Annotated in this window: 117 protein-coding genes (1 of these 117 cut by a window edge); 69 read left to right on the top strand and 48 right to left on the bottom strand. The window is 57.7% G+C overall.

Annotated elements, in window-relative coordinates; all coding sequences use genetic code 11:
* The 8 genes from RUM8411_RS02245 to RUM8411_RS02210 form a co-directional block, all read left to right on the top strand.
* A protein-coding gene (locus RUM8411_RS02245; protein WP_234995110.1) for an N-formylglutamate amidohydrolase crosses the window boundary here: on the top strand, positions 1-207 show its 3' end. It extends 549 nt beyond the left edge of the window; only the last 207 of its 756 coding nucleotides appear in the window; the start codon falls outside the window, past its left edge; the stop codon is at positions 205-207.
* A complete protein-coding gene (locus RUM8411_RS02240; RefSeq protein WP_085820984.1) occupies positions 204-788 on the top strand; it encodes a TRAP transporter small permease subunit in 585 nt (194 codons plus the stop codon). The genes RUM8411_RS02245 and RUM8411_RS02240 overlap by 4 nt, the downstream gene beginning before the upstream one ends.
* Positions 785-2,104, top strand: a complete 1,320-nt coding sequence (locus tag RUM8411_RS02235; RefSeq protein ID WP_085820983.1) for a TRAP transporter large permease — start codon at positions 785-787, stop codon at positions 2,102-2,104. The genes RUM8411_RS02240 and RUM8411_RS02235 overlap by 4 nt, the downstream gene beginning before the upstream one ends.
* Positions 2,105-2,155: 51 nt before the next feature.
* Positions 2,156-3,190, top strand: coding sequence for a TRAP transporter substrate-binding protein (locus tag RUM8411_RS02230; protein WP_085820982.1), 1,035 nt, complete (start codon positions 2,156-2,158; stop codon positions 3,188-3,190).
* Between the two features lie 56 nt (positions 3,191-3,246).
* Positions 3,247-4,596: a glutamine synthetase family protein gene (locus tag RUM8411_RS02225; RefSeq protein WP_085820981.1), complete on the top strand. Its 1,350-nt coding sequence runs from the start codon at positions 3,247-3,249 to the stop codon at positions 4,594-4,596.
* Positions 4,597-4,687: 91 nt separating this feature from the next.
* Entirely contained in the window at positions 4,688-6,070 is a 1,383-nt protein-coding gene (locus tag RUM8411_RS02220; RefSeq protein ID WP_085820980.1) for an aldehyde dehydrogenase family protein, read from the top strand.
* Between the two features lie 66 nt (positions 6,071-6,136).
* Positions 6,137-7,282 (top strand): iron-containing alcohol dehydrogenase, encoded by a 1,146-nt coding sequence (locus RUM8411_RS02215; RefSeq protein ID WP_085820979.1) that lies wholly within the window; start codon positions 6,137-6,139, stop codon positions 7,280-7,282.
* A 59-nt stretch (positions 7,283-7,341) separates the two neighbouring features.
* On the top strand, positions 7,342-8,112 hold the full coding sequence (locus RUM8411_RS02210; protein WP_085820978.1) for an alpha/beta hydrolase: 771 nt from the start codon (positions 7,342-7,344) through the stop codon (positions 8,110-8,112).
* A gap of 9 nt (positions 8,113-8,121) precedes the next feature.
* On the opposite strand, the gene RUM8411_RS02205 is transcribed toward RUM8411_RS02210, so the two are convergent.
* The 4 genes from RUM8411_RS02205 to RUM8411_RS02190 form a co-directional block, all read right to left on the bottom strand.
* Entirely contained in the window at positions 8,122-8,403 is a 282-nt protein-coding gene (locus RUM8411_RS02205) for a hypothetical protein (RefSeq protein ID WP_085820977.1), read from the bottom strand.
* Positions 8,404-8,592: 189 nt separating this feature from the next.
* Positions 8,593-9,651: a serine hydrolase domain-containing protein gene (locus RUM8411_RS02200; RefSeq protein WP_159453846.1), complete on the bottom strand. Its 1,059-nt coding sequence runs from the start codon at positions 9,649-9,651 to the stop codon at positions 8,593-8,595.
* A gap of 63 nt (positions 9,652-9,714) precedes the next feature.
* The gene (parE, locus tag RUM8411_RS02195) at positions 9,715-11,673 is read right to left on the bottom strand and encodes a DNA topoisomerase IV subunit B (RefSeq protein ID WP_085820975.1); all 1,959 of its coding nucleotides are present in this window, start codon (positions 11,671-11,673) and stop codon (positions 9,715-9,717) included.
* Between the two features lie 160 nt (positions 11,674-11,833).
* A complete protein-coding gene (locus RUM8411_RS02190) occupies positions 11,834-12,673 on the bottom strand; it encodes a class I SAM-dependent methyltransferase (RefSeq protein ID WP_085820974.1) in 840 nt (279 codons plus the stop codon).
* A gap of 129 nt (positions 12,674-12,802) precedes the next feature.
* Here RUM8411_RS02190 and RUM8411_RS02185 point away from each other — a divergent pair, with 129 nt between their 5' ends.
* Positions 12,803-13,411, top strand: a complete 609-nt coding sequence (locus RUM8411_RS02185) for a carboxymuconolactone decarboxylase family protein (protein ID WP_085820973.1) — start codon at positions 12,803-12,805, stop codon at positions 13,409-13,411.
* 5 nt (positions 13,412-13,416) lie between these two features.
* Here the strand turns inward: RUM8411_RS02185 and RUM8411_RS02180 are convergent, their stop codons facing one another.
* The gene (locus RUM8411_RS02180) at positions 13,417-14,292 is read right to left on the bottom strand and encodes an alpha/beta fold hydrolase (RefSeq protein ID WP_085820972.1); all 876 of its coding nucleotides are present in this window, start codon (positions 14,290-14,292) and stop codon (positions 13,417-13,419) included.
* 140 nt (positions 14,293-14,432) lie between these two features.
* Between RUM8411_RS02180 and ppk2 the strand changes: the two genes are divergently transcribed.
* Both ppk2 and RUM8411_RS02170 read left to right on the top strand, forming a co-directional pair.
* On the top strand, positions 14,433-15,356 hold the full coding sequence (ppk2, locus tag RUM8411_RS02175) for a polyphosphate kinase 2 (RefSeq protein ID WP_085820971.1): 924 nt from the start codon (positions 14,433-14,435) through the stop codon (positions 15,354-15,356).
* Positions 15,357-15,469: 113 nt separating this feature from the next.
* Positions 15,470-16,834, top strand: coding sequence for an MATE family efflux transporter (locus tag RUM8411_RS02170; RefSeq protein WP_085821099.1), 1,365 nt, complete (start codon positions 15,470-15,472; stop codon positions 16,832-16,834).
* 4 nt (positions 16,835-16,838) lie between these two features.
* Here RUM8411_RS02170 and RUM8411_RS02165 read toward each other — a convergent pair whose 3' ends face one another.
* Positions 16,839-17,240 (bottom strand): hypothetical protein, encoded by a 402-nt coding sequence (locus RUM8411_RS02165; RefSeq protein WP_085820970.1) that lies wholly within the window; start codon positions 17,238-17,240, stop codon positions 16,839-16,841.
* A gap of 13 nt (positions 17,241-17,253) precedes the next feature.
* A complete protein-coding gene (locus RUM8411_RS02160) occupies positions 17,254-18,456 on the bottom strand; it encodes a pyridoxal phosphate-dependent aminotransferase (RefSeq protein ID WP_085820969.1) in 1,203 nt (400 codons plus the stop codon).
* 92 nt (positions 18,457-18,548) lie between these two features.
* On the opposite strand from RUM8411_RS02160, the gene RUM8411_RS02155 reads away from it, so the two are divergent.
* The 3 genes from RUM8411_RS02155 (at position 18,549) to RUM8411_RS02145 (ending at position 19,771) form a co-directional block, all read left to right on the top strand.
* Complete coding sequence (locus tag RUM8411_RS02155; RefSeq protein ID WP_085820968.1) at positions 18,549-18,941, top strand: helix-turn-helix domain-containing protein; 393 nt, start codon at positions 18,549-18,551, stop codon at positions 18,939-18,941.
* Positions 18,938-19,195, top strand: a complete 258-nt coding sequence (locus RUM8411_RS02150; protein ID WP_085820967.1) for a succinate dehydrogenase assembly factor 2 — start codon at positions 18,938-18,940, stop codon at positions 19,193-19,195. The genes RUM8411_RS02155 and RUM8411_RS02150 overlap by 4 nt, the downstream gene beginning before the upstream one ends.
* A 78-nt stretch (positions 19,196-19,273) precedes the next feature.
* Positions 19,274-19,771 (top strand): MarR family winged helix-turn-helix transcriptional regulator, encoded by a 498-nt coding sequence (locus RUM8411_RS02145; protein ID WP_085820966.1) that lies wholly within the window; start codon positions 19,274-19,276, stop codon positions 19,769-19,771.
* On the opposite strand, the gene RUM8411_RS02140 is transcribed toward RUM8411_RS02145, so the two are convergent.
* From RUM8411_RS02140 to RUM8411_RS02130, 3 genes are read right to left on the bottom strand one after another with little or no spacing between them, the layout of a single operon-like run.
* Positions 19,772-20,494, bottom strand: a complete 723-nt coding sequence (locus tag RUM8411_RS02140) for a DUF1194 domain-containing protein (protein WP_085820965.1) — start codon at positions 20,492-20,494, stop codon at positions 19,772-19,774.
* Complete coding sequence (locus tag RUM8411_RS02135; RefSeq protein WP_085820964.1) at positions 20,491-21,195, bottom strand: DUF1194 domain-containing protein; 705 nt, start codon at positions 21,193-21,195, stop codon at positions 20,491-20,493. Before RUM8411_RS02135 ends, RUM8411_RS02140 begins: the two co-directional genes overlap by 4 nt.
* Positions 21,192-21,620 (bottom strand): VOC family protein, encoded by a 429-nt coding sequence (locus RUM8411_RS02130; RefSeq protein WP_085820963.1) that lies wholly within the window; start codon positions 21,618-21,620, stop codon positions 21,192-21,194. The genes RUM8411_RS02135 and RUM8411_RS02130 overlap by 4 nt, the downstream gene beginning before the upstream one ends.
* 175 nt (positions 21,621-21,795) lie before the next feature.
* On the opposite strand from RUM8411_RS02130, the gene thyX reads away from it, so the two are divergent.
* Positions 21,796-22,707: an FAD-dependent thymidylate synthase gene (gene thyX, locus RUM8411_RS02125; RefSeq protein WP_085820962.1), complete on the top strand. Its 912-nt coding sequence runs from the start codon at positions 21,796-21,798 to the stop codon at positions 22,705-22,707.
* Positions 22,708-22,781: 74 nt separating this feature from the next.
* The gene (locus RUM8411_RS02120) at positions 22,782-23,075 is read left to right on the top strand and encodes a hypothetical protein (RefSeq protein ID WP_234995109.1); all 294 of its coding nucleotides are present in this window, start codon (positions 22,782-22,784) and stop codon (positions 23,073-23,075) included.
* Between the two features lie 81 nt (positions 23,076-23,156).
* Here the strand turns inward: RUM8411_RS02120 and RUM8411_RS02115 are convergent, their stop codons facing one another.
* Positions 23,157-23,363 (bottom strand): cold-shock protein, encoded by a 207-nt coding sequence (locus RUM8411_RS02115; protein WP_010439113.1) that lies wholly within the window; start codon positions 23,361-23,363, stop codon positions 23,157-23,159.
* 215 nt (positions 23,364-23,578) lie between these two features.
* Between RUM8411_RS02115 and RUM8411_RS02110 the strand changes: the two genes are divergently transcribed.
* Together RUM8411_RS02110 and RUM8411_RS02105 are read left to right on the top strand one after the other, a co-directional pair.
* Complete coding sequence (locus RUM8411_RS02110; RefSeq protein ID WP_085820960.1) at positions 23,579-23,896, top strand: ArsC/Spx/MgsR family protein; 318 nt, start codon at positions 23,579-23,581, stop codon at positions 23,894-23,896.
* Between the two features lie 42 nt (positions 23,897-23,938).
* Positions 23,939-24,307: a hypothetical protein gene (locus tag RUM8411_RS02105; RefSeq protein ID WP_085820959.1), complete on the top strand. Its 369-nt coding sequence runs from the start codon at positions 23,939-23,941 to the stop codon at positions 24,305-24,307.
* A gap of 1 nt (position 24,308) precedes the next feature.
* On the opposite strand, the gene RUM8411_RS02100 is transcribed toward RUM8411_RS02105, so the two are convergent.
* The 5 genes from RUM8411_RS02100 to thrS form a co-directional block, all read right to left on the bottom strand.
* Positions 24,309-24,836, bottom strand: a complete 528-nt coding sequence (locus tag RUM8411_RS02100; protein ID WP_085820958.1) for a DoxX family protein — start codon at positions 24,834-24,836, stop codon at positions 24,309-24,311.
* A complete protein-coding gene (locus RUM8411_RS02095) occupies positions 24,833-25,594 on the bottom strand; it encodes an HvfC/BufC N-terminal domain-containing protein (protein WP_085820957.1) in 762 nt (253 codons plus the stop codon). Before RUM8411_RS02095 ends, RUM8411_RS02100 begins: the two co-directional genes overlap by 4 nt.
* Positions 25,591-26,448, bottom strand: a complete 858-nt coding sequence (gene bufB / locus RUM8411_RS02090; RefSeq protein WP_085820956.1) for an MNIO family bufferin maturase — start codon at positions 26,446-26,448, stop codon at positions 25,591-25,593. Before bufB ends, RUM8411_RS02095 begins: the two co-directional genes overlap by 4 nt.
* A 71-nt stretch (positions 26,449-26,519) precedes the next feature.
* Positions 26,520-26,822: a BufA1 family periplasmic bufferin-type metallophore gene (locus RUM8411_RS02085; RefSeq protein WP_085820955.1), complete on the bottom strand. Its 303-nt coding sequence runs from the start codon at positions 26,820-26,822 to the stop codon at positions 26,520-26,522.
* A 221-nt stretch (positions 26,823-27,043) separates the two neighbouring features.
* Entirely contained in the window at positions 27,044-29,002 is a 1,959-nt protein-coding gene (gene thrS, locus RUM8411_RS02080; RefSeq protein WP_085820954.1) for a threonine--tRNA ligase, read from the bottom strand.
* Between the two features lie 216 nt (positions 29,003-29,218).
* On the opposite strand from thrS, the gene RUM8411_RS02075 reads away from it, so the two are divergent.
* From RUM8411_RS02075 to RUM8411_RS02055, 5 genes are all read left to right on the top strand, one after another.
* Positions 29,219-29,980: an alpha/beta hydrolase gene (locus RUM8411_RS02075; protein ID WP_085820953.1), complete on the top strand. Its 762-nt coding sequence runs from the start codon at positions 29,219-29,221 to the stop codon at positions 29,978-29,980.
* Positions 29,968-30,960, top strand: a complete 993-nt coding sequence (locus RUM8411_RS02070; protein ID WP_085820952.1) for an alpha/beta hydrolase — start codon at positions 29,968-29,970, stop codon at positions 30,958-30,960. Before RUM8411_RS02075 ends, RUM8411_RS02070 begins: the two co-directional genes overlap by 13 nt.
* Complete coding sequence (locus RUM8411_RS02065) at positions 30,960-31,388, top strand: VOC family protein (protein WP_085820951.1); 429 nt, start codon at positions 30,960-30,962, stop codon at positions 31,386-31,388. The genes RUM8411_RS02070 and RUM8411_RS02065 overlap by 1 nt, the downstream gene beginning before the upstream one ends.
* 17 nt (positions 31,389-31,405) lie before the next feature.
* Positions 31,406-32,020, top strand: a complete 615-nt coding sequence (locus RUM8411_RS02060; RefSeq protein ID WP_085821098.1) for a hypothetical protein — start codon at positions 31,406-31,408, stop codon at positions 32,018-32,020.
* A gap of 84 nt (positions 32,021-32,104) precedes the next feature.
* Positions 32,105-32,821, top strand: coding sequence for an alpha/beta fold hydrolase (locus tag RUM8411_RS02055; protein WP_085820950.1), 717 nt, complete (start codon positions 32,105-32,107; stop codon positions 32,819-32,821).
* Here the strand turns inward: RUM8411_RS02055 and RUM8411_RS02050 are convergent.
* The gene (locus RUM8411_RS02050; RefSeq protein ID WP_085820949.1) at positions 32,812-33,396 is read right to left on the bottom strand and encodes a DUF6151 family protein; all 585 of its coding nucleotides are present in this window, start codon (positions 33,394-33,396) and stop codon (positions 32,812-32,814) included. The genes RUM8411_RS02055 and RUM8411_RS02050 overlap by 10 nt on opposite strands.
* Before the next feature lie 5 nt (positions 33,397-33,401).
* Positions 33,402-34,673, bottom strand: a complete 1,272-nt coding sequence (phaZ, locus tag RUM8411_RS02045; RefSeq protein WP_085821097.1) for a polyhydroxyalkanoate depolymerase — start codon at positions 34,671-34,673, stop codon at positions 33,402-33,404.
* 111 nt (positions 34,674-34,784) lie between these two features.
* Between phaZ and RUM8411_RS02040 the strand changes: the two genes are divergently transcribed.
* The 3 genes from RUM8411_RS02040 (at position 34,785) to phaR (ending at position 37,854) form a co-directional block, all read left to right on the top strand.
* Entirely contained in the window at positions 34,785-36,587 is a 1,803-nt protein-coding gene (locus RUM8411_RS02040) for a PHA/PHB synthase family protein (protein WP_085820948.1), read from the top strand.
* A 130-nt stretch (positions 36,588-36,717) separates the two neighbouring features.
* Positions 36,718-37,164 carry a phasin family protein gene (locus tag RUM8411_RS02035; protein WP_085820947.1) on the top strand — a complete coding sequence of 149 codons (447 nt, stop codon included), beginning with the start codon at positions 36,718-36,720 and terminating at the stop codon, positions 37,162-37,164.
* A 135-nt stretch (positions 37,165-37,299) separates the two neighbouring features.
* Complete coding sequence (gene phaR / locus RUM8411_RS02030) at positions 37,300-37,854, top strand: polyhydroxyalkanoate synthesis repressor PhaR (RefSeq protein ID WP_085820946.1); 555 nt, start codon at positions 37,300-37,302, stop codon at positions 37,852-37,854.
* A gap of 64 nt (positions 37,855-37,918) precedes the next feature.
* Here phaR and RUM8411_RS02025 read toward each other — a convergent pair whose 3' ends face one another.
* Complete coding sequence (locus RUM8411_RS02025; protein ID WP_085820945.1) at positions 37,919-39,133, bottom strand: DegT/DnrJ/EryC1/StrS family aminotransferase; 1,215 nt, start codon at positions 39,131-39,133, stop codon at positions 37,919-37,921.
* Positions 39,134-39,362: 229 nt separating this feature from the next.
* Here RUM8411_RS02025 and RUM8411_RS02020 point away from each other — a divergent pair, with 229 nt between their 5' ends.
* Complete coding sequence (locus tag RUM8411_RS02020) at positions 39,363-40,325, top strand: formylglycine-generating enzyme family protein (protein WP_143534805.1); 963 nt, start codon at positions 39,363-39,365, stop codon at positions 40,323-40,325.
* 21 nt (positions 40,326-40,346) lie between these two features.
* On the opposite strand, the gene RUM8411_RS02015 is transcribed toward RUM8411_RS02020, so the two are convergent.
* The 6 genes from RUM8411_RS02015 to RUM8411_RS01990 form a co-directional block, all read right to left on the bottom strand.
* Positions 40,347-41,651 carry an NAD(P)/FAD-dependent oxidoreductase gene (locus RUM8411_RS02015; protein WP_085820943.1) on the bottom strand — a complete coding sequence of 435 codons (1,305 nt, stop codon included), beginning with the start codon at positions 41,649-41,651 and terminating at the stop codon, positions 40,347-40,349.
* A gap of 8 nt (positions 41,652-41,659) precedes the next feature.
* Positions 41,660-43,018 (bottom strand): glutamine synthetase family protein, encoded by a 1,359-nt coding sequence (locus RUM8411_RS02010; RefSeq protein ID WP_085820942.1) that lies wholly within the window; start codon positions 43,016-43,018, stop codon positions 41,660-41,662.
* Positions 43,018-43,698 carry a type 1 glutamine amidotransferase gene (locus RUM8411_RS02005; RefSeq protein ID WP_085820941.1) on the bottom strand — a complete coding sequence of 227 codons (681 nt, stop codon included), beginning with the start codon at positions 43,696-43,698 and terminating at the stop codon, positions 43,018-43,020. The genes RUM8411_RS02010 and RUM8411_RS02005 overlap by 1 nt, the downstream gene beginning before the upstream one ends.
* 59 nt (positions 43,699-43,757) lie before the next feature.
* Positions 43,758-45,077 carry a glutamine synthetase family protein gene (locus RUM8411_RS02000; protein ID WP_085821096.1) on the bottom strand — a complete coding sequence of 440 codons (1,320 nt, stop codon included), beginning with the start codon at positions 45,075-45,077 and terminating at the stop codon, positions 43,758-43,760.
* 112 nt (positions 45,078-45,189) lie between these two features.
* Positions 45,190-47,376 (bottom strand): xanthine dehydrogenase family protein molybdopterin-binding subunit, encoded by a 2,187-nt coding sequence (locus tag RUM8411_RS01995; protein ID WP_085820940.1) that lies wholly within the window; start codon positions 47,374-47,376, stop codon positions 45,190-45,192.
* Between the two features lie 3 nt (positions 47,377-47,379).
* Positions 47,380-47,844, bottom strand: coding sequence for a (2Fe-2S)-binding protein (locus tag RUM8411_RS01990; RefSeq protein ID WP_085820939.1), 465 nt, complete (start codon positions 47,842-47,844; stop codon positions 47,380-47,382).
* Positions 47,845-47,982: 138 nt separating this feature from the next.
* On the opposite strand from RUM8411_RS01990, the gene RUM8411_RS01985 reads away from it, so the two are divergent.
* The 5 genes from RUM8411_RS01985 (at position 47,983) to RUM8411_RS01965 (ending at position 52,228) form a co-directional block, all read left to right on the top strand.
* Positions 47,983-48,603 carry a TetR/AcrR family transcriptional regulator gene (locus RUM8411_RS01985; protein WP_085820938.1) on the top strand — a complete coding sequence of 207 codons (621 nt, stop codon included), beginning with the start codon at positions 47,983-47,985 and terminating at the stop codon, positions 48,601-48,603.
* 191 nt (positions 48,604-48,794) lie between these two features.
* On the top strand, positions 48,795-49,820 hold the full coding sequence (dusA, locus tag RUM8411_RS01980; protein ID WP_085820937.1) for a tRNA dihydrouridine(20/20a) synthase DusA: 1,026 nt from the start codon (positions 48,795-48,797) through the stop codon (positions 49,818-49,820).
* 39 nt (positions 49,821-49,859) lie between these two features.
* A complete protein-coding gene (locus RUM8411_RS01975; RefSeq protein ID WP_085821095.1) occupies positions 49,860-50,684 on the top strand; it encodes a sulfite exporter TauE/SafE family protein in 825 nt (274 codons plus the stop codon).
* Complete coding sequence (locus RUM8411_RS01970) at positions 50,681-51,463, top strand: hypothetical protein (protein ID WP_085820936.1); 783 nt, start codon at positions 50,681-50,683, stop codon at positions 51,461-51,463. Before RUM8411_RS01975 ends, RUM8411_RS01970 begins: the two co-directional genes overlap by 4 nt.
* A gap of 36 nt (positions 51,464-51,499) precedes the next feature.
* Positions 51,500-52,228 carry a SpoIIAA family protein gene (locus RUM8411_RS01965; protein WP_085820935.1) on the top strand — a complete coding sequence of 243 codons (729 nt, stop codon included), beginning with the start codon at positions 51,500-51,502 and terminating at the stop codon, positions 52,226-52,228.
* 269 nt (positions 52,229-52,497) lie between these two features.
* Here RUM8411_RS01965 and RUM8411_RS01960 read toward each other — a convergent pair whose 3' ends face one another.
* From RUM8411_RS01960 to ccmI, 3 genes are read right to left on the bottom strand one after another with little or no spacing between them, the layout of a single operon-like run.
* On the bottom strand, positions 52,498-52,731 hold the full coding sequence (locus RUM8411_RS01960; RefSeq protein ID WP_085821094.1) for a DUF1289 domain-containing protein: 234 nt from the start codon (positions 52,729-52,731) through the stop codon (positions 52,498-52,500).
* A 17-nt stretch (positions 52,732-52,748) separates the two neighbouring features.
* A complete protein-coding gene (ruvX, locus tag RUM8411_RS01955) occupies positions 52,749-53,213 on the bottom strand; it encodes a Holliday junction resolvase RuvX (RefSeq protein ID WP_085820934.1) in 465 nt (154 codons plus the stop codon).
* Complete coding sequence (ccmI, locus tag RUM8411_RS01950) at positions 53,210-54,436, bottom strand: c-type cytochrome biogenesis protein CcmI (protein WP_085820933.1); 1,227 nt, start codon at positions 54,434-54,436, stop codon at positions 53,210-53,212. The genes ruvX and ccmI overlap by 4 nt, the downstream gene beginning before the upstream one ends.
* A 196-nt stretch (positions 54,437-54,632) precedes the next feature.
* Here ccmI and RUM8411_RS01945 point away from each other — a divergent pair, with 196 nt between their 5' ends.
* From RUM8411_RS01945 to RUM8411_RS22420, 5 genes are all read left to right on the top strand, one after another.
* On the top strand, positions 54,633-55,877 hold the full coding sequence (locus tag RUM8411_RS01945; RefSeq protein WP_085821093.1) for a sarcosine oxidase subunit beta family protein: 1,245 nt from the start codon (positions 54,633-54,635) through the stop codon (positions 55,875-55,877).
* 76 nt (positions 55,878-55,953) lie between these two features.
* Positions 55,954-56,283 carry a sarcosine oxidase subunit delta gene (locus RUM8411_RS01940; protein WP_085821092.1) on the top strand — a complete coding sequence of 110 codons (330 nt, stop codon included), beginning with the start codon at positions 55,954-55,956 and terminating at the stop codon, positions 56,281-56,283.
* Positions 56,284-56,326: 43 nt separating this feature from the next.
* Positions 56,327-59,341, top strand: a complete 3,015-nt coding sequence (locus RUM8411_RS01935; protein ID WP_085820932.1) for a sarcosine oxidase subunit alpha family protein — start codon at positions 56,327-56,329, stop codon at positions 59,339-59,341.
* Positions 59,334-59,900, top strand: coding sequence for a sarcosine oxidase subunit gamma (locus tag RUM8411_RS01930; RefSeq protein ID WP_085820931.1), 567 nt, complete (start codon positions 59,334-59,336; stop codon positions 59,898-59,900). Before RUM8411_RS01935 ends, RUM8411_RS01930 begins: the two co-directional genes overlap by 8 nt.
* 261 nt (positions 59,901-60,161) lie before the next feature.
* Positions 60,162-60,644 (top strand): hypothetical protein, encoded by a 483-nt coding sequence (locus RUM8411_RS22420; RefSeq protein ID WP_143534804.1) that lies wholly within the window; start codon positions 60,162-60,164, stop codon positions 60,642-60,644.
* Positions 60,645-61,136: 492 nt separating this feature from the next.
* Here RUM8411_RS22420 and RUM8411_RS01925 read toward each other — a convergent pair whose 3' ends face one another.
* A complete protein-coding gene (locus tag RUM8411_RS01925; protein WP_085820930.1) occupies positions 61,137-61,898 on the bottom strand; it encodes an FkbM family methyltransferase in 762 nt (253 codons plus the stop codon).
* Positions 61,899-61,999: 101 nt separating this feature from the next.
* Between RUM8411_RS01925 and RUM8411_RS01920 the strand changes: the two genes are divergently transcribed.
* Together RUM8411_RS01920 and RUM8411_RS23205 are read left to right on the top strand one after the other, a co-directional pair.
* Positions 62,000-62,599 (top strand): superoxide dismutase, encoded by a 600-nt coding sequence (locus RUM8411_RS01920; RefSeq protein ID WP_085820929.1) that lies wholly within the window; start codon positions 62,000-62,002, stop codon positions 62,597-62,599.
* 4 nt (positions 62,600-62,603) lie between these two features.
* Positions 62,604-62,699 carry a twin-arginine translocation signal domain-containing protein gene (locus tag RUM8411_RS23205; RefSeq protein WP_085820928.1) on the top strand — a complete coding sequence of 32 codons (96 nt, stop codon included), beginning with the start codon at positions 62,604-62,606 and terminating at the stop codon, positions 62,697-62,699.
* A gap of 65 nt (positions 62,700-62,764) precedes the next feature.
* Here RUM8411_RS23205 and RUM8411_RS01910 read toward each other — a convergent pair whose 3' ends face one another.
* Complete coding sequence (locus tag RUM8411_RS01910) at positions 62,765-63,058, bottom strand: hypothetical protein (protein WP_085820927.1); 294 nt, start codon at positions 63,056-63,058, stop codon at positions 62,765-62,767.
* Between the two features lie 196 nt (positions 63,059-63,254).
* Between RUM8411_RS01910 and RUM8411_RS01905 the strand changes: the two genes are divergently transcribed.
* Entirely contained in the window at positions 63,255-63,698 is a 444-nt protein-coding gene (locus RUM8411_RS01905) for a hypothetical protein (RefSeq protein ID WP_085820926.1), read from the top strand.
* Positions 63,699-63,985: 287 nt separating this feature from the next.
* Entirely contained in the window at positions 63,986-64,438 is a 453-nt protein-coding gene (locus tag RUM8411_RS01900) for a host attachment family protein (protein WP_085821091.1), read from the top strand.
* A gap of 42 nt (positions 64,439-64,480) precedes the next feature.
* Here RUM8411_RS01900 and RUM8411_RS01895 read toward each other — a convergent pair whose 3' ends face one another.
* Positions 64,481-65,032, bottom strand: coding sequence for an LOG family protein (locus RUM8411_RS01895; RefSeq protein ID WP_085820925.1), 552 nt, complete (start codon positions 65,030-65,032; stop codon positions 64,481-64,483).
* Between the two features lie 126 nt (positions 65,033-65,158).
* On the opposite strand from RUM8411_RS01895, the gene RUM8411_RS01890 reads away from it, so the two are divergent.
* The 3 genes from RUM8411_RS01890 to RUM8411_RS01880 all read left to right on the top strand — a co-directional run bounded on the left by RUM8411_RS01890 (position 65,159) and on the right by RUM8411_RS01880 (position 68,789).
* A complete protein-coding gene (locus RUM8411_RS01890; RefSeq protein WP_085820924.1) occupies positions 65,159-66,451 on the top strand; it encodes a LysM peptidoglycan-binding domain-containing protein in 1,293 nt (430 codons plus the stop codon).
* 78 nt (positions 66,452-66,529) lie between these two features.
* Positions 66,530-68,335 (top strand): ABCB family ABC transporter ATP-binding protein/permease, encoded by a 1,806-nt coding sequence (locus RUM8411_RS01885; protein WP_143534803.1) that lies wholly within the window; start codon positions 66,530-66,532, stop codon positions 68,333-68,335.
* A gap of 55 nt (positions 68,336-68,390) precedes the next feature.
* Positions 68,391-68,789 (top strand): DUF2147 domain-containing protein, encoded by a 399-nt coding sequence (locus RUM8411_RS01880; RefSeq protein WP_085820922.1) that lies wholly within the window; start codon positions 68,391-68,393, stop codon positions 68,787-68,789.
* Positions 68,790-68,828: 39 nt separating this feature from the next.
* Here the strand turns inward: RUM8411_RS01880 and RUM8411_RS01875 are convergent, their stop codons facing one another.
* Both RUM8411_RS01875 and RUM8411_RS01870 read right to left on the bottom strand, forming a co-directional pair.
* The gene (locus RUM8411_RS01875; RefSeq protein WP_085820921.1) at positions 68,829-72,626 is read right to left on the bottom strand and encodes an efflux RND transporter permease subunit; all 3,798 of its coding nucleotides are present in this window, start codon (positions 72,624-72,626) and stop codon (positions 68,829-68,831) included.
* Positions 72,623-73,855, bottom strand: a complete 1,233-nt coding sequence (locus RUM8411_RS01870) for an efflux RND transporter periplasmic adaptor subunit (protein WP_085820920.1) — start codon at positions 73,853-73,855, stop codon at positions 72,623-72,625. The genes RUM8411_RS01875 and RUM8411_RS01870 overlap by 4 nt, the downstream gene beginning before the upstream one ends.
* Positions 73,856-74,079: 224 nt before the next feature.
* Between RUM8411_RS01870 and RUM8411_RS01865 the strand changes: the two genes are divergently transcribed.
* From RUM8411_RS01865 to RUM8411_RS01845, 5 genes are all read left to right on the top strand, one after another.
* Positions 74,080-74,751 (top strand): tetratricopeptide repeat protein, encoded by a 672-nt coding sequence (locus RUM8411_RS01865; RefSeq protein WP_085820919.1) that lies wholly within the window; start codon positions 74,080-74,082, stop codon positions 74,749-74,751.
* A gap of 39 nt (positions 74,752-74,790) precedes the next feature.
* On the top strand, positions 74,791-76,113 hold the full coding sequence (locus tag RUM8411_RS01860) for a PQQ-like beta-propeller repeat protein (RefSeq protein WP_085820918.1): 1,323 nt from the start codon (positions 74,791-74,793) through the stop codon (positions 76,111-76,113).
* 48 nt (positions 76,114-76,161) lie between these two features.
* Positions 76,162-77,625, top strand: a complete 1,464-nt coding sequence (gene der, locus RUM8411_RS01855) for a ribosome biogenesis GTPase Der (protein WP_085820917.1) — start codon at positions 76,162-76,164, stop codon at positions 77,623-77,625.
* Positions 77,626-77,789: 164 nt separating this feature from the next.
* Complete coding sequence (locus tag RUM8411_RS01850) at positions 77,790-78,776, top strand: fatty acid desaturase (protein WP_085821090.1); 987 nt, start codon at positions 77,790-77,792, stop codon at positions 78,774-78,776.
* A 91-nt stretch (positions 78,777-78,867) separates the two neighbouring features.
* On the top strand, positions 78,868-79,563 hold the full coding sequence (locus tag RUM8411_RS01845) for a helix-hairpin-helix domain-containing protein (protein WP_085820916.1): 696 nt from the start codon (positions 78,868-78,870) through the stop codon (positions 79,561-79,563).
* 61 nt (positions 79,564-79,624) lie between these two features.
* Here RUM8411_RS01845 and serS read toward each other — a convergent pair whose 3' ends face one another.
* Complete coding sequence (gene serS, locus RUM8411_RS01840) at positions 79,625-80,917, bottom strand: serine--tRNA ligase (RefSeq protein WP_085820915.1); 1,293 nt, start codon at positions 80,915-80,917, stop codon at positions 79,625-79,627.
* Positions 80,918-81,002: 85 nt separating this feature from the next.
* Positions 81,003-82,658, bottom strand: a complete 1,656-nt coding sequence (locus tag RUM8411_RS01835) for a mechanosensitive ion channel family protein (RefSeq protein ID WP_085820914.1) — start codon at positions 82,656-82,658, stop codon at positions 81,003-81,005.
* Positions 82,659-82,884: 226 nt separating this feature from the next.
* Here RUM8411_RS01835 and yajC point away from each other — a divergent pair, with 226 nt between their 5' ends.
* From yajC to RUM8411_RS01785, 10 genes are all read left to right on the top strand, one after another.
* Positions 82,885-83,172 (top strand): preprotein translocase subunit YajC, encoded by a 288-nt coding sequence (gene yajC / locus RUM8411_RS01830; protein WP_085820913.1) that lies wholly within the window; start codon positions 82,885-82,887, stop codon positions 83,170-83,172.
* Positions 83,173-83,205: 33 nt separating this feature from the next.
* Complete coding sequence (gene secD / locus RUM8411_RS01825) at positions 83,206-84,867, top strand: protein translocase subunit SecD (protein WP_085820912.1); 1,662 nt, start codon at positions 83,206-83,208, stop codon at positions 84,865-84,867.
* A 1-nt stretch (position 84,868) separates the two neighbouring features.
* Positions 84,869-85,837, top strand: coding sequence for a protein translocase subunit SecF (gene secF / locus RUM8411_RS01820; protein WP_085820911.1), 969 nt, complete (start codon positions 84,869-84,871; stop codon positions 85,835-85,837).
* Positions 85,830-86,576, top strand: a complete 747-nt coding sequence (locus RUM8411_RS01815) for a sulfite exporter TauE/SafE family protein (RefSeq protein ID WP_085820910.1) — start codon at positions 85,830-85,832, stop codon at positions 86,574-86,576. Before secF ends, RUM8411_RS01815 begins: the two co-directional genes overlap by 8 nt.
* A 9-nt stretch (positions 86,577-86,585) precedes the next feature.
* Positions 86,586-86,939, top strand: a complete 354-nt coding sequence (locus RUM8411_RS01810) for an Mth938-like domain-containing protein (protein WP_085820909.1) — start codon at positions 86,586-86,588, stop codon at positions 86,937-86,939.
* A 148-nt stretch (positions 86,940-87,087) separates the two neighbouring features.
* On the top strand, positions 87,088-87,702 hold the full coding sequence (ccmA, locus tag RUM8411_RS01805; protein WP_085820908.1) for a heme ABC exporter ATP-binding protein CcmA: 615 nt from the start codon (positions 87,088-87,090) through the stop codon (positions 87,700-87,702).
* Positions 87,699-88,355 carry a heme exporter protein CcmB gene (ccmB, locus tag RUM8411_RS01800; protein ID WP_085820907.1) on the top strand — a complete coding sequence of 219 codons (657 nt, stop codon included), beginning with the start codon at positions 87,699-87,701 and terminating at the stop codon, positions 88,353-88,355. Before ccmA ends, ccmB begins: the two co-directional genes overlap by 4 nt.
* A 61-nt stretch (positions 88,356-88,416) precedes the next feature.
* Positions 88,417-89,190 carry a heme ABC transporter permease gene (locus RUM8411_RS01795; protein WP_085820906.1) on the top strand — a complete coding sequence of 258 codons (774 nt, stop codon included), beginning with the start codon at positions 88,417-88,419 and terminating at the stop codon, positions 89,188-89,190.
* Entirely contained in the window at positions 89,187-89,345 is a 159-nt protein-coding gene (ccmD, locus tag RUM8411_RS01790) for a heme exporter protein CcmD (RefSeq protein ID WP_200818522.1), read from the top strand. Before RUM8411_RS01795 ends, ccmD begins: the two co-directional genes overlap by 4 nt.
* Complete coding sequence (locus RUM8411_RS01785; protein ID WP_085820905.1) at positions 89,338-89,877, top strand: DsbE family thiol:disulfide interchange protein; 540 nt, start codon at positions 89,338-89,340, stop codon at positions 89,875-89,877. The genes ccmD and RUM8411_RS01785 overlap by 8 nt, the downstream gene beginning before the upstream one ends.
* A 111-nt stretch (positions 89,878-89,988) precedes the next feature.
* Here RUM8411_RS01785 and acnA read toward each other — a convergent pair whose 3' ends face one another.
* The gene (gene acnA / locus RUM8411_RS01780; protein WP_085820904.1) at positions 89,989-92,679 is read right to left on the bottom strand and encodes an aconitate hydratase AcnA; all 2,691 of its coding nucleotides are present in this window, start codon (positions 92,677-92,679) and stop codon (positions 89,989-89,991) included.
* A gap of 235 nt (positions 92,680-92,914) precedes the next feature.
* Here acnA and RUM8411_RS01775 point away from each other — a divergent pair, with 235 nt between their 5' ends.
* Positions 92,915-93,616: a DUF1223 domain-containing protein gene (locus RUM8411_RS01775; RefSeq protein WP_085820903.1), complete on the top strand. Its 702-nt coding sequence runs from the start codon at positions 92,915-92,917 to the stop codon at positions 93,614-93,616.
* On the opposite strand, the gene RUM8411_RS01770 is transcribed toward RUM8411_RS01775, so the two are convergent.
* The 5 genes from RUM8411_RS01770 to purB form a co-directional block, all read right to left on the bottom strand.
* Positions 93,617-94,540 (bottom strand): lysophospholipid acyltransferase family protein, encoded by a 924-nt coding sequence (locus RUM8411_RS01770; RefSeq protein ID WP_085820902.1) that lies wholly within the window; start codon positions 94,538-94,540, stop codon positions 93,617-93,619.
* Between the two features lie 100 nt (positions 94,541-94,640).
* A complete protein-coding gene (locus RUM8411_RS01765) occupies positions 94,641-95,714 on the bottom strand; it encodes a flagellar motor switch protein FliG (protein ID WP_234995108.1) in 1,074 nt (357 codons plus the stop codon).
* A gap of 86 nt (positions 95,715-95,800) precedes the next feature.
* Positions 95,801-96,343, bottom strand: a complete 543-nt coding sequence (locus RUM8411_RS01760) for a tetratricopeptide repeat protein (protein WP_085820900.1) — start codon at positions 96,341-96,343, stop codon at positions 95,801-95,803.
* Between the two features lie 104 nt (positions 96,344-96,447).
* A complete protein-coding gene (locus RUM8411_RS22415) occupies positions 96,448-96,600 on the bottom strand; it encodes an adenylosuccinate lyase (RefSeq protein ID WP_143534802.1) in 153 nt (50 codons plus the stop codon).
* A 124-nt stretch (positions 96,601-96,724) separates the two neighbouring features.
* Positions 96,725-98,029: an adenylosuccinate lyase gene (purB, locus tag RUM8411_RS01755; protein WP_085820899.1), complete on the bottom strand. Its 1,305-nt coding sequence runs from the start codon at positions 98,027-98,029 to the stop codon at positions 96,725-96,727.
* Positions 98,030-98,117: 88 nt separating this feature from the next.
* Between purB and RUM8411_RS01750 the strand changes: the two genes are divergently transcribed.
* The 5 genes from RUM8411_RS01750 to RUM8411_RS01730 all read left to right on the top strand — a co-directional run bounded on the left by RUM8411_RS01750 (position 98,118) and on the right by RUM8411_RS01730 (position 100,570).
* Entirely contained in the window at positions 98,118-98,450 is a 333-nt protein-coding gene (locus RUM8411_RS01750; RefSeq protein ID WP_085820898.1) for a hypothetical protein, read from the top strand.
* A complete protein-coding gene (locus RUM8411_RS01745; RefSeq protein ID WP_085820897.1) occupies positions 98,447-98,869 on the top strand; it encodes a DUF6314 family protein in 423 nt (140 codons plus the stop codon). The genes RUM8411_RS01750 and RUM8411_RS01745 overlap by 4 nt, the downstream gene beginning before the upstream one ends.
* 75 nt (positions 98,870-98,944) lie before the next feature.
* Positions 98,945-99,532, top strand: a complete 588-nt coding sequence (locus RUM8411_RS01740) for a biotin transporter BioY (RefSeq protein WP_085820896.1) — start codon at positions 98,945-98,947, stop codon at positions 99,530-99,532.
* Positions 99,533-99,674: 142 nt separating this feature from the next.
* Positions 99,675-100,232: a hypothetical protein gene (locus RUM8411_RS01735; RefSeq protein ID WP_234995107.1), complete on the top strand. Its 558-nt coding sequence runs from the start codon at positions 99,675-99,677 to the stop codon at positions 100,230-100,232.
* Positions 100,233-100,243: 11 nt separating this feature from the next.
* Complete coding sequence (locus RUM8411_RS01730) at positions 100,244-100,570, top strand: hypothetical protein (protein WP_085820895.1); 327 nt, start codon at positions 100,244-100,246, stop codon at positions 100,568-100,570.
* Positions 100,571-100,592: 22 nt separating this feature from the next.
* Here RUM8411_RS01730 and RUM8411_RS01725 read toward each other — a convergent pair whose 3' ends face one another.
* Positions 100,593-101,807, bottom strand: coding sequence for a bifunctional alpha/beta hydrolase/OsmC family protein (locus RUM8411_RS01725; protein WP_085820894.1), 1,215 nt, complete (start codon positions 101,805-101,807; stop codon positions 100,593-100,595).
* A gap of 238 nt (positions 101,808-102,045) precedes the next feature.
* Here RUM8411_RS01725 and RUM8411_RS01720 point away from each other — a divergent pair, with 238 nt between their 5' ends.
* Positions 102,046-102,261 (top strand): hypothetical protein, encoded by a 216-nt coding sequence (locus RUM8411_RS01720; RefSeq protein ID WP_085820893.1) that lies wholly within the window; start codon positions 102,046-102,048, stop codon positions 102,259-102,261.
* Here the strand turns inward: RUM8411_RS01720 and dddP are convergent.
* Positions 102,245-103,588 (bottom strand): dimethylsulfonioproprionate lyase DddP, encoded by a 1,344-nt coding sequence (gene dddP / locus RUM8411_RS01715; protein ID WP_085820892.1) that lies wholly within the window; start codon positions 103,586-103,588, stop codon positions 102,245-102,247. The genes RUM8411_RS01720 and dddP overlap by 17 nt on opposite strands.
* Before the next feature lie 122 nt (positions 103,589-103,710).
* Here dddP and RUM8411_RS01710 point away from each other — a divergent pair, with 122 nt between their 5' ends.
* The gene (locus RUM8411_RS01710; RefSeq protein WP_085821087.1) at positions 103,711-104,454 is read left to right on the top strand and encodes a heme-dependent oxidative N-demethylase family protein; all 744 of its coding nucleotides are present in this window, start codon (positions 103,711-103,713) and stop codon (positions 104,452-104,454) included.
* Between the two features lie 36 nt (positions 104,455-104,490).
* On the opposite strand, the gene RUM8411_RS01705 is transcribed toward RUM8411_RS01710, so the two are convergent.
* From RUM8411_RS01705 to RUM8411_RS01685, 5 genes are all read right to left on the bottom strand, one after another.
* Positions 104,491-105,405: a hypothetical protein gene (locus tag RUM8411_RS01705; RefSeq protein ID WP_085820891.1), complete on the bottom strand. Its 915-nt coding sequence runs from the start codon at positions 105,403-105,405 to the stop codon at positions 104,491-104,493.
* A gap of 199 nt (positions 105,406-105,604) precedes the next feature.
* Positions 105,605-106,393 (bottom strand): lytic murein transglycosylase, encoded by a 789-nt coding sequence (locus RUM8411_RS01700; RefSeq protein WP_085821086.1) that lies wholly within the window; start codon positions 106,391-106,393, stop codon positions 105,605-105,607.
* Between the two features lie 67 nt (positions 106,394-106,460).
* Positions 106,461-107,105 (bottom strand): MSMEG_1061 family FMN-dependent PPOX-type flavoprotein, encoded by a 645-nt coding sequence (locus RUM8411_RS01695; RefSeq protein ID WP_085820890.1) that lies wholly within the window; start codon positions 107,103-107,105, stop codon positions 106,461-106,463.
* 100 nt (positions 107,106-107,205) lie between these two features.
* Complete coding sequence (glnA, locus tag RUM8411_RS01690; RefSeq protein ID WP_085820889.1) at positions 107,206-108,612, bottom strand: type I glutamate--ammonia ligase; 1,407 nt, start codon at positions 108,610-108,612, stop codon at positions 107,206-107,208.
* Positions 108,613-108,646: 34 nt separating this feature from the next.
* A complete protein-coding gene (locus RUM8411_RS01685) occupies positions 108,647-108,985 on the bottom strand; it encodes a P-II family nitrogen regulator (protein WP_050602105.1) in 339 nt (112 codons plus the stop codon).
* 169 nt (positions 108,986-109,154) lie between these two features.
* Between RUM8411_RS01685 and RUM8411_RS01680 the strand changes: the two genes are divergently transcribed.
* On the top strand, positions 109,155-110,774 hold the full coding sequence (locus RUM8411_RS01680) for an NAD(P)H-hydrate dehydratase (protein ID WP_085820888.1): 1,620 nt from the start codon (positions 109,155-109,157) through the stop codon (positions 110,772-110,774).
* A gap of 302 nt (positions 110,775-111,076) precedes the next feature.
* Positions 111,077-112,201, top strand: coding sequence for a porin (locus tag RUM8411_RS01675; RefSeq protein WP_085820887.1), 1,125 nt, complete (start codon positions 111,077-111,079; stop codon positions 112,199-112,201).
* The last annotated feature ends 126 nt before the right edge of the window (positions 112,202-112,327 follow it).

Genomic DNA, 112,327 nt, shown 5'->3' with positions numbered 1-112,327 from the left:
ACCCGGCTGAACCAGCCGTATTCAGCCGCCGACGGCGTGGCCCATACGCTGGACGCACAGGCGCTGCCGAATGGGTTGTTGAACGTCATGATCGAAATTCGCAACGATCTGATCCAAACATCGGATCAACAAGCCGCGATGGCCTCCTATCTGGTGCCCTGGATCACCGAAACGCTGGCCGGGTTTCAGGAAAGGAAAACACTGTGATCAGGGCGATGGCATCATATGTGCGGATCGTCGACGCAATCAATTACCGGATCGGGCGCGTGATGATGTGGGGGCTGTTCGTGATGATGGCAATCCTACTGTGGTCCTCGATCTCGAAGACGTTTTTCCTGCCGTCACTCTGGACGCTGGAAATGGCGCAGTTTGCGATGGTTACCTATTACATTATCGGCGGGCCGTACTCGATCCAGCTGGGCTCGAACGTGCGGATGGACTTGTTCTATCACAACTGGAGCCCGCAGAGGAAAGCCTGGTTCGATGCGTTCACCGTTCTTCTGCTGATCCTCTATCTGGGTGTGCTGTTCTATGGCGGGTTGGGATCAACTGCTTATAGCCTGGGTTATTGGGGTGATGCGCCGGTGTCCTACTTTACCGGCCTGCTGACAGGCAGTGAGGAAATCGGACGCCTCGAACGCTCATCCACTGCGTGGCGTCCTTACATCTGGCCGGTTAAAGCCATCATGGTGTTCGGCTTTTTCCTGATGCTGTTGCAGGCCATATCAGAGTTTTTCAAAGACATAGCCCGGATCAACGGGCAGGAAATTGGGGCACAGCGGGCATGAGCCAGGAATATATCGCCATCTTCATGTTCGCGCTGATGATGCTGATGCTGTTCACCGGACAGCGTGTCTTTGGTGCGATTGGGGCTGTGGCAACCATCGCTGCGTTAGCACTGTGGGGTACCGGTGGGCAGGACATCACGTTTTCAGCCGCAATGAAACTGATGAAATGGTATCCGCTTCTGACGCTGCCGATGTTCATCTTCATGGGCTATGTCCTCAGCGAAAGTCGCCTGGCCGATGACCTTTACCGGATGTTCCATGTCTGGATGGGGCCGGTGAACGGAGGCCTGGCCATAGGCACCATCGGCCTGATGGTGCTGGTGTCGGCCATGAACGGACTTAGCGTGGCTGGCATGGCGATCGGGGCCACCATTGCGCTGCCGGAACTGCTGCGACGGGGCTATGACAAAACGATGGTGACCGGGGTCATTCAGGCGGGGTCCAGTCTGGGGATTCTTGTGCCGCCTTCGGTGGTTCTGGTGCTGTATGCGATGATCGCACGGCAACCCGTCGGACAGCTGTGGTTGGCGGGGATCCTGCCGGGATTGCTGATGGCTGGCCTGTTCGTCCTGTACATCTGGATTCGCTGTCGCATTCAGCCCGAGCTTGGCCCGGCAATGGAAGACGCACATGAGGTGCCCTGGTCCGAGAAGCTCCGGCTGTTGGGTGCAGGGGCGCTGCCGCTGATTATCTTTGCGGCCATGATGGTGCCTTTTGTAAATGGCTGGACCTCGCTGGTGGAAAGCTCGGCAATCGGGGCGCTGACGGCGCTGCTGGTTTCTGTGATCAAGCGCCGTATGTCTTGGAAAATATTCGAAGACTGTACCAAACAGACGCTGGCAATTTCCTGCATGTTCATGTGGATCATTCTGGCCGCGCTGGGATTTGGTGCCGTGTTCGACGGGTTGGGCGCCGTGAAGGCCATCGACAACCTGTTTACCGATCAGTTGGGCCTGTCGCCCTGGATGATCCTGATCCTGATGCAGCTCAGCTTTATCGTCATGGGGACTTTCCTGGACGACACGGCCATGCTGGTCATTGTAGCCCCGCTTTACGTGCCCTTGGTCGGAGCGTTGGGGTTCGACCTGATTTGGTACGGGGTGCTGTATACGATCACCACGCAGATCGCATACATGACACCGCCCTTCGGCTATAACCTGTTCCTGATGCGCGCGATGGCCCCGCCAGAGATCACCTTGAAAGACATCTATGGCTCGATTGGTCCGTTTGTCTGTGTGATGGTTCTGGCTCTTATAATCATCATGGTTTTCCCAGAGATCGCCCTTTGGCTGCCCGGTTATGTTTATGGAAACTAAAGAGAATGCCCAAAGTGAGGGCACGCAAACTTCAACGGAGAGGAAATTGACATGACGACAAGACGTAAGTTTTTGAAAACAGCCGGGGTAGGCGTTGCCGCTGCACCTCTGGCCACGCCCGCATTGGCGCAAAGCACGATCACATGGCGGATGCAGACCTATGCCGGCTCGGCACTGGCGGCCCATGTGATCGATCCCGCGATTGAGATGTTCAACAAGATCGCCGGTGACCGAATGCAGATCGAGCTGTTCTATGCCGATCAGCTGGTCCCGACCGGAGAGCTGTTCCGCGCCATGCAGAAAGGCACGATCGACGCGGTGCAATCCGATGACGACTCGATGGCGTCACCCACCGAAGTGACCGTGTTTGGCGGCTATTTCCCGTTTGCGTCCCGCTATTCACTGGACGTGCCGGTGCTGTTCAACCAGTGGGGCCTGAACGAGATCTGGGATGAGGAATATTCCAAGGTCGGCGTCAAACATATCAGCGCCGGGGCCTGGGATCCGTGTCACTTTGCCACCAAGGACCCGATCAACTCGCTTGCGGATCTGAAGGGCAAGCGCATCTTCACTTTCCCAACCGCGGGCCGGTTCCTCAGCCAGTTTGGCGTGGTTCCGGTGACCCTGCCATGGGAAGATATCGAGGTCGCAGTACAAACCGGCGAGCTGGACGGTATCGCATGGTCGGGCATCACCGAGGACTATACGGTGGGCTGGGCGGACGTGACCAACTATTTCCTGACCAACAATGTGTCAGGCGCATGGGCGGGTCACTTCTTTGCCAATATGGACCGCTGGAACGAGTTGCCGGAAGATCTGCAAACTCTGTTCCGCGCCTGCTGTGACCAGTCGCATTACTATCGTCAGTGGTGGTACTGGGGCGGCGAAGCCAATCTGCGTGTGCAGGGCACCAAGATGGAGTTGACCACCATTCCCGACGAAGAATGGGCGCAGGTTGAAAACGCTGCGGTGAAGTTCTGGGATGAAATCGCGGCCGAGTCCGAGACCAAGGCGAAGGTTGTCGATATCTTCAAACGCTACAACGCTGAAATGCAAAAGGCCGGACGGCCGTATCGCTACGGTTAAGGTGAAAACGGGGCAGGCGGCTGCGCCTGCCCTGATGAATTGGGAATGAGGCTAATATGACTCTCGACGATCTGAAGGCGCAGGTTTCTGCCGGCGATATCGATACCGTGCTGGTATGCATGGTCGACATGCAGGGGCGTTTGATGGGCAAGCGCTTTCACGCCGGTCATTTCGTGGCGGGCGCCTGGGAAGAAACCCATTGCTGTAACTACCTTCTGGCCACCGACCTAGAGATGGCCACGCCGGACGGCTACGCCTCGACCAGCTGGGAGAGGGGCTATGGCGATTATGTCATGAAGCCGGATCTGAGCACGCTGCGCCCGGTGCCCTGGTTGGACGGCACGGCGATGGTGATGTGCGATGTACTGGACCACCACACACATGAGGAAGTGCCGCATGCGCCGCGTTCGATCCTGAAGAAACAGGTCAACCGGTTGAAGGCCATGGGTTATGACGCCATGTGCGCGACGGAATTAGAGTTCTTTCTGTTCGAGAAGAGCTTTGACCAGATTCGCAAAGAAGGGTTTCGCAATCTGGAACCAATCTCGGGCTATAACGAGGACTACCACATCCTGCAGACCACCAAGGAAGAGCATGTGATGCGTCCGATCCGCAATCATCTGTGGAATGCGGGCCTGCCGGTCGAAAACTCCAAGGGTGAGGCCGAAGCCGGGCAGGAAGAGCTGAATATCAAATACGCGCCGGCGATGGACACGGCAGAGTACCACTCGATTGCCAAGAACGCAGTGAAAGAGATCGCCTGGCAGCATGGTCATGCGGCCACGTTCCTGCCGAAATGGCATCATGACAAGGTGGGGAGTTCGTCCCATGTGCATCAGTCTTTGTGGGCTGACGGGCGACCTGCGTTCTTTGACGAGGCGGATGCGCTGGGCATGTCGGCGCTGATGAAAAGTTATATGGCGGGTTTGTTGAAATACGCCGCTGATTACACCTTTTTCATGGCGCCCTACATCAACAGCTACAAACGCTTTATGAAGGGCACCTTTGCGCCGACGCGGATCATCTGGTCGGTGGATAACCGGACAGCGGGATTCCGTTTATGTGGGGACGGGACCAAGTCGGTTCGCGTGGAATGCCGCATACCCGGGTCTGACATGAATCCCTATCTGGCGATGGCGGGCATGCTGGCCGCGGGGATTGCGGGTATCGAAGAAGGGTTAGAGCTGCAGCCGCCCACCACAGGCGATGTCTATCAGGGCGAGACCGGGATGATTCCGGGCAACCTGCGCGCGGCCCGCGATGCGCTGTATGGCTCGGCAATGCTGCGCGCGGCCATGGGCGATGAGGTGGTTGATCACTATGCCCGGGCAGCCGAGGTTGAGATCGAAGAGTTCGAGCGTGTGGTGACCGATTGGGAAATTGCTCGTGGGTTTGAACGGGCGTGAGTGGCGGAAGCGAGAGGCCAGCCCCTCGCGCTCCCCGGGATATTTTTAGCCAGATGAAGCAGGGATCCTGCTTTGAACAGATGGGGTGATTATGGGGCAGATGTTGCGATGTGTCTCGCCGATTGATGGATCGGTATTTGCAGAACGGGACGTGATGTCCAAGGACGCAGCGTTCGAAAGCGTTGGGCGGGCGCGAGCGGCGCAAGTGGAATGGGCCGCGCGACCTTTGCAGGAACGGATTGATCTGGTCATGGCGGGCGTAGCCGCCGTGGGCGCGATGAACGATGAGATCGTGCCTGAACTGGCCCATATGATGGGACGCCCGGTGCGCTATGGCGGTGAGTTTGGTGGGTTCAATGAACGTGCGAGCCATATGGCAGAGATCGCAGAGGCATCTTTGGCGGATATTGCAGTGGGCGAAGATGAGACATTCAAGCGCTATATCAAACGCATTCCGCATGGGGTCGTGTTTGTGGTGGCACCCTGGAACTACCCTTATATGACGGCAGTCAATACCGTTGCACCCGCACTGATTGCGGGCAATTCGGTCGTGTTGAAACATGCGACCCAGACGTTGTTGGTCGGCGAGCGGATGGCGCAGGCATTTCACGCGGCGGGTGTGCCCGAGGAGGTGTTCCAAAACATGTTCCTGAGCCATGAGGTGACCAACGATCTGATCGCAGGCAATGCGTTTGATTTTGTGAACTTTACCGGCTCGGTCGGCGGTGGTCAGGCGATGGAGCGGGCAGCGGCGGGCACCTTTACAGGCGTAGGAACCGAGCTGGGCGGCAAAGACCCTGGTTATGTCCTGGAAGACGCTGATCTGGATGCTGCTGTCGATACTTTGATTGACGGCGCGATGTTCAATTCTGGGCAGTGTTGTTGTGGAATCGAACGGATTTATGTGCATGAAAGCCTGTACGATGATTTCGTCGGCAAGGCAGTTGAGATCGTGAACGGTTATAAGCTGGGTAATCCACTGGACAGCGAGACGACCATCGGACCGATGGCCAACGTACGCTTTGCCGATGAGGTGCGTGCACAGATTTCCGAAGCTGTCGCCGCTGGCGCGGTGGCGCATATCGAGACCTTTGCCGAGGATGATGGCGGTGCCTATCTGACACCCCAAATTCTGACCAATGTGACCCACAACATGCGAGTGATGCGGGATGAGAGTTTCGGCCCTGTTGTCGGCATCATGAAAGTGTCCTCGGACGAAGAGGCAATCGCGCTGATGAATGACAGCGAGTTTGGCCTGACTGCCAGCCTCTGGACCCAAGACGTGGACCGCGCGGCACAAATAGGTGACGCGATCGAGACCGGCACTGTTTTCATGAACCGCGCCGATTATCTGGATCCGGGCCTGTGCTGGACCGGCTGCAAGAATACCGGACGCGGTGGCGGTTTGTCCGTCATCGGCTATCACAACCTGACCCGTCCTAAATCCTATCACCTGAAAAAGGTTACCGGCTAAGGGCGATCTGCCTGCCACGGACAGGCCCCCTCGCCGGGGCAGGCTCTAAAACAAAGGAAATCTGACATGGCACTTGTTGGAAACTGGTCCTATCCGACCACAATCAAATTCGGCCCCGGTCGCATCAGCGAATTGCCCGAGGCCTGCGCGGCGGCCGGGATAAAGAAACCTCTGTTGGTGACCGACAAGGGGCTGGCAGATCTGCCGATCACCACGGCGACGCTGGATATCATGGACGCTGCCGGTCTGGGGCGTGGGTTGTTTGCCGATGTGGACCCGAACCCCAATGAAAAGAACCTGGATGCAGGTGTCACCGCCTATAACGCGGGCGGCCATGACGGGGTGATTGCGTTTGGTGGCGGCTCGGGGCTGGATCTGGGCAAGATGGTCGCCTTCATGGCTGGTCAGACGCGCCCGGTCTGGGATTTTGAGGATATCGGAGATTGGTGGACCCGCGCAGATGCTGATGTCATCGCACCGATCATTGCCGTGCCCACCACCGCCGGCACCGGGTCCGAGGTCGGTCGGGCCAGTGTGATCACTAATTCTCAGACGCATGCCAAGAAGATCATCTTTCATCCCAAAGTTCTGCCTGCCGTGGTAATCTGCGATCCGGAACTGACCGTTGGTATGCCCAAATTCATAACCGCAGGAACCGGACTGGATGCCTTTGCCCATTGTGTTGAGGCGTATTCCAGCCCGCATTACCATCCGATGAGCCAGGGTATCGCACTCGAGGGGATGCGGCTGGTTAAGGACTACCTGCCGCGCGCCTATGCCGATGGCACTGATATCGAAGCCCGTGCCCAGATGATGAGCGCGGCAGCGATGGGGGCCACGGCCTTTCAAAAGGGCCTCGGCGCGATTCATGCGATGAGCCACCCGATCGGCGCGGTGTTCAACACCCATCACGGCACCACCAACGCGGTCTGCATGCCCACTGTGTTGGAGTTCAACGCCCCTGTTATTGCCGACCGGTTTCAGCAAGCCTCAGCCTATCTGGGCATCGGCGGAGGGTTCGACGGCTTCCGCGCATTTGTGCAGGAGCTCAATGACTCGCTGGGCATCCCCCGCAAGCTTTCGGATATGAAAGTGGCTGAGGCTGCAATCCCCGAACTGGTCAAGGGCGCGATCATCGACCCCTCTTGCGGCGGCAACCCGATTGAGTTGACCGCGGACAACCTGACGGCGCTGTTCAAAGCGGCGCTGTAAGTCTCTTGCCGATCCGCTTCCTGATCTCTCATAGTGATGAGAGGTGAGGGGGCGTTATCATGACCAAAGAGATTGTTCTGATCCACGGTGCTTTTGCCGGACCGTGGTGTATGGCCGATTACGCGGGGTTCTTCCGCGACCGGGGCTGGACCGTGCACACACCTGCGCTGCGGTACCATGGCGGCGACGCCAAAGCCGAACCCGATCCGGGGCTGACCGACGTCAGCGTCACCGACTATGCCAACGACATTGCAGAGTTCGTGCAGGGGCTGGACAGCAAGCCGGTGCTGCTGGGTCACGCCATCGCAGGCGTTGTGGCGCAGCAGGTTGCAGCGCGCGGGCTAGCCAGCGCCATCGTTCTGATCAATCCGAACGCGCCGTGGGGCACGCTGCCCGAAACCGACGACGAACGCGCCGTGCCGCGCGCGCTGATGGAGGGCGGGGCGTTCTGGAAACAGCCCATGCGGGTTGAGTTCGATCTGATGGCCCCCTTTGCATTGAACAAGATGCCCGAGGCGCAGCAGCATGAGGTGTTCGACCAGTTGGGCGCGGAAAGCGGCAGGGTGATGTTCGAGATGTTCTTTTGGATGTTCGACGACCACCACGCGATGAAGGTCGAGATCGACAAGGTCGATTGCCCGGTTTTGATCGTTTCCGGCGCCGAGGACCGGGCCGTGAACCCCAACACCTGCCGCGCGCTGGCGAAGCTCTACGGAGGCCGCGCGACGTTTCTGCCGGTCGAAGACCACGCGCATTTTCTGTTCATGGAGCCGGGGTGGGAGGGGCCAGCTGGGCAGATTGAAGGCTGGATGGATCGGACGCTGGAATAGCCCGAGGGCTTAGCGGCTGATCTGAAAGCTGCATTGGGGTTTCCAGCTCATGGTGCCATCATCGCCTTTGAAGTAGCGCAATAGTTGTTCTTCGCGCGTTCTGGTCGTCGAAGTCACGGGGTTGTCGTCGAAGATCACCGCAAATGCATCCAGCGAATAGGCCATGCCGCTGTAATAGCAAAACAGCGTCTCGGCGTCCTCCAGAATTGGCGACGTGGTGCTGAGCTTCTGCCGTGCGGGCGCTTGCGTGGCAAAATAGGTAAATGCCAATCCCAGGATTGGGGTTTTCATGTCGTCCTCACGTTCAGAAAATGTGTTTGCTCACAAGGGTCTTGGACGCTCGACGCCTCAAATATCGGTCTTGAATGTCGGATGAAGTAAGTTTGAATAGGATCAAAAACTGGGGAAGGGGGCATTTTGAGGGGTGTGAGAGACGGGAAAGCCGGAAACCCAGGGACATCTTTATCACCACCCAGCGGTTCAGGTCTTCAGACTGTTTAACCTGAGCAGTTGTTGATGAAGGTAATTGAAGGCGCTGGGCCGATCTGCAGGTGAGGCGTTAAAAAGCATGACGATCGCCACTCCGTCAGCAAAACGTACAACGACCGTAAAGATACCTTCCAGCCCCCCCCAATGTGTCAAATGATAGCCCTCAGGATGGGTCCAGACGTGCCAGCCCAAAGCATAAAAATCCGTTTCGCCCGCAAGTGGTGCTTCAATCCCACGGTCAGGTTCATGGGCCGACACAAATGACCAAACTGCTTCGGCGTTGGCAATCGCACCACCAGCTATACCCAGACCCGAGAGCCAGCCCTCAGCTTCAGCGTCATTTTGAACACGAATCCAACTGGTCCCGTTGTGTTTCCAGTTTGGCGTGACGGGACCTTCGATACGAACGTCAGCTACATCTTGAAGAATTGGGGATAAGTCCGCGCGATGGTCGGTGATCAAAAAACCGCTCAGAAGGCAAAACCCAACATTCGAATAGGCCGTATTTGTGCCGGGCGCATGATCAAGCATCATTTTCTCCCAGGCCGTACGCGCAATTACTGCGCAACTTGCCGACCGATCCAAACCCAGTCGGTCGGGCGCGAACAGGGGGTCATAACTGAGTTTGCTATCCATCCCCCCTCGATGTGCAAGCAAGTGTCGCGGGGTGATGGATAGGGATCGAGGGTCGCGTGGAGATGGTAAGTCTATTTGTTCTGCAATCGGCGTGTCGAGGTCAATTTCGTTTTGACCTTCGGCATTAAGAATGGCCTTTGCAGCAATTACCTTGGTCACCGAAGCTAACCGAAAAGGCTGATCGGGCGACATCGGTGTGTTTCTTAAGGGGTCTGAGACACCAAAAGCAGCAATCGTAGGCTCCGACCCCGAAACACCATACGCAACGACCGCGCCTGGGATCATGTGGGCCTGGCGGAACACCTCAACAACGTCTTCAATTGTGCGCGGTTCGCGTTGCTGATCAGACAAAACTAAGAAAAGCGTCAAGGATACAAGAAGAAGTGCAGAAAACCTGAGTGTCGTTTTACGCATCATTCTCGCCATTTGAGCAGGGATGAAGCTGCAAAGCAAATAAAGTGCGCGCGCCAGTTGGTGTTAGACATCCAACTCTTCCACAAACCGCGCGTTCTCCTGAATGTACTGGAACCGAAGTTCGGGCTTTTTCCCCATCAGGCGCTCGACCAGATCGCCGGTTTCACCGGGTTCGTCCTCGTCGATGGTGACGCGGATCAGTTTGCGGGATGCCGGGTCCATCGTGGTCTCTTTTAGGTCCTTGGCGTCCATCTCACCCAAGCCCTTGAAGCGGGACACGTCGATCTTGCCTTTGCCGCCAAGACCTTTTTCCATCCATTCGTCGCGTTCAGTCTCGTCCAGACAATAGACACGTTTGGCGCCCTGCGTCAGGCGGTAGAGGGGCGGGCAGGCCAAGTACAGGTGGCCCGCGTCGATCATCGGCCGCATCTGAGTGAAGAAGAATGTCATCAGTAGTGCCGCGATATGCGCCCCGTCCACATCCGCATCGGTCATGATGATGATCTTGTCATAACGCAGATCATCGACGTTGAATTTGGTGCCAAGGCCCACACCCAGCGCCTGTGTCAGGTCGCTGATCTCGGCGTTGGTGCCCAGTTTGGAACTGGCTGCACCCAGCACGTTCAGGATCTTTCCGCGCAGGGGCAGCAGGGCCTGAGTTTTGCGGTTTCGACCCATTTTGGCAGTTCCACCAGCCGAGTCGCCCTCGACAATGAATAATTCGGTTCCGTTGCGTGTTGAACTACTACAGTCCACCAACTTGCCGGGAAGACGAAGTTTCTTAGTGGCGGACTTGCGTTGTGTTTCCTTCTCGGCCCGTCGGCGCAGACGTTCTTCGGACCTCAGTATGAGGAAATCGAGAATAGAGCCGGCGGATTTCGTGTCCGCGGCCAGCCAGTTGTCGAAATGGTCGCGGACCGAATTTTCCACAAGCCGTTGCGCCTCGACCGTGGCCAGACGGTCTTTGGTCTGGCCGACAAACTCGGGCTCGCTGATAAAGCAGGACACCAGCGCACAGCCGCCGGTGATCAGATCATCGCGGGTGATTTGCGCGGCCTTCTTGTTGTTGATCAGCTCGCCATAGGCCTTGATCCCCTTGAGGATCGCGGACCAGAAGCCTGCCACATGGGTGCCGCCTTCGGGTGTTGGGACAGTGTTACAGTAGGATTGGATGAACCCGTCGCGCGAGGGCGTCCAGTTGATCGCCCATTCGACCTTGCCGGGCGCGCCGAATTTCTCTTGAAAGTCCACGGTGCCGGCAAAGGGTTGATCGGCATAGGTGGAGGAGCCGTTCATCGTTTCCTTCAGATAGTCCGATAGTCCGCCGGGAAAGTGGAAGCTGGCCTCGGTTGGCGTTTCGCCGTCGTCGATATGGGATTTCCAGCGAATTTCGACGCCTGAGAACAGATAGGCCTTGGAGCGGATGGATTTGAACAACCGCGCCGGTTTGAATTTGTGATGGCCAAAGATGTCAGGGTCGGCATGAAAGGTCACAGTGGTGCCACGCCGGTTGGGGGCGGCACCGACCTTTTCCACTGGGCCCATAGGGATACCACGAGAGAACCGCTGTTCGAACAGCGTCTTGTCGCGCGCCACCTGAACGACCATCGAATCCGACAGGGCGTTGACAACGGATGCGCCAACCCCATGCAAACCGCCCGACGTTTGATAGGCTTTACCCGAGAACTTGCCGCCCGCGTGCAGGGTGCACAAGATCACCTCAAGCGCTGATTTGTCGGGAAACTTTGGATGCGGATCAATCGGGATGCCGCGTCCGTTGTCGCGCACGGTCAGGGCGTAATCCGCGTGCAACTCAACCTCGATCCGGTTGGCATGGCCCGCGACCGCCTCATCCATCGAGTTGTCGAGAATCTCGGCGACCATATGGTGCAGCGCGCGTTCATCGGTGCCGCCGATATACATGCCGGGGCGTTTTCGAACCGGTTCCAGCCCTTCTAACACCTCGATCGAGGAGGCGTCGTAGGTGGAGGTTGCGCTGGGCGTCAACAGATCGTCGGGCATCGGTGCTGCTCTTGTTTTTGGGTTTGATCCCATTATGGCAGGTGATGTGGTCCGGGGGAAGAGGGCCGCGAAGTGTTGTGGGCGATTGGCGAGCCTGAGCGCCGGAAAGAAGCGGCCTCAGCCTGTTGGTTAGCAAGTGAAGCTGCCTGGATTTGGTCGTTTAGTCAGGTTTCTCACCGGTCAAGCGAACACCGCCAACCCGCCGTTTCTGAACATCGTTGACAAACTTTGCATACATCTTGAGAAAGTCATCCCCTTTGGAGGGGTTACCTGCACGCTCTGCCTCGGCGTCCAGCGCCTGGTACATTTGCAGCCGCTTGGCCAGAATATCACCCCAGACATGTGTCACGTCCTGTGCGTTAATCATCGCAAAGCCGGTTTCCTTTAGGTGGGATTCGTATTCCGGAATGCTGAACAAAGACTGGCAGGCGATCTGGGATCGGTACTGCGCTAGCTCATCGTCGGACAGGGGGGTGTGCATGACCCAATCCGTAAAGGAAAACCGGGCACCGGGGCGCAGAACGCGAAATACCTCGGCCAGTGCTTTGGATTTGTCGGGGATGTGCAGGAATGACTCCTGACTGACGGCGCCGTCAAACTGCGCATTATCGAAAGGCAGGGCCATTGCGCTGGCCAGGATCGGATGGATACGGTCTTGCAACCCGACCAGAGCGTTCAGCTCTTTTGCCCCGTCAACCCGATTGGTGCTGATATCGACACCTGTCACATCAACGCCGCGTTCGGCCGCATACCATCGGGCAGGGCCGCATAACCCCGAGCACACGTCAAGTATACCGTCGCCTGGCTTCATCCGCACGTTGTTGGCCAGTCGGGCGTTCGCCTCTAGCCCATCGTAATGGTCCTGGTCGTAAGGATAGAGGTCCACCGGGGCGACATCGTCCAGCGATCCGCGATTGGCTTTCAGCTTGGTCAGAATATGGGGCGCCGAGATCGGGTGGTTGGCATACCATTCCGCGACAGTTTGTTCTGTCTTTTCCATCTGGTCTGTACCTCACTTGGGTACACACAGCCTATCGTGATGCGCCGGGTTGATCTAGTTTCATCTCGTAGACTGACGGGATCGAAACTAGGGTACGAGCGACTCGGGAAGATCAATCAGGGGGATCACGTGAGCTGGATCAAAACCGTGCCGTTTCAAGAAGCCACCGGCAGGCTGAAAAAACTCTATGAAAGGGTCACCGGCCCGGACAACAATGTGGACAACATCATGATGGCACATTCTTTGCGGCCGCATTCGATGGAAGGCCACATGGCGCTGTATAAGAATGTGCTGCACCATTCGGCCAATGCTGTCCCGAAATGGTTTCTTGAGGTGCTGGGCGTTTGGGTCAGTTCCCTGAACCGCTGCGACTATTGTGTTGAGCATCATTTCAGCGGGTTGCAAAGGCTGCTGGGGGATGCGGGACGGGGTAACGCGATCCGCACAGCGATTAAAGCTGAAACGCCCGAAACCGCACCGCTGGACACCGCCCAGATTGCAGCGATGCATTATGCCCGCAAGCTGACAGAGGCCCCGGCTGATATTGCCGAGGCCGATATTCAGGCCCTACGCACGTCCGGCTGGGATGATGGTGAAATACTCGAGATCAATCAGGTCTGCGCCTATTTTGCCTATGCAAACCGGACCGTTCTGGGATTGGGATGTTCGACGGACGGAGACCTTCTGGGCCTGTCGCCAAACAATTCAGACGATCCGGCAGATTGGGGGCACAAGTAGGACTTCTAGGTCGCCAACCAATCCAGAATTGCCTGTGCAACTGCTTCGGGCTTTTGATGGTGCAGCCAGTGATCGGTGCCCGGGATTTCAACACGTGTCAGGTCTGGCGCAAACGTCTCTAGCCCGGCGGTGGATTCAGGCAGCAGTGCCTTGTCTTCCAAACCCCACAACAGCAGGTGCGGGCAACGAACCATTAATCGGTCTAACGGCAATTCGGGCAGGTCGGTGCGCGGCACGCCCGGCTCTGCCACTACCAACGGTGAGGCGCGATACCAGTTCAACATCGCCTGCAGCCGACCGGGCCGGGCCCATTCGGTACGATAGGTCTGCATGCGGTCTTCGGATAACCAATCAACGCCCATGCCATGCCGAAAGAACTGCTCTAGAAGGGCGAAGTTGTCGGCTGAAAACCGAACGACCGCATCCGAGGCGCGCAAGGCGTTGATGTATTGCGACGCTGCGGATTGCGCCCCTCCGGCGGCCATGGCCCGTTGAAAGGGCACCGGGTGAACACCGTTTGCAATGATCAACCGGCTGACCAGATCGGGACGGAACATGGCCAGCCCGTACGCAACCGACGCGCCCCAGTCGTGACCCAGAACGCAGAGCGGCGCGTCAAACTGCTCGGCCAGCGCGGCCATGTCGGACACCAGATGTGAAAGAGCATAGTTCCCGACGCCGTCAGGGGCCCAACTTTGCCCATACCCGCGCTGATCAGGTGCCAAGCAGTGGAACCGCGCCGCCAGGTGCGGTGCAAGATCGCCCCAGGCACCGCCGTATTCCGGAAACCCGTGCAACATCAGCAACGGCGGCAGGTCGGGCCGCCCCCAACTGCGCAGCATAAAGGGTTGGCCGTTCAGTTCGATTGTTTTCGTGTCCATGGCCTGGCCTGGCCTTTGCGTTGCGTTGTTTCTCGCAGCATTTTCCGTGTTGGTTCGGATGTCAATTTGACCCCAATCAAAGCGCGAGTTCCACTGATCTGCTAGGCGGTCTTAAGGACAGTAGAATGAGGAGTATCTGAATGGAAGCTGTGGCGCAGAACGAACAAATTCAATCCGCAGTCGAGGTCGTCCCCGCACCAAAGCCCGAAACCCTTCAACCCAGCCCGGAAAAAATTCGTCAGGCTTTTGAAAGCGGCAAGTATCCCTATGCTCGCAAAATGGCGCGCAGCAAGTACGAGGCCGAAAAGGCTCAGCTGCAGGCTGAATTGCTCAAGGTTCAACTCTGGGCGCAGGAAACCGGGCAACGGTTTGTGTTGTTGTTCGAAGGGCGCGACGCGGCGGGCAAGGGTGGCACGATCAAACGGTTCATGGAGCACCTGAACCCCCGTCAGGCGCGGGTTGTGGCGCTGAACAAACCCACCTGGGAGGAGAAAGGACAATGGTATTACCAGCGCTATGTTCAGGAACTTCCGACGGTTGGGGAAATGGTGTTCTACGACCGGTCCTGGTACAATCGTGCGGGCGTTGAACGGGTGATGGGTTTTTGCTCTCCGAATGAGTATCTGGAGTTCATGCGCCAGACACCTGAACTGGAACGTATGTTGGTGCGATCGGGCATTCAGCTTTACAAATATTGGTTCTCGGTCACGCAAACCGAACAGCAGCGCCGGTTCAAAAGCCGGGAAACCGATCCGCTGAAGCAGTGGAAACTGTCGCCCATCGACAAGGCCAGTCTGAACAAGTGGGAGGATTATACCGAGGCGAAAGAGGCGATGTTCTTTTACACGGACACTGCCGATGCGCCCTGGACCATCATCAAATCCAACGACAAAAAGCGCGCGCGCCTGAACACCATGCGTCACTTCCTGTCGACGCTGGATTACCCGGACAAGGATCATTCCATTGTCTCGGACCCCGATCCTTTGATCGTCGGGCAGGCCCATCATGTGATCCATCGATCTGAACATATTCTGGGGACCACACTCAGTCCTGAGGCGCGTTGATCGAGATATCCGCTGCATCGCGGCTTTACTGTAACCTCGATCCGGCAGTCTCACATTGAAATTTCAAAGATCTGCTCTTGTCCCGGTCTTTGGCCGGGCATAAGGCTGATGTGATGAACAAGGTGATGACATATCGCGCCCACTATCGGGCGATTGCCGTACTGGGCTTGCCGTTGATCGGCGGGCATCTGGCGCAATTTGCAATCGGTCTGACCGACACGATTATGCTAGGCTGGTACGGGGTCGAGGCATTGGCCGCCGTGACTCTGGCCAGCAGCTATTATTTTGTGCTGTTCCTGTTTGGGGGTGGTTTTGGTCTGGCGGTTATGCCGATGGTGGCAACCGCCGCAGCCGAAAACGATGAAACCAGCATCCGACGCTCAACCCGCATGGGTCTGTGGCTGTCGCTGCTTTATGCAACGCTGATTATTCCATTGCTGTGGTGGTCATACCCGATTTTGATTGCGACTGATCAAGATCCGCAGATTGCTGAGACTGCTTCGGAATACCTGCGCGTTGCAGGGTGGGGGCTGTTTCCGGCGCTGATTGTCATGGTGCTGAAATCTTACCTTGCGGCGCTGGAGCGGACGCAGATTGTCCTGTGGATCACCGTCGCGGCAGCCGTAGTCAACGGGCTGACCAACTATGCGCTGATCTTTGGCAATTGGGGTGCACCAGAGATGGGTGTGATGGGGGCAGCCATAGCTTCGGTCGTGACGCAGACTGTCTCGTTGATTGCGGTGATCATTTATGCGGTGCGTGTCCTGCCCGAACACAACCTGTTCCAAAGGTTCTGGCGCCCGGATTGGGAGATGCTGTTCAGCGTCGTGCGATTGGGTGTTCCCATAGGGTTGACCTTGCTGGCCGAAGTATCGCTGTTCGCCATGTCGGCCTTTATGATGGGCTGGATCGGGAAGGTTCCGCTGGCCGCACACGGTATTGCGCTGAACCTGGCTTCGGCGACCTTCATGGTTCACCTGGGTCTGTCGAACGCGGCCACGATTCGGGCGGGGAACGCCTTGGGCCGCAAAGATCGGGCACATCTTGAGAAAGGCGCCATTGCGGTGACAGGGATGTCTCTGATCGTGTCCGTGCTTACGATCATCTTGTTCCTGACCTGCGCCGAGCCGCTGATCTCGATATTCGTGGAACCTGATGACCCGCAGCGTCCACAAATTCTGGCCATCGGTACCGGGTTGCTGGCCATGGCCGCGCTGTTCCAGTTGGTGGATGGCGCGCAGGTGATTGCGCTGGGGCTGTTGCGTGGTCTGCAAGACGCGAAAGTGCCAATGGCAATGGCCGCGCTAAGCTATTGGGCGATCGGGATTCCCGCCTCGTATTACTTTGGGTTTGTCCAGGGTATGGACGGGATCGGGATTTGGTTGGGCCTTGTACTTGGCCTTGCCTGTGCGGCTGTTCTTTTGATGGCGCGGTTCTGGCTGCGCTCGGTGCGTATAATCGCGACACCGGCCCCGTAGCGGATCAGCCCTTGTTCAACCGATCCGCTTTTTTGCGCACCAGCACGGTGCGCAGGTCGTGCATCGCCAGCAAAAGGCGGTCGGTGACATCCTCAAGCTGCTCTTCGGACGCCTTGGACTGCGCCCAATGTGTCGTCAGGTTCAGATAGTCGACCGCGCGGTGAATGTCGTCGATATCGCGCTGCGCCAGCAGGGATTTGCGGTCAGCCATCCAACGGGTGATTTCGGCCTGATCCGCATCACTCAGCGTGCGCTGACCTTGCGGCTTGACCTCGCCATTGCGGATGTTGATGACCGCGATCTGATCCATTTCGATCCGGCGTTGGCGGTTTTCGGTGTCGATTTTGAACACCGCCGCACCGTTCTCGCGCACACGGAAATAGTATTTGGGTAGCTCGGTCGTCATATTGGGGCTCCGGTCAGGTCAACTCTGCGCAGAACTTCTGGATGCGGCCACAGGCTTGGGTAAGCGCCTCGTCCGAAGTAGCATAGCTGACCCGGAAATTCGGTGACAAACCAAAGGCCGCGCCAAAAACAACGGCCACGTCTGCCTCTTCCAGCAGGGCTGTTGCAAAGGTTTCGTCGCTGTCGATCACGGTTCCCGCTGCGGTGGTTTTGCCGATCAGCCCGGCGATAGAAGGATAGACATAAAACGCGCCTTCAGGCGTCGGACAGGTGATCCCGTCAATGGCGTTTAGCATCCGCACAACCAGATCACGGCGGCGTTTGAAGGTTACGCAATTCGGGGCCAGGAAGTCCTGCGTGCCATTCAACGCTTCGACCGCGGCCCATTGGCTGATCGAACAGGGATTCGAGGTCGACTGCGACTGGATCTTGCGCATCGCGGAGATGACCTCGACCGGACCAGCGGCATAGCCGATGCGCCAGCCGGTCATGGCATAAGCCTTGGACACGCCGTTGCAGGTCAATGTGCGGTCATAAAGAGCGGGCTCGACCTCGGCAGGGGTGCAGAATTCGAACCCGTCATAGGCCAGATGCTCATACATGTCGTCGGACATGACCCAGACATGCGGGTGGCGCATCAATACGTCGGTCAATTCCTTCAATTCCTCGCGGCTGTAGCCCGCGCCGGTGGGGTTTGACGGCGAGTTGAAGATAAGCCATTTGGTTTTTGGGGTGATCGCGGCCTCAAGCTGATCGGCAGTCAGTTTGAAATTGGTTTGCAGAGAGGTCTCGGCGATCACCGGGGTCCCACCGGCCAGCAGAACCATGTCGGGGTAACTGACCCAATAGGGCGCAGGGATCACGACCTCATCCCCATCATTCATCGTGGCCATCAGCGCATTGTACAGCGTCTGTTTGCCACCGGTCCCAACCGATATCTGGGCCGGAGTGTAATCCAGCCCATGGTCACGTTTCATCTTGGCGCAGGCGGCTTGCTTTAGCTCGGGGATGCCGTCCGGCGCAGTGTATTTGGTCTTGCCCGCGGCAATGGCCGCAACTGCTGCGTCCTTGATGTTTTGCGGCGTGTCAAAGTCCGGCTCACCTGCGCTGAGACCGATAACGTCGCGCCCGGCGGCCCTCAGCTCGGCCGCCTTGGCCGTCATTGCGATCGTAGGCGATGGTTTTACGCGTGACAGTGTCGCAGACAGGAAACTCATGGTCGGCCTCGGTTTGTATGTTCAACCTGTCTGTCATAGGGTGCGCTCGAATGACGATCAAGCGATATGAATAAAGAGAATTGGAGACCCGGATGAACGACGAAAACGACTGGTACGGACCGGACTCGGCGACATTCGGGGACAGGCTGGCGGGTGCGCGTGAGGCGGCGGGGATGACCCAGTCGCAGATGGCGCGACGGCTTGGCGTTAAAAAGACCACAATCGTGTCCTGGGAAAACGACCTGTCCGAGCCGCGCGCGAACCGCTTGTCGATGATGGCGGGCATGATCAACGTCTCAATCATGTGGCTGCTGACTGGCGAAGGCGAGGGGATGGATGCCCCGCTTGAGGCAGACGAAGCCGTGCCTGAACTGGCAGATGTAGCGGCTGAACTGCGCGCGATCCGAGGTGAGATGCGCGCCAACGCGGAACGCGCCGCGCGCCTGGAAAAGAAGCTGCGCCTGATGCTGGAACAAGCGCCGTGAGCGAACCCCGCGAGGTCAGGATCAAGCGCCTAAAGATGCGTTCGATGCGGCGTGGGATCAAGGAAATGGACTTGATCCTGTCGGCATATGCGGACCGGAACCTGAACGATATGGATGCGCCGGCTCTGGATAGCTATGACGCGTTGTTGCAAGAAAACGATCAGGACCTGTATCAGTGGGTCACCGGGCAGGTTCAGCCCCCCGACAGCTTTACGGGCCTGATCGCCGATATCGCGCAGACCTTTCAGAAATAAAAGAAAACCCTGCTTAACCGATTTTTCGGGATTTCGATTCATGCTGCGTGAAACGGCGCGAGTGAATCGGAGGTTCGGATGAGTTTGGAAATGCAGGTCTCCGCGACGGGACCCAGAGGGTTCATGAACCGCTACCTAGAGGCGCTTGCCTTGGTAGAGCGGCTGCACCGCCTGTTGCTGGACGTCATCAAGGATGAGTTCGAGCGGGTCGGCGTGCTGGAAATCAACGCGGTCCAGGCCCTGTTGTTGTTCAATATCGGTGATCACGAAGTCACCGCGGGTGAGTTGAAGAGCCGGGGGTACTATCAGGGCAGCAACGTCAGCTACAACCTCAAGAAACTGGTTGAAATGGGCTATATGCACCACCAGCGATGTGAGATCGACCGGCGCTCGGTCCGGGTGCGGTTGACGCCGCGCGGGCGAGAAATCCGCGATATCGTGACGGACCTGTTTTCTCGCCATGCCGACGGACTGCAAAGCCGAGGTGTATTGGGGCAGGAAGGGATTGAGGATATCACTACGTCGCTTCGCCGGGTCGAGCGTTATTGGACCGATCAGATACGTTACATCTACTGATCAGGGCCGCGCGGTATTTCCTGCGTCTGACAGAATCAATCCGCCCAACTCTCGGATCAACTTGCGGATCATGGCATCCTCATAGGCTTCGAACCCAAGGGCCACTTCAACAAAGGCGTTTGGGCCAAGAATAACCCAAGCCTTATAATAAGCTGACAGCTCACCGGCCTGAACATAGCGTTTGTCGCCATGCTTGGGATCATCCGCCCCAACCACCAGCCCATTGATGGTGATACCGGCAGATTGAAGGGCGCGTTTGGCATCACGCGGATGGGGCCCCAGATTATGTTTGCCATCCCCCGAAAGGTCCAGCGTGCGTTTCCAGCAATCGGGTTGCCGGGACAGCAGCTCTGCTCCGAACAACATCGCAGAGCCAACGGCGGTGCCTTGTGGTGCCGCGCTGCGCCTTGTGTTGTTCAACAATGCGCTGATCCGGTCCAGATCACGCGCGGATCGAACCTCAGCCCAGTCCAGGATCACACGCTGATGGCCGGTCTCGCTCCATTCGAACACCGCCAAACGGACCGAGGCTGCGGAGTTCGACAGGATCTTCTGTGCCACTTCGGCTTGTTGCAAGGCAGCGGCCAGACCATCCAGTTGCAGCCGGTATTCCTGGCTGTCCACAGATCCCGAAACGTCCAACCCTAATGCCAAAGCTTGTCGGCACTCTGACGCGGCCGGGGCTGCGATCAAGCAAAGCAGGGCAGCAAGCAGGCGCTTCATGGTTTGGCCGTTTCCTGCAAGGCTCCGATTTCCAAACCTTGTAATTCGCGTTCCAGTTTGCGGCGCATGGCGCGTTCGAAATCCTCGAACCCTTGCGCGATTTCCAGAAACGCGCCGGGGCCGTAAAGGACGTTGTTTTCAAAAAACGGGATCAGAAACAGCTCGCCCTCGAAGTCGGCGGCGTTGATGACAAGGCCGTTTACCACGGTGTTTTCAAAGGGAAAGTGCCGATATGCCGAATCCGGACCATACCCATCGTTGTTGGACCCATCACCTGACAGATCGATGGTCTGAAACAGACAAGGGGGTGCCTCTTGCATCAATGTGGCGCCAAAGGCCAGCGCATAGCCCATCGCCGTCGCAGACCCGCTGTCGGACCGGACCGAGGTTTGGATGGTTGATGCTGCGGCCAGCAAATCGGCCTGGGTTCGGATCATCGTCCAGTTCAGGATGACGCGCTGCGTGCTGCGGCCGCTCCATTCATACACGGCCAGCGCAACGGGCATTGGAGAGGAAAAGAATGCCTGGGTCACTTCGGGCGCAACGAGGGCTGCGGCCACACCATGTCGCTGCAGGGCGTCCTCGGTCGCGTCAACCGAAGTGGAAATATCCATCGCCAAAGCAAGCGCGAGGCGACAGGTTTCGGCCCTAAGCGGGTTGGCCAGGCAGGCCAACCCCAATGCTGTCCACCAACGGATCACCAGTGGCCGGTGCTTTCCATGCTGGCCCAGGGTTCAGCTGGGTCCAGCGCGTCTCCGTTTTGCAGCAGCTCGACCGAGATATTGTCGGGCGAGCGCACAAACGCCATCCTCCCATCGCGCGGCGGGCGGTTGATCACGACGCCATTGTCCTGGAGGTGTTGGCACATCTGGTAGATATCTTCGACGCCGTAAGCGAGATGCCCGAAATGGCGGCTGTCGCTGGGCAGTTCGTTGTCACCATCCCAGTTGTATGTCAGTTCGATCGGCCGATCTTCTTGTCCGGGCGGGGCCATGAAAATCAGCGAAAACCGCCCGGCCTCGCTATCGTAGCGACGGGTTTCCTTCAGCCCCAGCAGCGCATAAAACGCCATGGATTTCTCCAGATCCTTCACGCGGACCATGGTGTGAAGATATGTCAGCCCCATTGCGGCGTCCTTTCTGTTCAGGTGATGGCCTGCAGCTTAGCGCGCAGATAAAGCGTGTCGAGGGGCAGGGTGGACACAATTTGGATTTTGCAACAATGGGTGCACATGTCGCGGTTCCGGTCTGGGAGTTGCCGATATATAGTGGTGGGCGACTCATTGCTGGAAAGGAAATTTCATGCCGCTGTCCACTGACCAACTGGCCGAGATCGAAGCGCAACGGGCGCAATCGCATCCAACACGCCGCGTTGTGGCCGCAGGTATGGAAGATCACCTTTACACTGCGCATCAGGTGCTGGATCACGGCTTTGTCCGAGTGATCGACTATATGGGCGATGATGCAGCGATCTGTCAGGCGGCACGGGTGTCTTACGGCAAAGGCACCAAGTCGGTTCAGAACGACGAAGGTTTGATCCGTTATCTGATGCGCCACTGGCATTCGACCCCGTTTGAGATGTGTGAAATCAAACTGCACGTCAAACTGCCGGTATTTGTGGCGCGGCAGTGGATCCGCCACCGCACGGCAAACGTGAACGAATACTCTGCGCGTTATTCGATTCTGGATCGTGAGTTCTATATCCCTGCGCCGGACCATGTCGCGGCCCAGTCCGAGGTGAATAATCAAGGCCGGGGCGACGCTCTGCAGGGGGAAGAGGCCGCGCGTGTTCTGGACCTTCTGAAAGCCGACAGTGCGCGGTGCTATGACAATTACGAGGCGATGATCAACCAGGATGGTCAGCAGGGGCTGGCTCGGGAATTGGCGCGGATGAATCTGCCCGCAAACATCTATACACAATGGTACTGGAAGGTTGATCTGCACAACCTGTTCCACTTTCTGCGTCTGCGCGCGGATCCGCATGCGCAATACGAGATCCGCGTATATGCCGACATGATGTGCAAGATCGTCGCCGACTGGGTACCCTTTGCCTACAAGGCGTTCGAGGATTACCGTCTGGGTGCCGTCAACCTCTCGGCCCAGATGGTCGATAGCCTGCGCAGGATGCTAGCCGGGGAAACAGTTACGCAGGAAAATTCGGGAATGACCGCGCGGGAATGGCGTGAGTTCGAAGACGTCATCCGCAAAAGCTGAACCCATCGACGCATAGCGTTTGTCTATACAAATTGTCATGAAGCTGTTACATTTACTTCATGACGATTTCTGTTTTGACCCGCACAACTTGCCTGTGCCTCGCGCTGTCTACAGCCGCCTACGCGAAATCTCCGATCGCAGAAGTGATTTGCGAGCCGACATCCAGATTGCATGAAAAACTAGAACGGCAGTTCGGGTCGGAACGCGCCGCCACCGGCATGCGTGGGCCTGAGCAATTGATGGAGGTCTGGATCAGCAAATCGGGCGACTGGACGATGGTCGTCACCTATGCCTCTGGCACGTCCTGCATCGTTGCCATGGGTGAAGACTGGAGCGTTCATGCCCGGACAGGCCCGGCACGAGGATAAGGTTTCCAACCTTCAGGGTGCGGTCAACGGCCGGAAATTGGCCGTTGGCCTGTTTTGGAATCCCTGCGAAAAGCGAGGCGATTATAACGGCTTCAAATCAGATGCCATCTGACGGCCGTCACGTCCGTCTTCCAGCTCATACGAGACTTTCTGATTGTCAGCGAGCCCGGTCAAACCAGAGCGTTCTACGGCCGAGATATGAACAAATACGTCCTTGCCGCCCTCATCAGGCGCAATAAACCCATAGCCTTTAGTGGTGTTAAACCACTTCACGGTGCCAGTTGGCATTTCCCGTGTCTCCTTCTACTTACACGTTGTCCCACAAATTGGTGGGGGTAGCGATTGACGCAGCCGCAACACATCACAGTATCGCCCACACGATACGGCCCGAATTGCGTGTTTCGTCTTTTTCAACATTGCACGGTGAAGTAAAAAATCAAGAATTACCGAAACACACAGGCGAAATTGCCGAAAACTCACTCAATAACAGGAGCCTACCGAAAATGCGCCTATATGGTCTGAGAAATTGCGATACCTGTCGTAAGGCCTTGAAATCAATTGAAAATACCGAGTTTGTGGACGTTCGATCCCAAGGTGTGCCCGATTCCGTGCTTGAGCAAGCATTGGAAAATTTCGGCGAGGCTTTGCTCAACACCCGTTCAACGACTTGGCGGGGTTTGGCTGAGGACCAGCGTGCCAAGCCGCCGCTGGAATTGCTGAAAGAGCATCCGACCCTGATGAAGCGTCCTCTGATCGACAAGGATGGCACGCTGTTTCTGGGCTGGACGCCTGAAACACGATCAGGGCTTGGCGTGGCGTGACTGGGTGCTTATCTGAAGTCACGCAAGTTAAGAGGTTTGTGAATGCGTAACGCAGCTATGATTCTGGGTGTCATTGCCGGTCTGATCGGAATGATCGTTGGCTTTTTCGGCTATGGCTATGTCGCCCTGGTCGACCATTATGGTGAGATTGAGGGCCTGGCCGAGCAGGTCGATAACGCACAGCTCATACAGATAATGTCGATCATAGCGCCCTTGCTGGCCATTGCCGGTGGTGCAATGGCGCAGGCGCGCGCTTTGGTCGGAGGGGCGTTGTTGCTGATCTCAGCAGCCGGTATGTATTATGCCTTTGGCTTCAACGCCTTCACCATGTTCCCGGTGGCGTTTGCCGCTGTGGCTGGGCTCCTTGGGCTGGCCGCGGGAAAACCGGACGAGCCCAAGGCGCATTTCTAGGTTACTTGACGCGCAGTACCCGGTCGACAGACAGGGGGCCTGCGCCGTTGATTACGATGACCAGCAAAAGGAAGGTCCAAAGCGTCCGTGTGTCCAACACACTCGGCGCGGCGGTAAAATAGCTTCCCAGCGCGGCGCCATGTCCGGTAACATCCACGATTGTCTGAACCCAGACAAACCCGATCATGCCCAACGCGGCAAGCCGCGACAGAAGGCCGATCAGGATCATAGCCGGCAGCAGAAACTCGGCCCAGGTGCCCGCCACAGCGACCGCCCAATGCAAGATACCAAGCTGCGAGCTGTCATAGCTGACCGCTTCCATCGCTTTGGGAAATATCTGCACATAGGCCCCGTCTGACGGGAACAGAAAGCCGAAAAAACCGCTGCCAAGCTTGGTCATAGCCGAGTTCCAGTAATAGATCAGCAGGGTGGCGGCGAAAACCACCCGGGCCAGCGTCGGGGTCAACCAGCCAGAGGTCATTTCCAGCCTTCCCAAAGTGTTGTTGTGCAGAGAGATCAGGGCAGTCATGTTGCCAGCCTTTCGATAGTCACAGAAGTAATTGCGCCGCCTTGCAAAAGAAGCGCCAGAGTGGCCCCAAGGTCAAACTCGGGGAAATGGGTCGCGGTTTCTTCAAACGCACTACCAATGGTTTGCCCGGTTTGCAGGCCCGCTATCCAATGCGCGCCGCCCTTGGGCAGCACATGCGGGGCCGGGTCAAATTCCGGCCTGGTTATCAGAACGTCCTGGGCTTCGGCTTCGGGTTTGGGCGCGTTGTCTTCGGAGTTGAAGCGCCAGATCGAAACCACCGGCCAATCCGATTGCTGTACCTGCATGGACGGGGCAAACCGCAATTGCGCTCGCATGATGTCCTCTGGCGGTACGGCCAGAGCATCGGCAGGGGCAGCCTGGCTGTCGGCCGCGTGGTAAGCGCGGCGCAGCGCCAGTTCCAGCCGCGCAACGTCTGGGAGGTATCCCAAGTGTGACAGCTGCTCCATTCCGGCCAGGAAATCCGGAAACGCATCACCATAGAACATGATCAAAGGGGACGATGGCGGGTGCTTGCGCAAAAACAACCCTGACAAGCCATCCATGTTTTTGGGTCCCAGCAGTTTGGTAATCACCGGAAATGCCTGATGCATTGCTTCGGTCAGCGACACCGCCACATTGTTGCGATAGACGCTGAACCGGCGTCCGGCGGGTTGCGCATCTGCGTCCTGCAGGCCAGCGGGGGTGGCCACAGCCGGATCAAGCAACGCGGTGTGAAAGGACTTTTGCGATACGCTCATGCCGGGACGCGGTCCAATGCCGCCTGGGCGCGATCTGCTTCGGCCCGCAGGATTGGCCAGTCGGGGACATCCGTATCCCATTCGACCAGCAGCGGTCTGGGGCCTGATCGCTCCAGAACATAGTCCAGCAGCGCCCAGACCGGGTCGACGACCTCGCGGCCGTGGCTGTCGATCAACAGGGGATGGCCATGGTCATCCTCATCCTCATCATGTCCGCCAAGGTGAATTTCGCCCACCGCGTCCAAGGGGTATGCATCGATATAGCCCTGCGGTGAGAAATCCAGATTGGTGGCGGACACAAACACGTTGTTCACATCCAGCAACAGGCCACAGCCCGTGCCGCGGGCTATCTCGCGCAGAAAGTCGGGCTCGGACCAGGTGCTTTCTTCGAATGCCAGATAGCTGGAGGGGTTTTCAAGTAGCATCTGCCGCCCGACAACGTCCTGTACTTGGTCAATATGTTCACAGACGCGGGCAAGGGTGGCATCGGTGTAGGGCAAGGGCAAAAGGTCGTTCAGGAAATGGCTGTCATGGGTCGACCAGGCCAGATGCTCTGAAAAGCTGGCCGGGTTCAGCCAGCCGACAAGATGTTTCAGACGGGCAAGGTGATCGGGGTCCAACGGGTCTTCGCTGCCAATAGAAAGGCCAACGCCGTGAACCGAGATCGGGAATTTTTCGGACAGGTGCCGTAGTTGGGCAAGCGGGCGACCGCCGTCACCCATATAGTTTTCGGCGTGGATCTCAAGCCATGCGACCGGTTGTGAATGGTCCAGAATCTGCGCGAAGTGCTGAGGTTTATAGCCGACACCCGGCGCGGCAGGCAGCTTGTTCGGTCTGGTTGTATTGTCCAACATGTGCTTGCTCCCCATTCACGACAAAGAGGCGGGCGATTGGGCCCGCCCCTCTGTGTTGTGCATTCTCAGGCTTATGCCGGCAGGTCGCGATCCAGCGGCTCGAGCGAGCCAGTGCGTGCGGCGCCATCGGCCGACTTGGGCAGATCGATATCGGCGCAGGTGCCCGCATCGACCAAGGTCCATGCGTTGCCTTGATAATCTACGGTAGAGGTGCCCGCGCAAGTGGTGCCGGGGCCGGCGGCACAGTCATTCTGACCGGCCAGCGAAACGCCATAGCATTTCTCTTTTGCTTGTGCGGTGGCAGTTGTGGCTGCACCGGAAACGGCTGCTGCGACTGCGCTTGCGATAACCAGGGTTTTTGCGGTGTTCGACATCTCGGTAATCCTTTTAGTGACTGCGTATGTCTGCTTGTGACAATGACAAAGGTAGTGGTTGCAGGGCCTCAGTTAAATTCACGAGCCCGTGTCTCACAACCCCGTCAGGACATGCTATGTCCCCTTGCAGGTTAACAAATTGTTTTTGAAAAGAAAAAGGGTATTTGTTTCAATCCGGCCCCAAATTTGAGGCCGGATATGGGGCAATTTTTTGCCGAATGTTACAGCAGGTCCGGCGGAGTTGCGGCCTGTGACAGTTCATTTGTTACAACCTCAAGCGGTTGAACCTGCGTTTGTTTTTCACCCAAACGGCGGACGCTGACAGTGCGCTCATCAACTTCGCGGTGACCGACGGCCAGAATGACTGGCACTTTGCCGACCGAATGCTCGCGGACTTTGTAGTTGATCTTTTCGTTGCGAATATCGGCCTCGACCCGGACACCTGCCGCCCTCAGCGTTTCAACAACTTCCATGACATAATCATCCGCCTCGGATGTGATCGAGGCGACAACAACCTGACGCGGAGCCAGCCAGAAGGGCAGCTTGCCTGCATGTTCTTCGATCAGGATACCGATGAAGCGTTCGAACGAGCCAAGGGTGGCGCGATGCAGCATGACAGGGCGGTGCTTGTTGCCATCCGCGCCAATATACGTGGCATCCAGCCGCTCGGGCAGGACGAAATCCACTTGGAACGTGCCGCACTGCCAGTCCCGGCCGATCGCATCGGTAAGCACAAATTCCAGCTTCGGCCCATAAAATGCGCCTTCGCCGGGATTCATTTCCGGCTCGACACCCGCCGCGCGGGTCGCCTGTAGCAACGCGTCTTCAGCCTTGTCCCAAACCTCGTCCGATCCTGCGCGAGTTTCAGGGCGATCCGAGAACTTGACCGAGAAGCTGTCGAATCCAAGATCCGCATAGATGTCGGTCAGGAAGGTGATGAAACGGGCACATTCGCTGCCGATCTGGCTCTCTTCTGCAAAGATATGTCCGTCATCCTGGGCGAAGCCGCGTACGCGCATGATGCCGTGCAGTGCCCCCGAGGGTTCATAACGTGCGCATGAACCGAACTCGGCCATACGAAGCGGCAGGTCGCGATAAGACTTCAGACCGTGCTTGAAGATTTCCACGTGGCAGGGGCAGTTCATGGGTTTCAGCGCATTGACGGCTTTTTCGCGGGCATTGTCTTCGTCGACTTCGACGATAAACATGTTTTCCTGATACTTCTCCCAGTGGCCCGACTTTTCCCACAGATTTCGGTTCACGACCTGCGGAGTGTTTACCTCGACATAGCCGCCGACCTTCTGCTTGCGGCGCATGTAGTCCTGAAGTTCGGTATAGATGGTCCAGCCGTTGGGGTGCCAGAAAATCTGACCGGGGGCCTCTTCCTGCATGTGGAACAGGTTCATCTCGCGACCCAGTTTACGGTGGTCGCGCTTTGCGGCCTCTTCCAACATGTGCAGGTGCGCTTTGAGCTTTTCCTTGCCGGTGAAGGCCACGCCGTAGATGCGCTGCAGCATTGCGCGGTCGCTGTCGCCACGCCAATAGGCACCGGCGATGGACATCAGTTTGAACGCATCGCCCGGCACCTGGCCGGTATGTTGCAGGTGCGGGCCTCGGCATAGGTCCTGCCAGTCGCCGTGCCAGTACATGCGCAGCGGCTCATCGCCCGGAATGGCGTCGATCAGCTCTACCTTATAGGGCTCGTTGTTTTCGGTGTAGAAATCAATCGCGCGCTGACGGTCCCAGACTTCCGTAGTTACGGCGTCGCGCTTGTTGATGATTTCCTTCATCTTCTTTTCAATCGCGCCCAAGTCTTCAGGCGTGAACGGCTCGGCCCGGTCAAAGTCATAATACCAGCCGTTTTCGATGACGGGGCCGATGGTCACCTTGGTGTCAGGCCAGATCTCTTGCACGGCACGGGCCATGATATGCGCCAGGTCGTGGCGGATCAGCTCATTGGCCTGAACCTCATCCTTCATGGTGTGGATCGCGATCTGGGCGTCAGCCTCAATCGGCCATTGCAGGTCCCAGTGTTGGCCGTTCACTGTGGCCGAGATAGCCTTTTTGGCCAGCGAGGTTGAGATATCGGCAGCAACCTGCGCGGGTGTTACGCCTGCGTCAAAGGACCGTGCATTGCCATCGGGAAAGGTGAGTGAGACGGATTTTGAATCCAAGGCCATATCGGCTCTCCTCGTCGGTTTGGCGCCCACTGAACGCCCGGTTGCGGGTTATGTTTGTCTGGCTCGTTTGGCAGGTGGTGGTGCCTGTGTCAAGTGCGGGGGCGAGGGGCTAGCCCCTCGCGCTCCCCGGGATATTTTTAGCCAGATGAAGGAGATCGGGGAATTGAAGTGCATGACCCGGCATGCAAGATGTTGAGAAACAAGACAGAGGGTTTCATGGCGGCGACGGAGTTTCTGGAAACGGCGCAAGGGCGGCGGTTGGCCTATCACAAAAACGAAGGCACGGGCCCGACCATTGTATTTCTGGGCGGTTTGAAATCGGATATGGAAGGCACCAAAGCCGTACATCTTGAGGCCTGGGCTCAGGCGCGTGGACAGGCATATCTGCGGTTTGACTATTCCGGGCACGGGGAGAGTTCTGGTGCTTTCACCGATGGCTGCATTGGTGACTGGCATGAGGACACGATGGCAGCTGTGACTGCCCTGACCGAGGGTTCGTTGATCATAGTCGGCTCATCCATGGGCGGGTGGCAGGCATTGTTGCTGGCCCGTGCGATGCCGGAGCGGATTGCCGGGATGGTCACCATCGCGGCGGCACCGGATTTCACCGAGGACGGCTATTGGGCGTCGTTCAGTGACGAGCAAAAAGCGGCGCTGAAGGCTGTTGGCCAGGTGGAGCTGCCCTCGGACTATATGGAACCCTATATTATCACCAACCGAATGATCGAGGACGGTCGGCGGCGGCTGGTATTGCGGAACGCTCTGGACCTGCCGTTTCCGGTGCGGTTCCTGCAAGGTACGGCGGATACGGCGGTTTCCACGGAAACTGCCGTGCGATTGTTGGAGCATGCCACCGGGCCTGACATGCATCTTTTGCTGGTAAAGGACGCAGATCACCGATTTTCGGACGGACCTTGTCTGGGGTTGATCGAAGAGGCCATTCTGGACGTGGTAGGGGGCGAGAGATGCGACGCTTAGGCTGGGTGCTTGGACGACTTCTATTGGCGTTGATCGTTATCGGCGGCGCAATTTATTGGTTTGGACCGCGGGAAGAGGTGCCCCTGCATCCGCGCTTTGACTCACGTAAATTCGGTGAGGGCGTTCAGGTCTATTTCGAAAGTACTGAGTCCGCGTTTGCTGATATCGTGCCAGGTGTGGAAAAACGGGTGGTCTGGCAGGACGGTTTCAAGGAACAAAGGACACCGGTTTCTGTTCTGTATCTCCATGGCTTTTCCGCCTCGTCCGAGGAAATCCGCCCGGTTCCCGATCAGGTTGCTGACGCGCTGGGGGCCAATCTGGTTTACACCCGACTACATGGCCATGGCCGCGGCGGACCTGCGATGGCCGAAGGCACGGCAGCGGGCTGGATGCTGGATATGGCCGAAGGACTGGCGGCGGCGCGGGCTGTGGGTGACAAGGTTGTGGTGATTTCGACCTCGACCGGGGGGACATTGGCCGCAGCGGCGGCGTTGGATGAAGAGCTTAGTCAGGATGTTGTTGGAATAGTCTTTGTCTCGCCTAACTTTGGTGTGAATACCGCCGGCGCGTGGATTCCGGGCCTGCCTTGGGCACGCCACTGGTTGCCTGTGTTGATGGGGGAAGAACGAGACGTATCCAGCCCGGACCCTGAAAAGAACAAATACTGGTCGTCGGTCTATCCTTGGGAGGCGGTGGTGCCGATGACTGTGCTGGTCGAGTCTGTGAATGCGCTGGATTTCTCGGGCGCGCAGGTACCCGCCCTGTTCTGGTTTTCGGATGATGATCAGGTGGTGCGTCCGGACCTGACACATAAGGTGGCTGAAACCTGGGGTGGGCCAGCGACTGTAGAGCTGATGACCATGGGCCCCGGCGATGATCCGGCCTCGCATGTGATTGCCGGTCGTTTGATGTCGCCTGGTCAGACGGATGCGGCAGTGGCAGGTATTCTGGCCTGGCTGACCGAATTGGGGGTGCAGTGATGGAACAGCGAGTCAGCCTGATTACAGTTGGTGTAGATGATCCGGCCGCCGCAGCGGGATTCTATGAGGCCATGGGTTGGAAACGGATCGACAGCCCGGATGGTGTCATCGCCTTTGATCTGATTGGTCAAACTCTTGGTCTCTACCCCTTGTCGGCTCTGGCTGATGAGATCGGCGTTGATCCCGGGGCTCTGGGCCAAGGGGCTTTGACGCTTAGCTACAATTGCCGGTCAAAGGATGAGGTTGCACAGGTTTTGAGCCGTGCAGATATGGCGGGGGCAAAGGTTCTGAAACCCGCCTCTGATGTATTCTGGGGTGGGTATCACGGCTATTTTCGCGCCCCCGATGGCACGATTTGGGAGGTTGCGTTCAACCCCTTCGCAGCTCTTGCGCCCGATGGCGCGTTTCGCTGGAACGGGTACGGGTGATGCGCAAACCGGGCAGCATGTGGAGCCTTGAAACGCTTGGCCGTGTGCGCCTGTCCCGGCATTTTTTCATGCGCGAGTTTCTGTATTCCGAAATCGGGAATTTCCATGAAAAACAGAACCTTCCGGACAATCCTGACTTGGTAATCGAGACCGGTCGGGCGTTTTGCCAAACGCTTCTGGACCCGTTGGAGGAAACCTTTGGTAGGGTCGCAGTGCGCTCGGGTTATCGCTCACCTTCCCTGAACCGGTTCGGGAACGAAAACCGCCTGAACTGTGCACGCAATGACAATCCGCTGGAGTGTCACATCTGGGACCGGGGTGAAGGGGACGACCGGATCGCCGGGGCGTCGATTGTCATCCCATGGTTTGCCGATCAGTATGACGAGGGGCGGGATTGGCGCGATCTGGCCTGGTGGATGCACGACCACCTGGACTATTCCGAGATCTGGTTCTTTCCCAAGCTCTGCGCATTTAACCTAGTGTGGCGACCTACACCGCATCGCCGGATCGACAGCTATATCGCGCCGCGTGGCTGTTTGTTGCGTGCAGGGGCCGAGCCGGATGAAGACCTGTCCACCCGCCGGGCGCGATACGCAGACTTCCCCGTGTTTCGGGGCGTTACCCATCCCTGAAGTTTAACTTGCCCGTTTCGGAAAAACCTCTCATCCTGAGGGAAAAGAACATCGCTTTAGAGGTCGAATATTAGGAGGCCCCGCGTGATCGAGCCGCTGGTTTTACTGCCTGGACTGATGTGTGATGCACGGCTTTTCGAACCCCAAATCGTTAGCCTGTCGAGGAGCCGTGCGGTGACTGTGGCTCCGGTTTCAATCGGAGAACGGATCGAAGAGATCGCATCGCGGCTGCTGGATCAGTTGCCGCACCGGTTTGCGCTGGGCGGGCTGAGCATGGGCGGTGTGGTCGCGCTTGAGATTATTCGCCGCGCGCCTGACCGGGTGTCGCGCTTGTGCCTGATGGCCACGGATGCCCAAGCTGAAACCCCGCAGATGGCCGCCGCCCGCGAAGAGCTGTTGATCGGTGCCAAAGCGGGGCGGCTTGAGGATGTGATCCGCAAAATCATCGGGTCTGACACATTGGCGCCGGGTCCGCAGCGCATCCCGATTTTGAACAATGTGATTTCGATGGCTGTGGACATGGGGGCGGACGTTTTTGAGCGCCAGATCCGCGCATTGCAACGGAGACCCGATCAGCAAGGCGAGTTGCGACATATCCGGGTGCCGACACTGATCCTGTGTGGGGCACATGACAGGATCGCCCCGGTTCGAAAACACGCCTTTATGGCTGACCTGATCCCGGCAGCAGAGCTGAAAGTTCTCGAAGATGCGGGACACTTGCCTAGCCTTGAAGCACCTCAGGTCGTCAACAACGCTTTGCACGACTGGCTGAGTGAACCTGCCCGGGTGGCCTACGGGTAAAGGGCGGCGCGTTCGATTTTGCTGAGGATGGTTGGTGTCGCCACCGGATCGCCGGTTTCTGCATCGAAGAACGGCGTCTCTTTCCAGCTGCCGGACAGCCGGGACTTTGCCACCCTTGTTAGCATCCCGTAGATCGCCGGCCCCAGCTTTTCATGCGATTGTTTTCCACTGGGCTGCGGAACAAAGCCCCGTGTTGTGATCGGTCCAAGTCCGCTGGTGTCGGGCATCCGCTGTACAATGAACCCGGCAAACGGAAATTTCGGGGTGCGAGAGGTGGTCGCAATCGGTGCGTTGCAGCATCTGGCATACCACCGCAGCATGCCGCGCGGGCTGAGCTGCATAAGCGCAAGATGTTCCGCACCGCCGTCTATTTTGATCTCTTCTGGTGCCATTTGAAGAATTTCAACCGGGTCAGGCGTGGGATCGGGCTGCCCGAAGTACAGCTGGCCCGCTCGGCAGTCGCGGCAATAGCAAACGACACGAGTGCCTGTGTTCGCGCCGCGCGCGGTGACGCGACCGTGCAATGATCCGCAGTCGCAGGAGAAAGCAGTGTCTTTTGCTGCGTTCCTGCGCATGACGGTTAGGCGACTTTGTTCTTGTTCGCTGCACGCCGCCGTGGTTTGCGCGCGTTGGCGTTCATAAAGTCGATGACCAGCGGGCGAATATTGTCGCGCCAGCTGCGCCCGGCGAAGATGCCATAGTGACCAGCGCCGGGTTCGACATGGCTGGCTTTTTTCGACGCCGGCAAGCCGGTGCACAGATCCAGCGCCGCAATACACTGTCCCGGGGCAGAGATATCGTCATTAGCGCCTTCGACCGATTTAACAGCGACATCGGTGATCTTGCCAATATCCACCTTATGTCCGGCGACAACAAATTCGTTGCGGGCAATCTCGCGGTTTTTAAAGACGCGCTCGACCGTGGACAGATAGAACTCGGCGGTCATATCCATGACGGCCAGGTATTCATCATAGAAACGGTTATGCGCATCATGGTCCGAAGCCTCGCCCCGCATCACGCGCTGAACCTGATCCGTGAAGGCCTGAGAATGCCGGTCCGCATTCATCGACATGAACGAGGCCAGCTGCAGCAGGCCGGGATAGACCATGCGACCCACGCCTTTGTACTTGAAGCCAACGCGCTGGATCATGGTTTCTTCCAGCTGTCCCATGGTGACGCGACGGCCGAAATCGGTCACGTCTGTCGGTGTGGCATCCGGATCGACCGGTCCGCCGATAAGGGTCAGGGTGCTGGGCTGAGCCTTGGGCTCGACCTCGGCCAGATAGGCTGTGGCGGCCAGTGTAAGAGGCGCAGGCTGGCACACGGCCACAACATGCGTTTCAGGGCCCAGCTCTTTCATAAAATCGACAAGGTAGAGCGTGTAATCCTCGACATCGAACTTGCCTTCGGAAACGGGGATATCACGCGCGTTATGCCAATCGGTGATGTAAACTTCGCAGTTGACCAGCAGGCTTTTGACCGTGGACCGCAACAATGTCGCGTAGTGGCCGGACATTGGCGCAACCAGCAGAACTTTGCGGGGTTGCTCTTCGCGGCCATTCACGCGAACGTGGATCAAGTCGCCGAACGGGCGCTCCATGACAGGGACGATTTCGACCAGATGATCTTTGCCGTCTTCACAGGTATAGGTGCGAATGCCCCAGTCGGGTTTGACTACCATGCGCTGAAAGGTACGTTCTGTCACTTCGCCCCAGGCCGCCATCATGCCAAAAGCAGGGTTAGGCACCATCGAAAACAAGGGGTAGGATGCCATGGCGCTGGCAGTCGCACCCATCCATTGATTGGTGTTCCGCATGGTTTCCATAAGGTCGTAAGTCATCATGTAGCGCATGAAAGGGGCCTCCTGAGTGTCAGCCTGATATTTCGGACCATTCGTCGCTTTGCCCCCCGACACCCACGACGTTATTCTGCATAGCAGCGAGATTAGGGGGGAATTGTTAAAATGACAACAAGTGAAGGTCGGAACGAAAAATTGCCCGACGAACATATTGAACGCCTTAAAGAAAATGTGAACAAGGTCGAAGAATTGTCCAAGCGACTGGTTGAGGTAATGGCCGGGAAAAAGTCGCATACGCCCGCTTTGGACGGTCCGAATCAAGAGCTTTTCGCAAAAGCAGCAACGGCGTATCTTAGCGAGGCTTTGCAAAATCCCGCCAAGCTGCTGGAACATCAGATACAGTTCTGGGGCAAATCCGTTCTGAACTTTGCCGAAGCGCAGCAGGCGTTGACCAAAGGCGAGGTAGATGATGACGATTCAATGCGCCCGGACAAACGGTTTTCCAACCCGATGTGGGAAACCAACCCGTATTTCCGCCTCATTCGTCAGCAATATGAAACCAACGCTGCTGCCATTGCACGGGCTGTAGCCTCGGTTGACGATATTGACGTCAAGGACAAACAGCGCCTGCAGTTCTTCTCTCAGCAGATAATCGATATGATGTCGCCGACGAATTTTCTGGCGACCAACCCGGACGCGCTGGAAAAAGCTGTTGAGACTGAGGGGCAGTCGTTGATTCAGGGGTTGGAGAACCTGGTGGCAGATCTCGAAGCCAACGACGGCGAGATGGTCGTTAGACTGGCAGATGAAAGTGCCTTTGAAGTCGGCCAAAACATCGCAACGACGCCGGGTGACGTGGTGTACCGAAACCGGTTGATGGAGTTGATACAGTACAAACCAACCACCGAAACGGTCCATGAAACGCCGCTTCTTCTGTTCCCACCCTGGATCAACAAGTTCTACATTCTGGACCTCAAGGCGCAGAACAGCATGATCAAATGGGTGACCGAGCAGGGCTATACCCTGTTTGTTGTCAGCTGGGCCAATGCCAGCGAGGCCCATGCTGACGTTGGCATAGACGATTATATAGATGAGGGGTTCCTGACTGCGATCGAACAGGTCAAGTCGATCTGCAACGTCAAACAGGTCAACGCGGTCGGCTATTGCATCGCAGGCACCACGCTGAGCCTGACGCTTGCACTGTTAAAGCAACGCGGGGACACGTCCGTCAAATCAGCAACCTTCTTTACGGCGCTGACGGATTTCGGCGATCAGGGCGAATTTACACCATTCCTGCAAAACGATTTTGTCGACGGGATCGAGGATCAGATATCCAAAGATGGCGTGCTCAAGGCCTGGGTGATCGGTCGAACAATGTCGTTTCTGCGCTCAAACGATCTGATCTACGGGCCTGCGATCCGCAGCTATATGATGGGTGAAACGCCTCCGGCCTTTGATCTGCTGTATTGGAACGGAGATGGCGCGAACCTGCCCGGACGCATGGCAGTTCAGTATTTGCGCGGGTTGTGTCAAAGCAATGACTTCGTCAATGACGGGTTTGATCTGTTGGGACACAAGTTGCATGTCCGCGACGTCGACGTTCCCCTTATGGCGATCACTTGCGAAACCGACCATATTGCGGCCTGGAAGGACTGCTATCGTGGCGTCCAGCAGATGGGGGCGCGGTCCAAGACCTTCATCGTATCCGAGTCAGGACATATTGCTGGGATCGTGAATCCACCCAGTAAGAAGAAGTACGGGCATTACACCAATCCCGACCTCAAGGGCGATTCCAACACTTGGTTGAACGAGGCTGAATTCCATCAAGGGTCCTGGTGGCCCCTGTGGGAGAAATGGCTGCATAAGCGTTCTGGCAAGCAAATTCCGGCGCGATCCACCGGCGATTCGGGCCATCCATCGCTTGCCCCTGCGCCCGGAACTTATGTTTTGGTCAAGGCAACCGACTGATATTCCGTATCTTTTAGAACTTTTCTGCACTGCAGCAAAAAATACTTGCAATGCTGCGATGCAGCAATCATATTGTCCTCAAGCTGATGAAGACCGGGGTGGGCCCGGTTCAGCAAAAAGGATTAATGCAATGGCTAAGACACAAGATTACACCGCGACCCTGAAAGAATTCATGGGCGCATTCCCGGTTGACACAACCGCTCTGGAAGGTGTTTACAAATCGACCGCAACTCTGAACGAGAAGCTGTCGGGCGTTGCTCTGGAAGCAGCAACCAAATCGGCTGAAATCTCGAACAAATGGACCAAAGACACCCTGGCCAAACTGTCCGAGATGTCGAAAGCAAAAGCTGAACCTGCTGATTACGCAAAAGCTGCTACCGATTTCGCAAGCGCGTCGGCTGAAGTTGCTGCTGAAAACATGGCTGCTTTCGCAGAAATCGCGAAAAAACTGCAGTCCGAAACCGTTGAGCTGCTGATGGCTGCCGGCAAAGATGTTGCAGAAGACGCAACAGCCGCTGTCAAAAAAGCGACCAACGACGTGACAACTGCCGCCAAGAAAGCTGCAGCTGCCAAGTAATTTAAGGCCGCGAGGCGCACCCACTCCTCCCAACTGGTGCAATCGCGTAGGGCAGGTCGTTTGACCTGCCCTTTCTTTTTGTTCTGCACTCGCATAATCTCTGCTGCAACGCATCATCCTTGGGGAGGGCAACAGGTGTCGGAACAAGAAAAACCGCTGTTGATAAAACGATATGCAAGCCGTCGGCTGTATAATACCGAGACCAGTGACTACGTCACACTGGAGGACATCGCGACCTTTATCCGCGGTGGGCGAGAAGTTCAGATCATCGACCTGAAAACCGGGGATGACCTGACCCGACAGTATCTGCTGCAGATCATTGCCGAACATGAGAGCCGGGGCGAAAACGTGCTACCGGTCAATGTGCTGAATGACCTTGTGCGCAGCTACATGATCCCGGGCGGTGGGATGATGCCGCAATTCCTGCAGAGCTCGTTCGACATGCTGCGCGAAAGCCAGAGCAAGATGGTCGAGAATATGAGCGCGATGAACCCGATGTCAAAGATTCCGGGGTTCGAAGCGATGAAGGCGCAGCAGCAGGCCTTTCTTAAGGCGATGACGGGAGGGCTGTCCGGAGGATGGTCCGGGCCCGGATCGGACGGCGAAGACAAAGTTGAAGGCAAAGAAGATCTGGACGACATCAAAAAGCAGCTCGCTGAGTTGCAACAGAAATTATCCAAGTTGAACTGATTTCGTTGATTTAAACAAAAGAAGGCCCGCCTGGCGCGGGCCTTTTGTCGTTTCACGGGCCTTTTCAGGTACCGAACGCCATAGCTGGCGCAGTGACCTCGCCGACTGAAGCCAGTAGAATATCGGCGATTACATCCAGTTCCTTGCGCGTCAGGCGAACGGGCAGGCGCACGTCGCAGGCCTTCATCAGCATGGCGCGGGTTTGCGGAAGCTCGATCTGTTCCGGCAGAAACTGCCAGTTCCAGAAGGCGCGCGCGTTATCCTCGCTCAGGCCAAACACTTGTACCTTGACCCCGCGGGCCTCTGCCGCGGCTGCGAAGGCCAATGTGTCTTCGTCGCTGAGGTCGACCAGGTTGAACTGGATCGAATCCGGTGCCCGGCGTTCTGGCGCAAGGGGGGCAGGCACGTGGATATGGGGCGACGTGTTCAGACGATCCGCAACATAGTCGTGATTGGCCAGACCATCGCGGACACGGCGTGCCAGTTCCGGAATTTGTGGACGGATCACGGCAGCGCTGAGGTTGCTCATGCGCAGGTTATACAGTGGCAGCTGGTTCTGCCAGCGGGCAAACGCTTGCTCCAAGTCGGGCGAGTTATCGCCGTGCGGGGATTTGTGTTTCTTCCAGTTATGTTCATAGGCGCCCGACATGATCACGGCGCGGGCCACCAAATCGGCGTCGTCAGTGACCAGGATGCCACCTTCGCCCGCGTTGATCATTTTGTAGGACTGGAATGAGAAACAGCCGACCTTGCCAATGGTGCCGATATTGCGACCATGCCAGGTGGTGCCCAACGAATGGGCGGCGTCTTCGATCACCGGGATATCGCGCGCGTCACACAGCGCCATGATCGCATCCATATCGGATGTATGGCCACGCATATGGCTGATAATCACGGCCTGCACATTTTCCAGTTTGGCTGCAAAATCATCCATGTCGATGCGATAGTTTTGACCGACCTCACACAGCACCGGAATGCAATCCGCATGCACGACCGAGGACGGTACTGCAGCAAAGGTAAAACCCGGGATCAGCACCCGCGCGTCGCGCGGCAAGTCCAGCGCCTTGAGCGACAGGAACAGCGCCGCTGAGCAGGACGAGACAGCCAGCGCGTATTTCGTGCCGAGCAGCTCTGCGAATTCCGACTCGAGCAGGGCAACCGGTGCGTCCTGCGGCGCGGTATAGCGGAACAGGTCGCCAGACTGCATCAAAGCGTCAATGGCGTCGCGGGCAGCGGCTGGAATTGGTTCGGCGTCATGAACGTTAGGAGGAAGCGTCATATTTGATTTTCCCTAATTTAGTCTTTGGAAAAGATAAAGCTAAACGATAGGCAATCCAACCCCTCAATCTTGGGGTTGGCAGAATTTCACCATTCTGTCGTAAACACGATGGCAACGGTTGGGCTTCTCGCACGCCGCGAGAGTTGTTTTGATCTTGCAACTTTGAGGAAAGTAAGGCGGCAATGGCCCAACTTTTACGGATCTCTTGTTTGATGGGTGGAGTACTGCTGTGACAATCGGACGTTTGGCCATACTTTTGGTGCTTTCAACCTTCGCATCGGTGGTACATGCCGATTATGTTCTGTCAGACAGCACTGAAGTCGAACCGCTTGAGATGTTTCAGGAATGCGGCGATTGCCCTGAGATGATTGTATTGCCTTTGGGTGAATTCTTGATGGGCGGGCCGCCGGGCGAATCAAAGCAAAACGTAAAGTTTGATGAGGCTGGAAACTGGATACGTGTCACCCCGGAAAATCCGTATATAGCCTTTCAGGAAGGGCCGGTTCACAAGGTCACGATAGATATGCCCGTTGCCATGGGCAGAAACGAAATCACTTACGATCAGTGGATGACGTGCGTCAACGATGGCGGATGCGGAGGGCATGAGCCGCAGGATTTCATCCGGCTGCCCAAATCGCAGCGCGCGAAAACCATCGGCAAACACCCGGTCATCACTGTGTCTTATCTGGATGCGGTTTCCTATACCGATTGGCTCAACAGCAAAGTCGGGATGGATGTCTATCGACTGCCAACCGAGGTGGAATGGGAATACGCCGCGCGCGCCGGGACGCAGACACCGTTTGCACAAGGCGAAGAAGTCACAACGGATCAAGTGAATTTTTTAGGCAGCGCGACAGAGATCATGCTGGGGGAAGTCTTCCCTGATCTTGTTGCCCGCGGAACACCTGTGCCGGTGGACGCTCTGGATGCTGCAAATGCCTGGGGATTGCGCCATATGTCGGGCAATGTCGCGGAAAGAACAATGTCCTGCTGGAAGGACCGGTATGCTGGTTGGAGGACATCCAGCATTTACCTGAAAAAGGCACGTGAACCCAATTGTGAACGACGCGTCACACGAGGCGGGGCATATCCTGCAGCGATGGACGGCTCACGTGTCGCTGGACGCGGCAGTGGGTTGGAGGACACCCGATCCCGGGTGTCGGGGTTCCGTGTCTTGCGAGCGTTAAAGTAAACGCCGCTGAAAATCTTGAAATTAAAACCCAAGCCGATCCCTCAGCGCAAACCACGTCATCGCCAGCACCAGCAGCGGGCTACGCAATGCTGGGCCGCCGGGAAAGGGCAGGGCGGGGACGCGGGCCATGGTGTCGAACCCTTCGGCCTGGCCCTGAATGGCCAGTGCCATCAATTGCCCGGCATGGGTGGCGGTGCCCACACCGTGACCGGAATAGCCCGACGCTGATAGGATATTGGGCGCAACCCGCGCCAGATAGGGCATCCGCCGCATGGTGATGGCCAGCGTGCCGCCCCAGGCGTAGTCGATCTTAACGTCCTGCAGATGCGGGAAAATCTCGGCCATCGGTTTGCGTACAGTGGTCGCAATGTCAGCCGGAAAGCGGTAGCCATAGCTTTCCCCGCCGCCAAAAAGCAGGCGGTTATCGGCGCTGAGGCGGAAATAGTTCACGACGAATTTGGTATCCGCAACCGCGACGTCTCGGGTCAGGACGCGGGCGGCATCCGTGCCCAAAGGCTCAGTCGCGGCGATGAAATTGTTGATCGGCATGACCCTTGAGGCCACTTTGCCGTTCAGATCACCCAGATATCCGTTGCAGGCCAAAACAACGTGGTTGGCCGTCACCTTGCCCTGCGGTGTTGCCACGATGGCCGGATCGGTTTCCTGCACGCCTGTGACCTCAGTGCTTTCATAGATGCGCACGCCGGCTTTTGCGGCGGCCTGCGCCAGACCCAGAGCAAAGTTCAACGGATGCAGGTGCGCCGCGCCCATGTCCAGATAACCACCACGATAGGTGGGCGACGGGCAGAGGCCATGCGCTGCACTTTCGTCCAGCAGCTCGATCTGGTCGTACCCGTATCGTGTGGACAGGTGCGCCGCGTGGTCGTGCAGGTCCCGTTGGTCGCCGGTGCTGAGGCCCAGAACCGCAATGCCGGGCTTCAGGTCGCAGTCGATCTGATGCTTGGCGATCAGCGACTTGACCAAACCCTTGGCGTCCTCGGCCAGATCCCACAGCTTGGCGGCATCATCGTCGCCGACCAGCCGTTCAAGGTCTTCCTGATCCATCCGCTGGGCACTGCCCAATTGGCCGCCATTGCGACCCGATGCGCCAAAGCCGACCCGGTGCGCCTCAAGCAGCACCACGTCAAACCCGGCCTCGGCCAGATGCAATGCCGCGGACAGGCCGGTATAGCCACCGCCAACCACGCAAACGTCGGCTGTGACGTCTTCTGTCAGGGCCGGATAACGTTCTGTCGCATTGGCCGTCGCGGCATACCAACTGGCTGGGTATTCCGCCCTGCGGTCGTTGGAATAGAGCAGGTTCATCGCACGCCTCAGACGTTCATCAGCAGGTGTTCACGCTCCCACGGAGAGATGACCTGCAGGAATTCCTCATACTCGGCGCGTTTGACGATGCCGTAGACGCGGGCGAAATCGGGGCCCAAAACTTTGTGCAGGGCGGTGGCTTCGTCGAACAGGTCTAGCGCGTTGCCCATCACCTGGGGGATATCGCCTTCGCCCTCATAAGCGTCGCCATAAAACTGACGGCGGGGGCGTTCCTGCTGGGTCAGCCCAAGGTAGCCGCAGGCCAGCGACAAGGCGATGCCCAGATAGGGGTTGCAGTCCATGCCCGCGATGCGGTTTTCAACCCGGCGCGCCTCGGGTCCCGACAGGGGAACGCGAATGCCGGTGGTGCGGTTGTCACGTGCCCATTCCAGATTGATCGGCGCGGCGTGGTCTTTCACGTAGCGACGGTAGGAATTCACATAAGGCGCCATCACCGCCAGACCGGCGGGCAGGTGATTCTGGAGACCGGCGATAAAGTTATAGAAGGCGTCCGTCTCTCCGCCTTGAGGGCCGGAAAAAATATTCTGACCGGTTTCTGTTTCGATGATCGAATGGTGGATATGCATGGCCGAGCCCGGCTCATCCTCGATCGGTTTTGCCATGAAGGTGGCAAAGCAATTGTGGCGCAGGGCGGCTTCGCGGATCAGCCGTTTGAAATAGAACACCTCATCGGCCAGCTTGACGGGATCGCCGTGGCGCAGGTTGATTTCCAGCTGACCAGCACCGCCTTCCTGCGTGATGCCGTCAATCTCGAACCCCTGATGTTCGGCGAAATCATAGATGTCGTCGATGACCGGGCCAAACTCGTCCACGGCGGTCATGGAATAGGCCTGCCGTGCGGCCGCCGGGCGACCAGAACGGCCCATCATCGGTTTGATGCTTTGCGCCGGGTCGACATTGGGGGCGACCAGAAAGAACTCCATCTCGGGCGCGACGATCGGCTTCCAACCCTTGTCGTGATACAGTTGCACTACACGTTTCAGCACGTTGCGGGGGCTGAAGGGGATCGGCTCTCCGTCCCGGTCATAAGCGTCGTGGATCACCTGCAAGGTCCAGTCGCCTGTCCAGGGTGCCGCAGACGCGGTTGAGAAATCTGGCTTCAGGATCATGTCGCGTTCTATGAACCCGTCATCGCCTGCGGCCTCGCCCCAATCACCGGTGATGGTCTGGTAGAAGATGCTGTCGGGCAGATGAAAATAGTCTTGCCGCGCAAATTTGGAAGCGGGCACAGCCTTGCCGCGGGCGATACCCGGCAGGTCTGAGATGATGCATTCAACCTCGTCCAGTCGCTGGCCGTCGATATAGGTGCGGGCTGCCTCGGGCAGTTGGTCTTTCCAGTCGGCCATCAGGCCCTCTCTTTCTTCAGAAACTCTGCCATCTGCCGTGCGATATTCGGGTTGTCGTCCCGGGTCGGCAGTCGATCAGCGGCTGCGTCCATCAGGGTATCGGGCACCACGCCTTTGCCACGCGTATCCATAAGGCCCTGGATGAAGGCGTCGCCATATTCCGGGTGGGCTTGAACGGTCCAGATGCTGTCTCCATACGCCACCATGGCGTTGCGGCAAAACGCGTTTGCCCCCAGCACCTGCGCCCCTTCGGGTAGCGCGACAACTTGATCCTGATGCCAGGCGTTTAACGTCACGGTCCGTCCGCCATAGCTGTAGTCTGTCCGCCCAATGGCCCAGCCGCCATCGAACTTTTCAACTTTTCCGCCAAGCGCTTGCGCTATGATCTGGTGGCCGAAACACACACCAATCAAAGGTTTACGACTGGCTTGAATGTCCCGGATCAGATCCTCCAGCACTGGGATCCATGGGTGGTCCTCATACGCGCCGTGGCGCGAGCCGGTGATGATCCAGCCATCCGCCTGATCCACATCTTGCGGGAATTGATTGTCAACGACCGAGAAGGTCACATAGTCGAACCCGTTGCCATCCAGAAGGGTGCGAAACATACCGTCATATTCGCCGAACTGGTCTTGCAATTCGTCAGGCGGGTGGCCGGTCAGAAGGATGCCGATTTTCATAGGTCACCAAATTTGATCAAATTTATTCTAACCCAGTCAAAGTGGCCGGGCAAGGGGGCTCAAACAGCTTCGAGATAGCTGAGCCAGTGTTCTTCGGGGGGACGCGCTGCAAAGCGCCTGATTTCCTGCCGCTTGGTCATGGCGAAAAAGCGGATCAGGTCGGCAGGGAAAATGCGTGCGACCTGAGGGTCGGATTCAAACGCGGCGATAGCCGAGGGCCAATCCTGTTTCAACTGCGGAAGCCCTTCCGCCTCATAAGCGTTCCCGGTGATTGGGTTAGGGGGCTCAGTTTCATCCTCAATCCCGTTCAGAGCCGCGCCCAGTACGGCGGTTAGCATCATGTAGGGGTTGATGTCGCCGCCTGCGACGCGGTGCTCGATCCGCCGCGCGGCCGGAGCGCCGCCCGGAATGCGCAGGGCGGCTGTGCGGTTTTCATAAGCCCAGCTTGCCCCTGTCGGGGCATGTGCGCCAGGAACAAGTCGGGTGTACGAGTTTCCATGCGGGGCAAAAACCAGTGTGCTGCCGGGCATTGCCGCAAGGCAGCCTGCCACGGCCCAGCGCAGCAGATCAGTGCCTTCGGGGCCACCGTCGTCAAACACATTCCGCCCATGTTGGTCCACGACCGAGAAATGAACGTGCATCCCATTGCCTGCATCGTCTGCATAGGGTTTTGCCATGAAAGTGGCGGAAAATCCGTGTTTGCGAGCAAGGCCGCGGGTCAACACCTTGAAAAGCCACGTGTCATCGGCACAGCGCATGGCGTCCTGATGGTTCAGGTTGATTTCGAACTGACCAATACCGCTTTCGGAAATTGCGGTCTGGGCCGGAATGCCCATCGCCGCGCAGCCGTCATAAAGGTCTGTAAAAAAGGCGTCGAAGGCGTCCATCTCGGCCATAGAGAGGACTGCCTCATCCATCAGGCGTCGTCCAGTGACCGGGTTGATAGGCGGTTGTGGGTGCGGGCCCGAGGCATCAAGCAGAGTGAACTCCAGCTCTGTGGCCGCAATGACGGACCAGCCGCGCTGGGCATATCGCTTTAATACTGCAGCCAGCGCGTGGCGAGGGTCACCCGCAAACGGTGTGCCGTGGTCGTCATATAGGGACATGGGGACCAGCGCCGTATCCGTCTCAAGCCACGGAACGGGGACGGGGCCGCGTTCGGTTGGCCGCAGGACGCCATCCGCATCACCGGATTCGAACACCAGGGGGCTGCCGTCGATATCTGCACCCCAAAGGTCCACATTCAGCGCCGAAAACGGCATCCGTACAGCGCCAGTGTCCAGTTTAGAGCCATAAGAAGGCGGCACGCGTTTGCCGCGCAGCTGACCGTTCAGGTCGCACGCAGCGACACGAAAGCTGTGCAGGGCGCTCAGGTCCATCGGGGTCTCCATAACTCTGGTTTCCCGAGGTGTAGTCGACGCAGCGCGCCTTGTCACTAAATTTGATCAAATTCCCTCGCGCCATCGATTTCGATGGCGCGAGGGAGGGGCGTTAGACAAAGCTGACGCCGTTTTCTGCCATCGGCAACTCTGCCATGTGCAGTCCCGACATCGCGGTAATGGCATTGGCCAGCGCTGGCGCGGATGGCGGCGTGCCGGGCTCACCCACACCGGTCGGTGCTTCGGCCGAGGGCACGATATGCACGTCGATCGCAGCAATATCGCCGATCCGCAAAGGCTCATAATCCGGAAAGTTGTATTGATCCACGGCGCCGCTGGTCAGGGTGATCTGGTCGCGCATCACATGACCAATCCCATAGCCGATGCCACCTTCCATCTGGGCTTTCACTACGTCCGGATTCACGGCGATACCACAATCGACGGCACAGGTGACCTTTTCGATCTTGATCCCGCTTTCCGGATCGCCCGAAATCTCGACAACTTCTGCAACATAAGAACCAAAGGACTTGTGCACCGCGATCCCTTGCGACCGACCCTCGGGTGCAGTCCCCCAGCCCGCTTTTTCTGTGGCCAATTTCAGAACCGCGGCCTTCCGCTGTTGATCTGGATCGCTGGCGTCAGACAGATGCGCCAGACGGAATTCGACCGGGTCGCGGCCAGCGGCCTGGGCCGCCAGATCCATCATGGTTTCCATGGTGTAAGCCGTGTGCGTGTGCCCAACCGAGCGCCACCACAGAACAGATGTGGCTTTGGGTGTGTCGGTCAGACCAAGTGCCATGCCCGGAATTTCATAAGGGCTGTCTGCAATCCCCTCGACCGAGCTGTGATCGACACCGCCATGTACAACGACAGCTTCGAACGGCGTGCCCTTCATGATCGATTGACCTGCCACCTGATGCTGCCAGCCGACGATCTCGCCCTCGGCATTCAGGCCAACGCGTGCTTTGTGACCAAACGCAGGGCGGTAATAGCCGCTGCGGATGTCATCTTCGCGGGTCCAGACCAGTTTTACAGGGCGCGAACGGTCAGTGACCACAAAGGCCAGCGCCGCCTCGACCTGATAATCGGCATCCGGCGTTGCGCGACGCCCAAACGATCCACCAGCCAGCATCGTGTTGATCTGGATCTTCTCGGGTGGCAGTTGGAAAATCTGCTGATAGGCCATATGCGGGCCTGTCGGCATCTGGCTGCCGTCATGCAGGACGATATTGCCCTCGGCAGTCTGTTCGATGGTACAGTTCAGAGGCTCCATCGGTGCATGCGCCAGTAGCGGGAAGTAAAAGGTCTTTTCAACAACCTGATCCGCCCCTTCAATCGCTGCCGACACTGCTGCCACGTCTGCCTTGTTCACATTATAGGTGGCTTCAGCCTCCAACGCGTCCATGATTTCGGCTTTGATCTGGTCTGAATCGCGGGTTTCCGCGCCAGACATGTCCCATTCGACCTCAAGCGCATCTCGCGCCTGAATCGCAGCCCAGGTGTTTTCGGCATAGACCGCAACGCCCGCCTGGTTGGGCAGTACAGTCGCGTTGATATAGCCTTTGACCTCTTTCGACGCGCTGTCGTCAAAGCCCGTAGCGATTCCCCCGCGCGATTCCGGGCGTTTGATCATAGCGATCATCTGGTTCGGCAGGTGGACGTCCATTGCATACATTGCCTGACCATTGCCTTTTATGGCGGAATCCTTGCGGCGCACTGCCTCGTTGCCAATCAGGCGAAAATCCGCAGGGTCCTTCAGGCGCGGCTCGACAGGTGCTTCCAGTTGAGATGCGGCAGCCACGAAGTCCGCGATTGGTGCGGATTTGTCACCCGCATTGACAATGCCCTCTTCGATGGTGACGTCGGATGCGGCCACACCCCAGCTTTGGGCAGCGGCATTGATCAGCATCTCACGCGCAGCGGCACCGGCTTGACGATACTGCATCCACGAGTTGGCCATCGCGGTCGATCCGCCGGTGCCCTGGAACGGACCGAACAGCAGATTGTTATAGACCTGCGGGTCGGAAGGGGCGAATTCGTATTCGATCTGATCCATACGCAGGCCGATTTCCTCGGCGATCAACGTCGGCAGACCGGTTGCAGGGCCCTGACCTTTTTCAAAGTGTTTGACGATGGCTGTCACGGTGCCATCGGCGTCAATCTTAACAAACGGGTTAAACTGAGCGGTCTCAGAGGATGCAGCCGCCAGCGCGCCATCGGGGCGTGCGCCAACCAGCAGAACGGCACCGGCAGCGGCGGCGCTTTTCAGGAAACCACGGCGAGTTGTGTTGATGGTCATGGATCAGGCCTCCAGAATATCGGATGCGCGCTGAATACCGGCGCGGATGCGTTGATAGGTGGCACAGCGACAGGCGTTGCCCGCCATGTACGTGTCAATCTCTTCGACAGAAGGTTTGGCGTTTTCGGACAGCAGGCCGACGGCGGACATCACCTGACCCGATTGGCAATAGCCGCACTGAACCACGTCCAGTTCGACCCAGGCCTGCTGCACTGCGGCGCCGATCTTGTCATCGCCAACGGCCTCAATTGTGGTGATCTCGGCGTCTTCGACGTCTTCGATATAGGTCTGGCACGAGCGTACCGGTTCGCCATTCAGGTGCACGGTACATGCACCGCATGAGGCGACACCGCAGCCAAATTTTGTTCCGGTCAGTTTAAGCTCATCCCGAATTACCCACAGCAGGGGCGTGCCAGGTTCGGCGTCAACCGTGTGGGTGGCGCCGTTCAATTTTAGTGTTAAGGCCATAGGGGGCTCTCCTGTTGGGCTGGCTACCTGAATCGGTAAACTTGCGAGTTTACATTATGCCAAGGTGTTGCAGATGTAAACCTGGGAGTTTACGTAGTGTTTGACCTTAATCAGTCAATAGGTCTATAGCTTTAAAATATGACGGATTGCACCGGGCCCAACGCTTCCAAACATGCTCAGATCATCGAAGCGGCCGTAGCCGAATTCCAGGAAAAGGGATTCGCCGCAGCAAGCATGGACCGCGTGTCCGCCCGTGCCGAGGTTTCCAAACGCACGCTATATAAGTATTTCGAAAGCAAGGAAAACCTGTTTCGTTCGATTGTGATCGAACTGTCCAACCGGTTCGCGGGTTTGCGCGATTTTCGATACACGCCGGGGCGCGATATCCGCGCGCAACTGACCGAACTGGCATGGGCCGAGGGTCGAATTCTGATGATGCCCGAAGTGATCGCAATGTCCCGCATGGTGATCAGCGAAACTTTGCGCAATCCGGTTTTGGCGGCTGCGGCCCAGGGCAAATTGGACAAGACACCTATCTTTGTCGCCGTCCTGAGGGAGGCCTCTGAAGAAGGCCAGTTGCAGATCGATGATCCAGACAGAGCGGGACAGGAGTTCATTGGCCTGATCAAATCCAGAGCCTTTTGGCCGATGGTTTTCACCGGAGGCGTTCTGAGCAAAGATGAAATGACAGCTACAATAGACAGCAGCGTTGAGTTGATCCTAAGCCGCTACGGCGTGACGCATTCATCTTCTGGGTAACGCCGGAACAGCTTGGATTGTTGCGCCAACACACTCCGTTCCCAGGTTAGTTTTTCAGCGATGTCTGAGACCGCCATCAGGTGGTGGCGTTCGGAATTGAAACGGTGCTAAAAGGCGCTCTTGGTGCTGCCTGCCGTGGCGCCGTGTGCGTAAATGGCTGAAAACGCGGCCAGGACGGGAATCTGTGGCAGATGGAACATTCGAGAATTCCAGAAAAACAAGGCATTTCGACAATTCACCGCGCGGCCCGTCTGTCGGTTGCACCCATGATGGATTGGACTGACCGCCATTGTCGCTATGTACACCGCCTGCTCAGCGGTCAGGCGTTGCTGTACACCGAAATGGTGACGGCCCCGGCTTTGGTGCGGGGTGGGGCGCTGCATCTGCTGAGCTACAGCCCCGAAGAACACCCGGTGGCACTTCAACTGGGCGGCTCGGACCCGGAAGAGCTTGCTCTCGCCGCGCGATTTGGCGCCGAAGCAGGCTATGATGAGATCAATCTGAACTGTGGATGTCCCTCGGATCGGGTGCAATCCGGGACATTTGGGGCGGTGCTGATGAAGGATCCCATCCGCGTCGCCGAATGTGTTACTGCCATGGCCGAGGCGGTTGATGTTGAGGTGACCGTAAAGTGCCGGATCGGTGTTGACGAACAGCACCCGGAAGAAATCTTGCCCGGGTTTCTGGATCATATCCGTACGGCGGGGTGTCATCGCGTGACGATCCATGCGCGCAAGGCGTGGCTTCAGGGCCTCAGCCCTAAGGAAAACAGGGATATCCCGCCTTTGGACTATGATCTGGTTCACGGGATGAAGGCTGCGTTTCCCGACCTTCATATCTCACTCAACGGCGGCATAACATCGCTGGACCAGGTGCGTGCACATCTGGATGCTGGGCTGGATGGTGTCATGATCGGTCGAGCGGCCTACCACCAGCCCACCGATATTCTGGCCGAAGCTGATCCGTTGATTTTCGGAACCGGGAAGGTGGCTGATCCCATTGAAGTGGTTCAAAAAATGGTGCCCTATGTCGAACGCCACCTTGTCGAAGGGGGACGTTTGCACCAGATCACCCGTCATATGCTGGGCCTTTTCGCTGGTCGTCCGGGTGCGCGGGCATGGCGGCGGGCTTTGTCCGAAGGGGCGGTGCATGACGGGGCGGGGCCCGAGGTCATGCTGCAGGCGCTGGAGCGTGTTGCGCCTCTGGCTGAGGTCTGAGCGGAATAAACAGCGGCCACAGGCCGATATGGGGGAATGATGCCCGAAACGTTGTTGCTGGCCCAGATGCTGGGCCTTTTGCTTGTGATCGGCGCGCTGGCCGGCGTGCTGGCTGGCCTTTTGGGGGTCGGCGGAGGTATCGTTCTGGTCCCTGCGTTTTTCTATGCGTTTCAGACGCTTGGGTATGGCGGTCCGCAGCTGATGCAGCTGTGCCTGGCCACTTCTCTGGCAACCATCATCGTGACGTCCCTGCGATCGGTATTGGCCCATAACAAAAAAGGCGCGGTGGATTGGGACATCCTGCGCGGTTGGGGGCCGGGGATCGCCATCGGGGCGATCATTGGCGTTCTAGCCGCCTCGGCCTTACGGACCGAAACATTGCAGGCCCTGTTCGGCGTTCTGGGCATGGTCATCGGTGCCTATCTTGGGTTGGGAAAATCCGAGTGGCGGCTGGGCGATACCATGCCCAAGGGCTTGCGCCGTGCGGCGCTGTCACCCTCTGTGGGATTCCTGTCCGTACTGATGGGGATCGGCGGCGGCAGCTTTGGCGTGCCGTTGATGAGCCTGTTTAACACCCCCATTCACCGGGCCGTTGCAACCGCTGCGGGCTTTGGGGTGATCATTGCTGTGCCCTCGGTTCTGGGTTTTCTGTTTTTGGATATCGCACCTGAGCATCGCCCGCCGCTGACCATCGGAGCGGTCAATTTGGTTGCGTTTTGCATCGTCGTGGCCATGACCATGATCACCGCCCCTTGGGGGGTAAAACTGGCCCATTCCATGGATTCCAAACCGCTCAAACGGGTCTTCGCTGTGTTTCTGACGCTGGTTGCCCTGAACATGCTGCGCAAGGCGCTGGGCTTTTGACCGCGTTTTGGCAGAAAGGCTGGATCAAATTTCCCTATGATCCGATCCTCGCGGGTTGGGTTGAACATGCGCTGCCTGCGGCCCGGTCGGCGGTCACGAGTCCGGCCTTTGCCCAATGGCTGGATTGCGAGGGTACTTGGTTCATTGGTGTGGACGCGCTGGATAACGACCCGCAGGGCAGGGTCGGGCGTTCTGACGCTCTGACCGGGCAGGCCATGGCGTTCATTTACCAGCACTACGGAGCGTTGCCGCTGCACAAAGGTCAAGTCTCGGTTATTTACCCCGCCTATCCCCGCCCGCGGCAGGGTGAAAACGAAAACGCGGCGCAATATCGGCGAAACCGGGATGCGGCCCATGTAGACGGGTTGCGACCAACTGGACCGGATCGCAGGCGCAGGGTGGACGAGCCGCACGCCTGGATTCTGGGCATTCCCCTCACCGATGCCAGCACCGAAGCCGCACCCATGGTTCTGTGGGAGGGCAGCCACAAGATCCTGCGCGCGGCCTTTGTGCGCGCTCTGGACGGGCAGCCTCGGGACAGCCTGCATCAGGTTGACGTCACCGAAATCTACCAATCCGCGCGCCGCGAGGTGTTCGAGAGCTGCAAGCGGATCGAGTTGCCCGCAAAACCGGGCGAGGCCTATCTGTTGCACCGACACTGTTTGCACGGGGTCGCCCCATGGGGTGACACGGCCACGGCCGGGCCTGACGGACGTATGATTGCTTATTTTCGCCCGGAATGCGCGGGGGGAGTGGCCGAATGGATCGAATCCCCGTAACTTCCTGCCATTGTTAAGGTTTGGAGGATTTTCCCAATGATAACGATCCACACAAATTCCGACGGTGCCCTGATCGAGGTCGAGCTATCCGGTGAGGTCACCAGCACTGATTACAGCCAAACTCTGGTCCCCGCGATTGAGGCCGCATTGGCCGAACATGACACCGTGCGCCTGTTGGCCGTCGTTCAGCCAGAATTCAAAGGATACGATCTGGGGGCGGCTTGGGCGGATACGAAACTGGGTCTCAGCCATTGGCGTGGGTTCGACCGAATTGCTGTGGCGGCGGATCAGGGTTGGGTGCAGACCAGTATCCGTTTGGCGGCTCCGATCCTGCCTTGCCCCGTTCAGGTTTTCGAACTGACCGATCTGGAGGCTGCGCGTCGTTGGATGCGCGAATCCCTGGGGGCCATTCATGTGACTGATTTGGGTGGTCCGTGCATTCAGATCAGCCTGATGGGAAAGCTGGACCCCGAAGAATACAAGCAGGCATCCCTTGATCTGGATGCAGTGCTGGCGGGCAAGGACGGGTTCCGTTTGTTGATCGATCTGCGTGAATTTGACGGCTGGCAGGGCCTGACGGCGCTGGCCGCGCATTTCCGACTGGCGCGTGGGCATATCGGATCGTTGGATCGTGCGGCAATCGTTGGGGACAAGGCATGGCAACACATGGCTCAGAAGGTCGCCAGCCACGTTCTTGGCACCCGGACTGAGTTTTTTCCGTCCGAGGAAATCGAGAACGCAAAAACGTGGTTGGCAGCAGGGTAGCTGGTGGATCAGCGACGTGAAAACCGTGTGTGCCGTCGCTGACGTGGGGTCACAAAAATTGATGTAGTTTTTTCTTGATTGACTGGTCAAAAAAATATTAAGAAAAAGTCTGTTCTTCTGCTCAACCACATCAGAAGAACGAAGTAGCTTAAACGCGCCGCTGTGGGTTGCCACTCACTCACCCATGTCTTCGAACTTGATCCCCCCTCGGAGTTCAGACCGACCCACAGCGGCGCTGGTTCAGCCAAAACCCTTGTCAGAGCAGATGTTTACGAATTCTTGACACGCGCGGCTCGACCGCCGCGCCTTTTTGCCAGGCGAGGCTTTCGGGATGGCAGGTCTTCCATGATCTCAGCGCGTTCTGAGGCATCCATCTTGGACCAGCGCGAAATCTCATCCAACGACCGATAGCATCCGGTGCAAATGCGTTCGGTGGGGTGAACGACACAGATCTGGACGCAAGGGCTTTCGACCTCGTTCCGTTTCCAAACCATATTCGTCATCGGTTTACCCCGTTTCATTACAGAAAGCGCAACCTGTCCAGCGCCCCTTGTAGAATATAGCCTGCTGCGACATGGTCTATAACCTGTCCGCGACGTTTTCGTGTCGTATCCGCCTCGAGAAGCGCCTTTTCTGCCGCGACCGTGCTAAGGCGTTCGTCCCAGAAGCCGATTGGAACCTCGGTCAGACGCGACAGGTTGCGAGCAAAGGCGCGGGTTGACTGGCAGCGGGGACCTTCAGAGCCGTCCATGTTTTTGGGCAGGCCCAGAACGACGCCACCGATCTCGCGACCTGCTATGATCTTTAGCAATTGAGCGGCGTCCAGGGTGAACTTCTTGCGTCGTACGGTTTCCAGCGGGCTTGCCACACCGCGCATCCGGTCCGAGACGGCCACGCCGATGGTCTTTTCTCCTAGGTCCAACCCCATCAATGCGGTCGTCGTTGGCAGCGCGGCGGCGAAGTCTTCGAATGCGTCGTAGATCATTGCGCGATCCCGGCCTGGAGGGCGGCGGCGTCGATCATCTCTAGCGCGGCATCATTGCCCGCGAACACTTCCATGGCTTCTTTTTTTATTTCGATGGCGCGTTGCCCTTCGCCCAATACGCCCAAGGCGGAAATCAGACGGGCCCAGTCCTCGGGCGGGCCGCCTTCGGCGGCCAAACGGTCTGACAGTTGGTTGACCATGCCCAGTATCATGTCCTGGCGCTCTTCCGGTGTTAGGGCGGCTGCGGCTTCCATATCGGTCTGGCTAGGTCCGGCAGGCGCCATGGCCGCCGCGCTCGGCGCATTGAAGACGCCGGCGCGAAAGGCCAGATCGTCCAGTTGCGCGCGGATGGCCTGCGCCCAAGGTGCGCCAGCGGGTGCGTTGCGCAGGGCATCGACCCAGATGCGATAGCCGATGTCGGGGCGCCCAACCTGAACCATCATCTGCCCAAGGTAATACTGGGCCGGTCCGTGGTGTGGATCGCGTCGCAACACTTGTCTCAGGGCCTCTTCAGCCTCGGGTGAGACATAGCCGTTCGCAGACAAGATCATCATCTCGGCCAGATGCGAGTAAGCATCAGCTGGCGCAGTCTCGCCGGTCAGCTCAATCACGCGTTGTTGTGCTTTGTAGGCCGCAGGGTAATTGCCTGTATTCGCCTCATGCTGTGCCAGCAGGATGTGGCCTTGCAGGTCATCGGGGCGTGCGGCAACTGTTTCACGCAGCTGACCCAACAGCGTGGCGTAGCCTTCTTCCAGCTGCGGCAACGGGGCGGCCGGGGCTTCCGCCTCGGCTTCGGCCTGACTGGGGCGTTCCGCGCGCAAGGTCTCGGCCATTTCCTTCCGCGACGACAAAGGCTGATCTGGCAGCCCTGCGGCGCCCATCTGACGGTACATCCAGCCTGCACCGCCCACCAATATGATCGTGACACATGCAATTGCGGTGAAACTGACCCAGCGAGGCGGGCCAGCTTTTTCGGTTTGAGACTGCATCTGCGTGTCAGCCGCCAGAATACGGCGTGAGATTTCTGTCCGAACCCGTTCCGCGTCAGCTTCACCAATGACGCCCCGGGCAAAATCCCGGTCCACGCCCGCCAGCTGTTCGCGGTACACGCGCAGGTCATAGGCCGCCGCAGGCTCTCGCGTTTTGCGACCGCGCAGCATGGTATAGCCGAGGAAAACCGCGATCAGCAACGCGACTAGAATGGTCAGGGCCCAGAATGACATGGCTTCTCCGATATGGCTGTCCTGACTTAGACCTCTCGGCGCAGGGAAAAAAGGGACAAATGGCCGCGAGCGGACGTCATGTCGCAATAATGGGGGCTATGTCGCAATAATGCGATATTACGGCGTTGCACGGCAGGGGGATGACGTCGTTACGCGGCATATCTTCGCCCAATCACCGAACCGGATGGATTCGCCTATGAAACACTATTCAGCCTTTGCTGTGGCGCGAGAGGCGCTGCGCTATCACACTGGGTGGGAGCGCGCCTGGCGTTCGCCCGAGCCAAAGAAACGCTATGACGTCATCATCATCGGTGCAGGCGGTCATGGTCTGGCGACGGCGTATTATCTTGGCAAGAACTACGGCATCCAGAATGTCGCAGTGATTGAAAAGGGCTGGTTGGGCGGTGGCAACACCGGTCGGAACACCACCATCATCCGTTCGAACTATCTGCAGGATCCCTCCGCTGCGATCTATGAAAAGGCGCGCGGGCTGTATGAGGATCTCAGCCAGGACCTGAACTACAACGTCATGTTCAGCCCGCGCGGCGTGATGATGCTTGCTCAGACCCAGCATGAGATTCGCGGCTATCAGCGCACAGCGCATGCCAACGCGCTGCAGGGCGTTCAGACCGAATGGATCGGACCCGACCGCGTCAAGCAATTGGTGCCGATCATCAACATCGACGGACCGCGGTATCCCGTACTGGGGGCGCTGTGGCAGGAACGCGGCGGCACTGCACGCCACGATGCAGTGGCCTGGGGCTATGCCCGCGCCTGTTCGGCCATGGGCATGGACATCATCCAACAGTGTGAAGTGACCGGCGTTCGTTCGCAGGACGGCCGCGTTGTTGGCGTGGATACCACCAAAGGCGCGATCGATTGTGATAAGCTGGGCGTCATGGTCGCAGGCCATTCCGGTCAGCTGGCCGAGATGGCGGGCTTCCGTCTGCCGCTTGAGGCTATCTCGCTGCAGGCGCTGGTGTCCGAGCCGATCAAACCCTGCATGGACGTGGTTGTGATGGCCAACACCGTGCATGGCTACATGTCGCAATCCGACAAGGGTGAGATGGTGATCGGCGGCGGCACCGACGGGTTCAACAACTACACCCAGCGCGGTTCGTTCCACCACATTGAGGAAACAGTCCGCGCCCTGGTCGAGACCTTCCCGATGATCTCGCGCCTGAAAATGCTGCGCCAATGGGGTGGGATTGTGGACATGACCGGTGACCGCTCACCCATCCTGTCAAAAACGCCATTGGGCGGCTGCTTCATCAACTGCGGATGGGGCACCGGTGGATTCAAGGCCATCCCGGGCTCGGGCTGGGGCATGGCGCAACTGATGGCCACGGGCCATTCACCGCTGACCGAAGCCTTCTCGCTGGACCGCTTCAAAGAGGGCCGCTTTATCGACGAAAGCGTCGCGGCCGGGGTGGCGCACTGATGGTGCTGCACGAGGTTTTGAAAACTAAGAACACATGGCGGCCGACGTACCTATCAATCGCCAAAAGGATGAACATATGCTGATCCTGAATTGCCCTTACTGTGGCGTGGATGCCGAAGAAACCGAACTGGCCGCCGGTGGCGAGGCGCATCTGAAGCGTTTCGGACCGGGATCGTCAGATGGTGATTTTCACGACTATCTGTTCATGCGGGAAAACCCACGGGGCGTGCATTTCGAACGCTGGCGCCATGTGAATGGTTGCGGAAAATGGTTTCACGCGGCCCGCTGCACCCAATCGCTGGAAGTGTTCGGAACCTATTCCGCGCAGGTCACCGAGCCGCCCAAAGAAATCCGCGAGGCGATCTCTGCCAAGCGCCCCGGCTGGACGTGGAGAGAGTTCGAATGATCCGCGCCGCCACATGTAAATCTGCCTGCGAAAGGTCCGCACCATGAGCACCCGTCTCGCAAAACAGGGCCGGCTGATTGACCGGTCGAAACAGGTCACTTTCTCGTTCAACGGCACATCGATGCAGGGATACGAAGGTGACACGCTTGCCTCGGCCCTGCTGGCCAATGATCAGATGATGATGGGCCGGTCGTTCAAGTATCACCGCCCTCGCGGTGTCGTCGCCAGCGGCGCGGAAGAGCCGAACGCTCTGGTCGGGCTGGGGCAGGGTAACCGGTTTGAGCCGAACCAGCGCGCCACCACGACCGAGCTGTTCAATGGTCTGACTTCAATTTCTCAGAACCACTGGCCAAACCTGGAGTTCGACATTGGTGCTGTGAACACCGCGTTTGCGCGGTTCCTGCCGGCCGGTTTTTATTACAAGACGTTCATCCATCCGAAACCGTTCTGGAAACACGTCTATGAGCCGTTCATCCGACAGTCCGCCGGTCTGGGCAAAGCGCCCGACAAGGACAACCGCGATGCGGACACGTATGAACACTTCTATACCTTCACCGATATTCTGGTGATCGGCGGCGGTGTGGCTGGTTTGCAGGCTGCAAAAGCGGCGGCGCAATCCGGTGCCAAGGTCATGTTGGTTGAGCAGACTGCACATTGGGGCGGTCGCGCTCCGGTTGATGGCGGCACGATCAATGGCGGGTCTGTGGATAAGTTCGTGGAGCAATTGGTTTCCGAACTCGAAACAATGGACAATGTTACGATGCGATTGCGCTGCATGGGAGCGGGGGTCTATGACCACGGCTATGTGCTGGGATATGAGCGTCTGACCGACCACACTCCGGGCAAACATGGCCCGCGCCATCGCCTGTGGCGCATCCGCGCCAAGCAGGTCGTGACAGCCACCGGCGCGATCGAACGCCCGCTGTCCTTTGCGGGCAATGACGTGCCGGGCGTGATGCTGGCCTCGGCTATGCGCGACTATGTGGTCAATTGGGGCGTGACCCCGGGTGAGCGAGTCATCGTAGCCACCAACAATGACGACGCCTATCGCACGGCCATCACCCTGAAACAGGCGGGTGTGGATGTTTTGCGCGTGGTTGACGCGCGCGACACGGCTGGTCCCCTGGCCGAGGAGGCGCGCCAGCTTGGTATCCGTGTTGATCCCGGCAAGGCCATCGCCAAGGTTAAGGGGGGCAAGCGGGTCAAGAAGGTTGCTATCTGCAATCAGGAAGGCATCGGGGGTGCTCGCGAAGAGGTTGAGTGCGACGCGGTTGCCATGTCAGGTGGCTGGTCTCCGGTTGTGCATATGTGGTCCCATTGTGGCGGCAAGCTGATCTGGGATGAAACCCAGGCCCATTTCCGTCCCGATCACTCGCGCCCGCCGCTGGGCGCGGACGGCGCAGGGTTTGTTGTGGCGGCTGGTGCCTCGAACGGCCCTCTGGCGCTGGGCGATGTGCTGACCGACGCGCAAGCAGCCGGCAAGGCTGCGGCCAAGGCTGCGGGTTTCAAGCCAAAAAATACCAAGGCACCTGTGGGTGAGACCACGGCCGAGGCTCCGATGGCGGCTGTCTGGCTTATGCCCGCCAATGCCGAAATTCAGTTGCGGATGAAATCCTGGCTGGACTTCCAGAACGACGTCAAAGTGTCCGATGTTCAGTTGGCTGCGCGTGAAGGCTATGAAAGTGTTGAACATACCAAGCGGTATACCACGCTGGGTATGGCAACAGACCAGGGTAAATTAAGTAATATAAATGGCTTAGCGATCCTTGCTGATGCGTTGGATTCAGAGATTCCCAAGGTGGGTACGACCACTTTCCGCCCGCCTTACACGCCGATCTCGCTGGCATCCATTGGCGGTGAGGCGCGTGGTGAGGTGTTCCAGCCAATCCGTCAAACCCCGTTGCATGACTGGCACGACAGGAACGGTGCCGATTGGGAGCCGGTCGGTCATTGGCGCCGGACATACGCCTATGTCCGCCCCGGTGAATCGGTGCATGACGCGGTCAATCGCGAGGTCAAGAACACCCGTGAAAACCTCGGACTTCTAGACGCCTCAACGCTGGGCAAACTGATTGTGAAGGGTCCGGATGCAGGCAAGTTCCTGGACATGATGTACACCAACATGATGTCCACGCTGAAGGTCGGCAAATGCCGCTATGGCCTGATGTGTTCGGAAAACGGCTTTCTGATCGACGACGGCGTTGTTGCCCGTATCGACGAAGATACTTGGCTGTGCCACACAACTACGGGTGGAGCAGAGCGCATCCATTCCCATATGGAAGAATGGCTGCAGACGGAATGGTGGGACTGGAAAGTCTATGTCGCCAACGTGACCGAGCAATACGCGCAAGTCGCCGTGGTCGGCCCCAACGCCCGCAATGTGTTAGAGAAGCTGGGCGGCTTGGATGTCAGCAAGGACGCGCTGCCGTTCATGGAATGGCGCGACGGTCAGATCGGCGGTTTCGACTGCCGCGCCTACCGCATCTCGTTCTCGGGTGAGCTGTCTTATGAGATCGCAGTGCCTGCGTCTCAGGGTCAGGCGTTCTGGGATGCTTTGATGGAGGCCGGAAAAGAGTTCCGCGTCATGCCCTACGGTACAGAATGTCTGCATATCTTGCGGGCGGAAAAGGGCTTTATCATGATCGGGGATGAGACCGACGGCACCGTGATCCCGCAAGATCTGGGGCTGCATTGGGCGCTTTCGAAAAAGAAAGAGGACTATCTGGGCAAGCGTGCCCATTCGCGCAGTCACATGTCCGATCCCGAGCGCTGGAAACTGGTCGGGCTTGAGACTGTGGATGGTTCTGTCATTCCCGACGGGGCTTACGCAGTGGGCGAGGGCGTCAACGCCAACGGTCAGCGCAACATGATCGGGCGCGTGACCTCGACCTATTACTCGGCTAATCTGGGCAAGGGCATCGCTATGGGGCTGATCAAGCACGGTCTGGACCGCATGGGTGAGATTGTCGAGTTCCCAGGCACCGACGGCAAATCCTACAAAGCAAAGATCGTGGACCCGGTCTTTTTCGACAAGGACGGGGAGAAGCAGAATGTCTGAACCCATCAGTGCACTGAACCACGTAAGCTTTGACGGCATCGCCAAGGTTGAAGAGATCGGTCTGCAAGGGATGATCACCCTGCGCGGAGATTTGTCGGACAAGGTTCTGGCCAAGGCGGTCAAGGACGCCACCGGGCAGAAAGTCCCCGTCCAGCGTGAGGCTTTGGTCAACGGGGATACCGGCGTTGTCTGGATGTCGACCGACGAATTGCTGGTGCTGGTGCCTTACCAAGAGGTTGAGACCAGACTGGCGGCAATGGCCAATGCCCTTAGCGGGACTCATGCGTTGGCCGTCAACGTCTCGGACGCGCGGGCGGTGTTCCGGATCTCAGGCGCCAGCGCGCGCGAGGTTCTGGGCAAACTGGCCCCGGTTGATCTGTCGCCAGAGGCATTCCAGCCCGGTCAAATCCGCCGCTCGCGTCTGGCGCAGGTTGCCGGGGCGTTCTGGATGGATGATGGGGAAACCTTGCGCGTTGTCTGTTTCCGTTCGGCTGCGGATTACGTGTTCAAACTGCTGAAAATCGCAGCCCAGCCGGGCAGTGAGGTTGGGGTTTACTGACCTAAGTCTGTTTGCCGACAACTAGAAGGCCGTCCGCATAGCCGGGCGGCCTGTTTGCAGTGTGTGTCATGTTGCCCACAGTAGGAAAAACCCGGACCCATTTTCCTCGGCGTCGTGTTTGTGCGAGGCACGTAAGCTTCTTATTGAGACATAAGAGCGCATAGGCAGAAATTCTCCTGCTTTACTTCCTCGTAGCGTGTACGTGGCAAAGGAAAGCCGTTACGTGCTGAAACCGTCATAAATCTGGAGAAGAGTAGAGTTTTGACCATTAAAAAAGTGCTGGCGGCAGGTTTGGCCGCTCTGATAATTACACCTCAAATCGCCGTTTCTGAAACTTATAAAGAAAGTTTCGAGTGTAAATTTGGACCTGGCCTTGTGAATCGCCCTACACCAACACGCGTGGTGTTCTCAGTGGATGAGTTTGGCCGTTCTGCTCTTTTGCATAGGGTTGATATCCCGAAAATCGACACGGGTGTTGGACCTGCTCGGATTAAGCGGGACACACCTAAGGTGTTGTCAATTGCTTGGGTGGGCCAAAACTATGTGTATTCCGCAAGTGGACGCACTTATGCAACAAATGAGTCGCGGTATGACGCTATTGATCTGCTCGATCTAGAGTTTTCGGTGATGTTGAATAGATCAACACTGAAAGCTACCGCCAAGTCAGCGACTTCTATTGCCTATGCTCCGCGAGACGGTTTCGCAAAGGGCGCATGTAAACCTATCACAACCCCGAATTCCTGATTGAGAGGACTAGTTTTGAAACTAATATCTTTAGCCATAGCCGTAGGGTTATGTGCAACGGCGGTACGGGCAGACGTCGTGAACTATGAGTGCGAACTTCACAGCATGGAATCGCGAGGATGGATTCCACCCAAAATGTTCATGAGTGTGGATGCTGCAAGCAAGAAGGCTCGGGTCTATGACGGGGCTATCCGTTCTTCGAATGAACTTGCTGGTCGCCCCGATGAAAAGCCTGCTGATGCAAAGTTCAAAGTGACGCGTAAAAGCCGATACCAGATGTCCTGGCGTGTTAGGCTGAGAGCCAATTCATCGCGCCGGTACAGAATTGCATACACGGCAACTCTGGACCCCCAAACCAATGCCTTCAAGGTGTCCGCTAGTTTCCCACAGGCCAATGTGACAAACCGTCCAAGCGGTGTCGGTGCATGCAAGCCTGTCTCGTCGCCAACCTTGTTTTAAGATGCAAGCTGGCTGGGTGGCCTTTCGGGTCACTCAGCCGGTCAGCAAAAACGTCTGAAACCCTTCAATCGCCGGGGTCTTCGTAAGACTATGCATTCCTTCGTCGGCACCAGTACTTGTTTGGCAGGACTGGTAAAAGGAAAGAAGACTAGCAAGCTCAGTCATGCGGTTTAACCGCTCATTTTCACTGATAAGCGGCGCATGGGTGGACAGGTACAATGCCGGACGGTGCTTTCTCAGAAACGGAATGAGTGTCGGCAACACGGCATATTCAGCCCCCTCGATATCCATCTTGACCAGTGACACGCGAGACAGGTCATTCACCGCCTCAAACTGATCCCACGCGATGGTCAGCGCATCTGTCCCGTGTACGCCGTCATGCAGCAGAGAGCTGGTGGAATCGCCCGGCTCCCCGCGGACCGACGCCATGCGGGCCACTCCGAATTGGTCTGACAGCGCCACACCAAAAGCCGAGACGTTGCGGATATCGTTCAGGTCCAGGTTCCACGCCAGATGGCGGAATGCGGTGGGGTCGGGTTCAAAGCACCAGACGTGACGCGCCTTACGGGCGCCGTACAGAACCGTTGGGCCGATCCATGCTCCAATATCAAGGTAATCGCGATCCGGCGACAGGAACTGGTCGAGCACAGCAAAGGTTTCCGGCTCCCACACGCCAGCGGAGGCTTTGCGCCAGAACTTGGAATGATAGGGATCCAGGCGGAATGGTTCGCCGTTCAGGTGCCCGGCATAGTATCCGCGAGCGCGGTAAAACATCTTGCGCGCCTGTGTCAGCATCGCGGACCTCCGGGTTTTGTGATCTCTGCCCTTGACCTACGGCCCTTGCCACAGCATTTAACCTGTGGAACCGCAACAATCATTTTCAACAGGGGGCCGAGATGGCTTTTGAACTTCCTGATCTTCCTTATGCACATGACGCGCTGGCAGCCAAGGGCATGTCCGCGGAAACATTGGAATATCACCACGATCTGCACCACAAGGCCTATGTCGACAATGGCAACAAGCTGATCGCCGGCACCGAATGGGACGGCAAGTCGCTGGAAGAAATCATCACCGGCACTTATGATGCGAATGCTGTCGCGCAAAACGGTATCTTCAACAACATCAGCCAGTTGTGGAACCACAACCAGTTCTGGGAAATGATGGGCCCCGGCGGCGCTGCCATGCCCGGTGAGTTGGAAAAAGCTCTGACCGAGAGCTTTGGCTCGGTTGACGAATTCAAGTCGCAGTTCAGCGCTGCAGGTGCCGGTCAGTTCGGCTCGGGCTGGGCTTGGCTGGTCAAGAACACTGATGGCTCGCTGGCCGTGACCAAGACCGAGAACGGCGTGAACCCGCTGTGCTTTGGTCAGACCGCGCTGCTGGGTTGCGACGTGTGGGAGCATTCGTACTACATCGATTTCCGCAACAAGCGTCCGGCGTACCTGTCGAACTTCCTCGACAATCTGGTGAACTGGGAAAACGTCGCATCGCGGATGTAATCCATTGACCCGAAGAGGGTTCATCAAGGGTCTGCTGGCGGTGACGCTGGCAGGCCTTTTCTGTTTGGGGTGGCTGTTTCTGGTATCGGCTTCGCGTTAGCAACCGACATCGAATGACTGCTTGGAGCCCTGAGCTATGGTTGCTCCGCTATACACCAATGGCAGCTATTGAGGAATGAACTCCAACCAACCTGCCGAGCCAGCGACAAACAAAAAACCAAGAAGCAGCGCTAACGCGACTACCCAATGGATGAACGTTTTCCACCGCTTTCCTTCCTTGGGGAACCAATTGAACTTACGCAGCCAACCCAGAATTAGGTCCATGAACATGAGTACGAACATGAAATGGCGAAAAAACAGGTAGATGAACAACACTCCGAGGATAACTCCGGCGACCGCGTTGGTCGGAACAATCTCCCAACTGTTTCCATTGGTCGAAGTGGTTATAGTTCTTTCCATCTTTTCCTTGCCTTTCGGGTCGCATCACTGACTATTCAAAAATCACATGAAAGCAATCGGATAGCGAAGTCGGACTTTTGAAAGCGGTATTTCTCTCCTGTTTCAGTGAAAGTCGGCTGCGAGCCCAAGGTGACAGTTTGACTAAACGATTGCTATGTCTCAAATTCTAGTAAGTTCGTTCTGAGAGGAAATTGCATTGTCGGACAGGAAATCGGATCAATTGAATGAGAAGATTGATGGTTTCGCCGAGAAGTACAAGTTTTGGCTTGTTATCCCGTTAGTGATTTCCAGCCTGATAGCATTCAAGAACTTGTATGTTGGGTTTGGTTTCCTGTTGTTCTTCGTTTTTATTTGGCTCTTTATTTGGGCAATTGAAAAAATACTGAACACCTTTAGTAGGTTGCTGCCAAAATCGCTAACTCAAGACCAACACAAAGCAATTGGTGAAGCAGGTGCCGCAACTCTGTTTTTGGGTGGATTTGCCATCATCGGGATTGTTCTGCGCAACGACAACTTTGTATCAGATTGGTTGCAGGGAAAGATGCCGGGCGAGATGAGCCTGGGATTCATCGATCCAGCATTTGCTGCAGTCGTTCTTCTATGTATTTGGGCATACACAGGATACCGCGTCAGCCGCTGAATTTAAGTCCGCTCTGTCCCGCATAACAGACTTTAGGCAAAAGCCCTTCGACAATGCTGAAGCGCCCCGGTGCCATCACCACTGGAGAAATCCTGCCGATGCGTCAACTTTCGAATTGAGACCTATTGTACCCCGCCCCGCAGTGCATAGCTAAGATGGGCGGAGGGAGAGAGCCGCAAACCACTAAGAAAACCGTCAGGCAACGCGCTGAATGACCTCGGCGCGTCTCGGGTGAGCTGTGCCTGATGGATGAGGGAAAGTCATACAAACCATAACAGGAGATCATGATGGTCGCACTTGCACAGGGAACATGGGTTGTCATAGCTGACGGGGAAAAGGCGTTGTTGATGGAGAATATCACCGACGCAGAGGACCCCAATCTGGTGGTCGTTTCGGTTGAGCAGAACGACGTGCCTAGCAACAAACCCTCGGATCGGGCGGGCCGCCGTCCGGATACAGGGCCCAACCAGAAATCGGCAGTCGAAGAAGCCAAATGGAAAACCCATGCGAAATCTCTGTTCGTGCAGGACCTGGCCAATCTGCTGAACCGCAAAGGTCTGAAGGGCGCGTATAAGCGGCTGGTTCTGGTCGCCAGTCCTCATGTGCTCGGGTTGCTGCGCAGACGGCTGCACAGCGAAGTGCTGAGCAAGGTAGTCGCCGAGGTTGATAAAACACTGACCAACCATCCGCTTCACAAGGTAGAACAGATACTGACAAGCCGTCTTAAGCCAGCGGTTTAAGAGATCACCAGACAGCGGGTGGGTTACTGCACCCGCTGCCTTTCAGTTCAGGACCTGACGCAAGGCTGCCATTGCAGTCTCAGGATCATCAACCCAGGTGATGAAGTCCGCCAGCGAAGTGTCTGCAAACCCGTGACCGATGACCTGCTGCACCAGTTCGCGCAACGGGTCCCAATATCCGTCCACATTCATGACCAGAATGGGTTTGTCATGCAGGCCAAGTTGCCGCCATGTCAGCGCTTCGAACAGCTCATCCAGTGATCCCGGGCCGCCCGGCAGGACCACTACTGCATCCGCGTTCATGATCATGACCTTCTTACGCTCGTGCATCGTCTCGGTGACCACGAAACGCGTCAGGTCTGTCTTGCCGACCTCGCGCTCCAACAGATGTACCGGGATAACGCCAAACGTGTCGCCTCCGGCCGCTTGGGCGGCGCGCGCAACCTCGCCCATCAGCCCCACATCACCGGCACCGTAAACAAGGCGCCAGCCTTCTTGCGCCAGCAACTGGCCAAATCTGTGGGCAGCTTGGGAATATGCGGAATTTGCACCATTGCGTGACCCGCAATACACACACACCGATGTCTGAGACACAATAGGGCTCCTCCGGGCTTGTATCTGGGCTTTTGACCCCTGATAGCGGGATTGATAGATTGGCTCAACCGTCAGGCAGAATGTGTTATAGCCAAAGCACTTGCGCTGCGGAGTGAAAGGAAGCACATGAACGCCGAGTCGGGAAGCGAAAGCTCTGGCATCTCCACCTGGTGGGTGATCGCGGGTGTTGTGATTATCGCAGGAGCTGGTGGGTTGTACTTGTCCGGCATCCTTGAAAGTGATCCGCAAGAGGCCGCACCGCAAGCGGATACCGCCACACCAACCGCATCGGATAGTGCTGAGACCACAACACCGGCCAACACAGTCGAGGCCAGTGAACCTGCGCCTGAAACGGGGTCCGATACCCCAGAGGTCGCAGTAGCCGAAGCGCCAACCAATCAGCAGGACACGTCGCCAGAAGACGTGGCGCAGGCAGCCGCACCCACGCTGGATCAGATATTTGTCGAACCGGATGGCAACGTGGTTCTGTCCGGCAATGCCGAACCAGGATCCGATGTGCGAGTGTTGCTGGACGGAGAGCAGGTACATAGTTTCACCGTCGACCCCAGCGGTCAGTTCGCCGAATTCGTATCGATCCCGTTCTCTGAGAATGCGCGTGGCTTAACTCTTGAGACCAGCGGTGATCAACCATTGCAGTCGGACGACTATCTGATCGCCGCATTGCCTGAACCCGCGCCCGCAGATGAATCTGTCTCGACCACTGATACGGCAGAGGCCGCGCCTGTCCCCAACAACCCTTCGCAGACAGAGAGCGCTGAGACGGCCCTACAGGCGACCGCGGACGATACCGAACAAGTGGCTGAGGCCGCACCCGAGGAAAGGGCGGAGGACCCACAGGATCAACAGGTGGCCATATTGCGCTCTGGTGAGGACGGGGTGGAACTTGTGCAGGCCCCAACCGTACAATCGCAGGCACCGGAACAGGTTGCGCTGGATACGGTCGGTTACTCCAGCACCGGCGACGTTGAGCTGACAGGCCGGGTTCCGGACGGCTCGGTCGTTCGGTTGTATCTGGACAACCAGCTTGTCGACGACCTGACCCCGACCGATGACGGCAAATGGCGCAGTGAGTTGCAGGGCATCGATCCCGGTATCTATAACTTGCGTGTGGATGAGGTCGCAGCCGATGGCACGGTCGTCAGCCGATTGGAGACCCCGTTCAAGCGCGAGCCTGTCGAGGTTCTGCGTGCTGCTGAAGCGCCCCAGACCACCGGAGAGGAGCCTCAGGCGGCGCCTATCCGCTCGGTTACCGTGCAGGAGGGCGACACCCTCTGGGCGATCTCGCGAGAGCGTTTTGGTGACGGTATCCTCTACGTGAAGCTGTTCGAAGCCAACCGGGATGCGATTCGCGATCCTGATCTGATCTATCCCGGTCAGGTTTTCACGTTCCCCGAATAAACCTTGCCTCTGGCCCTTCCGGGGGCAGGGGGCTATCTCTGACCGCAGACTAGGTACGTGATGAGACGGACAGCCCAGATGCAATCTGACGACATCCCCCAAACCGACGAGCGCAGTTCCGGCTGGCGTACGATCCGTAAAGTCGCTCCGTACTTGTGGCCCGAGGATGAGCCATGGGTAAAGCGTCGTGTAGTTTTAGCCATGTGTATGTTGGTCGTGGCCAAGCTGATCGCGGTCTATACGCCGATCCTGTACAAAGGCGCGGTTGACGGTCTGGCCGGCGAGGGTGTGCCGCCCCTGGCGCTGGGCGCGGTTGGGTTGACTGTGGCCTATGGCGTTGCGCGGATGATGACCGTGGGCTTTCAGCAATTGCGCGATGCGGCCTTTGCGCCGGTCGGTCAGCGCGCGCTGCGCGCTCTGGCGTTGGTGACGTTTCAGCATATCCATCAGCTTTCGATGCGTTATCACGTGACCCGCCGGACCGGTGGCCTGAGCCGCATTATCGAGCGCGGCGTGAAAGGTGTAGAATTCCTGTTGCGGTTCTTGCTGTTTTCCATCGGGCCGCTGATCCTTGAGCTGTTGTTGGTCGCGATCATCCTGATGTGGCTGTTCGATGTCTGGTATCTGGTCGTCGTGGCGGTGACCATCGCCCTGTATATCTGGTTCACCTTTGCCGTGACCGAATGGCGGGTGAAGCTGCGGCGCGAGATGAATGATCAGGACACCGAGGCCAACCAGCGCGCGATAGACAGCTTACTGAACTTTGAAACGGTCAAGTATTTCAACGCAGAAACCCGCGAAGCTGCGCGCTATGATGTGTCGATGAAGGCCTATGCCGGAGCAGCGCTTAAGACTGCCTATTCGCTGGCCTTCCTGAATTTCGGGCAGTCTTTCCTGATCACCTGCGGCCTGATCGGTGTAATGGTTCTGGCGGCGGTGGGGGTGCAGAACGGCACGTTGACCGTTGGCGATTTTGTTATGGTCAACGCCTACATGATCCAGATCACCGTGCCATTGAACTTTCTGGGTACGGTGTACCGTGAAATTCGCCAGTCGCTTGTGGATATGGGTCAGATGTTTGATCTGCTGGAACAACCCGCCGAGGTGACCGACAAGTCCAACGCCGCTGATCTGGCTGTGACCGGGGGTGAGGTGACGCTGGACAACGTCCATTTCGGTTATGATGCAGATCGGGAAATCCTCAAAGGTGTTTCTTTGACGGTTCCGGCGGGACAGACGGTGGCCATCGTTGGTGCCACAGGGTCAGGGAAATCCACCATTGGACGGCTGCTGTTTCGGTTTTATGATGTAACCGCTGGCGCACTGAAGATCGATGGGCAAGACGTGCGGGACGTGACGCAATCCAGCCTGCATGCGGCAATCGGTGTGGTGCCGCAGGACACGGTTCTGTTCAACGACACGATCCGGTACAACATCGCCTATGGCCGCGACGGGGCCACGCAAGAGGATGTCGAAGTTGCCGCCAGGGCTGCGCAGATTCATGACTTCATCGCCACGCTACCCGAAGGTTATGACACCACAGTGGGTGAGCGCGGGTTGAAACTGTCAGGCGGAGAAAAACAACGCGTCGGCATTGCACGTACCTTACTGAAGAACCCGCCGATCCTGCTGCTGGACGAGGCGACCTCGGCGCTGGACACGGATACCGAACAGGACATCAAGGACGCGCTGGCGCGGGCGGGCGAGGGTCGGACCGTTCTGACCATCGCTCACCGCCTCAGCACCATTGCCGAAGCGGATCGTATCGTAGTGCTGGAGCAGGGCGAAATTCTGGAACAGGGCACCCATGATGAGTTGCTGCAGCGTGAAGGCCGCTATGCCCAGCTGTGGAGCCGCCAGCAATCGGATGCGCAAGCTGCCTGAGCGGCGTTGCGGTCAGCCCGTGCTATTCTGACGAACACAAGCGAAAGGTGATGCCATGTCAAAACGCATACACGGCCTTGCGATCGCAGCGGCTTTTGCCCTGCTAATGCCTGCTCTGGCGGCGGCGGATCCCATCGTCGGCGTCTGGAAGACGGAACCGGATCGCAAGAACCTGACCTCTCACATCAAGATCACGGCCTGTGGAAAGAGCTTCTGTGGCCAGATTCAATCTGCTTATGACAGTTCGGGTAAAGAGGTTCAGACCCCCAATATCGGCAAAAAGCTGTTTTGGGATGTGTCCAGCCAGGGGGATGGCGCATACGGAGGCGGTGAGTTCTGGGTGCCGCTGATCAATGTTGATGCGGTGCCGCAAATGACCCTGCAGGGCGATACGCTCAAGGTTAAAGGGTGCGAACATCACCTGTGCGCGCATCAGACCTGGACCCGCCTTTAACGAAAAACGGGGCCGGTGAAGCCCGACCCCGCTTAATATTCATTCCGCAGCTTTCAACGGGGACCCCGGCGGCTGATCCGCGGTCGCGGTACGGTCAGGTTCGGCGGGTTGAAAAGTCGGGTCGTCGCTCCAGACAACCTCGGTCGTTTGGGCCTGTCGCGCAGCCTTACCAATCGCCATGTCCTGCGCAGCAATGCTGGATTTCCCGCCTGTGGCGCGTGCCACAAGCTTGCCCAGCCACACCGCATAGGTTGTCACCCACACCCGTAAGGCCAAGAACGCGGGCGTCAGGATCAGTGTCAGAACCGTTGCAACACCCAACCCGAAGACAACGGCCGTTGCCAGTTGTTTCCACCACAACGCGGTCGGGCTGTCGATGGAATACCCGCCGTTGATAAAGTCAAGAGACAGCCCGAACATCATCGGCGTCAGACCTGCCATTGTGGTCAGGGTGGTCAGCAAAACCGGACGAATGCGCGCCTCGGCCGTGCGGACAATCGCCTCGATCCGAGGCATATAGCGGCTATATTCCTGGTAGGTGTCGATCAGAACAATGTTGTTGTTCACCACGATCCCCGCAAGCGCCACAATCCCTGTCCCGGTCATGATGATCGAGAAGGGCTGTTCCATCAATATCATCCCAAGCAGCACGCCTGTGGACGACAGCACAACGGCCAGCAACACCAGAACCGAATTGTAGAACGAGTTGAACTGCGCCAGCAGGATGACGAACATCAAACCCAGCGCGCCCATGAACGCATTCACAAGGAACGCACCAGATTCTGCTTGATCTTCTTGATCGCCGGTCCATTCCCAGCTGATGGTGTTGCCGAATGGCGTGGTGTTCAACCATTCGGTCAGAACCGCAATCCGTTCGTTCGGATTGATAAGCGAGATCAGCGCGTCGCCGGACGTCATCGCCGTACGCAAGTCATCCACATTGTCGGCGCCGGTCATCAGTACCAGTTCGAAATCGGCACCACCGGGGCCTGTTAGAACCGTGCCTGTCGAGGTGTACCCTTCGGTGACTGCACGCACGACGGCAAGGCGTTGTTCCGTCCCATCCGGGTTGGTAGTCACAACTTTGCTGAGGCCAGGTTCGACATCAGCCTTAACGTCGTAATAACGCTGTTGGTCGACCCTGTTGATCTCGGCCAACTTGGCCACGGGTTGGCGCGTTACGAAGTTCGACAACGGCACCAGCCCGTCCAGCGTGCGTACCTTGAGCGTATCAAGGGTGGACAGAACCCGATCCTGATCGGGAAGGCGCACACGTATCTCGATCTCTTCATCCACGTTGTCGGGCCGCATTTCACCCAGCAATAGGCCGCGTGTGACCAGCTGTACCATCGCGCCTACGGTGGCCACATCCGCGCCAAAGCGGCCTGCCTTGGCCACATCGACGTCGATCTGCCAGTCGATGCCGGGCAGGGGCAGGGTGTCTTCGATCGTAATCAAACCCGGAGTCGTGTCGAACATCTCACGCGTGGTTATGGTGGCTGCTGTCAACTCCTCCCAACTGTCACCTTTGATCCGAAGGTGAACGGGTTTGGCAGAGGCCGGGCCCTGTTCCAGGGGCAGGATCTCAACCACAATGCCGGGCAACGTCGCCAGTTCCGCATTCAACTGGTCCAACACAAAGTCACCATCGTAATCCGGCGCAATGGTCTGACGGTCAAGCAAACCGCCAAGGATCGGTTCCGAGATATTCGGGCGATCCTCCCATGGGATGATCTCGAACTGCACCCGACCAACCGTGTCCGCCGGGGCTTGCGCGCCGCCATTGTTTTGGTCCAATCCGCCTTGTCCGGCAAAGGAAAAGACATTGATCACCGCAGGGTGCGCGCTGATGATCTGCTCGGCGGCCAGCACCATTTCGTCCTTTTCGGTCAGCGATAGGTTGCCGCGCGCACGGACATAGGCCGTGGCCTGTTCCGGCTCGCTTTCGACAAAGAATTCGACACCGCGCGATTCCTGCGGAAACCAAACAAACGCGACGAAGTAAACAAGCCCAAAGACAGTGGCGATTGATACAACCGGCATGATCGGATTGCCGACCAGAAACCTGATTACTACGCCAACAACAGTGTGTTCACGTGCAGAATGGACGTGCTGATCCGGCGCGCGTTCGATTTTTGCAGCACTCAGTGTGACTGACCCGGCAAAGGCCCCGAACAGGAACAGCAAGGCGCCGAATACCACGCCTCCGGATGCGCCTTCCGGCATCAGGTATCCGGGGTTCAGCATCTGCATGGCACCCAGGAAAATCAAATACAAAGACGGGGGTACCATCACCGCCCGCACCCACCACGGGGTACGCCCGCGCAACAAGGTTGAGGTCCGGTCGAACACGCGGCTGAGGCGACCGGATACACCGCCCATCACGGGCAGATAGATCAGCGCCACGATCAGCGAGGCGGACAGCACGAAGATCAGTGTGACGGGCAGCATCCCCATGAACTCACCCGGAACACCGGGCCAGAACAGCATGGGCAGGAAGGCGCACAGCGTGGTGGCTGTCGACGAAACGATGGGCCAGAACATCCGCTGGGCGGCCTCGACATAGGCGTGCATCGGGCCGACGCCATCCTTGATGCGCTTGTCAGCATATTCGACGACCACAATGGCGCCGTCGACCAACATCCCGACGGCCAGGATCAATCCGAACATCACGATGTTGGAAATACTGACCCCCATGACGGCAAGAAACGCAAAGCACAACAGGAACGAGGTCGGGATTGCAAAACCCACCAGCAACGCGGCACGCGTGCCCAATGAGGCCAGCACCACAATCATCACCAGCGCAATAGCGGTCAGTACCGAGCCTTCCAGCTGTCTGACCATCGAGCCGACAATGCGACTTTGGTCATTTGACGTGCCAAGCTCGATTGCGGCCTGCATCTCGGGCGGCCATTTGGCTTTGGCCGCGTCTATGGTCGTTTTGACCTCATCGACCGTGTCGATCAGGTTATAGCCTTTGCGTTTGACCACCTGCAGAGCAACCGTCGGTTCGCCGTTAAAGCGGGCAGTGCCTTCGCGGTCTTCAAAGGTATAGTTGATCTGGGCGAGTTCTCCCAACGTCACGACACGGTCGCCGTTGACCTTGACCGGCAACCCATAGACGTCCTGCGTGGTTTTGAATGACGATGGTATCTTGACCGAGAAGGTGCCTTGTTCAGTTTCGACCTCACCAGCCGCAATCAACTGGTTGTTGTTCTGCACGACCGTGATCAACTCACCTGCGGTGACGTTGTAGGCTTCCAGCCTCAGAGGGTCGATGATGACCTCAAGCAACTCGTCTCGGTTACCAGCGATACCGGCTTCGAGCACCGAATCCATCGCTTCCAGATCGTCCTGCAAGTCTTTGGCCACGCGCGCCATTGTGCGTTCGGGCACTGCGCCGGTCAAATTCACGATGACGATTGGGAATTCAGAAAAGTTGATCTCAGTCAGCGAATATTGCTCGGCACCTTCGGGGAAATCAGCCTGCGCACTGTTCATGGCGTCGCGTACATCCGCCATGATCGCGGTTTTGTCCCAGCCGAAATCGAACTCCAGCGCCACGCCAGCATACCCTTCTGCGGCGGTCGAGGTCATCTCTTTCAGGCCGTCCAGATCCGCCAGTTCGGTTTCCATCGGTTTGACCAGAAGGTTTTCCGAATCCTCGGCAGAGATGCCGGGGAACTGGACGGAAACGAACAGGGCCGGAATCTCAATATCCGGCTCACCTTCTTTGGGAAGGCCAACATAGGCGAACCCGCCGACAATCAGTGAGATCACCACAAAGGCGATAACCATTCGGGCCCGGCCAGCGGCCCAACTGACGATACCGGTCATTGTTGAGCTTCCCTATAGGTTGGCACTACTTTGACGCCTTTGGTGACAAACTCGTGCCCGACGACGATGATGTCGACCTCTTCCGGCAACCCGTCGACCCAGACGCCTTCGGCTGTGTCGCGTAGCAGGCGGATCGGCATAAAATCCACGACATCGCCTTCGCCAACCGTACGGACGCCAACCTGACCTTCGTTGTTCAGGGTCAGGGCAGATTGCGGTAGCATATGTGCTTTTGTGCCCTCGGCCGCGATGCGGATATCGGCGGTTTGGCCGTCACGAATGGCCAGATCGGGGTTCGGGACGGTGATTTCGACTTCGAAGGTGCGGGTGGTTTCATCTGCTGACCGGCTGAGGAAGGTCACCAGACCCGCAACCTGCGGACCTGTGATCAGATGCGCCGAAGCCTCAGAACCAACGACAACCCGGTTGACTTCGGCCTCGGGCACAAACCCAACCAGCTTGATGGGATCCAGTTGAATCACGGTCGCACATAGCGATCCCGGCTGCATCAGGCTGCCCAATTCGGCGGTGTCGCTTTCCAGCAGGCCCTTAAAGGGCGCTTCGATGGTTTGACGCTCGATCTCTCGTTGCGCGGCTTCGACTTCAGCCGATGCGGCTTCGATTCCGGCGCGGGTGGCTTCAAGCCCTGCCTCGGCGGTTTTGATGCCGGCCTCAGCGGACCGCATCGCCGCTTCGCTTGAAATCCTGCGGGTTTCCGACCCGAAACCCGTCTCCGACAGCTTGTTGGCCGCTTTCAGGTTGATCTCGGCTTCGGCAACCAGCGCATGGGCTTCCTCCAGACGGGCCTCGGCCTCGGGGACACGGCTTTTGGCCTCAAGCTTGCCTGCCATCGCTTCGGCCAGACTTGCCGGGCGGGTGCCTGGATCCAGCTCGCACAGCAGGTCGCCCGGTTCGACAAATGTGCCTTTACGCTTGGGTTCCGAGATCACGGTCGAGGTCGTCTCGGCCAGAACCTCAACCTGACGATTGGCCTTGGTCTGACCGCGCAGCAGCACCGCGCTGTCAATTTCCTGTGCAGATGACCTAAGGGCAACTACACCCATAACGGCCTGATCGACGGGATCGTTCCCACCAGATTCTGTAGCAGAGGCGGTATCCGACTCTCCTTCGCCGCGACCCGCGAAGGCGAAAAGGGCGTCTCGTTCAAAGACCAAAAAGAACAGGGCGACAACCACCAAAATCGCATTCACGAATGAAATCAAACGCATACAGAATATCTCCCAAAATTCTTCGCCGACTTTTCAACGACGTGCATGCCTAAAAATGGGGGCACGAATGTCCCTTTTCCATACTGAACTGAATAGTTCGGTTCAAATTTTTGCGCAAGGGTCGCTTGCCGCCGCGGAAATGTACGAATTCGAACCCTTGGCTTAATCAAGGCACCGGGGTATGACATGGCGCTAAATAGCAGAATACAGCCCAGGGAGCGGGGATGAGCGACACCGACAGTTTTATTGAAGAGGTGACAGAAGAGGTCCGCCGTGACCGTCTGTTCCTGTTGCTTCGCCGTTGGGGGTGGATTGGTGTTCTGGTGGTGGTTCTGATCGTTGGCGGAGCCGCGTTCAATGAATTCCGCAAAGCCCGGACCACCGGTCAGGCTGAAAGCCTTGGGGACGCGATCCTTGGTGCGCTGGAACAGAACGACTCGGCCGAACGCGCCGCGGCGCTGTCCGGTGTTGATGCGGCAACGCCCGGTGGGGATGCGGTTCTGAACATGCTGCTGTCTTCTTCACAGATTGAGGCCGGATCCCGTCAAGAGGCGGTGGACAGTCTGAACGCCATTGCCGTTCAGGGCGACCTGCCGGACATCTATCGCGCCATTGCATCCTTCAAGGCGTTGTTGCTGCAATCCGAATCCATGCCGGTGGCTGATCGTCGCCAGCAATTCGAAGCTTTGGCTGCGCCAGGTGCTCCGTTGCGGTTGCTGGCCGAGGAACAACTGGCCCTGATCGACGTCTCGGAAGGAAAAGTTGATTCGGCCATCGAACGTCTGCAAGCAATGCGTCAGGACGCAGAGATCGGTGTGGATCTGCAACAACGTGCAGCACAATTGATTGTCGCGCTTGGCGGCGAACCGGAACCGCTGGTGGCCCAGCAGGGTTGATCAGGCGGCGGAAATAATGACAGGCGAGTTCGGAGTATCATGGTGACAAGTCTTTTCTCCCGCATTGGATTGTCGGTTGCGGCCGTTTCACTGACCGCGCTTGCCGCCTGTCAGGAACCCGAGGTTATTCTGCCGGGCGCGCGTGAAGACATTCGCCCTGCATCTGACACCGAGACCGTAGAGACGCGCGGCGCAAAACCGATCAGCCTTCCGGCGCAGAAGACTAATGCCAGCTGGTCGCAAAGCGCTGGCACACCGGCCTTCCGTACGACCAACGCTGCGCTGCGTGCCACGCCGCAGCGGCTGTGGTCTGCCTCGATCGGCAAGGGCGATTCACGCAAGCAACGGATTACGGCTGAACCGGTAGTGGCGGGGGGGCTGATTTATACGCTGGATTCCGGCGCGACTGTTTCTGCGGTGTCACCGCAGGGGCAGGTCGCGTGGAACACGAACCTGATCCCTGCAACAGACGGCGACGCGGATGCGACCGGCGGCGGCATGGCCTATTCCAATGGCGTACTTTACGTCTCGTCCGGGTTTGGGCGACTGACTGCACTGGACGCCAAGACCGGCGCGATCCGGTGGCAAAAGCGCCTGAATGCAACCGGCAGCGGCGCGCCGCTGATCAGTGATGGGCTATTGTATCTGGTTGCCGGGGACGAAACCGGCTGGACCATCGACACCAAGGATGGTCGCATCGCCTGGCAGATTGAAGGCACGCCCAGTGTCGGAAACGTTCTGGGCGCTCCGGCCCCGGTCATCGCATCGGAATTTGCAGTCTTTGCCTTTGGTTCGGGTGATATCGCCGCAACCTTCAAGCGCGGCGGTATTCGCCGCTGGAACGCCTCGGTCGCGGGTGGGCGTCGCGGGCGTGCAGCTGCTCAGATTGTGGATGTCACCGGTGGGCCGATGGTTGTTGGGGACACGATCTATATCGGCAACCACTCTGGCCGGACCGTCGCGTTCGACGCTGGCTCGGGTGAGCGGAAATGGACAGCGGATGAAGGCGCTGTTGATACGGTCTGGGCTGCAGGCAACAGCATCTTCCTGATCAGCGACCGCAGCCAACTGGTGCGGTTGGACGCCTCAGATGGCTCAATCGTCTGGGCGCAGGACTTGCCGGGCTTTGTCAAAGACAAGCCCAACAAACGCGGTCCGATCTTTGCCCATTATGGCCCTATCCTTGCGGGTGGACGCATTGTGATCGCATCAAATGACGGTTATTTGAGGTTCTACAATCCGGTTGACGGCGCGCTGGTTCACCGTGCCGAAGTGCCTGGCGGCGCGACAACGGCCCCGGTTGTGGCAGGGCAGACGCTGTACGTCGTTTCCACCAAAGGTGATCTACACGCTTTCCGTTGACGACAAGATGCGCTAAAGGGCGCGTCTGAGTCTTGAAAGTTGAGTATCATGTCGCTGACCCTCGCCATCGTGGGGCGCCCCAATGTGGGCAAATCCACCCTGTTCAACCGCCTTGTGGGCAAACGTCTGGCCCTGGTCGATGACCAGCCCGGCGTAACGCGTGATCTGCGCGAAGGCGAAGGACGTCTGGGCGATCTGCGCTTTACCGTGATCGACACCGCCGGGCTTGAGGACGCAACCGACGACAGCCTTGAGGGTCGTATGCGCCGTCTGACCGAGCGTGCGGTAGACATGGCAGATGTCTGTCTGTTCATGATCGATGCCCGTACGGGGCTGACACCCACCGATGAGATGTTTGCCGAGATCCTGCGCAAACGGTCCAAGCACGTGATCCTGGCCGCCAACAAGGCCGAAGGCAACGCAGCCGATGCCGGTGTGCTTGAGGCCTATAATCTGGGCCTGGGTGAGCCTGTCCGCCTGTCGGGTGAACACGGTGAGGGGATGACCGACCTTTATGCCCACCTGATGCCACTGGCCGACGCAGCCGAAGAGCAGGCGGTGGATGAAACCCCCCAAACCGACATCGAACTGGACGAGGATGGAGAGGGTGAGTCGCCTTTGATCTCCGCTGCGAAACCGCTGCAAGTGGCGGTTGTCGGACGCCCGAACGCGGGCAAGTCTACTCTGATCAATAAGATCATTGGCGAAGAACGCCTGCTAACCGGCCCTGAGGCCGGGATCACGCGCGATGCCATCAGCCTGCGCCTTGACTGGGCAGACCCCGATGGGGGCAGCACGCCGATGCGTATTTTTGACACGGCTGGCATGCGCAAAAAGGCCAAAGTACAAGAAAAGCTGGAAAAGCTGTCCGTCTCAGATGGGTTGCGGGCCGTAAAATTTGCCGAGGTTGTGGTGGTTCTGTTGGACGCTGCCATTCCTTTTGAACAGCAAGACCTGCGCATCGCCGATCTGGCTGAACGGGAAGGCCGCGCCGTTGTCGTGGCCGTCAACAAATGGGACATCGAAGAGGACAAGCAGGACAAGCTGCGCGACCTCAAAGAGTCGTTCGAGCGCCTGTTGCCGCAACTGCGGGGCGCCCCTTTGATCACCGTATCGGCCAAGACAGGCCGGGGGCTGGAACGGCTGCGCGCCGCCATCCTGCGCGCCCATGATGTCTGGAATCGTCGCGTCCCCACGGCAGCACTGAACCGTTGGCTGACAGCCATGCTAGAGCAGCACCCGCCACCAGCACCGCAGGGCCGCCGGATCAAGTTGCGTTATATGACGCAGGTCAAGACCCGCCCGCCGGGATTTGTGGTCATGTGCTCGCACCCCGACAAGATGCCCGAAAGCTATTCACGCTATCTGGTCAACGGTCTGCGCGAGGTGTTTGACATGCCCGGAACGCCCATCCGCCTGACGTTGCGCGGGCAGGGCGACAAGAACCCGTATAAGGGCCGGCGCAAGAAAAACGCCGGTGCCTTGGCAAAACATCTCAAGGGCAGGGCGTAACTGCGCCAATTTTCAGCATTTTAAGCTCAGGGGCGTGACACTCCCCTGACTGCGCGCTAGCATTCACTGGCGTGCATCTGTTTTCGCGCGCGCTGCATGTATGCGGGCGTTCCGCACTTGATTTTGAAATCACATTGAACCGGGCCATCGTAGGAGCGGACTGGATGGATCTGAGGGAATACACTCGACTATACGCGGTGCAGGACAACAGATTGGCCGCGATAAGCTATTTTGGAACTTTTGCGGTGTATTTCACATCGCTTGCGCTTGCGATTTCTTATGTGGATCGGTGGTATATCATGATCCCCGCAGGGATAGCTTTTGCCTTTTCCGCTGTGCGCCTTTATGTGCTGCAACACGATTGCGGCCATCACTCCCTGTTTGAAACCCGTCTGCAGAATGAATGGGCCGGGCACGGTTTGTCGCCCTTCACATTTGCCCCGTTCGAGGTGATGAAACAGAACCACAATCTGCACCATACCGGGATCGGTAATCTGGAACATCGCGAAACCGGTGAAATCCACACCATGACGGTGCGGGAATGGAATGCTGCAGATTGGAAAAGCCGATTGTTTTACAGGCTTTACCGCAATCCATTCATCCTAGTACCGTTGGGATCGTTGTTCACCTACTTCATCCGCTACCGCTGGCCCAAGAACACGGTGCGCTTTGGCGTGACGGGGGTGCTGTTGCATAACCTGTCCATCGTAGTCTTCCTTGGGCTTCTGTATCTGATCGCCGGGTCCACCGGTATTGTGGTCTGGTTGATCTTTTCCTTTCTGGGCGGAATGCTGGGCGTGTTCCTTGTCTACCTGCAGCACAATTTCGAGGATACCTATTGGGACCGACGTCCTGATCTGAACCCGCAACTGGCTGCGCTGCAGGGATCATCGGCACTGGATTTCGGATGGTGGTTTGACAATGCGGTGGCTTGCATCACGTTGCACGACATCCACCACTTTAACGCGCGCATCCCGTCCTATCGGCTGCGGGCGTGCCATTATAACCTGCCGCCCGAATACACGCCGCGCCGGATCAAGTTCCCCGAGGCCGTGGCGGCGCTAAACTTGAAGCTATGGGATGAGGACGCCAAACGACTTGTTCCATTTCCCAAAAAGAACCGCACCGGTAATCTGGCCCATAGCAACTAACGCTCAGGGGCCAATGGGCTAGCCGGTGGCTTGCAAATGCGTATATCGACTGTATATACGAAACGACAGGGAGAGAAAGGAAGGACTCGTAATGACCGCAGTGACGACCGTTAAAGGGGTGGGTGAGACGCTTGCAAAAGCGCTGGCTGCCAATGGCTTTAATACCGCTGAAGCCATCGCCAAGGCTAAACCCGCAGACCTGGTCAAAGTCCCCCGCATTGGTGCGGCGCGTGCACTGGTGCTGATTGCCGCAGCAAAGACCGCGATTGCGGCCAAGCCGACAGCCGCGAAACCGGCCGCAGCGAAACCAACGACCCGCCGCGCGCCTACGCGAAAGACCTCTGCAGCGAAAGCTGCCGCCGCTAAACCTGCCGCAGCAAAAACCTCGGCTGCAAAACCTGCGGTCAAGAAACCGGCTGTTGCAAAGCCCGCGACCCGCAAACCAGCTGCGCGGAAAACCGTAGCGGCCGCTGCCGCCGACAAGCGTGCCGCTGCCGCCGCTGAAAAAAGCGCTGCCGAGGCTGCCCGTAAGGCGGCCGAGGAAAAAGCTGCGGCCGAAGCCGCTGCCGCCAAGGCCCGTAAAAAAGCCAAAGCCAAGGCAAAGGCTGAAAAGGCCGCCAAGAAGCTGCAGGAAATGGAGGCCGCGTTCTCGAAAGCCAAGGACAAGGTGAAGGCCAAGTCTAAAAAGGACAAGAAGTCCAAGAAGGACGACAAGAAAAAAGACCAGAAGAAGAAAGACGGCAAAAAGAAAGACAAAAAGAAGGATAAGAAAAAGGCGAAGAAGTAAATCTTCTCCGCCTTCAAGTGTTTTTCGAAACCGGCGTCGCGCTCTGCGTGCGCCGGTTTTCTTATGCCAGCGTGCCGTCCAGTTGCAGCGTCAGCTTGCCGCCCAGATAGGGGGCCAAAACGTTTGGCAATGTCACGGTTCCGTCTGCGTTTTGGCCATTTTCCAGAACAGAGATCAGACACCGACCAACGGCCAACCCAGATCCGTTCAGGGTGTGAACGTATTCCGGTTTACCACCGCCTTCGGGGCGGAAACGTGCGTTCATGCGGCGGGCCTGAAAGTCACCGGTGGTCGAGACCGAGCTGATCTCGCGGTAGGCATCCTGCCCGGGCAGCCAGGCTTCGATGTCATAGGTCCGGCGTGCGCCAAAACCCATATCGCCGGTGCACAGAACCACTGTGCGGTAGGGGATGCCCAGTTGTTCCAACAGATCTTCGGCGCAGCGCAGCATGCGCTTTTGTTCTGCGTCTGACTCATCTGGGTGCGTGACCGAGACCATTTCGACCTTTTCGAACTGATGCTGTCGCAACATCCCGGCTGTGTCCTTACCGGCGCTGCCCGCTTCGGACCGGAAACAGACAGTATGCGCGGTCATGCGGATGGGCAGGGCGCTTTGGTCCAGAATGTCACCCGAAACAGAATAGGTCAGCGTCACTTCGGACGTTGGAATCAGCCACCAACCATTGGTGGTCTGGTAACTGTCCTCGCCAAATTTCGGCAGCTTGTCCGTGCCGTACATGGCTTCATCGCGGACCAGAACCGGAGTCAGCATTTCGGTCAGACCGTTCTTGTCGATATGCGTATCGATCATGAACTGCGCCAGCGCCCGGTGGATTCGGGCGACACCTTTGGACAGGTTCACAAACCGACTGCCGCTGGTTTTGGCTGCAGTCTCAAAGTCCATCGCTGCGGCCACGGCCGGGATGTCGTAATGTTCCTTGGGTGCGAAATCAAAAGCGCGCGGCGTGCCCCAGCGATTGACCTCGACATTGTCGTCCTCGTCTGCGCCTTCGGGCACGTCCTCGGCTGGGATGTTGGCGATACGAGCCAGTTGATCGGTCAGCAGCGCGTCCAGATCCTTGGCCTCGGTTTGCATCCGGGCAATCTCGGCTTTTTTGTCGGCGACCAGTGCGCGCAGGCGCTGGAATTCGACCTCATCGCCGCGGCCTTTGGCGGCGCCAACCTCTTTCGAGGCTTTGTTCTGCTCGGCCTGTGCGGTCTCAGCCGCCAGAATCTTGGCCCGGCGACTTTCGTCCAGCCGCAGCAATTCTGACGACACCGACGCGTCCCCACGGCGCGCAAGGGCGGCGTCGAAGGCGGCGGGGTTTTCGCGAATAGCGCGGATGTCGTGCATGGTTCAGATCCTTAAACATGTGAATCACTGCAGCCGCTTATGCACCATCTGAATGGCAGGGTGTAGCACGCGTTTGAAATTACACCTACTTGTCCAGATCTTCCTCGGTTTGGTGCGCCAGATGACCGTCCCAGTCTTCGGCCGGGATTTTTGGCTCTGGCGGATCAGCGATGTAAGAGGGCGTCATGATCTGTACATTGTTCTCGTTGAACACGGCCACGATGTTACGGTGCAGGTCCGAGCGAATCTTCGGAATGATGCTGCCGCGTGTCGAATACCCGTTGATCTGATAGTTGATCGCGTAATCCGCCAGAGCAGTCCACAGAACAAACGGCTCGGGCTTGGCCTTGATGCCTTTGGTGCGATTGGCGGCCTCGATCAGCATGGCCTCAATCTTGTCCGAGGGTTCCTCATAGCCGATGCCCACGGTCGTGTGCAGCAACAGCCCGCTGCCATCTGTTTTCTTTGAAAAGTTTACCACATCCGAGTTCATCAGCTGGGCATTCGGAATCGAGATCAACTCATTCTTGATGGATTTCAGGTGCGTTTCCATCAGCTTGATCTGCACCACATCGCCTATGTGTTCTCCGATCTGAATGCGGTCCCCGATTGAGGTTGAGCGGCGATAGATCACGAACAACCCTGCCAGCATGTTTGATACGACCGAGTTTGCACCCAGCGACAGCATGGCACCCACAAGAATAGTCAGTCCCTGAAAAGCGGCTGAGTCGGACCCGGGAATATAGGGCACCGCAAATACCAGAGCGATCATGATAACAACGACACGGGCGATATTGAAGGTTGGATTCACCCAGTGCTTTTCGAAATCCCCCAGATCAAATGTTCCGGCCTCAACCGCGTCAAAGAACACGCGCATGCCTTTGATTACATACATCGTGACCCAGGTGATCAGGACCAGCATGATTAGGTTGGGGATATAGCTGATGATGCCCTGAAAGATCACAAGTACGGGTTCTGTCAGATAGGTTAGCAGCAGCTGTGCGAAATATCGGGTTTCAGCGAAGGAAAGCAGGACAAAGGACAGATAGTAGTAAAAGCCCAGAAAGAAGATGATAAGCAGAACGAAGTTCAACCCATACCGGACCAACGCCGCAATCGCCTCGGCCTGAACGCTTTTTGCGGTGGCCGTCTCTACATCCTTCAGGTGACGTTTGACAAATTTCAGGGTGCGTCGCCGGATGCTGCGATGTAGCCATAGGATTGTTACAACGAAGACTATGAAGCCAAAGGTCCAGCCCGCCGCTTCAATGGCACCGGATACGCGCGCCTGCTCGGTTCGGTTGGCCCGGTAGGCGATGATCGCCTCTTCGATGGCCTGACCGTGCAAGAAGCTGAGAACATCGAGCTCCATCTGATCCAGCTCGGCGTCCGCTTCGGTGACAATCGTGACCTGGACGTCATCCGCCAGAATAAGCGTACCCAGCTCGGTGTCTTCAAACACAATCGCGACGGTTGTGCTGGTAGAGGCCTCTGCGACTTCAATGATGGCGTCCTGCACCCGTTCGACGCGGTCGGATGCCGGCAGCGCGCTGGATCCACGCAGAAAGAAAAGCGTCTCGCCGTCGACAATGACTGGGGCTTTGAACGTTTCGGACTGTTCCTCGTCCACACGAAGGTCTTCAGCGATATCCTGCGCTGCCGCCGCAAAGGGCAGAGTGATCCACAAGACCGCAACAAGCAGTCGGGCAACCATGCCAAAGGATTGAAAAAATTGCGTCATTGGACCTCCCGCTGTTCAACTATATCCGAGCGGGCCTATCTTCCTAGGGGGTAACTGAACCGGCGGTCCTAAACTTTGGAAAATATGGAACACCCGCCACAGGTAACGGTGTTTTCCAAAGAAAAAATTCGATGCGCCGCCTGTCCTTGCAAACAGGCATTTCAAAGAATAGGTTCTCGCCAAATTTGCGGAGACTTCCGCATCTCCAAAACAAAAGGAATATCCTATGGAAGGTGGCGCAATCGCCCAGTTTCTCCCGCTGGTTCTGATCTTCGCGATCATGTACTTCCTGCTGATCCGTCCGCAGCAGAAAAAGATGAAACAACATCAGGCAATGGTCGAGGCCGTGCGCCGAGGCGATCAGGTTGTCACCCAGGGTGGGCTGATCGGCAAAGTGGCCAAGGTTAAGGAAGGCGACAACGAGATCGAGGTCGAGATCGCCGAAGGCGTCAAGGTTCGTGTGGTCAAATCGACCATCGCGCAGGTTTTGAATAAGACCGAGCCTGCGAAGTAACTTCGCGCTACAATTCCTTGAAAAGGCAGGGTAATGCTGCAAATTGATACCTGGAAGCGGGTTCTGATCTGGTCGGTCTGCGTGATCGGCCTGCTGATGGCCCTGCCGAATGCGTTTTACACGCGCGTTGAGCAATCAAACGATGCCAAGGCCGAGATCGAGCTTGGCATCGACACTCCCGAGCTGCAGTCCGAAGCGGCGCAATGGCCGAACTGGCTGCCATCTTCGCTGGTCAATCTGGGCCTTGATCTGCGCGGCGGTGCGCATCTGCTGGCCGAAGTGAAGGTCGAGGATGTTTACGAATCCCGCATGGAGGCGATGTGGCCGGAAATCCGCGATGCACTGCGCGATGAGCGCGCCACCGTGGGCACAATCCGCAAACAAGAGTCGGCCCCAGACGAGATTCGCGTGCGCATCAGCCAGCCCGAGGGCATGTCCCGCGCGCTGGAGGTTGTGCGCGGACTAGCCCGTCAGGTACAGACCCTGACCGGCGTGGGGGCAACCGATATCGAAGCCCGCGCCGAAGGTGAGACCATTGTGGTGCAGCTGTCAGAGGCCGAAAAGCTGGCCTCGAACGATCGCACCGTACGTCAGTCGCTGGAAATCATCCGACGCCGGATCGACGAGGTCGGCACGCGAGAACCTACGATTCAGCGCCAAGGTGCAGATCGTATCCTGATCCAGGTGCCGGGCATCGGCAGTGCGGGTGAGCTTAAAGAGATCATCGGAACAACAGCGCAGCTGACCTTCAACCCGGTTGTGCGGCGCGGTACCGATCCAGACGCAGTGCCGGGAGTCGGCGAAGAAGTTGTACCGTCAATTGATGAATCCGGCGTTTTCTACACGTTGGATTCAGCCCCCGTCGTAACCGGCGAGGAGCTGGTGGATGCGCAGCCTGCGTTTGACCAAAACGGTCGTCCGGCGGTCAGCTTCCGGTTCAACACGTCTGGCGCGCGCAAATTCGGCGACTATACGCTGGAAAACATCGGGGCTCCGTTTGCCATTGTTCTGGATGACGAGGTGATCTCGGCTCCGGTGATCCAAAGCCATATACCGGGCGGATCGGGCATCATCACCGGCAACTTCACCGTTGAAGAAAGCACCAACCTGGCCGTGCTGCTGCGCGCAGGCGCATTGCCCGCCGGGCTAGAGTTCCTCGAAGAACGCACCATCGGCCCTGAATTGGGGCAGGACAGTATCGACGCGGGCAAAGTGGCCACCATCGTGGCTTTTGTTGCGGTGCTGGTGTTCATGGCGCTCAGCTATGGCTTGTTCGGTGTCTTCGCCAACATCGCGCTGATCATCAATGTTGGCTTGTTGTTCGGTTTGCTGTCGCTGATCGGTGCCACGCTGACCTTGCCGGGGATCGCGGGGATTGTTCTGACGGTGGGTATGGCGGTGGACGCCAACGTGCTGATCTTTGAACGTATCCGCGAGGAACTGAAATCCGCCAGAGGACCAGCCCGCGCGATTGAGCTGGGCTATGAAAAGGCGCTGTCGGCTATTCTTGATGCGAATGTGACCACATTCATCACCGCGGTGATCCTGTTTGCCATGGGCAGCGGCCCCGTACGCGGCTTTGCCATTACGCTGGGTCTAGGCATTCTGACCTCGGTCTTCACCGCGATCTTCGTGACGCGTCTGATGATCGTTCTGTGGTTCGAACGCCGCCGCCCGAAAACGATCGAGGTTTGACATGAGACTTAAACTGGTACCCCAGAACACCTCGTTCGATTTCTTCAGCCGCTGGAAAATCTGGCTGGGCATCTCAGCGCTGATGATGGTCGTCGCATTCACCTCGTTCATGCTGCAAGGGTTGAACTTTGGCATCGATTTTCGTGGCGGGACAACGATCCGAACCGAAAGCGCGCAGCTCATCGATGTTGGTGCCTATCGCGACGCAATCGCCCCGTTGGAGCTGGGTGATGTCACGATAACCGAGATTTTCGACCCAACCTTCGGGCCGGATGAGAATGTTGCGATGATCCGCATTCAGGCCCAGGCCGATGCCGAGGCCGTCTCAGCCGCTACAGTCACCGCGGTTGAAGAGGCCCTCAAGGTTGCAGCACCGGATATCGAATTTGTGTCCGTCGAATCCGTCGGCCCCAAAGTGTCAGGTGAGTTGATCCAGACCGCCGTAATTGCGGTCGTGCTCGCCATTGGCGCGGTGCTTGTTTATATCTGGCTTCGTTTCGAATGGCAGTTTGCGTTGGGGGCCGTGGCCGCACTTGTGCATGACGTGATCCTGACCATTGGGATATTTTCGGAACTGCAGATCCGGTTCGATCTGGCCATCATCGCGGCCTTGCTGACCATTGTGGGCTATTCGCTGAACGACACAGTGGTTGTGTTCGACCGCGTTCGGGAAAATCTGCGCAAATACAAAAAGAAAGACCTCAAAGAGGTTCTGAACATCTCGATCAACGAAACGCTCAGCCGGACGGTCATGACCTCGGTCACCACGCTATTGGCGCTGATCTCGCTCTATGTGCTGGGCGGGGACGTGATCCGGGGCTTTGTATTTGCGATGATCTGGGGCGTAATCGTCGGAACCTATTCGTCGGTCTTTGTGGCCTCGACCATTCTGTTGTGGCTGGGCGTCAAGCGCGACTGGTCCAAACCGTCAAATACGTCTGGCAATCAATTTGCCAACATCGATGCCTGAGTATTTTGGCCAGTCCCCCACGGGGCTGGCCATTATTCTATGCGCCGCGTTTCTCAGCGGCGTTGTGCGTGGGTTTTCCGGATTCGGAACCGCGCTGATTTTCCTTCCGATTGCCACACCCTTTCTCGGACCGTTCGGCGCTCTGATCGGCCTTACGATCATGGATATCTTCGGACCTCTGCCCAACCTGCGCCGCGCCTGGCGGGACGTCGAGCGGGGTGATCTGGTTCGGCTTGTGGCTGGGTGTGCACTGTTGCTGCCTGTTGGCCTGTGGCTGCTGACGCAAGTTGCGCCCGAGGTTTTCCGCTATACCGTCAGCATATTGGCGATCTTCATGCTGGCTATACTGATCCTGGGGCTGCGGTATCACGGGCATGTTGGCCGGACGATGGTAGCCGGTATCGGCGCAACCGCCGGATTTCTGGGCGGGATCGCGGGCCTGCCAGGGCCTGCAGTGATTCTGTTCTACATGTCTCGTCCGCTGCCAGTCGAGGTGATCCGCGCCACGATCCTGTTGTTCCTTTTTGCATTCGATTTCCTCATCCTCGGATATCTGACAGGGATGGGGCGTGTCACTTGGCCTACATTGGCGTTGGGTCTGTTGCTGGCCGTCCCTAATGTAGCAGGCAATTGGTTGGGGGGCTGGTTGTTCCGACCAGAACGCGAAATACTGTACCGCGCCGCCGCCTATCTGGCGATTGCTCTTGCGGCCTTGTCGGGACTGCCGCTTTGGGGCTAGAACATCGCCATGCGCCTGAATGAGATCACCTATAACAACGCAACCCCGATTGATGGGTACGGCCCCGGGTTTTTCCGGATCGGCGGCCAAGTCCATGAAGGTACGGTGCTGACAGGCCCAACAGGTACGACCGCATGGGGCGGATACGACGATCAAACGGCGCTGCTTAAACTGACCGATCACGTGGATGTTCTGTTGATCGGCACTGGCGCCGCGCTGACCCATATTCCAAAGGACCTGCGTACCGCCTTGGAAAACGCCGGGATTGGCGTCGAGATCATGAACTCTCCGGCTGCATGCCGCACCTATAACGTGCTGCTGTCCGAAGGGCGGCGCATCGCGCTGGCGCTGTTACCGGTCTGAGCTGATCCGCCCTTCATCTGGCTAAAAATACCCCGGGGAGCGCGAGGGGCTGGCCCCTCGCTTCGCCCGCACTCAAATACGCTATCACCAAACACACTGCGGCAAATCTCGCCTTTTGCCTCTGACGGCAATGAGATAAGCGGGACCCATGACTTTGACCGTAACCGATCTGGCCATCGCCCGTGGCGGCGTTCCCGTGCTCGAAGGGCTCAGCTTTTCGCTGCCCTCCGGCAAAGCGCTGATCCTGCGGGGGCCAAACGGGATCGGTAAGACAACGCTGCTGCGCACATTGGCGGGACTGCAACCGCCTCTGGCAGGCAGAATTGAGGGGGCAGAGGATCAGATCGCCTATGCCTCGCATTCTGACGGTCTAAAGCCGACGCTGACAGTGGTGGAAAACCTGTCTTTCTGGGCCTCAGTCTTTGGGATTCAAGATATTCAGCCCGCTTTGGACGCTTTTGCCCTAAACGATCTCTCAGACCGCCACGCGGGGAATCTGTCTGCAGGGCAGAAACGCCGCCTGGGATTGGCGCGAATGCTGGTCACCGGACGGCCGATCTGGATGCTGGACGAACCCACGGTGTCGCTGGACAAAAATGCGGTGCGAATGTTCTCTGATGCCGTGCGCGCGCATCTGGGGCAGGGCGGGTCCGCCTTGATCGCCACCCATATCGAACTTGGCCTGGACGGAGAGGTTTTGGACGTGGGCCTCAATAAAGCCAAACCCAAACCCATCGACGATTTCGACGGGGGCTTCCTGTGATCGCCCTGTTGCTGCGCGACCTTAAGCTGGCCTTCCGTGCAGGCGGAGGCTTTGGCCTGGGGCTGGCGTTTTTCCTGATCGTCACCGTTCTGGTGCCTTTCTCCGTGGGGCCGCAATCCTCTTTGCTGTCCACTATCGCGCCGGGTGTTCTTTGGCTGGGGGCGCTCTTGGCTTGCCTGTTGTCGTTGGATCGTCTTCTCGCGCTGGATTGGGAGGACGGCTCGTTGGACCTGCTCGCAACTGCTCCCCTGCCGCTGGAAGCGGTCGTCACGATCAAGGCGCTGGCCCACTGGCTGACCACTGGCCTGCCGCTGGTTCTGGCCGCGCCGTTTCTGGGCGTGCTGCTGAATCTGCCCGTGCCGGGGTTTCTTTGGCTGGTTATCTCACTTCTGGTCGGCACTCCGGCGATGAGCGTTATCGGAACTTTCGGTGCGGCCCTCACGGTCGGCCTGAAACGCGGTGGGCTGCTGCTGTCGCTGCTTGTTTTGCCGCTTTACGTGCCGACCCTGATCTTTGGGGCCGAGGTGGCGCGACGTGGGGCTACGGGGATGGAAACGCAGACGCCATTGCTGATGCTGGCAGGGATTACTGCTGCGACGATTGCCCTGTTGCCCTTTGCCAGTGCTGCTGTTTTGCGCATCAACCTGCGGTGACGCAGTGAAACTTTGACAGATGTCAATTGAGAACCAACTCGACTCGGATTAGATAAAGCTCATGTCTATCGCAGCCAAAGCCAACGCCCTCTGGGAATATGCCAACCCGCGAAAGTTCCTCTCGACCAGTGAACGCGTGATGCCTTTCTTCTGGATGGCTTCGGCGGTCTGCATCGTTGTGGGTTTAGTGTGGGGGTTTTTTTTCACGCCGGATGACTACAAACAGGGATCGACGGTTAAGATCATTTACCTGCATGTGCCCGCGGCATTAATGGCCATCAACTGTTGGCTGATGATGCTGGTGACATCACTGGTGTGGTTGGTCCGGCGCCACCATGTCAGCGCGCTGGCGGCGCGTGCGGCGGCCCCGGTTGGCATTGTGATGACGCTGATCGCACTGGCAACAGGCGCGATCTGGGGGCAACCGATGTGGGGCACCTGGTGGGCCTGGGATCCGCGCCTGACCTCGTTCCTGATCCTGTTCCTGTTCTATTTGGGTTACGTTGCCTTGTGGGAGGCGATCGAAGACCCTGATACCGCGGCTGACCTGACCTCGGTCTTGTGTCTAGTGGGATCGGTCTTTGCGATCCTCAGCCGCTATGCGGTGAATTTCTGGAACCAGGGACTGCATCAGGGTGCGTCGGTGATGCGAACCGCCGCCGTGACCGGAGCGGATACGGAAGAAAAAGTCAGCAACATCTATTTCTACCCACTGATGCTGTGCATCGTCGGGTTTGTTCTGCTGTTCATTGCGCTGGTCTTGTATCGCACCGGAACGGAAATCCGAGTGCGGCGGATCAAGGCGCTGCTGGCGCGCGAGAGGGTAAGCGGATGATGCCGGATCTTGGAAAATACGCCGACACGGTTCTGTGGTCCTACGCGGCCTCTGTCGGGTTGCTGATGGCGCTGATTGTGTTCAGCATTCTGCGCGGGCGCAAAATCCGGTCTGAGATGGAGAAGATCGAACAAAGGATGACGCGCAATGGCTAAGATCTCACCTCTGATGATCGCGCCGCCCCTGATTTTCGGCGTTTTCGCTTTAACAGCATTGGTGCAATTGCGAAGTGGTTCGGATAGTACATTGCCGTCCGCCCGCGAAGGCCAGTCCGCACCGCCAATTGTCTTGACCGAATTTGCCGGAAAACCTGGGTTTGATGACGACACACTGCGTGATGGCGAAGTCAAGCTTGTCAACTACTGGGCCAGCTGGTGCGCGCCCTGCCGGGTAGAGCATCCAAACCTGCAGGCCTTGGCGGACGAAGGTATCCCAGTCTACGGCATCAACTACAAAGATCAGTTGGAAAATGCCGAATCCTTCCTGTCAGAACTGGGTGATCCCTATGATGGGATCGGACGGGATGAACAGGGCCGTATGGGCTTGGATTGGGGTGTTTACGGCGTACCGGAAACCTATGTGATCGACGGTGAAGGTACGATCATCCTACGCTTTGCCGGTCCGATCACGCAGCGGGTCATCGAAAGCACGATCCGTCCTGCATTGGAAGAAGCTGCCGTAAACTAACGGCACTTCTCCTTCTTCTTTTCACAAATACTCCGAAGCGCGAGGCGGCGCCTCGCAACATAAAAAAGGACGCCCGAAGGCGTCCTTTTTCGTTCTGTTATCAACAGGTGTTTAACCAGCCTTGGCCAGATTCCGCAGTACGTAGTGCAGCACGCCGCCGTTTTCGATGTACTCTATCTCGGGCGCTGTATCGATGCGGCACTTCAGGGTAATGGTCTTTTCGGTTCCGTCACCGTAGACAATCGTGCATGGCACTTCCTGCAGTGGCTGGATTGTGTCCAGGCCATGGATCGAAACGGTCTCATCCCCTGTCAGACCCAGTGATTTGCGCGTGTCACCCCCGGTAAATTCGAACGGGATGACACCCATGCCAACCAGGTTCGAGCGGTGGATGCGCTCAAAGCTTTCGGCGATCACAGCTTTGACGCCCAGCAGCGCCGTACCTTTGGCCGCCCAGTCGCGCGAGGACCCGGCACCATACTGTTCGCCGCCAAAGACGACCAGCGGCGTGCCCTGTTCCTGATAAGCCATCGACGCATCATAGACCGAGGTCTGTTGACCATCGGGTCCCTTGGTGTACCCGCCTTCAACACCATCCAGCATCTCGTTCTTGACGCGGATGTTGGCGAATGTGCCACGCATCATGATCTCGTGGTTGCCACGGCGCGATCCGTACGAGTTGAACTCACGCGGTTGCACCTGACGGTCGATCAGATACTGGCCGGCAGGAGTTGTCGTTGCAAACGACCCCGCAGGCGAGATGTGGTCAGTGGTAATCATGTCACCCAGGATCAGCAGAACCTTGGCGCCGTCAATGTTCGAGATAGTGCCCGGCTCGGCCCCCATACCTTGGAAATAGGGCGGGTTCTGGATGTAGGTCGAGGTCGGTGGCCAATCATAGGTCTCTTGCTGCGGAACTTCGACCTCTTGCCATTTCTTGTCGCCCTTGAAGACGTCGGCATATTTCGACTGGAACGCTTCGCGGGTTACGGTCTGTTCGACCAGCTCGGCAACTTCCTGTGTCGTGGGCCAGATATCTTTCATGTAGACATCGTTGCCGTCCTTGTCCTGACCGATCGGTTCCGAAGTCAGGTCGATATCCAGCGTACCAGCCAGCGCATAAACCACGACCAGCGGCGGTGAGGCCAGATAGTTGGCGCGCACATCAGGTGAGATGCGGCCTTCGAAGTTCCGGTTACCCGAAAGAACCGAGGTGGCAACCAGATCGCCTTCGGCAATTGCTTCGGACAGCTCGGCCTGAATGGGACCCGAGTTGCCGATACAGGTGGTGCAGCCGTAACCCACAAGGTTAAAGCCGATCTTGTCCAGATCTTCCTGCAGGCCAGCGGCCTCAAGATAGGCAGAGACGACTTGCGACCCTGGTGCCAGCGAGGTTTTCACCCAGGGCTTACGGTTCAAGCCCAGAGCAGCGGCTTTGCGCGCCACCAGACCCGCGCCGATCATCACGTAGGGGTTGGATGTGTTGGTGCAGGAAGTGATCGAGGCGATCACGACCTTGCCCGATTCCATGGTGTAATCTTCGCCTTTGACCGCGACTTCCTTGCCCATGGGACGCTTGAACGTCTCTTCCATCTCTTTGGTGAAAGCGGTCTTGGCGTCCGTCAGCGCAACGTAATCCTGTGGGCGTTTGGGGCCTGAGATCGCGGGCACGATGGTGCCCATGTCCAGCGACAGGGTGTCGGTGTAGACTGGCGCATAGTCCGCGCCGCGCCAAAAGCCGTTTTCCTTGGCATAGGCTTCGACCAGCGCGATACGATCCTCGTCGCGCCCGGTGTTGCGCATGTAGCGCAGCGTTTCGCCGTCGATCGGGAAAAAGCCGCAGGTCGCGCCGTATTCCGGTGCCATGTTGGCAATGGTTGCGCGATCGGCCAGCGGCAGACGATCCAGACCTTCGCCGTAGAATTCGACGAATTTGCCGACAACGCCTTTTTCGCGCAGCATTTCCACGACCTTCAGAACCAGATCGGTGCCGGTGGTGCCTTCGAGCAAGGCGCCTGTCAGCTCAAAGCCCACAACCTCGGGGATCAGCATCGAAATCGGCTGACCCAGCATCGCGGCTTCGGCCTCAATCCCGCCAACACCCCAGCCCAGAACGGCCATACCGTTGACCATGGTGGTGTGGCTGTCGGTGCCGACCAGCGTGTCGGGATAGGCGACCTCATCCCCGTTCTGGTCCGTATCGGTCCAGACGGTTTGAGCCAGATATTCCAGGTTTACCTGATGGCAGATGCCAGTTCCGGGGGGGACAACGCGGAAATTGTTGAATGCGTTCTGGCCCCATTTCAGGAACTGATAGCGTTCCATGTTCCGCTCGTATTCACGATCCACGTTCATCTGGAACGCGCGCGGGTTGCCGAACTCGTCAATCATGACCGAGTGGTCGATGACCAGATCAACCGGGTTCAGCGGGTTGATCTTTTGAGCGTCACCACCCAGGCCGTTGATGCCGTCGCGCATGGCTGCCAGATCGACTACGGCGGGAACACCGGTGAAGTCCTGCATCAGAACGCGGGCAGGGCGATAGGCGATCTCGCGCGGGTTCTTACCACCTTTGGCACCCCATTCGGCAAACGCCTTGATATCGTCAACCGAGACCGAGAAACCGTCATCTTCGAACCGAAGCATGTTTTCCAACACTACTTTCAAAGCGGCAGGCAGTTTCGAGAAATCACCCAGGCCGGCTTCTTGCGCGGCGGGGATCGAGTAATAGGAAATGGACTTGCCATTCACGCTCAGGCTGCGGCGTGTCTTGGCGGTATCCTGTCCGACTTTGATGGGCATCTGTGGCCTCCCTCTCAAATGACGTGGATTTAGGGGTTCGCTGGGTGCCTTCTGCATCACCAGAGCGTTCGGTTCAAGGTCCAAGACGCCAGGTGCGGCAATTTTTGTATACCATTGCACACATTTTTGGGTTTGAGGGTCTGCCCGGTCTCAAGAAACGTTGATTGGAGGTTGAGCGACAATCGGTTTAGACCATTTGGGCATCCGGCGAAAAACCCATCAGACTGAGGTAACTATGTTCAAACCGACCGCAATCGCGACAGCGCTTACCGTTTTTTTCGCTTCATCAGCTGTGGCGGATAGCGGTCCGGTGGTGGTTGAGCTTTTTACCTCGCAAGGGTGTTCGTCCTGCCCGCCAGCAGACCGGATCCTGCATGATCTGGTAAAGCGCGAAGACGTGATCGGCCTGGCCTTGCATGTGGATTACTGGGACTACATCGGTTGGAAAGACGCGTATGCCGACCCTGATCACACTTTGCGCCAGCGCACTTATGCGCGTCAGGGTGGGCGGTCGATGATCTATACCCCTCAGATGGTTGTGAACGGTCAGCAAGACGTTGTTGGCGCACAAGCGCGCGACCTTGATCGTTTGATTGACGCGCATCTCAAGGCGTTGCCGCAAGCATCGGTTAAAGCGAGCAGGTCAGGCGGTGATGTGACGGTTGACGTGACCCCGGTCGAATTGCCCGAAGGCGAGATCTACGATGTGCGGGTGGTGCAGTATTCTCCGATGCGCCATGCCTCGATCCGCCGGGGTGAGCTGGCGGGGCACGAGCTAGACTATGCAAATGTTGTGGAATCCTGGCTGATGGCGGGGCAGTGGGACGGGGCTGCACCGCAACAATTTTCTGCAGTGCTGACCTCGGAACTGCCAGCCGTCGTCTTGGTGCAGCAGGCCGGGCATGGCCCGATCGTGGCCGCCGCGCACGTCAAGTAGTCAGGGCATATCCTCGGGCTGCACACCCAATCCGTTCCAAGCTTTCCAGCGCCGGTGAATCCAAAACCATTGACCCATATGTTGGCGGACCACGGCCTCGAGGTCGTCATTGGTGAACTGGGTCATGGTCTTGGGATCCGTATGCGGCACCGGGTCGTGCAGCACGATTTCAAAGTCGATGCCGTTGGGCTGTCGCACCGCATAGCAGGGGATCAGCACCGCGTTGTATTTCATCGCGAGTTCGGCGTTCAACACCGAGGTCACGGCGGGTTTGCCGAAGAACATCAACTCTTCGCCGCCATGGGCGTGAAGGTCAGAAACGATGGCGATGATGCCGCTTTTCTTCAGCGACCGGACCATTTCGACCATTCCACGCCGGCCTTGTTCGAACATAGGTGCGCCGGTTTTATAGAAGGCATCGACATACATGTCATTGAAGTAAGGGTTTGCCATGCGTCGATACAGGCAGCCAATGGGCTGGCCGCTATGGGCCTGTAGCGCAATGCGCGCCGCCAGGTAGTGGCCAAAGTGGGCAGTAATCATCATGACCGGGCGGCCTTCGGCCAGCGCAGCGTCAAAGGCCGCAAGACCCGGGCCCGAGATATTGGCGTTTCTCTGGCGTTCAGAGAATCCCTCTGGCGAAAAATGCTCCATTATCGCGCGACCCGCATTGTCGGGAACGGCGCGACAGATGCGCTTGATTTCATCCTCGGAAAGGTCAGGGCAGGTAAGCTTGAGATTGCTGCGCACCCGTTTGGTGAACCCAACCAAAGGGGCGAGGCCACGCGCGATCGCCCCCATCGTGGCAACACGCCGTTCATAAGGTAACCAGCGCATTACGCCAATCACACCTTTCAGAAACAGACCGGTCACATAGTATTTTCTAAGCTCACCGCGGCTTAGTTCCGACTTTTCGACGGGCATATTTGGTCTCACCGGCTGTTGCGATTTGCCGGGTCAGACATACAAGGCGTGTTCCCCGACCACAAGCGTTCCGATGGATCGCTTGCCTAAGCAATACGGGTTAGTCTTCGCTGTCTTCCTCGACAAGGGTGATCGCACCTTCGTCCACCAGGGTTCGAACAGCGCCTACGACCTGAGTCATTGTCTCTTCGGCATCCGATTGCCTGACCTTGCCGCGTTCGGCGATCTCCTCACGTAGGTTTTCGGCCATCCTCGCGGACGTGTTGGCCAGCAGAAACTCGGCGGCGGTTCGATCCGCATCTGAGGTTCCCCCAGCCAATGCTGTAACCAGAACGGCCTGATCGACGCCTCGCAGGATGGCAGGTGCATCCCGGGGCTGGATCCTTGCGGGGATATGGGCGAACGTAAAAATCGACTGATGCACGACGGTGGCGAAATCCGAATCCTCTTCGTCCAGCGCGTCCAACAACCCGTCCCGCGTTGACGCGGCTGACTGGTTCAGGATCGCCCCGACGCGCGCACCGGGCCCGTCGGCAAAGGCTTGTGAGGGGCGCTGATCCAGTTGTGCTGCCAGCGACCAGCCGATGCGTTCCACCGCTTCGGGAGAAACATTAGCGGTTTTCGACACAGCATAGGTGATCCGGCGCGCAATCGGGCCGGGCAGGTGACCCAACAATTGCGCGGCCTTGGCGGTTTCCAGTTTGGACAGCATCACCGCGGCGATCTCGGTGCTTTCCGCCTGCGCCATTGCGGCCAGATCTTCGGTCGAGATTTCACGCAAACGCTGCCAGGGATCTCCGATCTGCCGCACGCCTGCAACTTTGCGCAGCCGCGCCGCCGTTGCCGGGGCGATCTTGCCGTCTACCGCATCCAGCGCCCCGGCCAAACCATGGGGGAAGGACAGGCCGACGCTGTCCAGCGCCTCGGCGAACTCCTGCGCGACCGAATCCAGTGTCACCCGATCCACAAGGCCCATTTCGCCTAGCTGATGGGTCAGCTTTTCCTGCAGCGCATCGGGAAGTTCTTCCAGCGGTATATCGGCGCCCTCATTCAGCAGAAGCCGAACAACTACAGCGGCCTTTTGCCGATTACTTAGCGAACGCGCGACAACACGGGACGCGTCGCCAGTCTGTTCTGCGGCTGGGGTGGCTGCGCCAGACGCAACCTGTGTCAAAGTGTTTGTGTCCTGCATCTGCCTGCGGTGCCAAAGTTCTGTTCCACAGGCAGATTACAGAGAGTCGGGTAAAGAAAGACTGAAGCCTAGTAACTATAAGTCAGCCCGGTGCGTATCGCCTCGCGCAGCGAGGCTTCGGCCCAAGTGCCGTCCCCGCCACGCGCTTTGATTTCGCGCCACTGTTCGATGGCCAGATCGGTGCGTCCTTCAGCGACAAAACCTTGCGCCATGTACGAACGGGCCAGAATATTGTCCGGGTTAGCCTTGATCGCGTTCTCGTAGAAAACGTTCGCCAGTTCCAGTTCGCCCATCTTGCGGTACGTAAACCCCCAATAGGTCAGCACGCGGTCGTCACTCTGATCCATAACCCGCAGAACGTCCTGTGCGTTTTCGAACTGCCCGTCATAGGCAAGTTCGCGCACGGCACTATAAAGCTCATCTTGGGTAAAGTTGGTTTTGTCTGGTTTCACACAGCGTCCGCGATCCTTGTCATAGACACGACCGAACAGGCATTTCTTTGTTGTGTTTGTCGGCTTGGGCGGGTTGGCACCACCACCACCCGCGGCGTGCAAGGCTGGGGCAAAGGCAAAGGCCTGAATGGCGATTGCAGAAGCTAGTACGAGACGCATTTTCCTACTCCGTTCACTGGGCTGCTCTGATCAAGCATAGCGTGATCTTCTAAAAAGCTAACAATCGCGGGCTCGCTTTTATTCACAAGTAGGAAAGAAAATTCTTAGCTGTTGATGATTTCAGTGCAGCTTTGGCTTTCAGCGTCCCAAGAACTGCCAGGCGCGCAGGATTGGGTTTGCTTGGAATGGCCGCTACAGGCCAGCGCAACCGAGGCACAGCAACCAAAGGCCAGGGCGCAGATGAGTGTACGGATCATAGTGTTTCTCCTGTTCGGAAATACTCCGCAACCATACCCGATTTCGACCGGCCTGGCAAAAACAACAAGGCCCGGGTCGCGTCGCGCGCGCCCGAGCCTGCTGAACCGTTTGATAGGTCTGGATTTATTCGCCAAACACGCGGGCGAAAATCGTGTCGACATGCTTGGTGTGATAGCCGAGGTCAAACTTTTCCTCGATTTCTTCGACGCCAAGGGCGGCGGTTACATCTGGATCGCCCAAAAGTTCGGTTTTGAAGTCCTTGCCTTCTTCCCAGACCTTCATCGCGTTGCGCTGCACCAGACGATAGGCGTCTTCTCGGCTGACACCGGCCTGGGTCAGGGCCAGCAGCACGCGTTGGCTCATCACTAGACCGCGGAACTTGTTCATGTTGGCCAGCATGTTTTCAGGGTAGACTACCAGCTTGTCGATCACGCCGGTCAGGCGAGACAGGGCAAAGTCCAACGTAATGGTTGTGTCGGGACCGATGTTGCGTTCCACGGACGAATGAGAGATGTCGCGCTCATGCCAGAGCGCCACGTTTTCCATCGCAGGCACCACGGCCATACGGACCAGACGGGCAAGACCAGTCAGGTTTTCCGTCAGTACCGGGTTGCGTTTGTGCGGCATGGCCGACGATCCTTTTTGGCCTTTTGAGAAAAACTCCTCGGCCTCCAGAACCTCGGTCCGCTGCATGTGGCGAACTTCGGTGGCGATGTTTTCGATGCTGCTGGCGATCACGCCCAACGTGGCAAAGAACGCAGCGTGACGGTCCCGTGGGATGACCTGTGTGCTGATCGGCTCGGGCACCAGGCCCAGTTTGTCGCAGACATGGTCTTCTACCCGGGGGTCGATATTGGCGAAAGTGCCGACTGCACCGCTGATCGCGCCGGTGGCAATCTCGGCCCGAGCATCGCGCATACGGGACAGGTTGCGGTCCATCTCGGCGTAGAAACGGGCGAAGGTCAGGCCCATGGTTGTTGGCTCGGCGTGGATACCGTGGCTGCGGCCGATGCGGACGGTGTCCTTATGTTCGATCGCGCGGCGCTTGAGCGCGGCCAGCAGACCTTCGAGATCAGCGATCAGGATATCGGCGGCGCGGGTCAGCTGCACGTTAAAGCAGGTGTCCAACACGTCCGAACTGGTCATGCCCTGATGCACAAACCGCGCCTCGTCGCTGCCGACATGCTCGGCCAGATGGGTGAGAAAGGCGATGACGTCATGCTTGGTGACGGCCTCGATCTCGTCAATGCGGCCCACGTCGAACTCTACATCCTTGGCTTTCCACACGGCCTCGGCGTTTTCACGCGGGATCACGCCCAGATCAGCCATGGCATCGCAGGCATGGGCCTCGATCTCGTACCAGATGCGGAACTTGGTCTCGGGCGACCAGATGGCGACCATATCGGGGCGGGAGTAACGTGGAATCATTGGCAGCGGCACCTTTTTATGATTGGGATGAGGCGTTGGCGCGGGGTTTAAACGCACCCGCACAAGGGAACAAGGCGCGAGTGCAGGTATGAGACGGTTTGCCCTGATTTTAGCCCTCTGGCCCGGGGTTTTGGCCGCGGAAGGTTTCCAGCGGCTGAGCGGGGACGAGATTCTGTCTGCACTGGTCGGCAAGAAGCTGGGATATGGCGACGGCATCTGGCAGACATTCGATGGCGCGATGGGAACGCAGTATTTCTCGGGCCGTCCCAGCGCGGGTCGTTGGGCGGTGCGCAATGGCCAATATTGCTCGGTTTGGCCGCCATCTGATCTGTGGGCTTGTTATGACGTGCTGCAAAGCGGGGATGTGATCCGGTTTGTTGATGAGAGCGGTGGTGCCACAGACGGGACCTACGCCGAATGAATTTGCCCACTAGCCTTGCTGATTTCGAAGGCCACTGGGCATTGACGCGCACCATCCGCGATGCGCGGGCCGGGCAGGTGGTGCAGGCCGAAGGTGTGGCGCATCTGCACCGAGGTGCGGACGGGCTGATCTATGAGGAAGAGGTGACGCTGCGCATTCCCGGCCAACCCGAGATGAAAGGTACCCGCAGGTATCAATGGCGCGATGGTGCGGATCACGTGGCGGTTCATTTCGACGATGGCCGCTACTTTCATGCGCTCAGGTTGGGTGCGCCACGGGTGTCTGATCACCATGATTGCCCGCCTGACAGCTATGATGCAGTTTATGATTTCACTGCCTGGCCGCGCTGGAGCGTGCGCTGGAATGTAGCAGGACCCCGAAAATCGTACGAAATGGACACCGAATACATGCTGCGATAGCGTAATCATCTTGCAGATGCGGCGCTGGCAGGGCATTCCTGTCGCAGAATCTCGGTCCGCTAAGGGAGAAAACACATGAATGCAAACGTACTGGCCAACGCATTTGGCCCGCGTGAGGGGACAGCACTCCGCGTCAAACAGGTTGTTCTGGTCGTGCTGGGCATCGTTGCCCTGGCAATCGCCGCAAAAATCAAAGTGCCAATGTGGCCGGTTCCGATCACGATGGGAACCTTTGCCGTTCTAACCATCGGCACCGCCTATGGCGCGCGTCTGGGTCTGGTCACCATGATGGGCTACCTGCTGATCGGTGCGCTGGGCTTTGATGTCTTCGCAGGATCATCGGCGGAAAAATTTGGCCTGACTTACATGATGGGCGGCACCGGTGGATATCTGGTCGGCTATGTGCTGGCTGTGTTGGCCTTGGGTGCGCTGGCCGCACGCGGCTGGGACCGCTCAGTTGGCAAGATGACGCTGGCACTGGTGCTGGCCAACGTGCTGATCTACGTGCCTGGCCTGCTGTGGCTGGGTCAGCTGTACGGATGGGACCAGCCGATCCTGGAATGGGGTCTGACACCGTTCCTGGTTGGTGATGTGATCAAGCTGGCGCTGGCTGCGCTGTTGATCCCCGGCCTGTGGAAACTGGTGGGCAACGCCCGCAGCTGATTTCCGGCAAATAAACAAAAAATACACCCGCGTCCGGAGGTTTCCGGGCGCGGGTTTTTTTGTTGCCGGGGTAACGAGATACTGGACAATTCCTGCCGCTGCGGTTCAAGCTGAACCCTCAGACAAAACAGGTTATTGAGATATGCGTATTCTTTTGAGTTCCGCGTTGCCGATCTGCACAGCGATGTGGCTGACGGCCAGCCCTTTATCGGCCGAGACGCCGGTTACTTACACCGACCAGGGGCGTGGGTTGTTCTCCTTTGCTGTTCCCGATTTCTGGACATTGCGCACCGGTGGCCCGCGCGAGATTGAGGACACTGATCTGGGCGATCCGCGCGCTGTTGCGCGAGTCATGGGCGTGCGTCCGGTAACCGATGATAATGTCTGGATGGGGTTCGTTTCACCCAGCGGAATACGTTCGATAGAAGACGGTCTCAGATATCTCGAGGACGTGGACAAGTTTCTGGTCAAGAACCCGACCGTTTCGGACACTAGCCGCACCCGCATCGGCGGATTACCCGCCCATGTCATTCGGGGCACGGGCAATCGGGACGGGCGTGGCGTGAATTTTACCGCAGCTGTGATTGACCTGCCCAAAGGGCGCATCGCCGTTGTGGTGACGATCCTGCGCGAGGGTGCTGATCCGGCATATGTCGAAGACCTGAACGCCGTGTTCGCGTCGTTCCGGGCCCTGCAGTGAGGAGAGCGCACATGACCCGCAGATTTTTTAAACGCGCGATCCTGGCTTTGGGCCTTGGGGCTGCAAGCCTGACATTGTCGGCCTGTGATGGAGTCACGGTTGGTGTGGGCTATGGCTATGACCCGTTCTACGACTCGATGCTGTGGAATGATTACTATCACGATGTCGACGTGGATATCGATGTGGACCGGCCAAATCGCCCGCGTCCACCCGAAGGAAGACCCCCAAACAGGCCGAACCCACCTGTTGGGAAACCACCCGCGCGTCCGCGTCCGCCGGTGGCACGCCCGCCTTCGGCCAGACCACCCATTCACCGTCCGGCGCCGCGCAGGCGCTGAACGGGGGCGGGTGCCTAAAGTGTCAGGTCAGCAATTCCGTGGTAATGCGGGCTGACCCTTCCAGTGTGCGGTGGACAGGGCATTTATCCGCTATTTCAAGCAATCGGGCGCGTTGTTCGTGATCCAACGGGCCCTCAAGGCGAATCTTGCGCCGAAACTGATCGACCTTGCCGTCCCCGGCCAGGCCCGCGTCCTGCGCGTGGACCTTGTCGTGGCACACATCAACGGTGACGCTGGTCAGCGGCCATTTTTTCCGCCGCGCGTACATGCGGATTGTCATCGAAGTGCAGGCCCCCAGACCGGAAGACACAAAGCCATAAGGAGACATACCCCGATCAGTTCCACCGTACGAGGCCGGTTCGTCGGCCACAGCGTGGTGCCGGGGTCCGGATTGAATATCCTGCTGGAACCCATCGGGATCAGCCTCGGTCACGCGCACAACCCCTTCGGGCGCGCCCGGAGGCGGGGCAGGTGGGTTCAGCGTGACATAACGCGAAACCCAGGCCGATATCACGTCGGCCGCGTAATCGGCGTCCGAGGCACGGGTGATCAGATGATCGGCATCATCCAGCGTCACAAAACTTTTGGGGTGTTTGGCGGCCAGAAAGATAGTACTGGCATTATCGATGCTGACGGTTTCATCCCTTGGTGCGTGCAGGATCAGCAGCGCCGCCTTTAGGTCGGCAATCGCGGGCGTCAACGCGGTTTCCGAAATGTCATCAACAAAGGCTTTGCCTATCCGGAAGGGACGACCGCCCAGCGTGACCTCGGCCGAGCCTTCCTGTTGAATCTGGGTCATCGCGGCCTCAAAGTGATGGGCGACATGGCCGGGATCGGCGGGCGCACCCAGAGTGACTACTGCCTTGACGCTGGGAATTCCGGCGCGCGCGCGCAAAACGGCGGCCCCGCCCAGGGAATGCCCGATCAAAAGGGCAGGCGCCATGTTTCGCCCAGCCAGGTAGTGCGACGCTGCCAGCAGGTCTTCGATATTCGAGGTGAAGGTTGTGTTGGCAAACTCTCCACCTGAGTGCCCCAGACCGGTGAAATCAAACCGCAGGACGGCGATACCCATTGTGGTCAACCGGGCCGCAATACGGCGGGCGGCCGGGATGTCTTTTGAGCAGGTAAAACAATGCGCAAACAGCGCTGTCGCCAGTACCGGCCCATCGGGCAAGTCAAGGCGCGCAGCCAACTGGTTGCCGTCGTGACCGGCAAAAGTAATGCGTTCGGTGGGCATGTCAGGTCCTTACGTATCGGGTTGGAACCAATATTGTGTGCTTGCGCCGCATGGCTCAACCCCATTGTAAGAGGCGTCACGGGAAGGTGAGTGAATAATACGAAAATCCCCGGGTGGTCACGGCGGTTCTTGAGGGTTCAATTTTTGTGATGTATAACCGGTCAATTATTCGTTTTAATAATTAAAGCCGTGCCTCCATCTTACAGCTATACGCAAGTTCTCAGCCAAGGAGGCTCACATGGCACATATCGCAACCGCCCCGCGTGGCATCATTTTTCGTCCCGACATTCTGGCGGCAATTGCGCTGGCCGGCGTGCTTGGGTTCACGTTTGGCCAAAACTGGTCTTCGCCGACGTCATCCAACGTCGCGGCCAGCGCGCCGCTGTCCGAAGACTGGCACGGCAATGTCCGCCGGTCGCATTGGTCACCCCACGGCGTTACTCCAAACCCATAAGCTGCGGGTCGAACGGGTAGGTCGAGAGGTTTTCATAGCCATCCTCGGTGATCAGGACCTGATCTTCGAGCTTGATAGAGAAATCGCCACCGACCTCACTCACCGCCGCTTCGACGCACAGCACCATGCCGGGCTCTAACGCATAGTCGTAGGCGCCCGCCACGGCCTTGTCCGGATAGGCGACCAGTGGCCATTCATCACACAGACCCACTCCATGCATCAGGCAGCCATATTTCTGGGCCTGAAACTTGTCGTCCAGTTTGTGGCAATTCGCGGTCAGATCCGGGATCATCACACCGGGTTTCAGCATCTCCATGTTGGTCATGATGTGTTCATGCGCATGCTGCATGGCATAGACCATGTCGGGCCGCGGTTTCTGATCCCCGATCCACCAAGTGCGTGAGATATCGACGCATATTCCGTATGACCCGACCAGGTCGGTATCAAAGGCGATGATTTCATTGTTCTGCGTGATCCGCGGTCCGCATTCCTGAAACCAGGGGTTGGTGCGCTGACCCGACGCCAGCAACCGCGTTTCGATCCATTCACCGCCCCGGCGGATGTTCTCGGCATGCAGGATGGCCCAGATATCATCCTCCGAGGTCTTGCCGTCGCCGACATTCGCCCGTGCAAAGCGCTCCATTTCCGCAACGGCGGTTTCGCAGGCATGGTTAGCGCAACGCATGGCCAGGATCTCATCCGGGCCTTTTACCGCGCGGGACTTTTCGGTGACCTCTTCGCCCTCCATGATCTCAAAGCCCTGCGCCTCGAGCGCGCGCAGGCCGTGCAGCATGATCTTGTCCACCGCCAGCCGTTTGTTGCCGCCGCCATGGGTGTCGATCAGCGCGCGCACCTCGTTCGAGAACACATCTGCTGCCACGTCCACCTTGTCGCCGCGATCAAAATAGAACAGGTCTGCGCCTGAGCGTTGTTCACGCACTAAGGGGTTGAATTTGGACAGAAACGGCGAGTTTTTGTAATCCCAAATCACCATGTACCCATCGGCACATAACAGTACGGCACGGAACGGGTTGTGGGTATTCCACAGCTGCATATTCGTGCTGTCGGTGGCATAGCGAATGTTGAGGGGGTCGAACATCAGCAGACCGCCATAGCCGCGATCCACGATGGCCTTGGTCAGGCGTGTCCACCGGTATTCCCGCATCTTTGCAAGGTCAGGCAATACCAACCCGGCGGCGTCCCATTCAGCAAAGGCCAGCTGCGTGGGGCCAATCTCGACCCGGTCCATATCGTTGGGTGTGCCGTCGCCCAGGGTTGCCCCCTTGGTCGGATCGATCTTACGGGTATCCCGATAGTGTTGGTTCATGCTGGGCCTCCCTGCCTAATTATTAAGCGTGTAGAAACATTTCGGAAGCGTCTTGGTATTTTGCGACGACCTGTCCGTCGCTTTTTGACCGACAAACAGACGCGCGGATGGTAGATCGGGGCATGACGACCATCCTGCAAACCTCCATCCCGTATGATCCGCTCAACCCGCGTGCCTTACCCGGCATCCAGCCCACCAGTATGGACAATTGGCTGCTGCGCGACGACGCGTTTGCAGCTCAGATGCAACGGCGAGAGGCCTTACTGGCCAATCACCGGTCTGATGTGTTGGCCCTGGACCCGGAATCTGAACCGGCAGCGCAGGAGCTGTTGGAGCTGGTCTTGACCCACGCCTACGGTGGTGTTGCGGATCAGGTGACGCGACCGGACGGGCAGACTGTTTTGATAGATCGTTCCCGGCCCTTGGATACCTTGTGCAAACTGGTGCAGGAGGACCTGTGCATTCTGCAAAAACGTGGGGATGAACATGTTCTGACCGGCGCCATATTGTGTTTTCCAGCCAGTTGGAGCTTGTCCGAGAAATTTCTGCGACCGTTGATCGACATTCATATCCCGGTCGACAGCTATGACATAAGTATCGCGCGGCGCGTGCAGCGTCTGTTTGACGGCATACAGCCGGGCCGACCGCTGTGGCGGTTCAACGCGCTGACCTATGAGGACGCTGAACTGTTCCAACCGCGCAGTGCCAATGCGCCACGCAGAGAAAGAAACGCGCAGACCGCACCGTATCTGCGCAGTGAACGGCAGACATTGTTACGGTTGCCTGAAACACGGGCGGTGATATTCTCGATCCACACCTATGTTCTTGAGTTGGAGCACCTGCCAAAAATGGAAAACCCCGCCTGATGGCGGGGCCTCCAAGGAGGGTCTTTCTAATTTGTGCTACATGCCTAGCACATTAGCAACACCGGCGAATGCCCCGCTTGTGCTGAGAGCGGAAATTGCGACGGTGTAGGCAAGTACCTGAGTATTCAGACGAAAATCTTCGCCCTTGATCAGGTTAACAGCGGCCATAGAGGCCGCGATCGGAACTGACACACTAGCCACGGCACCCGTCAATCCCCAACTTGTCAGTCGCAGGATGTCACTGGGTTGCTCGTGATCGAGGGGGCGTGTGTCACCGTCCCGATCAATAGGCTGCTCGATGGTTTCTGTCCGAAAAGCAATGCTGAGCAATTGCTCGTCCGACAACTGGATCGGCCGGGCTGCTGGTTTCAGCGCCTGTTTTTGTGGCTCATCCAGGTCTTCTTCTGCAGGAATGTCCATGCCCGCGAACGGGCCGGAAACTGCCTCGAATATCTGTTTTCTGTCCCTCTGTTTGGACGGGGTCAGTGTGTCAAACGCACTCATGAACTGTTCAATAGTCAGAACTGTGTTAGGCGATAGCCACTCGACACGTTGTGTCGCGCAGATATCGACCATCCGGTAAAGGATCACCACCATCATCAACTCTGAAACTTCGCTGTCGTCCAGCAAAGGCGAGACCGGAGAGATCGTGATCACCAGCCGGTTCTTCGGCAGGGTCACACTCGGGCGGTGGGCAGTTTTCAAACCTGCGGCCCGGTCCATACGTTCGAACCGCTCGGTGGTCTCGGGCACCTGAGTGTCCAGCGTGAGGCGCACCAGATACTGACTGGTCACGATGCTGGCCTCGTTGAGGCTTGTCAGAGTTTTGCGCTCGACCAGGTGACCATAGTCTTCAAGGGTCATCGCAACGATGGCACCAAAGCGCTCGATCGCGCCTTCTGTCTCGCCGTCGAATTGCAGACCGCCATGATAGCTGTGCTTCGGGTTCACCGCACTGTCCTTTGTCGCAAACTGTCTTGGGAAACAATTTACCGGGCGATATGGGACAGATTTAGGCAAAAATGGAAAAAAATGAAAAAAACGCAGGATTGATTACGCTATGGAAACCAAGGCATTTTGAGGGCCATTTAATCTCTGTGGCAACAATGTGGCCGGATTGGGTTCGGCAATTGCAATGCCGTCAACCGGCTTACCCATCGATTCGTGCAGCCATAATGGCAATGGATTTCTGATAGACCGAGGCGGCGTTCCACTGCTGAATTACCGCGAAATTTGGTTGCCCCGGTTGATAACCCCGACCCGGTTTCCACCCTTTCTTACGCAGAAAATTGGCGGTTGAGGCCAACGAGTCGGTCATGTTGTAGAAATCAACCCGACCATCACCGGTGGCATCGACCCCATAGGTCAGAGCATTGCCGGGCAGGAATTGCGTGTGCCCAAGTTCGCCATGTTTTGCCCCTTTTGTACCTGTCGTAATGCTGCCTTGATCAACCAGTTTCAAGGCTCCGATGGCGTGGGGAACAAAGAACTCGGATCGTCGACAATCATAGGCCAGTGTTGTGATTGCGGAAACGATCTGACTGTCCCCCATGAAATTCCCAAAGCCTGTTTCCATGCCGTGAATGGCAATCAGAACACCAGAGGGGACGCCATACTGACGTTCAAGTGCGGCATAGAATTGCGGATTGCGTGCCTTGCGCTTGCGCCCCTGTGCCACGATGGTATCAGCCCCCCGCACCCGCATGAATTTGTCCAGCGAGTACTTAAAGCTCTTCTGATTTCGGTCCGCGGCAATGGTGCGGGTGGCATATTGGCTTTGCGCCAAGGCCTGCAACCCCTTCTTTTTGACGCCCGCCTTTCGGGCTTGCTTGGCAAAGCTTGATTTCCACGATTCAAATCCAGCACCGGTGTTGCCGCATGATGCAGACAAAGCAGGAGAGGCAAGCAACAGGGCAATGGCGAAAACTAAACGAAGCATGGCGGGCAATCCGATCCGATCAAAATCCACGCTCAGCGTAACCGCAGCGAGGGTATTGGCAAAGAGGTTAGTACAAGTCCAATTCACCGCTTTTCTTGAGATGCTCGAACCATTCCTCGGGAGTGGATTTGATCCTCGCGTGTTTCACCATCATCGCATTCATATTGGGCAGCTGCGATGAGTCCGGCCAGTCGTCGGGCTGCCACAGATGGGATCGCATCACGCACTTTGGGCAATGGGCAAAGACGGTTTCGACGTGGATCAAAAGCGCCAGCTTAGGCGGGTGATCATTCACGGTCATTGTTGCCAGCAGGTTTGGATCAGCAGAGATTCGGGCGGTGCCACGTATGCGCAGCGTCTCCATTTTGCCGGGAACAAAGAAAATTACGCTGACCCGTGGGTCCTTGAGGACATTGTGGAAGGTGTCCACGCGCTTGTTGCCCGGGCGGTCGGGGATCGCAAACATAGTGTCCGAGAGGATTTGAACAAACCCGGCTGGATCACCGCGCGGCGAGATGTCCAGATGCCCGTCAGGATTGGCCGAGGCAATTAGGCAGAAAGACGAGATGGCAATAAAGTCCCGACACATCTGATCCAGGGCGGACAGTTCCTTGTCGATGATCTGGGGCAGGGGGACTCCAGCTATTTTCTCCAATTCCTCGGCCGAGTTCACAAAGTCGGTGTAACTCGAGAAGGAGTTATCTGATGACATGAGTTCTCTCCTAACTGGGTAGCCAGAGTGTGAAAGATCATGCCAAACGAAACAAGGGCGCCCGAACGGACGCCCTTGCATTTGAAGAGTCGCGCCTGGATCAGCAGCTGTAGTACATGCCGTACTCAACCGGGTGCGGGGTGTGTTCGTAAGTTTCGACCTCTTCCATCTTCAGCGCGATATAGCCGTCGATCTGGTCTTTGGTGAACACGTCGCCCTGCAGCAAGAAGTCATGATCTGATGCCAGCGCTTCCAGTGCTTCGCGCAGGCTGCCGCAGACGGTCGGGATGTCAGCCAGTTCTTCGGCGGGCAGATCGTACAGGTTTTTGTCCATGGCTTCGCCCGGATCGATCTTGTTCTTGATGCCGTCCAGGCCGGCCATCAGCAGCGCAGCAAAGCACAGGTAAGGGTTCGCCGCCGGGTCAGGGAAGCGGGCCTCAACGCGTTTGGCTTTCGGGCTTTCGGTCCACGGAATACGGACACAACCCGAACGGTTGCGGGCCGAGTAGGCGCGCAGAACAGGGGCCTCGAAGCCCGGGATCAGACGCTTGTAGCTATTGGTCGCGGGGTTGGTGAAGGCGTTCAGGGTCTTGGCGTGCTTCAGGACACCACCGATGAAAAACAGCGCCTCGTCCGACAGATCAGCGTATTTGTCGCCTGCAAACAGCGGTTTGCCGTCTTTCCAAATCGACATGTTCACGTGCATGCCGGTGCCGTTGTCGCCTGCGATCGGCTTAGGCATGAACGTAGCCGATTTCCCGTAGGCGTGTGCGACATTGTGGATGACGTACTTGTATTTCTGAAGCTCGTCGGCCTGTTTGGTCAGGCTGTCAAAGATCAGACCCAGTTCGTGCTGGCAGGACGCAACTTCGTGGTGATGCTTGTCGACCTTCATGCCCAGACGTTTCATGGTCGACAGCATTTCCGAGCGCAGATCCTGTGCTTCGTCAACGGGGTTTACCGGAAAGTAGCCACCTTTGACGCCGGGACGATGGCCCATATTGCCCATCTCGTATTCGGTGTCGGTGTTCCAGGACGCGTCTGTTGCATCAACTTCATAGGACACCTTGTTGATGCTGTTGGAAAAACGAACATCGTCAAACAGGAAGAATTCCGCTTCGGGGCCCATATAGGCGACGTCACCGATGCCGGACGCTTTCAAGTAGGCTTCGGCTTTCTGCGCGGTGCCGCGCGGGTCCCGCTCATAAGCTTCGCCCGTGTCGGGCTCCACGACCGAGCAGTGCACACAGATCGTTTTTTCCGCATAGAACGGATCGACATAGGCGCTTTCGGTGTCGACCATCAGCTTCATGTCCGATGCTTCGATCGACTTCCAGCCTGCGATGGACGATCCGTCGAACATAAAGCCCTCTTCGAGGAAGTCCTCGTCGACCTGATCGGACATCAGGGTCACGTGTTGCAGCTTGCCGCGCGGGTCGGTGAAACGGACGTCGACATATTCGGCGCCTTCGTCCTTGATCAGCTGAAGAACTGCGTCCTTGCTCATTCTCTTATTCCTCTGAATTGAAGATTTGGTCTTGTTACAGTGCGTCCGAGCCGGTCTCGCCGGTGCGGATGCGAATAGCTTGTTCAACGGGCGAGACAAAAATTTTGCCGTCGCCGATCTTGTCTGTCTTGGCGGCGGAAACGATGGCCTCGATGGCGGCATCGACCTGATCGTCATCCAGGACGACCTCGACCTTCACCTTGGGCAGAAAGTCGACCACGTATTCCGCCCCGCGATAGAGTTCGGTGTGGCCTTTTTGACGGCCAAAACCCTTGACCTCGATCACGCTGAGGCCCTGGACGCCGACGTCCTGCAATGCCTCTTTCACTTCGTCCAGTTTGAACGGCTTGATGATCGCTTCGATCTTCTTCATCCCGGGCTCCCTTTAACGCTTGTCAGGATGGCACTGACCACGTCTAAGTTCGGTCAGCAATCTGATTGCGAAATTGGCGGTGTACAGGTGCTAAGAATTTAGGCGAGGGTCTAAATTTTCACCATCTTGCACAAAAAATAATCAGAATTGAATCGCTGAAGGACTTGAGATGACGGAATTGCTGACAGCGGCGCAGATGCGGGCCATCGAACAGGCAGCGATTAAGTCCGGTCAGGTGACAGGATTGGAGCTGATGGAGCGCGCAGGTCGCGGCGTCGTCGAGGCGATTTTCGAGGAGTGGCCGGAGCTGGCAAAATTCTCTGGCAAAGCTGTGATTTTGTGCGGGCCGGGGAACAATGGTGGTGATGGGTTCGTCGTTGCGCGGCTGTTGAAAGAGCGGGGCTGGGAGGTGGACGTCTTTGTGTTGGGAAGGCCCGAGAAGCTGCCACCCGATGCCCTTACAAATTACGAGCGGTGGTGCACGCTTGATGACAGCTCGGTTACTGAAATGAGTAGACTGGCCGATGCGCGCATTTCAGGCACGTGCCAGCTTTTTGAAGCGGACATCGTCGTTGATGCGCTGTTTGGTACTGGTCTTACGCGTCCCCTTGGTTGGGCACACAATGAAGTTGGGGAAGCCTTTGATCTGGATACGAGGGCTATCAACCGAATGGTGGCGATAGACGTTCCGTCTGGGCTTTGTGCAGATAGTGGTCGGGTTCTCAGTGAGTTGGAGCGGACCGAGGATAGAGACCCACATCGCGTCACCGCATCGAAGATTCCGTTCCACGCAACTCAAGCCGAGTTAACTGTGACGTTTCATCGTGCAAAAACTGGGCACCTATTGTCGGATTCTGCAAATACATGCGGCAAATTGGTGATAAAAGATATTGGGTTAGGGTCAAACTGCGCCAGTTGGAAAAATGAGATTGTCACCGCTGGGGCTGTATCAGCCGATCATTTGGCCAAAGGTAGCGGGACCAACAAGTTTTCTCATGGCCACGCGCTGATCCTATCAGGAGCGCCCGGCAAAACCGGTGCCGCACGGCTGGCGGCGCGGGGGGCTTTGCGTATCGGGGCGGGGTTGGTGACGCTGGGTGTACCGCCTGCGGCGCAGTTGGAAGTGGCCGCGCAAGTCACAGCCATCATGTTGCAGCGGGTCGATGGTGCTGAGGCGCTTTCGGATATTTTGCGCGATGAGCGGATGAATGCGCTTTGCTTCGGCCCTGGATTGGGGCTCGAGCGTGCACGCGCGCTGGCACCTGTGGCACTGGCGGCAAGGCGACCGACAGTGCTGGACGCGGACGGGCTGACAGCCTTTGCTGATGATCCTTCAGTTTTGTTTGGTATGTTGCATGAGGGTTGCGTTCTTACCCCGCACGGAGGGGAGTTCGCACGGCTGTTCCCGGACATTGCTGCGAAGTTGAACGCGATCCCGACCCAAGGCCCGGCTTTTTCCAAGGTGGACGCAACGCGCGAGGCCGCGGAACGGGCAGGGTGCGTGGTTCTGTTCAAGGGACCAGACACAGTGATTGCCGCGCCAGATGAGCGGTGTTCTATCAGCTCGGCCTTCTATGACCGTTCCGCCCCGTGGTTGGCGACAGCCGGGTCAGGCGATGTTTTGGCGGGGTTTATCACTGGATTGCTGGCGCGCGGGTTTGATGCCATGGCAGCCGCTGAAACGGCGGCATGGCTGCATGTGGAATGCGCGCTTACGTTTGGGCCGGGTTTGATTGCCGAAGATCTTCCCGAGCAGCTGCCTAAAGTTCTAAAAGAACTGAATATTTGATTGTTTGAGCGGCTTTTGGCCGACGAGGCCGGCTTTCGGCTGTAAATGGCCGACGGCTTTGCCGCCAAGTCAAAGCGAATGTTTGCCAGACACATAACCAGCCGTCAGAATTTTCCAAGAGCATGTCTCTGGCCGCAGGGTAGCTGCGGATAACAATTTGAAAATAATCGGATTAATTCCGGCCATTCAAAGCCTGAGTGGCGATTGTGCAATAGCTTGACACTATGGGCGAAGCCTCTGAACCCTCAGCCATCTGAGCGTAATCCGGAGGTACCTGAAACCGGAATTTCAAGGTGAGTGAGATGACCCAGAACTTAAAACTGTCTTCGATAGCTGCAATACTGACCGCGACGACGGCAATTCCAGCCGCGGCTGAGCTTAAGTACGAAAACAACAGCGGCGGCTACGTCCTGTTCTACGGCCAACTGAACCCGGCAATTGTCTCGGTAGATGATGGTGAAGAAACAGAAACCCGTTTGCTGGACAACGACTTGTCCAACAGCCGGGTGGGGCTGCGCCTGATGCAACCTTACGGAAGCAATGAGTTCATGTTCCGGTTTGAAACCGGTCTGGGTCTTCCAAGCACCGGAACCGCCAACCAGAATGGCACCAATACCAATGGCTGGACCCGCGAAGACATCCGCCATGTCGATTTCTCGTTGAAAGGCGGATACGGTAAATTCTCTGCGGGGCAGGGCAGCATGGCATCTGACGGGGCTGCGGAAGTGGATCTGTCTTATGTGGGAACTGCGCTTTATTCGTTTACAAACGATGAAAACGGCGCGTTTTTCTACCGCGATCCTAACGGGATGTTGAGCACCATCACTGTTGGCGACTCGTCCAGCAACTTTGACGGCGCACGCCGCGGACGTATCCGATACGATACGCCGGACTTCAACGGGTTCTCGGCCGCCATTGCCTATGGTCAGAACATTTTGTCCAGCAGTGATGATGACGACTATTACGATATCGCGGTTTCCTACAAAAATACCTTTGCCGGCGGCGTTGAGTTCGCGGCCTCTGTCGCCTACGCCGTGCGCGACTTTGATGGCAGCTCGGGTGAACGGAAAGATACCATTGGGTCTGCTTCGGTTCTATTACCCAGCGGGCTCAGCTTTACTGCTGCACTGGGGTCGCGTGATGATACGGCGTCGGGGGCCAGTGATCCGAATTACTGGTACACGAAACTGGCCTATGAAGGGGATTGGGTGTCCTGGGGCAAAACCGGCGTCGGTGTCGACTATTTCGACGGGTCGGATTTCGAAAATGACGGTTCCAGCACCAAATCCTGGGGTATCGCTGTCGTCCAGCGCTTTGACAGTATCAACACAGATGCCTACCTGAAATACCGCAACCACGACTTCGACGACACCGTCGATTTTGACCAGAACGAAGCCTGGGTTTTAGGCGCGCGCTGGAGATTCTGATCCAGCCCCGCAAAACAAACGGCGCCTCGGTTCTGTCCGGGGCGTTTTTTTGTCCAAATAGGCGGCAAAACAAGGCTGATCCGGGCTTTGCCCCCTTGCACGCAGGCGGCTGGGCAAATAGAAGGC

The organism is Ruegeria meonggei (assembly GCF_900172215.1).
Classification (GTDB): domain Bacteria; phylum Pseudomonadota; class Alphaproteobacteria; order Rhodobacterales; family Rhodobacteraceae; genus Ruegeria; species Ruegeria meonggei.
The sequence above is the reverse complement of the archived record's forward strand: the minus strand, read 5'-3'. Positions and strand labels throughout refer to the sequence as shown.

Bases quoted from the DNA above. Each gene is read 5' to 3' on its own strand.
- RUM8411_RS02235 (WP_085820983.1), top strand. From the start codon at position 785: ATGAGCCAGGAATATATCGCCATCTTCATGTTCGCGCTGATGATGCTG.
- RUM8411_RS02230 (WP_085820982.1), top strand. From the start codon at position 2,156: ATGACGACAAGACGTAAGTTTTTGAAAACAGCCGGGGTAGGCGTTGCC.
- RUM8411_RS02225 (WP_085820981.1), top strand. From the start codon at position 3,247: ATGACTCTCGACGATCTGAAGGCGCAGGTTTCTGCCGGCGATATCGAT.
- RUM8411_RS02220 (WP_085820980.1), top strand. From the start codon at position 4,688: ATGGGGCAGATGTTGCGATGTGTCTCGCCGATTGATGGATCGGTATTT.
- RUM8411_RS02215 (WP_085820979.1), top strand. From the start codon at position 6,137: ATGGCACTTGTTGGAAACTGGTCCTATCCGACCACAATCAAATTCGGC.
- RUM8411_RS02210 (WP_085820978.1), top strand. From the start codon at position 7,342: ATGACCAAAGAGATTGTTCTGATCCACGGTGCTTTTGCCGGACCGTGG.
- RUM8411_RS02205 (WP_085820977.1), bottom strand. From the start codon at position 8,403: ATGAAAACCCCAATCCTGGGATTGGCATTTACCTATTTTGCCACGCAA.
- RUM8411_RS02200 (WP_159453846.1), bottom strand. From the start codon at position 9,651: ATGCGTAAAACGACACTCAGGTTTTCTGCACTTCTTCTTGTATCCTTG.
- parE (WP_085820975.1), bottom strand. From the start codon at position 11,673: ATGCCCGACGATCTGTTGACGCCCAGCGCAACCTCCACCTACGACGCC.
- RUM8411_RS02190 (WP_085820974.1), bottom strand. From the start codon at position 12,673: ATGGAAAAGACAGAACAAACTGTCGCGGAATGGTATGCCAACCACCCG.
- RUM8411_RS02180 (WP_085820972.1), bottom strand. From the start codon at position 14,292: ATGGACACGAAAACAATCGAACTGAACGGCCAACCCTTTATGCTGCGC.
- ppk2 (WP_085820971.1), top strand. From the start codon at position 14,433: ATGGAAGCTGTGGCGCAGAACGAACAAATTCAATCCGCAGTCGAGGTC.
- RUM8411_RS02170 (WP_085821099.1), top strand. From the start codon at position 15,470: ATGAACAAGGTGATGACATATCGCGCCCACTATCGGGCGATTGCCGTA.
- RUM8411_RS02165 (WP_085820970.1), bottom strand. From the start codon at position 17,240: ATGACGACCGAGCTACCCAAATACTATTTCCGTGTGCGCGAGAACGGT.
- RUM8411_RS02160 (WP_085820969.1), bottom strand. From the start codon at position 18,456: ATGAGTTTCCTGTCTGCGACACTGTCACGCGTAAAACCATCGCCTACG.
- RUM8411_RS02155 (WP_085820968.1), top strand. From the start codon at position 18,549: ATGAACGACGAAAACGACTGGTACGGACCGGACTCGGCGACATTCGGG.
- RUM8411_RS02145 (WP_085820966.1), top strand. From the start codon at position 19,274: ATGAGTTTGGAAATGCAGGTCTCCGCGACGGGACCCAGAGGGTTCATG.
- RUM8411_RS02140 (WP_085820965.1), bottom strand. From the start codon at position 20,494: ATGAAGCGCCTGCTTGCTGCCCTGCTTTGCTTGATCGCAGCCCCGGCC.
- RUM8411_RS02130 (WP_085820963.1), bottom strand. From the start codon at position 21,620: ATGGGGCTGACATATCTTCACACCATGGTCCGCGTGAAGGATCTGGAG.
- thyX (WP_085820962.1), top strand. From the start codon at position 21,796: ATGCCGCTGTCCACTGACCAACTGGCCGAGATCGAAGCGCAACGGGCG.
- RUM8411_RS02115 (WP_010439113.1), bottom strand. From the start codon at position 23,363: ATGCCAACTGGCACCGTGAAGTGGTTTAACACCACTAAAGGCTATGGG.
- RUM8411_RS02110 (WP_085820960.1), top strand. From the start codon at position 23,579: ATGCGCCTATATGGTCTGAGAAATTGCGATACCTGTCGTAAGGCCTTG.
- RUM8411_RS02105 (WP_085820959.1), top strand. From the start codon at position 23,939: ATGCGTAACGCAGCTATGATTCTGGGTGTCATTGCCGGTCTGATCGGA.
- RUM8411_RS02100 (WP_085820958.1), bottom strand. From the start codon at position 24,836: ATGACTGCCCTGATCTCTCTGCACAACAACACTTTGGGAAGGCTGGAA.
- RUM8411_RS02095 (WP_085820957.1), bottom strand. From the start codon at position 25,594: ATGAGCGTATCGCAAAAGTCCTTTCACACCGCGTTGCTTGATCCGGCT.
- bufB (WP_085820956.1), bottom strand. From the start codon at position 26,448: ATGTTGGACAATACAACCAGACCGAACAAGCTGCCTGCCGCGCCGGGT.
- RUM8411_RS02085 (WP_085820955.1), bottom strand. From the start codon at position 26,822: ATGTCGAACACCGCAAAAACCCTGGTTATCGCAAGCGCAGTCGCAGCA.
- thrS (WP_085820954.1), bottom strand. From the start codon at position 29,002: ATGGCCTTGGATTCAAAATCCGTCTCACTCACCTTTCCCGATGGCAAT.
- RUM8411_RS02075 (WP_085820953.1), top strand. From the start codon at position 29,219: ATGGCGGCGACGGAGTTTCTGGAAACGGCGCAAGGGCGGCGGTTGGCC.
- RUM8411_RS02070 (WP_085820952.1), top strand. From the start codon at position 29,968: ATGCGACGCTTAGGCTGGGTGCTTGGACGACTTCTATTGGCGTTGATC.
- RUM8411_RS02065 (WP_085820951.1), top strand. From the start codon at position 30,960: ATGGAACAGCGAGTCAGCCTGATTACAGTTGGTGTAGATGATCCGGCC.
- RUM8411_RS02060 (WP_085821098.1), top strand. From the start codon at position 31,406: ATGTGGAGCCTTGAAACGCTTGGCCGTGTGCGCCTGTCCCGGCATTTT.
- RUM8411_RS02050 (WP_085820949.1), bottom strand. From the start codon at position 33,396: ATGCGCAGGAACGCAGCAAAAGACACTGCTTTCTCCTGCGACTGCGGA.
- phaZ (WP_085821097.1), bottom strand. From the start codon at position 34,673: ATGCGCTACATGATGACTTACGACCTTATGGAAACCATGCGGAACACC.
- RUM8411_RS02040 (WP_085820948.1), top strand. From the start codon at position 34,785: ATGACAACAAGTGAAGGTCGGAACGAAAAATTGCCCGACGAACATATT.
- RUM8411_RS02035 (WP_085820947.1), top strand. From the start codon at position 36,718: ATGGCTAAGACACAAGATTACACCGCGACCCTGAAAGAATTCATGGGC.
- RUM8411_RS02025 (WP_085820945.1), bottom strand. From the start codon at position 39,133: ATGACGCTTCCTCCTAACGTTCATGACGCCGAACCAATTCCAGCCGCT.
- RUM8411_RS02015 (WP_085820943.1), bottom strand. From the start codon at position 41,651: ATGAACCTGCTCTATTCCAACGACCGCAGGGCGGAATACCCAGCCAGT.
- RUM8411_RS02010 (WP_085820942.1), bottom strand. From the start codon at position 43,018: ATGGCCGACTGGAAAGACCAACTGCCCGAGGCAGCCCGCACCTATATC.
- RUM8411_RS02005 (WP_085820941.1), bottom strand. From the start codon at position 43,698: ATGAAAATCGGCATCCTTCTGACCGGCCACCCGCCTGACGAATTGCAA.
- RUM8411_RS02000 (WP_085821096.1), bottom strand. From the start codon at position 45,077: ATGGACCTGAGCGCCCTGCACAGCTTTCGTGTCGCTGCGTGCGACCTG.
- RUM8411_RS01995 (WP_085820940.1), bottom strand. From the start codon at position 47,376: ATGACCATCAACACAACTCGCCGTGGTTTCCTGAAAAGCGCCGCCGCT.
- RUM8411_RS01990 (WP_085820939.1), bottom strand. From the start codon at position 47,844: ATGGCCTTAACACTAAAATTGAACGGCGCCACCCACACGGTTGACGCC.
- RUM8411_RS01985 (WP_085820938.1), top strand. From the start codon at position 47,983: ATGACGGATTGCACCGGGCCCAACGCTTCCAAACATGCTCAGATCATC.
- dusA (WP_085820937.1), top strand. From the start codon at position 48,795: ATGGAACATTCGAGAATTCCAGAAAAACAAGGCATTTCGACAATTCAC.
- RUM8411_RS01975 (WP_085821095.1), top strand. From the start codon at position 49,860: ATGCCCGAAACGTTGTTGCTGGCCCAGATGCTGGGCCTTTTGCTTGTG.
- RUM8411_RS01965 (WP_085820935.1), top strand. From the start codon at position 51,500: ATGATAACGATCCACACAAATTCCGACGGTGCCCTGATCGAGGTCGAG.
- RUM8411_RS01960 (WP_085821094.1), bottom strand. From the start codon at position 52,731: ATGACGAATATGGTTTGGAAACGGAACGAGGTCGAAAGCCCTTGCGTC.
- ruvX (WP_085820934.1), bottom strand. From the start codon at position 53,213: ATGATCTACGACGCATTCGAAGACTTCGCCGCCGCGCTGCCAACGACG.
- ccmI (WP_085820933.1), bottom strand. From the start codon at position 54,436: ATGTCATTCTGGGCCCTGACCATTCTAGTCGCGTTGCTGATCGCGGTT.
- RUM8411_RS01945 (WP_085821093.1), top strand. From the start codon at position 54,633: ATGAAACACTATTCAGCCTTTGCTGTGGCGCGAGAGGCGCTGCGCTAT.
- RUM8411_RS01940 (WP_085821092.1), top strand. From the start codon at position 55,954: ATGCTGATCCTGAATTGCCCTTACTGTGGCGTGGATGCCGAAGAAACC.
- RUM8411_RS01935 (WP_085820932.1), top strand. From the start codon at position 56,327: ATGAGCACCCGTCTCGCAAAACAGGGCCGGCTGATTGACCGGTCGAAA.
- RUM8411_RS01930 (WP_085820931.1), top strand. From the start codon at position 59,334: ATGTCTGAACCCATCAGTGCACTGAACCACGTAAGCTTTGACGGCATC.
- RUM8411_RS01925 (WP_085820930.1), bottom strand. From the start codon at position 61,898: ATGCTGACACAGGCGCGCAAGATGTTTTACCGCGCTCGCGGATACTAT.
- RUM8411_RS01920 (WP_085820929.1), top strand. From the start codon at position 62,000: ATGGCTTTTGAACTTCCTGATCTTCCTTATGCACATGACGCGCTGGCA.
- RUM8411_RS01910 (WP_085820927.1), bottom strand. From the start codon at position 63,058: ATGGAAAGAACTATAACCACTTCGACCAATGGAAACAGTTGGGAGATT.
- RUM8411_RS01900 (WP_085821091.1), top strand. From the start codon at position 63,986: ATGGTCGCACTTGCACAGGGAACATGGGTTGTCATAGCTGACGGGGAA.
- RUM8411_RS01890 (WP_085820924.1), top strand. From the start codon at position 65,159: ATGAACGCCGAGTCGGGAAGCGAAAGCTCTGGCATCTCCACCTGGTGG.
- RUM8411_RS01885 (WP_143534803.1), top strand. From the start codon at position 66,530: ATGCAATCTGACGACATCCCCCAAACCGACGAGCGCAGTTCCGGCTGG.
- RUM8411_RS01880 (WP_085820922.1), top strand. From the start codon at position 68,391: ATGTCAAAACGCATACACGGCCTTGCGATCGCAGCGGCTTTTGCCCTG.
- RUM8411_RS01875 (WP_085820921.1), bottom strand. From the start codon at position 72,626: ATGACCGGTATCGTCAGTTGGGCCGCTGGCCGGGCCCGAATGGTTATC.
- RUM8411_RS01870 (WP_085820920.1), bottom strand. From the start codon at position 73,855: ATGCGTTTGATTTCATTCGTGAATGCGATTTTGGTGGTTGTCGCCCTG.
- RUM8411_RS01865 (WP_085820919.1), top strand. From the start codon at position 74,080: ATGAGCGACACCGACAGTTTTATTGAAGAGGTGACAGAAGAGGTCCGC.
- RUM8411_RS01860 (WP_085820918.1), top strand. From the start codon at position 74,791: ATGGTGACAAGTCTTTTCTCCCGCATTGGATTGTCGGTTGCGGCCGTT.
- der (WP_085820917.1), top strand. From the start codon at position 76,162: ATGTCGCTGACCCTCGCCATCGTGGGGCGCCCCAATGTGGGCAAATCC.
- RUM8411_RS01850 (WP_085821090.1), top strand. From the start codon at position 77,790: ATGGATCTGAGGGAATACACTCGACTATACGCGGTGCAGGACAACAGA.
- RUM8411_RS01845 (WP_085820916.1), top strand. From the start codon at position 78,868: ATGACCGCAGTGACGACCGTTAAAGGGGTGGGTGAGACGCTTGCAAAA.
- serS (WP_085820915.1), bottom strand. From the start codon at position 80,917: ATGCACGACATCCGCGCTATTCGCGAAAACCCCGCCGCCTTCGACGCC.
- RUM8411_RS01835 (WP_085820914.1), bottom strand. From the start codon at position 82,658: ATGACGCAATTTTTTCAATCCTTTGGCATGGTTGCCCGACTGCTTGTT.
- yajC (WP_085820913.1), top strand. From the start codon at position 82,885: ATGGAAGGTGGCGCAATCGCCCAGTTTCTCCCGCTGGTTCTGATCTTC.
- secD (WP_085820912.1), top strand. From the start codon at position 83,206: ATGCTGCAAATTGATACCTGGAAGCGGGTTCTGATCTGGTCGGTCTGC.
- secF (WP_085820911.1), top strand. From the start codon at position 84,869: ATGAGACTTAAACTGGTACCCCAGAACACCTCGTTCGATTTCTTCAGC.
- RUM8411_RS01815 (WP_085820910.1), top strand. From the start codon at position 85,830: ATGCCTGAGTATTTTGGCCAGTCCCCCACGGGGCTGGCCATTATTCTA.
- RUM8411_RS01810 (WP_085820909.1), top strand. From the start codon at position 86,586: ATGCGCCTGAATGAGATCACCTATAACAACGCAACCCCGATTGATGGG.
- ccmA (WP_085820908.1), top strand. From the start codon at position 87,088: ATGACTTTGACCGTAACCGATCTGGCCATCGCCCGTGGCGGCGTTCCC.
- RUM8411_RS01795 (WP_085820906.1), top strand. From the start codon at position 88,417: ATGTCTATCGCAGCCAAAGCCAACGCCCTCTGGGAATATGCCAACCCG.
- ccmD (WP_200818522.1), top strand. From the start codon at position 89,187: ATGATGCCGGATCTTGGAAAATACGCCGACACGGTTCTGTGGTCCTAC.
- RUM8411_RS01785 (WP_085820905.1), top strand. From the start codon at position 89,338: ATGGCTAAGATCTCACCTCTGATGATCGCGCCGCCCCTGATTTTCGGC.
- acnA (WP_085820904.1), bottom strand. From the start codon at position 92,679: ATGCCCATCAAAGTCGGACAGGATACCGCCAAGACACGCCGCAGCCTG.
- RUM8411_RS01775 (WP_085820903.1), top strand. From the start codon at position 92,915: ATGTTCAAACCGACCGCAATCGCGACAGCGCTTACCGTTTTTTTCGCT.
- RUM8411_RS01770 (WP_085820902.1), bottom strand. From the start codon at position 94,540: ATGCCCGTCGAAAAGTCGGAACTAAGCCGCGGTGAGCTTAGAAAATAC.
- RUM8411_RS01760 (WP_085820900.1), bottom strand. From the start codon at position 96,343: ATGCGTCTCGTACTAGCTTCTGCAATCGCCATTCAGGCCTTTGCCTTT.
- RUM8411_RS22415 (WP_143534802.1), bottom strand. From the start codon at position 96,600: ATGATCCGTACACTCATCTGCGCCCTGGCCTTTGGTTGCTGTGCCTCG.
- purB (WP_085820899.1), bottom strand. From the start codon at position 98,029: ATGATTCCACGTTACTCCCGCCCCGATATGGTCGCCATCTGGTCGCCC.
- RUM8411_RS01750 (WP_085820898.1), top strand. From the start codon at position 98,118: ATGAGACGGTTTGCCCTGATTTTAGCCCTCTGGCCCGGGGTTTTGGCC.
- RUM8411_RS01745 (WP_085820897.1), top strand. From the start codon at position 98,447: ATGAATTTGCCCACTAGCCTTGCTGATTTCGAAGGCCACTGGGCATTG.
- RUM8411_RS01740 (WP_085820896.1), top strand. From the start codon at position 98,945: ATGAATGCAAACGTACTGGCCAACGCATTTGGCCCGCGTGAGGGGACA.
- RUM8411_RS01735 (WP_234995107.1), top strand. From the start codon at position 99,675: ATGCGTATTCTTTTGAGTTCCGCGTTGCCGATCTGCACAGCGATGTGG.
- RUM8411_RS01730 (WP_085820895.1), top strand. From the start codon at position 100,244: ATGACCCGCAGATTTTTTAAACGCGCGATCCTGGCTTTGGGCCTTGGG.
- RUM8411_RS01725 (WP_085820894.1), bottom strand. From the start codon at position 101,807: ATGCCCACCGAACGCATTACTTTTGCCGGTCACGACGGCAACCAGTTG.
- RUM8411_RS01720 (WP_085820893.1), top strand. From the start codon at position 102,046: ATGGCACATATCGCAACCGCCCCGCGTGGCATCATTTTTCGTCCCGAC.
- dddP (WP_085820892.1), bottom strand. From the start codon at position 103,588: ATGAACCAACACTATCGGGATACCCGTAAGATCGATCCGACCAAGGGG.
- RUM8411_RS01710 (WP_085821087.1), top strand. From the start codon at position 103,711: ATGACGACCATCCTGCAAACCTCCATCCCGTATGATCCGCTCAACCCG.
- RUM8411_RS01700 (WP_085821086.1), bottom strand. From the start codon at position 106,393: ATGCTTCGTTTAGTTTTCGCCATTGCCCTGTTGCTTGCCTCTCCTGCT.
- RUM8411_RS01695 (WP_085820890.1), bottom strand. From the start codon at position 107,105: ATGTCATCAGATAACTCCTTCTCGAGTTACACCGACTTTGTGAACTCG.
- glnA (WP_085820889.1), bottom strand. From the start codon at position 108,612: ATGAGCAAGGACGCAGTTCTTCAGCTGATCAAGGACGAAGGCGCCGAA.
- RUM8411_RS01685 (WP_050602105.1), bottom strand. From the start codon at position 108,985: ATGAAGAAGATCGAAGCGATCATCAAGCCGTTCAAACTGGACGAAGTG.
- RUM8411_RS01680 (WP_085820888.1), top strand. From the start codon at position 109,155: ATGACGGAATTGCTGACAGCGGCGCAGATGCGGGCCATCGAACAGGCA.
- RUM8411_RS01675 (WP_085820887.1), top strand. From the start codon at position 111,077: ATGACCCAGAACTTAAAACTGTCTTCGATAGCTGCAATACTGACCGCG.